The organism is Duganella rhizosphaerae, from assembly GCF_040364205.1.
Taxonomy (GTDB): Bacteria; Pseudomonadota; Gammaproteobacteria; order Burkholderiales; family Burkholderiaceae_D; genus Rugamonas; species Rugamonas rhizosphaerae.
Genome location: NZ_BPWK01000017.1, coordinates 1 through 115343 on the forward strand (window position 1 = coordinate 1; position 115343 = coordinate 115343).

The window sequence follows — 115343 nt, forward strand, 5'->3', positions numbered from 1 at the left end:
TTATGCACAAACTGGCCCACTTAATTTATGGGGTGATACACAATGACAAGCCTTTCGATCCCAATTACCTATCGAAAGGGCTTGTCATTCAAGACGGTATCTGACCCCGGAGTGGCTAACTCAGATCGCTTAAGCGAAGTTCGCGGCTGCGAAGTCCCAGTTGGCCAGCTTGAAGAAGGTCTCTACATACTTAGGACGCGCATTGCGGTAGTCGATGTAGTAGGCGTGCTCCCACAGGTCGCAGGTGATCAGCGCTTTGGCGTCGGTGGTCAGCGGGGTGGCGGCGTTGGAGGTGTTGACGATGTCCAGCGAACCGTCGGCTTTTTTCACCAGCCAGGTCCAGCTCGAACCGAAGTTGCCTACGCACGACTTGGTGAACTCTTCCTTGAACTTGTCGAACGAACCCCACTTGGCGTTGATCGCGTCGGCCAGCGCGCCGTCTGGTGCGCCTTTGCCGTTCGGGGTCAGGCCGTTCCAGTAGAAGGTGTGGTTCCATACCTGGGCGGAGTTGTTGAAGATGCCACCGGACGATTTCTTGATGATCTCTTCCAGGGACAGGTTCTCGAACTCGGTGCCCTTGATCAGGTTGTTCAGGTTGGTCACATACGTTTGATGATGCTTACCGTAGTGGTATTCCAGCGTTTCTTGCGAGATGTGCGGCGCCAGGGCGTCGATTGCATATGGCAGTGGTGGCAGGGTATGTTCCATTGTTCTTCCTTTTGTTGGTTTGACGATGTGAAAAAGATCGAGGGTGATTCTTGCCGAAACGTCCGTCATTGTAAAGCGGATGGACCTTTGGTGCAGAAAAGACCAGTTTTCCGTGTGGCTACTCGGTCAGCGCACGCGCCGCGTGGTTTCGCGCACGATCAGCTCCAGCGGCGGCACTTCGCCCCGTGCTTCCTCGCCGTTGATGATGCGCAGCAGCGCCTGGGTGGCGATGCGGCCGATGTCATACAAGGGCTGGCGTATAGTCGTTAGAGGCGGCGTGGTATATGAGGAACCGGGCAAATCGTCGAAGCCGACCAGCGAGATGTCGTCCGGCACGCGGATGCCCTTGCGGTACAGCGCCAGCCGCGCGCCGTACGCGCTCAGGTCGTTGGCCGCGAACACGGCGGTAAATTGCTGGTGCGTGTCGAACAGGCGGTTCATGGCCAGCATGCCGCTGGACTCGTGGTAGTTGCCCTCGACGATCAGGTTGGCGTCCAGCTCGATGTGCGCCTCGCTCAGCGCGCGGGTGTAGCCGGCCAGGCGCTCGGCGGCGTCGATGTTGTTGGCCGGCCCGGAGATGAAGGCGATCTTGCGGTGGCCCAGCTCGATCAGGTGGTGGACCGCCAGGTAGGCGCCCGATTCGTTGTCCAGCTTGAAGCCCAGGGCGCTGCGGGTTTGCAGCGCGCGGCCGGTGGAGACGATCGGGCGCTGGCTGGAAAAGCCCAGCACGGCCTGGTCCGACATGCGGCCCGACAGCAGGATGATGCCGTCGACCTTGCGCGCCAGCAGCAGGCGCATGCGGTCCGCTTCCTCTTCCGCGTTCCAGTGGCCGCTGACGATCACCGAGGCGTAGCCGGTGCCCTTCAAGCCGTCGTCGACGCCGCGCAGCGTCTCGTCGAAGAAGGGAGAGGAGATATCCTGCACCACGATGCCGATGGTCATCGAGCGGCCTTTTTTCAGGCCCTGCGCCATCTGGTTGGGCGCGAACTTCATCTTGTCGATGGCGGCCAGCACGGCCAGGCGCTTGTCGTCCGACACCTTGGCGGTGCCGTTGAGGATGCGCGACACGGTACTGGGCGATACTCCCGCCTGGCGTGCAACATCCATCAGGGTCGATGGGCCGGAGGAGTGGGGGGTGTCTGCCAAGGCAAGTCCTATGTTTTTTATCTGAAAACCTTTTCGCCGGAAGATTACCATAAATTCTCCGGCTTTCCGCCAAATCCACCGGTGATCGCGCATTGACTTTCATCGGGATACGTTATTTAATGAAAACAGTGCTTGAAAACGTTTTCATAAGCGACGTGACATATAATCAAGCCGCCGGTAATAACAAGGAAGAGACCATGAAACGCGAATCTTTTTCGCACCTCGCACACGGCCCGCGCCTGCTGGCTGACATCGGCGGCACCAGCGCCAGCTTCGGCCTGGAGACTGCCCCCAACCGCATCGAGGCGATCTGGGTGACCGACTGCGCGGCCTATCCGACCCTGGGCGCGGCGCTGGTGGCCTACCTGTCGCAGACGGCCACGGTGGCGGCCGGCGGCTACCAGGCGCGCTTCGCCGGCATCGCCATCGCCAATCCCATCGACGGCGACTGGGTGACGATGACCAATCACCACTGGTCGTTCTCGATCGAGGCGGTGTGTTCGCAATTCAGTCTGAAATCGCTGGTGGTGGTGAACGACTTCACCGCGCTGGCCAGCGCCTTGCCCTACCTGGCGCCGGACCACAAGCGCCAGATCGGCGGCGGCGTAGCGCGCAGCGGCGCCACCATCGGCCTGGTGGGCGCGGATGCGGGACTGGGCGTGTCCGGCCTGGTGCCGGCCGGCGACCGCTGGATCGCCATCGACAGCGAGGGAGGCCACAGCACCTTCGCGCCGATGAACGAGCGCGAGATCGACATCCTGCGCTATGCGCGGCGCTACCACGAGCATGTGTCGAGCGAGCGGCTGGTGTCGGGCATCGGCATCGCGCTGGTGTACCGCGCGCTGGCCGAGCGCGCCCGCGTCGAGCCGCAGGACCTGTCCACCGCGCAGATCATGGAGCGCGGCCTGCACCGTTTGTGCCCCGTGTGCGAGGAGACGCTCGACGCCTTCTGCGACATGCTCGGCACCGTGGCCGGCAACGTCGCGCTGACCCTGGGCGCCAAGGGCGGCATCTACATCGGCGGCCGCATCGTGCCGCAGATGAGCGAGTTCTTCGAGCGCTCCGGCTTCCGCGCGCGCTTCGAGCAGAAGGGCCGCTTCTCGGACTACCTGTCGCACATTCCCACCTTCGTCATCACCGAACAATATCCCACGCTGATCGGCATGTCGGCCATGCTGTCGGCCGGCTGATCACAAATCCATCTGCGGCTCCAGCGGCAGGCATAGCTCGCAATCCTGCGCCTCCACGCAGGCGTCGAGCCGATCCGCTTCGTAGCGTTCGAAGCAGGGGCGGGCCGCGGCCTTGTAGCGGCCGTACAGCACGCCGTCGCGCAGCAGCCGGTGCCAGGCGTCCTTGCTCAGCACGCGCGGACCGATGAAGCGCAGCACCGCATGCGCGCCGCCGGCGATGGTCTTGATCGGCATGCCGGCCGGCGCCACAAAACTATCGGGCAGCTCCACGCAAACGTCGTAGCGGCATTTTTCCGGCGCGGTGATATCGGGATCGTCCAGTCCCATGCCGAAGCGCGGCGACGGCGGCAGCGCATGCTGGCGGCACCAGGTGTCGAGCTGCGACCATTGCGCCGCGCTGTCCTCGTCGTACGGGCCGAAGTGGCGGGTGTAGGCCACGCGCGCTGTCGGCAGGCGGACGATGCGCACCGGCCCGTTCTGGCCGGCCACCGGACCCAGGCCGCTGGCGGCCGCCATGTCGCGACGCTCATCGCGCCAGCGCGATGGCGACAGGCCGAAGTACTGACGGAACGCGCGGGCGAAGCCGTCGGCGGTGTCGAAGCCGCAGTTCTGCGCGACGGCGGCGATCGAATCGGACGAATACAGCAGCTGCGAGGCGCCGGTCTCCAGCCTGCGCCGGCGCACGTAGGCGTGCGGCGCCTCGGCGCTCCATTGCTGGAAGCGGCGCAGGAAATGGTAGCGCGACAAATGGGCCAGCGCGGCCAGACAGTCGAGATTCAGGTTCTGGCCCAGATGCCCATCGATGTAGTCCAGGACCTGGTTCAGCCGGTATTCCAGCGGCCGGGACGTGGGGGAAGGCATGTGCATAAACTTGTTCCATCCTACAGGTTGGTAAAATGTAAAGATGAGTGAAACGTTTCCATCATAGTCATCTCTTTCCTGCAAGACCAGTACCGTTACATGTGTTGTGGTTGAAAAGACACTCTCCACGCTGCGCAACTTTGAACGGGTGGAGGGCTGGCAATCTGACTATGCTTTCTCTGTATGCAATGTTGTTGTTTGGCATTGCAGACAGGAGATCTCTTACAAAAACATGATGGAGACTAAGCAAATGACATTCACCACGAAATCCAGACTGATGCTCGCGGCAGCCGTCACGCTCGCCTACAGCGCACCCGGCATGGCCGCATCGAGCTGCGAGCGTTACGCCTCGTATCCGGTGCTGGGCGAGACCTACACCGTCATCACCAACTACTGGAACGACAAGGCCAGCGGTTCCCAGTGCATCAACGTTAATTCCGACACCGGCGAATGGAGCTTGAGCAGCGCGCCGTTGTCGCCGGACAGCACGCCGGCTTCCTATCCGGCCATCTACAAGGGCTGCCACTGGGGCTCGTGCACCAAGGACAGCGGCCTGCCGCTGCAGGCGAAGGCGCTGACCTATGCGCCGACCCGCTGGCGCATCGCGCCCGGCGCGGCCGGCAACTGGGACGTGGCCTACGACATCTGGTTCTCGTCCGGCCCGACCGCGCCGGCCAGCGGCCAGCCGGACGGCGCCGAGATCATGATCTGGATTAACCACAACGGCCCGGCGCAACCGGCCGGCAGCAAGACCGGCAACGTCAACATCAATGGGATGAACTGGGACGTGTGGATCGACTGGAAAAATCCGGGTGGCTGGCCGGGCTGGAACATCATCTCCTACGTCGCCACCTCGCCGGTGAACGAAGTCAACTTCGACCTGGTGCCGTTCTTCCGCGACTCGGTCGGGCGCAACGTGGTCAACAACAACTGGTACCTGCTGGATGTCGAAGCCGGCACCGAGATCTGGCGCAACGGCGCCGGCTTCACCAGCAGCAATTTCGACGTGCAGTTCCACACCGATCCGGTCAAGGGCATCGACCCGAGCAAGTGGTACAGCGTGGTCAACAAGAACAGCGGCTCCTGCGTCGACGACGCCGAGTTCTCGACCAGCAACGGCGCCGTGGTCCATCAATGGGCTTGCGACAGCCGCGGCGCCGCCAACCAGCAGTGGAAGTTCACGCCCACCGACAGCGGCAACTACCGCGTCAGCAGCCAGCAGGCGCCGGCGCTGGCGTGGGACGTGGCCGGCTGGGGCACGGCCAACGGCTCGCCGGTCCAGCTGTGGACCTACGGCGGCGGCAGCAACCAGCAATGGCAGGCGGTGGACCAGGGCGACGGCTATTACAAATTCGTCGGCCGCTCCAGCGGCAAGTGCCTGGACGTGCCGGCCGCCTCCACCTCCAACGGCGTGCAGCTGCAGATCTGGGACTGCAACGGCACACCGGCCCAGTCGTTCAAGCTGATCGCCCAATAAGGACCCGCAACAAGTTCATCGCTTCGCCCGCCGCGAAGTTGCCGGCCTCGATGCAGGGGCCGGCTTTTTTACACCTATAAAAGCAGGAGACATATTTTGCACGCGATGACCAAGAAGACATTAATGAGCCTGGCAATTGCCAGCGCCTTCAGCCTGACGGCGCAGCACGCCTTTGCCGCAGCGGAGGATGCAGCTGCTGCACCGAAAATCGTCGGTACCGACGTCGACAAGGACGGCATCGCCGAGGTGAAGGTAACCGCCACCCGCTACGCCACCTCGCTGTTGAAAACCCCGCTGGCGGTCACCGCCTTCACCCAGGACAAGCTGACCCGCCAGGGCATCACCACGCTCAAGGGCATCTCCGGCGAACTGCCCAATGTGCAGATGAGTGAAGGTAACGACTCGGCGGTGCAGATCACCATCCGCGGCATCAGCGCCACCAACTTCACCGAGATCGGCGACCCGTCGGCCGGCCTGCACGTGGCGGGGCTGTACTCGCCGCGTCCGCAGGGCGCGCAGGCGCTGATGTTCGACCTGGAGCAGGTGGAAGTGCTGCGCGGCCCACAAGGCACGCTGTTCGGCCGCAACTCCACCGCCGGCAGCATCAACATCATTCCGGCCAAGCCGGAATTCGGCAGCACCTACGGCAGCAGCTCGTACGAGATGGGCAGCCTGCACATGAAGCAGCTCAACATGATCCAGAACATCGCCGTCAACGACTGGCTGGCCTTGCGCGCCACCTTCATGAAAGTGAAAAAGGACAGCCGCCTGAACCAGTTGCAGGACTTTACCGGCTACACCGACAAAGGCTTCGGCGCTGTATTTCCGGCTGGTACGCCGCTGGTGGACCAGCGCTACAACGCCAAGGTCGACGCCGCCCACGCCTACAACAATCAGGACGAATGGGCCGGCCGGCTGGCCGCGCGCATGAAGTTCGGCCGCGATGTCGAATGGCTGCTGACGGCGGAAAAATTCCAGAACAACGGCGCCGGCTACGTCAACGTGCGCGACTGCGACCAGGCCGCCGGCACCCGCTACGCCTGCACTCGCGGCCAGTGGGATGTGCTGATCAACGTGCCGGGCAAGACCGACATGACGATCAACACCGTGCGCTCGCAAGCCACCTGGAACGTCAACGCCAACACCACGCTGGACTACGGCTTCGCCTGGGCCGACCAGCAGCGCAGCCAGGTGCACGACGACGACAACGGCTTCCATCCGCTGCCGTTCCAGGTCGAGGCCAGCCTGCCGCTGCCGTCGGGCGGTAACTGGGGCACCTGGCCGGTCAAGGACAGCGCCACCCGCACCCATGATTCGCGCTACAAGTCCACCGTCAACGAGCTGCAATTGAAGCAGACCTTCGGCGCGCTCAAGTACGTCGCCGGCCTGTTCTGGATGCACGAGAAAAACCAGATCAACTTCTCGCAGGAGACCCTGGTCTACGGCCCGTACGGCGCGCCGATCTCGCAGTACTACGCCCAGCCCGACCGCGAGATCGACGCCAAGGCCGCCTTCGCACAGGCCGACTGGACCTTCGCGCCGACCTGGACCGGCACCGCCGGCGCCCGCTTCAGCCGCGACAGCAAATCCGACCAGGGCGGCCTCAACTACGGCGGCGCCAGCTGGGGCGGCGGCTTCCCGAACGCCTACTACCTTGGCCTGATCAATCCCGGCGTGCCCGGCTCGCCCGGCTGGCGTCCGCACAACGGCTACGACCTGACCACGGCGATGGGCCCGAACAACGGCCCGCAAGCCTTGCTCGGCTTCGGCGATCCGACCCCGAACGACCACGCCGACAGCTGGCGCAAACTCACCTGGCGCCTGGGCCTGAGCAAGCAGATCAACGCGCAGGAGATGGCCTATGGTTCGATCTCGACCGGCTACAAGTCCGGCGGCTTCGGCGACAAGCACGACCTGTGCGGCGGCATGGTGTGCGTGAGCGGGCCGACGCCCAACATCACGTACACGCCGTACGGCCCGGAGACGGTCATCAACTTCGAACTGGGCTACAAGGCCAAGCTGCTGCAGAACCGTTTGGGCCTGTCGGTGGTGGCGTTCTTCCAGCGCTACAAGGATATGCAGATCACCGGCGACAACTTCTTCGCGCAGATCATACCGAAGAGCCCATGCACCTCCGATCCGGCCTGCGACATCCAGCACGGCTGGCAGACCGTCAACGTGGCCAAGGTCAACATCCCCGGCGTGGAAATCGAGTGGGACTACAAGCCGTGGGCCGGCGCCAAGCTGGGCGGCTTCGCCAGCTACATCAAGCCCACCATCCACGACTACGATTCCTACAACGACGGCTACCTGTGCAACGAGCGCATCGAGTTCAATTCGGTCTCGAAATGCCCCGAGATGTACAGCGGACCTGAGGCGCGCCTGCGCGGCCGCCGCGCCCGCAACCTCGAAGGCAACACGCTGCCGAACGCGCCGAAATACACCTTCGGCCTGAACCTGTCGCAGGACTTCAATCTCGACAGCGGCTACAAGCTGGTGGCCTGGGGCGGGATGCGCTACCAGAGCAAGATATACTTTGACCTGCTCAACTTCGACGATCCGCATATCGGCCTGTCGCAGAAGGGTTATGCCAAGGGCGACGTCTCGCTCAAGCTGATCAGCCCGGACGACAAGTGGAACCTGGAAGGCTATGTGCGCAACGTCAGCGATACCTGGGCCAAAACCTGGGGCGGTGCGGCGACCGGCGGCCAGATGCAGGCCGGCTATATCGAACCGCGCACGGTCGGCATGCGGCTCGGCATCAACTACTAAGACGGAACCCCACGGCGTCTGTGGACGCCGTGGTTTGCATCGACCACAAGGAGACATTTTGAAATCTGCTTTGAATCTTCGTTTGCTGGCGCTGGCGCTGGCGATTGCCGGCGCGCTGCCGGCTGCTGCCGCCGACACCACTCCGACCGACCGCCCGTGGCTGGACGCCAAGCTGGGCGCCGACCAGCGCGCGACGCTGGCGCTGCAAGCGATGACGCAGCAGGAAAAACTGGGTTGGGTGATGGGCTGGTTCGGCAACGACTTCGCCGACAAGAAACGCAATCCGGCCGCGCTGCCTTTATCGGCGGGCTATATCGCCGGCGTGCCGCGCCTCGGCCTGCCGGCCCTGTTCGAGACCGACGCCGGCCTGGGCGTCGCCAGCCAGGCCGGCAAGACGCCGCGTGAACGCACCTCGCTGCCGTCCGGCCTGGCCACCGCCGCCACCTGGGACCGCAAGCTGGCCTACAGCGGCGGCGCGATGATAGGTGCCGAGGCGCGCGCCTCCGGTTTCAACGTCATGCTGGCCGGCGGCGTGAACCTGCTGCGCGAGCCGCGCAACGGCCGCAATTTCGAATACGCCGGTGAAGATCCGCTGCTGGCCAGCACCATGGTGGCGCAGCAGATCAAGGGCATCCAATCCAATCACGTGATCGCGACGATGAAGCACTTCGCCGTCAACGACCAGGAGACCGGCCGCTTCATCCTCGACAGCCGTATCGACGATGCCAGCAACCGCATGTCCGACTTGCTGGCATTCCAGCTGGTGCTGGAGCAGGCCGATCCCGGTTCCGTCATGTGCGCCTACAACCGCCTGAACGGCGCCTATGCCTGCGAGAGCGACTACCTGCTCAACCAGGTGCTGAAGAAGGACTGGGGTTTCAAGGGTTACGTCATGTCCGACTGGGGCGCGGTGCACAGCACCGTGGCTGCGGCCAACAACGGTCTCGATCAGCAATCGGCCTGGGAGTTCGACAAGAGCCGGTACTTCGGCAACGCGCTGGAGGAGGCTGTCGCCAACGGCCATGTGCCGCAGGCGCGCCTGGACAATATGGTGTTCCGCATCCTGCGCACCATGTTTGACAAAGGCGTGGTCGATCATCCTGTGGCGGAGGGTGGGGCGATCGACTTCGCGGCGCATGCGCTGGTCAGCCGCAGCGATGCCGAGGACGGCATGGTCCTGCTGAAGAACGCCGGCAGCGTGCTGCCGTTGAAGGCCGGCGCGAAGAAGATCGTCGTCATCGGCGCGCATGCGGATGTGGGCGTATTGGCCGGCGGCGGTTCGTCGCTGGTGTATCCGGTGGGCGGCAGCGCCGTCACCGGCATCGCGCCGACTACCTGGCCCGGTCCGGTGGTCTACCATCCGTCGTCGCCGCTGAAGGCGATCCAGGCGCGCGCGCCAGGCGCCAAGGTGGTCTACCTCGATGGACTGGATGCCGCAGCCGCCGCCCGCGCAGCGGCCGACGCCGACGTGGTGCTGGTGTTCGCGCAGCAGTGGATCGGCGAGGCGCTCGATGCGGTGTCGCTGTCGCTGCCGGATAATCAGGACGCGCTGATCGCCGCCGTCGCCAAGGCCAATCCGAAGACGGTGGTGGTGTTGGAGACTGCCGGTCCGGTGCTGATGCCGTGGCTGGACCAGAGTGCCGCCGTGCTGCAAGCGTGGTATGCCGGCACCAGCGGCGGCGAGGCCATCGCCCGCGTGCTGTTTGGTGAAGTCAATCCGTCGGGCCGCTTACCGGCGACCTATCCGGCGTCGGCGTCCCAGCTGCCACGGCCGGTGCTGGACGGCGATCCGAAGGACGAGAAAACCCGCTTTGCCGTCACCTATCACGAAGGCGCGGCGATTGGCTACAAGTGGTTCGACTTGAAGGGTTTGAAGCCGCTGTTCCCGTTCGGACATGGCTTGTCGTATACGCAGTTCGCGTATTCCGGCCTGGCCGCGAGCCAGAAGGACGGCAAGCTGCAACTGCGCTTCAAGGTGACCAACACCGGCGCGGTCAAAGGCAAGGATGTGCCGCAGCTGTACGTGGCGCCGCAGGGCGCGAAGTGGGAAGCGCCGAAGCGCCTGGCCGGCTGGGACAAGGTCGAACTGGCGCCGGGCGAAAGCAGGGAAGTCAGCGTGACGGTCGATCCGCGCCTGCTGGCGACCTACGACAGCGGCAGTAAGAGCTGGCGCGTGGCCAAGGGCAGCTACAAGGTGCTGCTGGCGCGCAGCGCGGCGGATGCTGGTGCTGCCAGCGTCACTGTCACGCTGGATGCGCGAACGTTCAAGCCGTAAGACGAGTTGTCCGTGCGGATTGATGTGCTCTGTCAGTGCACATCAATCCTCCCCAAAAAGCTGTGCCAGTAAGCGGTTGGATTCGGCCATGCCACGCTCAGTAAGTGCGACAGACTTCGCTTTTCCGACTGGCTCCGAAATTAGCCCTTTCATACCGGTTGACACTTCTTTTCACGAATAGACAATTGTAAGAATTGTGAAAACTAAAACCAGAAGCGCGAACACTGACTGCTGAAAGCGCTTGCCTGCAAGTTCCGGGTTTTCTTTTAGCCAATGCCAGAGAGCTTCGGCCCTTGTGCGCAAAGGATGTTGGACGGGCAGGGCTCGAACAGTACCGAAGATAAGCCCCAAGACCAGCACGAGCACCGCCAGTAGCGCTAGCATCAAGAAGGGGCCAAGATGTGAACTCACGAATTGCATGTTTATCTGCACCTAACCTGGGGCAGGAGCTTGCGCATCTCGCCTTTGATCACATACAAGCCAACAATGTCTACGGCGGCATGTGTGATCATCGCTGCGACCAGTCCGACGTGCATGGCTAACAGGCCAAATCCCATGCTGCCAACGAAAATGGCGCATGCTTGTATCAGCACGCGCTTGTTGAAACCGTCGAAGCGGTAGGCTCGCGTATGAACAATGACAAAAATCGCGGACGCGAGCCAGATGCCTGTCAGCGGCTGGAGCGCGCCGCGAAATAACAGTTCTTCCCCGAAGCCCGCCGCCAGCGAAATCCAGATCGGATTTCTTCCGCTCAGGTCCAGGCGGCTGTAACTCTCGACGGTGCTTTTCGTGGTATTCGACTTGGCTGCAAACCGGTAGCCGATTTGCGTGCTGGCCCAGTACGCGCAGCCTATCCCTAAACCGATGGCGACTTGAAAGTGCAGCGGCAGGCCGGCAAGTAGCGACGCGGCATATGGCGGCTGATGAAAGCAAAAAATGATCAGCGCCGCCACGCCGGACAATAGCGCGCAAGTGGCGAGCTGCCTGCGCAATCCGATTTTGTTGGTGGCCTGGCTCATTCGCGCAGCAACTGGGACAAGGCTTTGTCGATATCGATGGCGTAGAACGCGGTGCGCATTTGATACGGCGTCTGGCAGGGCACTACCAGCTTGCCGCCATCTTTCAAGCCGAACGCCACCTCGTGCCGCGCCAGGCAGGCGTTGGTCATGGCCGGTCCTGTGGCGGCATCGCCGAAGACGGGATGGCCTTCGATGCTGGTCGCGTAGCTGTCCTTGTGGATCGATTTGCAGACCGTCATGCCATCGAGGATGATGCCTTCCGGCGTCTCCGTGGTGCCGCTGCGGCCGGCGCAGTCATCGACCATCAGCTTGACCACGGCGCGTAGTACCATCCGGTCCCGCAAGGCCTGGCTGGGCGGACGCAGCGTCGCCAGCGCGGTCTTGGGCAGCACGTCATTCCACTGTTGTTCCATGGTCGCGGTGGAGGTCAGCAACGCTGGCAGCACCTGCGGCTTGCAGGCCGGTGTGTCGCCGCATTCCAGCGCGTGCGCGAAGTCGGGCACCTGGCCCTGGCGCAGTTGATGGTAGAAGCGGTCGAAGCGCGCCAACGCGGTACCAGGTCCCTGGCGCGCCGCCAGGCTGTAGACGTAGGCCGGCAAGCCGCACAGGTATTCGAGCCGCTGGCTGCCGATCGCGCGCGGCGTCAGTGCTCGCCAGCTTTTGCCTTCGGTGTAGAGGATGCATTCGGCCAGCGCCTTGTCCAGCTGCGCCGCCGCCTCCTGGCGCGTGAGCCAACCTTGCTGCACCGATGTCAGCCAGCGCAGGAACTCGCCGCCGCCTTCGTTGATCAGGCGCGCATCGGGATAGACATCGACCGCGTCGCGTAGCTGGAAGCGGTGGCTGAATTCGTGCGACACCAGCAACGTCAACTTGGACTTTTCGTCCGGTCCCAGTACCTGCGGCCAGTTGAACAAAGTCAGACGCAGGATGTTGCTGGCATCGCCGCCGACATTGGGGCCGCCAGGTTCGCTGGCGGCGATGGCTGCAATCACCGGCCGGGTGAAGCGCGCCAGCGGCAGTTGTTTGCTCAGATAGGAGATCGTGCCATCGGCCACCTCGCGGATTTGCGCAACCGTCGCCGCCGACAGGCGCGGATCGAAATAGTCCAGCGAAGTCGAAGTTTGCGGCGCCAGCATCAGCATGGTGGCGGTGTCGCCGCCGGTGGCGGCGGGGGCGCTTGCCGTGTCGCGGTAGCGCTGGCCGTTCATGACGATATCCGGCGCCAGATAGCGGTAGCGCACCGGCCCGCAGCTGTCGGCCAGCGCGTAGTTGGAGCTGTGGACGTACATGCCGCCAGGCGCCGGGAAGGAACCGGGGTAGCCGCTGATCTTCTGCATCGTCGCCGGCACGCGGAAGCGCGCGGTGCAGGCGCCCGCGCTTTTCAGCAGATTGCCTTCCGGGGTGGCGCAATCGTTTTGCCTTTGCCATGCGGCGCGGATCTCCTGGCCGCCTGGTTCATCCTTGAGGAAGGCGAGGGCGGTGCAATGCTCCGGCAATGCGAAGCTTACTTCCAGGGCGTCGGCGGAGGCTAGTTTGATGTCGACATCGACCGTAGCGGCGTGTGCGGCGAGCGGCAGCAATGTCGCGCCCAACAGATGCAACCAGATATGCGATTTTTTCATGTTGAGAAATGCAAATGGCGGGGCACGAAAGTATCACAAATGCAACATCGAAACAAGCATCCTGCGCTTACAATCCAGTCATGAAGATCTCATCGCCGATGATTTTTGCCGCGCTGTTGTTGGCGGGCTGTGCCGCCGCGCCGCAGCACGGTCCTGCCATCGATGTCGAGATGCGGCGCCTGATGGCGGCTGCCAAAGTGCCTGGCCTGGCGCTGGCTGTCATCGACCACGGGCAGGTGGTCTATCGCCAGGCTTATGGCTACGCCGACGTGGCCGCGTCCCGGCCGCTGCGCACGGACACCATCATGTACGGCGCCTCATTGACCAAGGCGGCCTTTGCCTACATGGTGATGCAGTTGGTGGACGAACAGGTGCTGGCGCTCGATACTCCGTTGCCAGCCTTGCTGAACAAGCCGTTGCCGGACTATCCCGCATTCGCCGACTTGCGCGACGACCCGCGCTGGCGGCTGCTGACCCCACGTATGCTGCTCTCCCATACCAGCGGCTTGCTGAACTGGCGCTTCATCAACCCTGACGGCAAGCTCGATTTCAAGTATCCGCCGGGCAGCCGCTATGTGTACTCGGGGGAGGGTATGCAGATCCTGCAAATCGTGGTCGAGGAACGCACCGGCATGCCGCTGCAAACCTTGATGCGGGAACGGGTGTTCGCGCGTTTCGATATGCGCGATACCAGCATGGTGTGGCGCGAAGATTTCGCCGGCCGCGAGGCCACGCAATACGGCGCCGACGGCTCGGTCATCGCCCACAAGCACCGCAGCCGCGCCCGCGCGGCGGGCTCGATGGACACCACGCTGGACGACTATGCCAGCTTCATGGCCGGTGTGCTGCGGGGGGATGGTTTGTCGGCCAGGGCGCATGCGGAAATGCTATCGCCGCAGTTGGCCATCGTGTCGCTGCGGCAGTTCCCGTCGCATTGGCCGGGCGAGACGGCGGCGTATCGCGATATCGGCTTGTCGATAGGCCTGGGCTGGCCGCTGTACAACTCGCCGCTTGGACCGGCCTTCTTCAAGGAGGGCAATGACGACGGCACCAACAACTTCGCGCTCGGCTTCCTGCGGCCGCAAAGGGGCATCGTCATGTTGAGCAACAGCTCCAACGCCGATAAGATGTTTTTCCCTGCGGTGGAACACGTCTTCGGCAAGACCTGCCTGCCGTGGTTCTGGATGAATTACATTCCTTACGATCGGCAGGTGTCGCGAGAGCAGCCGGTTGTCAGTCCGGGCTGCGGCCAGTCGGCTGCACCGCTTCCACATTGACTTGCGCGCTGCCCTCGGCCAGGCGCAAATTGAGCGTGCTGCGCGCTTTGATTTGCGCCGGCGCGCGCACGATGGCGCCCTGGTCGTCGGTGACGATGGCGTAGCCGCGTTCCAGCGTGCGCTGTGGGTTCAACAGTTCCAGCTGCGAGGACAGGGCCGCCAGCGCGTCGCGGCGCTGCGCCAGCTGCGTGGCGACGCTCATCGTCACGCGGTGCTGGAAGTCCGACAGCTTCGAACGCGCCGCCGTCACATCCGGCTTGCGCGCGCCGAGCCGGCCGCTCAAGCGGTCCAGCTGAAAGCGCGCCTGCGACAGCGGGGCGCGGTTGGCGTGCGTCATCGCGGTCGACAGCGCCAGCAGCTTCAGGCGCTGCTGGCGGATCTGCGCGCCGGGGCTGAGCAGGCGCCGCGTGTAGTTGTCCAGGTTCTGCGACGCTTCGCCGACACTGCGCCGCATCGCGCGCCGCAGGTCGATGACGTCGGCGCGCAATGACGCCATCCAGTCCGCGCGCGGCGTGACGGCCAGTTCGGCGGCGGCGGTGGGTGTGGCCGCGCGCAGGTCGGCGGCGAAATCGCAGATCGTAAAGTCGGTCTCGTGGCCGACGCCGGAGATCACCGGCATGCGGCAGTTGGCGACGGCGTAGGCCACGTCTTCTTCGTTGAAGGACCACAGGTCCTCGATGCTGCCACCGCCACGGCAGACGATCAGCACATCGCAATCGTTGCGCAGCGAGGCGGTATCGATGGCGGCGGCGATCTTGTCGCCGGCGCCCTGGCCCTGCACCGGCGTTGGATACAGCACCACGTTCACGTGCGGGGCGCGCCGCTTCAGCGCGGTCAACACGTCGCGCAGCGCGGCCGCCTGCGGGCTGGTGACGATGCCCACCGTGCGCGGGAACAGTGGCAAGGCGCGCTTGCGCTCCGGGTGGAACAGGCCGGCCGCGTCCAGCTTCTCCTTGAGCCGCTGGAAGGCTTCAAACAGCGAGCCGACGCCGGCGCGGCGTATCGCTTCCACATTGATCTGGTAGTCGCCGCGCGCGCCGTACAGGGTGACCAGCGCCCGCACCTCGACCTTGTCGCCTTCACGCGGAATGAAACCGGCGTATTGGGCGCGGCCGCGGAACATCACCGCGCGCACTTGGGCCGCATCGTCCTTGAGCGTGAAATACCAGTGGCCGGAACTGGCCTTGGTGAAGTTGGACACCTCGCCCGAGATCCACGTCAGCGGGAAGCTGCGTTCCAGCAGCCGCGCGACGGCCTGATTGAGAGCGGTAACGCTGATGACAGGGGCTGCGGCGGGGGCGGTGTCGTTACGGTCGTCGAAGTTCATAAGTGTCAAAAATTGAAACTATCCACACTTTGTTATTTTTGTAACACAGCGGTCATAGAGCATCTAAAGCGGTAAGTATTATAGGTAGGTATATGATTTTAAAGGGTAAACATTTCTGCCGTATTTGCGTGCAACAAGGAAAAACCCTTACGGATCAAGCACTTTGCCGCAGCCACCAGCAGTTACGCACAAAGTTATCCACAAAAGATGTGTGAAACTTTTGTGATCGATAGCTATTTCCTTCTTGTTGATTTTATCATGCTTAAAATTTACGCAGAGAAAGTATATTGTGACAAATCAATGACTTAAGTAGTGATGCAGGGCATTACACACACTTTTATCCACAGAAGATGTGCAAAACTCCCGACTTGCCCCCAAGCGTAGCATGACGCCGAATGACGGCGCTGCCGGCTACCGCGCCGGTCGCCGGCCGGGCTGGGGATAAAAAATCGCTTGCTTCATTTTTGCGCAGGGCAATAAAAACGATATAAATCAACGACTTTGCCTGCACTGTGCAGCCTTGCTAACAATCTTATCCACACAAAATGTGCAGAAGTGTCCGCTTTCTGGCGATAGGCAGGCATTATCGGTAGCGAACGTGATGGGACCGGTGGAAAACTAGCTTTTAGCTATGAAAAGCGGTCAAAAACCGAGGTCTGCACTATTTTTACTCACGGCAAAAAATCCCTTATAAATCAACGCTCTTTAACTATGTGGAAGGCGTTGCTCACAATCTTATCCACATTAAGTGTGCAGAAGTCCACAGCCAAGTCGCCGCCGCTGGCCGGCGTTTTTGACGGTTTTCCTCTGCGCTTTTTTTACGCATGGTAAAAATATCCTTATGAATCAAGGACTTTGTATACAGTCGGGATCCTTGCTAACAATCTTATCCACATTATTTGTGCAGAACTCGGCCAGCTTCAGCCGTTAGCCACTTTTGGTGGCTGAAATTGGTGGAAAGGCAATGCATAGGGTGCGGATATGGCCATATGCCAGATTTTTACGCAAGGGGATAAGTTTGATTGAAATCAATGACTTGGATAGTCATGACGTGCCTTGCTCACAATCTTATCAACAGAATATGGGCATAACTGGGCATAACTTTTGCTGAGCAAAAAGCGGGCCTGAGGCCTTCCGCTGCGCTTTTTTTAAGCTTTGAAATCTTCTTCTTTAAAATCAAAGGCTTGGATGGGGCGGGTGGGTATTGCGCACACAATTGTCCACAGAAAATGTGCAGAACTTTCGAGCTTGTATGATGACTGCTTTGCGGGGGCGGTCCGGAAGTCATCCACCACTTGCCGAGGACGGCCCAACAAGATACATTGCGCCTTCGGGTGTTTATCTAGACAGGAGTTCCTTTTGCTCGCCATATTACAAGCTGCCGGTTGGCCCATCTGGTTGTTGCTGGTCGCATCGATCGTCGCGACAGCGCTGATCATCGAACGCTTGCTCTATCTGCGTCGCAGCAAGATCCTGCCGAAAAAGTTGCTGGATGAAGTGGTGCAGGTCTATCGTGGCGGCAATATCACGCCGGACGTCATCGACAAGCTGGAGAAAAGTTCGCCGCTGGGCGTGGTGCTGTCGGCCGCGCTGCGCAACATCGATGCGCCGCGCGATGTGATGAAGGAGTCCATTGAAGAGGCCGGCAGCGGGGTGGCCCACACGCTGGAACGCTTCCTGACGACGCTGGGCACGATCGCGACGCTGGCGCCGCTGATGGGCCTGTTCGGCACGGTGGTCGGCATGATCGAGATTTTTGGCGCGCAGAATGCGACCGGCTCCAATCCTGCGCAACTGGCGCACGGTATTTCGGTGGCCTTGTATAACACCGGCTTCGGCCTGGCGATCGCGATGCCGACGCTGGTCTTCTACCGTCACTTCCGCGCGCTGGTGGACAGCTTTGTCATCGAGATGGAACAGCTGGCGGTGAAGTTTGTCGATGTCGTGCATAGCAAGCGCAAGTAAGGACGCCGCATGAACTTCCGCAAAGGCCGGCACCGCGAGGACCCCGAGATCAACCTGATCCCCTTCATCGACGTGCTGCTGGTGATCCTGATCTTCCTGATGGTGAGCACCACCTACAGCAAGTTCACCGAACTGCAGATCACGCTGCCCACCGCCGACGCGCAGAAGGCGACCGACAAGCCGTTCGAGCTGAACGTGACGGTGGACGCCAAGGGCAACTACACGATCAACGGTGATCCGGTGTCGTTCCACGATGTGGCCGGCTTCGCGCAGGCCATGAAGAACGCCGCCGACAAGGGCGGGGCGGGCGGCAAGTCGCCGGTGGTGATCGTCAACGCCGACCAGTTCGCGATGCACCAGATGGTGATCAACGTGATGGAAGCGGCGCGCATCGCAGGCTATGAAAAGCTGACTTTTGCCGCGCAGACCAGTGCCGCAAAATAAGTGTCCACATCTTCCCCCTCCAAGTCGTCAGCGCTCGAAACGACGCTGACGCGTAACTGGCTGCGGCGCGGGCCGCTGGCCTGCGCCTTGTGGCCGGTGTCGCTGCTGTTCCGCGCGCTCAGCGGCCTGCGGGCGGCCATGTTCCGCGCCGGCCTGCTGACGTCCGCGCGGCTGCCGGTGCCGGTGGTGGTGGTGGGGAATATCTACATCGGCGGCACCGGCAAGACGCCGCTGACGATCTGGCTGGTGCAGGCGCTGCAGGCGGCCGGCATGACGCCCGGCGTGATCTCGCGCGGCCACGGCAGCGACGGCAGTGACGGCAGCGCCGCGCGCGAGGTGACCCAGGCGTCCACGCCGGCCCAGGTCGGCGACGAGCCGTTGCTGATCAAGCAGCGCACCGGCTGCCCGGTGATGGTCGGCCGCGACCGCGCCGCCACCGGCCGCGCGCTGCTGGCCGCCCATCCCGAGGTGAACATCCTGCTGACCGACGACGGCTTGCAGCATTACGCCCTGCAGCGCGACGTGGAAATCATCCTGTTCGACGGCCGCGGCGCCGGCAACGGCTGGCTGCTGCCGGCCGGTCCGCTGCGGGAGCCGGTCTCGCGCCGGCGTGACTTCACCGTCATCAACACCCCGCAGCTGACGGAGGAGCTGGCACGATCGGTCGGCTGCCAGATTGAGCCGAAAAGCCGCCCCCTAAGGTCGGGGTCGGACCCCGTACGGGGTCTGACCCCTGGCAGCCGCAGTGCGGGTTTGGGCGGGCGCCCGATACAGATGACGCTTGAGGGCCAGTTTGCTGAACAGCTCATCGACCGCTCGCAGCGCCGTTCGCTGTCAACCCTCGCGCAGTCCGACCTGCGGCTGGCCGCCGCCGCCGGCATCGGCAATCCGGCGCGCTTCTTCGGCATGCTGAAGGCCGCCGGCCTGCGCATCACGGAGCTGCCTTTGCCCGACCATCACGACTTCCAGGACCGCCCGTTTGCCGCGCTCGATGCGGACCTGATCTTGATGACCGAGAAGGATGCAGTAAAATGTGCGCAAATTGAAGAACTCAGAGACGACCCGCGACTATGGGTGGTCCCGGTGACGGCGCACCTCGACGGCGCGCTGGCCGAACAAATTGTGGAGAAATGTCGTGGACGCTCGATTGCTTGATATCCTGGTATGCCCGGTCTGCAAAGGCCCCCTGGAGTACGATAAAAAAGCCCAGGAAATGATATGCAAGGGCGACCGCCTGGCCTATCCGATCCGCGACGGCATCCCCATCATGTGGGCCGACGAGGCGCGCACCCTGCAGGACAAGGCGGAATAAGCGGTGTCCTCAGTGTCCCCGTTCATCGTCATCATTCCGGCCCGCCTGGCCTCGACCCGCTTGCCGAACAAGCCGCTGGCCGACCTGGGCGGCAAGCCCATGGTGGTGCGCGTGGCCGAGCGCGCGCAGCAGGCCGGCGCCAGCCGCATCATCGTCGCCACCGACCATGAAGACATCCGCGCCGCCTGCGAACAGCACGGCGTGGAAGTGTGCGTGACCCGCGCCGACCATCCGTCCGGCACCGACCGCATCGCCGAAGTGGCGCGCGCGCTGAACCTGCCGGCCGACGCCGTGGTCGTCAACCTGCAGGGCGACGAGCCGCTGATCGACCCGGCGCTGCTGCAGGCGGCCGCCGCGCGCATCAACGCCGAGGTGCCGATGTCCACCTGCGCCCACCCGCTGCACGACGCCGCCGACGCCTTCAACCCCAACGTGGTCAAGGTGGTGCTGGACAAGACCGGCCGGGCCCTGTATTTCTCGCGCGCGACCATACCCTGGAACCGCGACGCCTTTGCGCAGTCTAAATCAGCGCTGCCGGACGGTTACGTACCGCTCCGTCACATCGGACTGTACGCCTACCGCAACGATTTCCTGCAAGCCTACCCGGCGCTGGAGGTGTCGCCGCTGGAATCGATCGAAGCACTGGAGCAGTTGCGCGTGCTGTGGCACGGCTATTCCATCGCGGTCCATGTGACCGACTCGGCCCCGGCGGCCGGGGTGGACACGCCGGAAGACCTGGTGCGCGTCCGGCAGTTCTATTGATTTGTATCAAACGGCGCGTCAGCCAGTAGTCAGTTACGACTGATATAACGAAGACAACGGTGCGATATTCATACGGAATATCTCTCCGTACCCCGGTTTCGCCTGCTAAGAACGGTCCAAACCGTCACAAATTGGCGTTGAGACGAAGTTTTGTGGTAAGTTTCGTACGATCCGATACCAACTAACCCATCCATATCTGTTTTAGGAATTTTTCATGCGTCTTATTCTTTTAGGAGCACCAGGAGCCGGCAAGGGCACCCAGGCTAATTTCATCAAAGAAAAATATAACATCCCGCAAATCTCCACCGGCGACATGCTGCGCGCCGCGATCAAGGCGGGCACGGAAATGGGCCTGGCAGCCAAGAAGGTGATGGATGCTGGCGGTTTGGTATCGGATGACATCATTATCGGCCTGGTCAAGGACCGTCTGGCCGAGCCGGATTGCGCCAACGGCTACCTGTTCGACGGCTTCCCACGCACCGTGGCGCAAGCCGACGCGATGAAGGACAGCGGCGTGGCGGTGGACTACGTGCTGGAAATCGCCGTGCCGGACGAATCGATCATCGAGCGCATGGACGGCCGCCGTTGCCATCCGGGTTCGGGCCGCGTCTACCACGTCAAGTTCAATCCGCCTAAAGTCGAAGGCAAGGACGACGTCACCGGCGAGCCGCTGGTGCAGCGCGACGACGACAAGGCCGAGACCGTCAAGAAGCGCCTGGACGTCTATCACAACCAGACCGAAGTGCTGCTGAGCTACTACAACAACTGGGCGCAAACCGGTCAACCGGGTGCGCCGAAGTATCGCCGCATCGTCGGCGTCGGTCCGGTAGAGCAAATTCGCGACAGCGCGTTTGCCGCGCTCGCGGAATAAGCGTTAAAGTAGAGCGGACCGAGTGTCCGCTTTTTTTGCGCCCGAAATCGGCTGGATGCCATCCCGTTTTATGAAGTGTTGCAGTTCGCAGGTTTAGTTTGCTGCGCTTGCCTACCCGGCGGGCGTTGGTTTTCTGAAGTGTGGGTTTGTAGGCTCGATCAATAAAAATAAGGGGACACTATGGCAGCTAGTCTTTGGTTTGCAGTTGCGTGCGGCGTTATCGCCGTGATTTACGGTTTATGGTCACGAAGCTGGATTTTGCGCCAGGACGCGGGCAATGCCCGCATGCAGGAAATTGCACTGGCCATCCAGGAGGGCGCCGCCGCCTATCTGGCGCGCCAGTACCGCACCATCGCGATCGTCGGCGTGGTGCTGCTCATCCTCATTGCTGCCTTGCTCGACATGAAGACCGCGATCGGCTTCCTGATCGGCGCGGTGCTGTCCGGCGCCTGCGGCTTCATCGGCATGAACGTCTCGGTGCGCGCCAATGTGCGCACGGCGCAGGCGGCCACCAAGGGCATGAACGAGGCGCTCGACGTCGCCTTCAAGGGCGGCGCCATCACCGGCATGCTGGTGGTCGGCCTGGGCCTGCTGGGCGTGGTGCTGTTCTATATGTTCCTGACGGGGATGGCGCCGGGCGCGCCGAATCCGCCGCTCAATCCGCACGATGTGATCAAGCCGCTGATCGGCCTGGCCTTCGGCGCGTCGCTGATTTCGATCTTCGCCCGGCTGGGCGGCGGCATCTTCACCAAGGGCGCGGACGTTGGCGCGGATTTGGTGGGCAAGGTGGAGGCGGGCATCCCCGAGGATGATCCGCGCAATCCGGCGGTGATCGCCGATAACGTCGGCGACAACGTCGGCGATTGCGCCGGCATGGCGGCCGACCTGTTCGAAACCTATGTGGTGACCCTGATCGCCACCATGCTGCTGGGCGCCTTGCTGATCACCTCGGCGCCGACGTCGGCCATCGTTTATCCGCTGCTGCTGGGCGCGGTGTCCATCATCGCTTCCATCGTCGGCTGCTCGATGGTCAAGGCCAAGCCGGGCAAGAAAATCATGTCGGCGCTGTACACCGGCCTGTGGTGGGCGGCCGGCTTGTCGCTGCTCGGCTTCGCCGTGGTGACCTGGCAGGTCTGGCCGGACGAGGCCATGCGCATGAAGATGATGGGCTGCACCGTGGTCGGCATCGTGCTGACCGGGCTGATGGTCTACATCACCGAGTACTACACCGGCACCGATTTCGCGCCGGTCAAGCATATCGCCGAGGCATCGACCACCGGCCACGGCACCAACATCATCGCCGGCCTGGGCGTGTCGATGAAGTCCACCGCTTATCCGGTGCTGGCGGTGTGCGCGGCGATCCTGGTGTCGTATCAGCTGGGTCAGTTGTACGGCGTGGCGATCGCGGCGACCGCGATGCTGTCGATGGCCGGGATCATCGTGGCGCTGGATGCCTACGGTCCGATCACCGATAACGCCGGCGGCATCGCCGAAATGTCGGGCATGCCGGAATCGGTGCGCGCGATCACCGATCCGCTGGACGCCGTGGGCAACACCACCAAGGCCGTCACCAAGGGCTATGCGATCGGTTCGGCCGGCCTGGCCGCGCTGGTGCTGTTCGCCGACTACACGCACGCATTGGAATCGACCGGCAAGAGCATCACCTTCGACCTGTCGAACCCGATGGTGATCGTCGGCCTGATCATCGGCGGCCTGATCCCTTACCTGTTCGGCGCGATGGCGATGGAGGCCGTGGGCCGCGCCGCCGGCGCCGTGGTGGTGGAAGTGCGCCGCCAGTTCCGCGACATCAAGGGCATCATGGAAGGCACGGCCAAGCCGGAGTACGACAAGGCGGTCGACATGCTGACCGCGTCGGCGATCAAGGAAATGATCATCCCGTCGCTGTTGCCGGTGGTGGTGCCGATCGTGGTCGGCATGCTGCTGGGGGCGGCCGCGCTGGGCGGCATGCTGATGGGGACCATCGTGACCGGCCTGTTCGTGGCGATCTCGATGACCACCGGCGGCGGCGCCTGGGACAACGCCAAGAAATACATCGAAGACGGCCACTTCGGCGGCAAGGGTTCGGACGCGCACAAGGCGGCCGTCACCGGCGACACCGTGGGCGATCCGTACAAGGACACGGCCGGTCCGGCGGTCAACCCGCTGATCAAGATCATCAACATCGTGGCCTTGCTGTTGGTGCCGCTGCTGCCGGCCTCGGGTTGGCTGGCGGTGTCCGTGCCGGCGCCGGTCAGCGCGATCACCGCGCCGGCGCCGACGATGATGGTGGCGCCGGGCGCGGGCATGATGAGGCCGGCCGACGCTCCACCGCCACCACCGGCCGGAGCGCCGATGACCGAAGGCCCGCCACCAGGCCAGGGCGCGCCAGCCGATCAGCCGCCGCCAGCGGCGCCACCGTCCGGCAAGTAAGCGTTACCAATTGTTTCATTCGCTTCCCTCCGGTGCTACACCTGCTAATAATGAAGGTGTAGCACTTCGCGAGGTGATGCCATGAATATGTTGAAACCGGCGCTGACGCTGGCCTTCCTGCTGGGAGTGTTGGTCAGCCCCAACGCCTGGGCGCAGAGAGGCGGCCACGGAGGCGGCGGTCATAGCCATTTCCATGGAGGCGGTGGGCACGGCTATCATCACGGCCACGGCTACGTACGCGGCGGCATCTTTATCGGCGCGCCGCTGTATTGGCCGCGCTACGGCTACTACGGCCCTTACTACGACGGCTACTACTATCCGCCCGGCTACTACGCCGACGCGCCGCTGTACCTGCCGCCGCCTGATGCGGGGAGGTCGTCGCGGCGCTTGTATTACTGCGACAATCCGCGCGGCTACTATCCCAACATCACCTCTTGTCTGCTGCCGTGGCGCCTCATCAGGGCCGTCGTGGCGCCGCCGCCATGACGCCGCATACCGCGTTATGCCTGCTGCTGACACTGCCAGGCGCGCTGGCCGTCGCCCAGACGCCGGCGCCGGGCGCTGCCAAAGTCACAGCCGCCAGCGAGCCGGAATTACGCGAATACGCCAAGCTGCCGGTCTGTACGCTGAGTGCCGACGGTCTGCGGCTGGCCGTCGAGCCCTGCAGGACCGCACCGGCGCGCAAGCCGATGCCGCGCCGTCCGGTCCCGCAGATCATCCAGCACATGCCGGTCGTCAAGCAGGCGCCGCAAGTCGCGATGCCGACTGCACCGCCATCGCCTTCGCTGCAAACCTTGCTCAATCCGCCCAATGCGCCGAAGGCATTGAACAACTGCGGCCCCACCGGCTGCAACGACGCCAGTGGCGCGCGTATCAACAACGCCGGTCCCGGCACGGCAATTTCACCCTCCGGCAAGGTCTGCAATCGCAACGGCGTCTGGCTGCAATGCTAACTGACCGCCATGATGTGAGAATGTGAGTAACTTTTGTACCCTTCGATCAAGTATCCTGCGTGCTTGTCAATGAATACGGGCTTATCGCACATGAAGTTCAACCTCGCCAGCCTTGGCGCACTTGTGGTTTGCACATTGGTCGTTTCCCATGCCGCAGCCTATCGTGACGTAAGCCCTGTCACGGTCGCAGACAAATTCGTGGATGCGCTACAGCACCAGCGCTTCAAGGACGCGGCGGCGATGTTCGCGCCAGAGGCAACGCAAAATACCGGGACGACCGAGCGCGCCTTAAAGCGCGTCGACGATAGTCTGGGCGGTTTTTCGACGATACATCCTGTCGCGACGCTGCCTGATGGGAAAAGCATCAAGCTGGAAGTTCCTGTGCATAAAAACGTCCTGTTCAAAGTCCAGAAGTTTGTCCAAGTCCGCTACGCTTCCACCGCGAGAGATGGGCAGCCGGTGTTTTACGAATTGAACCTTTCCGACGACAACATGTCGGCTAAGGTCCTGTCGTTCAGGCTGCATTTCCCCGCAGCGGATGCTCAATCGACAAAGCGCGCGACTCAACTTGTAACAGTCATCAACCGTTGAAGTCGGCTTAGCCCAAAGGAAGTTTCATGGTCACCTGCTATCTTCGCTACGTCATCGACCCCTATAAAGTCAATGAATTCGAGCGCTACGGAAAGATGTGGATACCGCTGGTTGAAAAATTTGGTGGTCAGCATCATGGATACTTTCTGCCGTCAGAAGGTAGCAATAACGTCGCGCTTGCGATGTTCACGTTTCCATCCCTGGCATCGTACGAAGAGTACCGGACGCTGTCACTTCAAGACCCGGAATGCATGGCAGCATTCAAATACGCGGAGGAAACACGTTGCATCATTAGCTACGAACGTAGTTTTTTCCGTCCGGTCTTTGAATAGAGAGTTTCGGCCAGGAATATAAAATCCGGCTCTACGGCGCTAAGCGCTCGCGATCGCATGACGCGGCAGGACTTTTGACGACACCCAATTTCCGGCGTGGTTGAGGCCAATGGCCACGGCAACGATGACCATGGTCGAGATGAGCAGGTCCAGCAGGGTGTTGTGGATCGGGTGCATAAACAGGTAAGTGTGTATCAAGAAGATTTCCAGGAGATAATCCTCGAGTTTGGCGAGCCGTGAAAGGCCGTGCCAGCGGAAGTTGACGGCGCTTGCCAGCCAAACGCTGCAGGCGATGCTCGTCATGGCGATCAGCGCGGTATTGGCCCCCTTGAACCCGGCGCGGTTAGCCACCAGCAACGCGACGCACCCGAGTCCCGCGACCATGGCCGCCTGCCAGGCGCTCAGTCGCGGTTCGTGCGCGCCATATGCAACCCCGAGCACAAACCCAAGCGCTGTCAGCCAAAGCTCATGGCCGATGCGGGACTGGTCTTCGAGATACACGGCAATGACGGTGGCCCCCAGCGCGACCGCCAAGGCGCTTGGTTTCGACTGGCAGAGCCTGGCAAGCAATGGATAGACCAGGTAAAACATCAGCAACAGCGTGAAGAACCACAGGCCGCCGCCCAGCCCGCTGCGGTTCTGGATGCCCATCCAGTTCAACACCCCCGTCAATCCGAACAGATGCATCAGCGTGTGGCCGTGAAACAGCGTTCGGCCGCGGAGCGTGACCACCACGGCAAGGAAACCCAGGATGATCCAGTAGCGTATGCCCAGCCGTTCCAGCTTCCTTTTCCAAAACCGGCGTATGTCGAGATCCGGTCCGTATATGCGCGCGGTAAAGTATCCGGAGGAGCTGGCGAAGATAAACAGGCCGATCGTGACCGGTATCCACAAGATCGACGGCGAAAACCAGTGGCCGAGGAGAACGGTGAATATCGCGATGACCTTGGCAATGGAAAAGTTGAGGCTGACCCTGGCGTCCAGGGCGGTGCTGGCATTTTTCATATTTCCCCCTCTGCAGATGCCCGCAAACGGTAGCACGCTGGGGAAAGCACGATCTTGCGCTTTTTCCGTATCCATCGATGAAAAATTCGCTACAATTGCGAAGGTGACGTTTACGTAAACGTCAAATAAAAACGAGATAGGGACAGACATGCAAATTCAGAACAATGTATTCATCGTCACCGGCGGCGCGTCGGGTCTGGGCGCCGCTACCGCGCGCATGCTCGCCGAGCAGGGCGGCAAAGTCGTGCTGGCCGACGTGCAGGTGGAACCGGGCGAGGCGCTGGCCGCCGAGCTCAAGGCCGTCTTCGTCAAGTGCGACGTCACCTCCGAAGCCGACGGCAAGGCCGTGGTCGACGCCGCCGTCGCACTGGGCACGCTGCGCGGCCTGATCAACTGCGCCGGCGTGGCGCCCGCCATCAAAACCGTCGGCAAGGACGGCCCGCACCCGCTGGACATCTTCCAGCGCACCGTTAACATCAACCTGGTCGGCACCTTCAATATGGCCCGCCTGGCCGCCGACGCGATGGGCAAGACCGCCGCCACCGACAGCGGCGAACGCGGCGTGATCATCAACACCGCCTCGGTCGCGGCCTTCGACGGCCAGATCGGCCAGGCCGCCTACGCCGCCTCCAAGGCCGCCGTCGCCGGCCTGACCTTGCCGATGGCGCGCGACCTGTCGCGCAGCGCCATCCGCGTGATGACCATCGCCCCCGGCATTTTCGAAACGCCGATGCTGATGGGCATGCCGGAAGAAGTGCGCACCGCACTGGGCAATATGGTGCCGTTCCCGCCGCGCCTGGGCCGTCCGGACGAGTACGCCCACCTGGCCAAGGCCATCATCGAGAACACCATGCTGAACGGCGAAACCATCCGCCTGGACGGCGCCATCCGCATGCAGCCGAAGTAAACGGTTTACTCGATTTCGTGTAGGATGCCAGAGTGATCGGGCGCGCGGCCTTGGCCGCGCGCCTCTTATTTTGGAGAGTCCATGTTCCGCATGTCCCGCATTAAGCCTTTGGCGCTGAGCTTTGCGCTGTCCCTTCCGTTGCTGGCTGCGCTGCACGCACCAGCCTACGCACAACGCACCGGCGCCGAGGTGGCGCCCGAAATCGCCACCGGCTACGCCGAAAAAGCCGGCAAGTCGGCGCAAAAATTCATGGTGGCGGCGGCCAATCCGCTGGCCACCCAGGCCGGCTACCAGATGCTCAAGCAGGGTGGCAGCGCGATCGACGCCGCCATCGCCACCCAATTGGTGCTGACCCTGGTCGAGCCGCAATCGTCCGGCATCGGCGGCGGCTCCTTCCTGCTGTACTCCGACGGCAAGCGCGTGCAATCCTACGACGGCCGCGAAACCGCGCCCGCCTCGGCGGACGAACATCTGTTCCAGGACAAGGACGGCAAGGCCGTCTCGCGCGAAATCGGCGTGATCGGCGGCCGTTCGGTCGGCGCGCCCGGCGTGCTGCGCATGCTGGAGATGGCCCACAAGGAGCACGGCAAGCTGGCGTGGAAAGCGCTGTTCGCCCCGGCCATCAAGCTGGCCGAAGACGGCTTCAATGTCAGCCCGCGCCTGAACGCGCTGCTGTCGTATGACCGCTATCTGGCGCGCGACCCGGTCGCCAAGGCCTACTTCTTCGGCGAAGACGGCAAACCGCGTCCGGTCGGCTACCTGTTGAAGAACCCCGAACTGGCGCGCACGTTGCGCGAGATCGCCGACGGCGGCGCCGACGCCTTCTATCAGGGCCGCATCGCCCGCGACATCGCCGCCAAGGTGGCCGCGCATCCGACCAATCCCGGCAAGCTGACCGCCGCCGACATCGCCGGCTACCAGGCCAGGGAGCGCGCACCGATCTGCAGCGACTACAAGGCGTGGACCGTGTGCGGCGCGCCGCCGCCTTCGTCCGGCGGCATCGCCATCGCGCAGATGCTGGGGATCCTGGAGGTGAAGGACATCAGCCCGTACAAACCCGTCGGCGGCGCGCTGACTGCCGAAGGCATCCACCTGTTCACCGAGGCCGGCCGCCTGGCCTACGCGGACCGCAACCGCTACGTCGCCGACACCGACTTCGTGCCGCTGCCCGGCAAGGGAGTGGCCGCGCTGCTGGACAAGGGCTACCTGAAACAGCGCGCGTCGCTGATCGGCGAGAAGTCCATGGGCCGCGCCAACTACGGCACGCCGGCCACCATGCAGGTCGCGTGGGGCACCGACACCGCCATCGACAAGCCATCCACCTCGCATCTGGTGGCGGTGGACGCCTTTGGCGGCGGCCTGTCGATGACCACCTCGGTGGAAGACGCGTTCGGCGCGCGCCAGATGGTCGACGGCTTCATGCTGAACAACCAGCTGACCGACTTCTCCTTCGATTCGCAGGACGAAAACGGCCCGATCGCCAACCGCGTGCAGGCCGGCAAACGCCCGCGCAGCGCCATGTCGCCGACGCTGGTGTTCGACAAGGGCACCCACCAGCTGGTGCTGGCCACCGGCTCGCCGGGCGGCTCGACCATCATCAACTACGTGGCCAAGGTGCTGGTCGGTACGCTGGACTGGAAGCTCGACGTGCAGCAGGCCATCAGCCTGCCCAACTTCGGTAGCCGCAACGGCCCGACCGAACTGGAAGCGGGGCGGGTCAGCCCGGCGGTGGTCGAGCAGCTCAAGGCGCGCGGCCACCAGGTGCGCGAGTTCGAGCTCAACTCCGGCTTGCAGGGCATCCAGCGCCGCACTGTCAACGGCAAGCCGGAGTGGTTCGGCGGCGCCGATCCCCGCCGCGAAGGTGTCGTATTAGGCGATTAATGGCTCTAAACTAGCCCGCAAACGCTCCCCAAACCCGGCAGACCCTGCTAATCTTGTCGTATGGGAATTCAAAAGAAAACAGGGTTGATCCTGACGGGCGGCGGCGCCCGCGCCGCCTACCAGGTGGGCGTGTTGCAGGCGATCTCGGAGATACTGTGGGAAGCGGGCTGGCCACCCGCGCGCAATCCGTTCGACATCATTTGCGGCACCTCGGCCGGCGCCATCAACGCCACCGCGCTGGCCTGCCGCGCCGACAACTTCGGCGAGGGCGTGCAGAAGCTGCTCGACGTCTGGCAGAACATCGAGGTCGAACAGGTCTACCGCGCCGATTCGCTGGGCGTGATCCGCTCCGGCGCGCGCTGGCTGTCGCTGCTGTCGTTCGGCTGGCTGCTGCGCAAATGGCGCGCCGCGCCGCCCGCCTCGCTGCTCGACAACACCCCGCTGGTCGGCCTGCTGCACCGCATGCTGGACCTGCCGCGCCTGGACGCGGTGCTGTCCGAAGGCCTGCTGCATGCGCTGGCCGTCACCGCCTCGTCCTACACCGCCGGCAACCACCTGACCTTTTACCAGACCGCCGCCGACATCGCGCCGTGGATACGCATGCAGCGCGTGGCTCTGCAGGACCAGATCGGCGTCGAGCACCTGCTGGCGTCGTCGGCGATCCCGTTCATCTTCCCGGCCACGCCGCTGTACATGGGCGGCCACCGCGAGTACTGCGGCGACGGGTCGATGCGCCAGCTGGCGCCGATCTCGCCGGCCATCCACCTGGGCGCCAGCAAGGTGCTGGTGGTCGGCGCCGGACGCCTGACCGAGCCGGCCCGCAGCGCCGCCGAAAAGAGCGCGGCGCGCTATCCCAGCCTGGCGCAGATCGCCGGCCACGCCATGTCGTCGATCTTCCTCGACAGCCTGGCGGTCGACATCGAACGGCTGGAGCGCATCAACAAGACGCTGTCCATGCTGCCGCCGGAGCTGCTGGAGAAGACGCCGCTCAAGCCGGTCCAGCTGCTGGTGATCGCGCCGTCCGAGCGGCTCGACGATATCGCCAGCCGCCACATCGCCAGTTTGCCGGCGCCGATACGCACCATGCTGTCGGGGATAGGCGCCACCGAAACCCGCGGCGCCGCACTCGCGTCGTACCTGTTGTTCGAATCGACATATACTTGCGAGTTGATCCGCCTCGGACAGCGCGACACGCAAGCGCGCAAGGACGATGTGCTGGCCTTTTTCGAGTCCTGAAGCGCAACCCCGAAACGATGGGGTCTGACCCCGCACGGGGTCAGACCCCTGCCTGTGGTGTGCGGGGTACACGATGCCCGCATACTTTTTTAACGAGATTTCCGTGACGTTTTTTTCACGCCTACTTTGCCGTTTGCTGCTGCCCGTCCTGCTGTTGTGGGGCCTGGGTGCGGCCGCTGCATGGGCGGGGGCGCCGCCGCGCACGCTGCGCTTCGAGCAGCTCAGCGTCGAACACGGGCTGGCGCAGGAATCGGTGCTGGCCATCGCCCAGGACAAGCAGGGCTTCATCTGGCTCGGCACCCAGGCCGGGCTGACCCGCTTCGACGGCTACCGCACCGTCACCTACAAGAGCGCCGTCTCCGATCCGCGCAGCCTGGCCGACAACTGGGTGCGCGTGCTGCACCTGGACCGCAGCGGCCAGCTGTGGGTGGGCACCGACGGCGGCCTGGATCGCTACGACGCCGCCACCAAAAGCTTCACCCACTACCTGCCGCACGAATCGCCGCAGCGCGGCAACGGCAACCGCCACGTGCGCGCCATCGCCGACGACGGCCACGGCGGCCTGTGGCTGGCCAGCGCCGACGGCCTGCATCACTTCGACCCGGCCAGCGGCCGCTTCACCAGCTGGCACCACGACCCGGCCGATGCCGGCAGCCTGGCCAACGACCAGGTCAACGCGCTGGCGCGCGACGCCGCCGGCCGCCTGTGGGTGGCCACCGCCACCGGCCTCGATATGCTGGCGCCGGGCGATTCGCGCTTCCAGCACTTCACGATAGACGCCAGCGGCGACAGCAAGTACAACGCGGTGCTGGCGCTGCAAGTGGACAGCGCGCAGACGCTGTGGGTGGGCACCTTGGGCGGCCTGGAACAATGGCGATTGCTGGGCAAGGAGCCGCAGCGCCGCCGCCTCGGCCCGCGCGAAGGCATGAAGCCGGGCATGAGCATCACCACGCTGTACGTCGACGCCGAAACCAACGTCTGGGTCGGCACCCAGGCCGACGGCCTGCTGCGCTGGTTGCCGTCGGAGAACCGGCTGGTGCAGTACATGCACCAGTTCAGCGACAGCCACAGCGTGGCGGACAACCAGATCTCGGCGCTGTTCCGCGACCGCGTCGGCACGTTCTGGGTCGGCACCTGGAACGACGGCGCCAGCCGGGTGGACCTGGGCAGCGGCGGCTTCGCCCGCATCGTGCGCCAGGCCGACATCCCCAACACGCTGTCGGACAACAAGGTGCGCGCCATCGTCGCCGAATCGCGCGGCCTGCTGTGGCTGGGCAGCAGCGGCGGCCTGAATCTGTACGATCCGGTCAGCGGCGAGGGCAAGGTGTGGCGCCACGATCCGCAGCGCGCCAACAGCTTGAGCGACGACCAGGTCACCGCGTTGTGGCGCGAGAAGAACGGCAATATGTGGATCGGCGGCCGCGCCGGCGTCAACCACCTGAACGTGGAGAGCGGCGCGATCAAGGCGCTGTCCTTCGTGCGCGGCGACCCGGCCAGCGACACCATCCGCAACATCGTCGGCGACCGCAGCGGCATCCTGTGGATCGCCTCGCGCGGCGGCCTGCACCGGCTCGATCCGCAGAGCATGGAAGTGCGCACCTTCCGCCACGATCCGTCCGACATCGGCAGCCTGGCCGACAACGTGGTGCGCCCCATCCTGGAAGACCGCAAGGGCCAGCTATGGATCGGCACCTTCAACGGCCTCGATCTGCTGGACCGCAAGACCGGCAAGTTCCGCCACTTCCGGCGCGACCCGGCCGACCCGTTCAGCCTCAGTCACGACGAGGTGCACTACCTGTACGAAGACGGCCGTGGCACCATCTGGGTCGGCACGGCGGCGGGCCTGAACAAGATGGAAGTGGCGGCCGACGGCGCCATCCGCTTCCGCCGCTACCTGCGCAAGGACGGCATCGCCGACGACGCCATCGCCTCCATCCTGCCAGACGACGCGGGCAATCTCTGGCTGAGCACCAACAGCGGCTTGTCGCGCCTGAACACGGCCACGGGGCTGGTGCGCAACTACAGCGGCGCCGACGGCACCATCGAGGGCGCCTACTTCGACGGCGCCGCGCTGCGCACGCCGGACGGCACGCTGTACTTCGGCGGCTTCAACGGCATCACCGCGTTCGCGCCGCCGGAAGTGCGCGAGAACAGCGTGGCGCCGACCGTCGCCATCACCGATTTCCAGATCTTCAACAAGTCGCTCAAGCCGGGGCAGGGCGAACATCCCGACGTGCTGAAGGTGGCGATCGAATACACCAACGCGTTGACGCTGCTCGAGAGCGATTCCGTGTTCTCGCTGGAGTTCGCGGCGCTGCACTACGCGGCGCCGCAGCGCAACCGCTTCGCCTACCAGCTGCAAGGCTTCGACGAGGACTGGGTGGTCACCGACTCCACCAAGCGCTTCGCCACCTACACCAATCTCGATCCGGGCCAGTACACCTTCCGCGTCAAGGCCGCCAACAAGGACGGCATCTGGAACGACAACGCCGCCACGCTGGAGATCACCATCCTGCCGCCGTTCTGGAAAACCTGGTGGTTCCGCGGCGTGATCGGCCTGGCCCTGCTGGGCGCGGCCTACGCCGCCTATGCCGCGCGCGTGCGCAGCCTGCACCACCAGCAGCAGCGGCTGGAGGAGCTGGTCGGCTCGCGCACGGCGGAAGTCGAGCAGAAGAACCTGCTGCTGCAACAGCAGAAGCAGGAACTGGAGCAGCGCCGCCTGGAGGCGGAAGCCCAGCGCGCCGAGGCCGAGCAACGCCGCGTCGACACCGAGCGGCAAAAAGAGGAAGTCGAGCGGCAGAAGGAAAACGTCGAACAGGCGCACCGCAACATCTCGGTGCTGAGCGAGCTTGGACGCGAGATGAGCGCCACGCTGGACATGGAAACCTCGATGCGCACGCTGTACCGCCACGTGCATCACCTGATGGACGCGCAGATCTTCGGCATCGGCTTCGTGCGCGAGGAGCAGGGCGTGATCGACTTCCCGTTCGCCATCGACGCCGGCGTGCGCACCTTGCCCTACCAGCGCCGCCTGGATCAGCCCAACCAGCTGGCCGTGTGGTGCCTGACGCAGCGCAAGCCGGTGTTCATCAACGACTTCCAGGCCGAGTTCCGCAACTACATGGACGAGTCGGGCCTGGACACGCTGGTGCCCTGTCTGCGCGAGGACGGCTTGCCGGCCGCCGTGGCGCAGTCGATGATGTATGCGCCGCTGGTGGCCAACGACAAGGTGGTCGGCCTGCTGTGCGTGCAGAGCGTCGAGAAGCACCGCTACCAGCAGGTGCACATGGACATGCTGCAAACGCTGGCCTCGCACGCCGCCGCCGGCCTGGAAAACGCGCGCGCCTACCAGCAGCTGGAAGAGACCTTGCAAACCCTGCGCCAGACCCAGGCCCAGTTGCTGCAACAGGAGCGCCAGGTGCGGCTGCACACCGAGGAGCTGGCGCTGGCCAACCGCGCCTTGCAGGAGAACGACGAGCGCCTTCGCCTGGCCAAGCAGAAGGCGGAAGACGCCACCCGCCAGAAATCCGAATTCCTGGCCAATATGAGCCACGAGATGCGCACTCCGCTGGCCGGCGTGATCGGCATGCTGGGCTTCGCGTTGCGCGACAGCCGGCTGGCGGTCAGCACGCGCGAGCAGATCCTGCGCGGCCAGGCCAGCGCGCAGTCGCTGCTGTCGATCATCAACGACCTGCTGGATTTCTCGAAGATCGAGGCCGGCAAGCTGACCATCGAGAATATCGACTTCTCGCTGTCGTCGGCGGTGGAGAACGTGGTCAGCCTGTTCGAGGAGCAAGCCGCCGCGCACAGCGTGCAATTTTGCCTGGAATTCGGCGAGGGCCTGCCGCAGTTCGTCGTCGGCGATCCGACCCGGCTGCGCCAGGTGCTGGTCAACCTGGTCGGCAACGCCTTCAAGTTCACCGAGCGCGGATCGGTAACGATGCGCGTCGAACGCGTGCCGCAGGAGGACGACCAGCGCGCCCGCGCCGGCTACAAGGGGGCGCTCAACCGCATCCGCTTCAGCGTCTCCGATACCGGCATCGGCATCGAGGCGGAGGCGATACCGCGCCTGTTTCAGCAGTTCGAGCAGGCCGACGCCTCCACCACGCGCCGCTACGGCGGCACCGGCCTGGGGCTGGCGATCTGCCGCCAGCTGGTCGAGCTGATGGGCGGCGGCATCAACGCCGTCAGCACGCCGGGCGAGGGCAGCACCTTCTCGTTCGAACTGCCGCTGGCCAACGGCGTGCCGCCGCCGATGGTGCCGCACGTGCCGCGCGAGCCGCACAGCCACCAGCTCAAGGTGCTGTGCGCGGAGGACTTCCCGACCAACCAGATCATCATCCGCATGATGCTGGAAGACCTGGGCCACAAGGTCGACATCGCGGCCAACGGCGCGCTGGCCGTCAAGGCCTGCTCGCTGACGCGCTATGACCTGATCCTGATGGACGGACGCATGCCGGAGATGGACGGCGCCAGCGCCACCCGCATGATACGGTCGGGCGGCACCGAGGCGGCGCCGGTGCGCGACCAGGAACTGATGATCATCGCGCTGACCGCCAACGCCAGCGAGGAAGACCGCAGCCGCTACCTGGCCGCCGGCATGGACGATTTCCTGACCAAGCCGATTGACGAGGACAAGCTGCACTTCCAGCTCAGCCGCGCGATCGAACGCCAGCTGCAGCGGGGCTTCCAGCTGCCGCGCATGGAGCCGCGCCACAACCCGGCGCTGGGCACGCCGGAGCTGGACTCGCTGTTCGGCGTGGCGCCGGCCGCCGAGGAACCGGCCCGGCTGGCGCAGCACAGCGGCGGCAGCGATCTGAAACTGCGCCTGCGCAGCGTCTTCCACCAGGATGCGCCGTTGCGGCTGGCGGAGCTGGAACGCGCCGTGGAGCGGAGCGACGCCGAAGTCGCCAGCCGCCTGCTGCACGGCATGAAGGGCAGCGCCGGCTATCTGGAGGAGCAGGAATTGCAGGCGCTGTGTGGGGAACTGGAGCTCGATGCGGACCACGGCAACTGGCCGCGCATCCTCGAAGCCATGCCCCAGCTGCGCGCGTTGCTGCTGCGGGCCGGCGCGGCTAGCACTTTGTAAGCTGAGGCAATTCGTATAAATCCTTATCTGTCCAGGACGTACAAGCCCGGTTTTTCATGTAATATCGTTGGAAAGTGCCGTACTGAGGTCACACTAAAGTAGTTGTCAAGGGCACAGGGAGTCTCATGAAAGTTCTGGTAGTCGACGACGATGTCGTCTCGCGCATGGTGTTGATGCACCTGATCGACAGCTGTGGCAAGTTCGATATCGTCGAAGCGGAAGACGGCGCCGACGCCTGGGAGCAGCTGGAAGCCGGCTTGCGTCCGGCGATCTGCTTCTGCGATCTGCGCATGCCGCGCCTGTCCGGCATGGAGCTGCTCCAGCGCGTGAAGGGGCATGCGGAAATCAACACCATGCCCTTCGTGCTGGTGACGTCGGCCAACGACAAGGATACCGTGCAGGAGGCCACCAATTCCGGCGCGGCCGGCTATATCGTCAAGCCATTCCAGGCCGAGCAGGTGCGCGTGCACCTGGTGGGGTTCCTCGACCAGGCGGCCAGCGGCTACGACCACCACGCCGAAGATCCCGCCACCACCATGCGCCGCCTGGGCATCAACGCCGAGCGGCTGTTGGTCTATCTGAGCGGTTTCCAGAACCAGCTGACCGCCGCCAGCGGCGATCTGGAAGTCTTGCTGGCCAAGGGCCAGCAGCCGGAGGCGCAGGCGCGCATCGACCGCCTGCACGCCGGTTGCGTCACGCTGGGGCTGGACGGCGCGGCCGTCGCGCTGAAGGGTTTCGATCCTGGCGGCCTGACCAACGAGGCCGTGCAAGCGGTGCTGGCCGACGTGGTGCGCGCCGTGATTCATCAATCCGGCTTGGTGCGGCAGGGCGTCTCCGCCTGAGCGATAGCACTTGATGTTGAGATAGTTTAGGTTTAAAGTATCTGCTGGGTGAGCAGCGGATACCGAACGACCTTCAACTTCAGGGCGACCATGACCAGACCGACAGCCAGTTCTGCCAGCGCTTCCGTGACCTACGGCGACAGCGCGCATACCGACCGCTTCGCGCGCGAGCACTTGCCGCCGCCGGAACAGTGGCCCGAGTTGCGCTTCGACCTGCCCGAGCTTCAATACCCGCCGCGCCTCAATTGCGTGGCGGAGCTGTTCGACGGCGCGCTGGCCGGCGGCGCCGCCGACCGCGTCGCGGTGCGCGGCGAGCAGCTCAGCTGGACCTACGCGCAATTGCTGGAACAGATCGACCGCATCGCCCACGTGCTGCGCGGCCCGCTGGGGCTGGAGGCGGGCAACCGCGTGCTGCTGCGCGGCGCCAACAACCCGATGATGGCGGCCTGCGTGCTGGCGGTGTTGAAGGCCGGCTGCATCGCTGTGCCGACCATGCCGCTGCTGCGCGCGCGCGAGCTGGGGACGATCGCCGGCAAGGCCGAGATCAACGCCGTGCTGTGCGCGGACGGCCTGCGCGCGGAAATGGAAGCGGTGGATTTGCCGGCCGCCGTGCGGGCGAAGACGCTGTGGTTCGGCGCCGCCGACGGCACGCTGGAAGCATTGATGGCGCAGCAGCCGGCCAGTTTCGACGCAGTGGACACGGCGGCCGACGATGTGTGCCTGATCAGCTTCACCTCCGGCACCACCGGCATCCCCAAGGGCACGATGCATTTCCATCGCGACGTGATGGCGATCTGCGACTGCTTCCCGCGCTCGGTGCTGGCTTCGCAGCGCAGCGACGTTTTCATCGGCACGCCGCCGCTGGCCTTTACCTTCGGCCTGGGCGGCTTGCTGCTGTTCCCGCTGCGGGTCGGCGCGACCGCCGTGCTGCTGGAGAAACTGACGCCGGAAACCCTGCTCAAGGCGATCGAACAGTACCGGGCCACGGTGTGCTTCACGGCGCCCACCTTCTACCGGCAGATGGCGCCGCTGGCCGACAAGTACGACATCGGCAGCCTGCTCAAGACCGTCTCCGCCGGCGAGGCGCTGCCGCTGGCGACGCGCGAGAGCTGGCGCCAGGCCACCGGGCTGGCGATGATAGACGGCATAGGCGCCACCGAGCTGCTGCACATTTTCATCTCGGCGGCGGGCGACCAGATACGGCCGGGCGCCACCGGCAAGCCGGTGCCGGGCTACCAGGCCTGCATCCTCGACTACGACGGCAATCCGGTGGGGCCGGGCGTGATCGGCCGGCTGGCGGTGAAAGGCCCGACCGGCTGCCGCTACCTGGCGGACGAGCGCCAGCGCGACTACGTGCTCAATGGCTGGAACCTGACCGGCGACGCCTACGAGATGGACGCCGACGGTTATTTCTACTATCGCTCGCGCACCGACGACATGATCATCTCGGCCGGCTACAACATCGCCGGCCCGGAAGTGGAGGACGCGCTGCTGCGCCATCCCGCCGTGGCCGAATGCGGCGTGATCGGCCGGGCGGACGAGGAGCGCGGGCAGATCGTCGAAGCGCACGTGGTGCTCAAGCCGGGCCACGAGGCGTCGCCGGAGTTGACGGCGCAGTTGCAGGAGTTCGTCAAAGGGCAGATCGCGCCGTACAAGTATCCGCGCGCGATCCGCTACCTGACCGCGCTGCCGCGCACCGAAACCGGCAAACTGCAGCGCTTCAAGCTGCGTACCGAATAAAGAGAATCGCATGAATATTGTCTGCATAGGCGGCGGTCCCGCCGGCCTGTATTTCAGCCTGTTGATGAAGAAGCAGGACCCGTCCCACCAGATCACGGTGGTGGAGCGCAACCGTCCCTACGATACCTTCGGCTGGGGCGTGGTGTTCTCCGACCAGACGCTGGGCAACCTGATGAACTCCGACGAGGCTACCGCGCGCGCGATCCTGCAATCGTTCAACCACTGGGACGATGTCGACGTCTTCTTCAAGGGCGAGAAGGTCACGTCCGGCGGCCACGGTTTCTGCGGCATCGGCCGCAAGCGCCTGCTCAACATCCTGCAGCAGCGCTGCGAGGAGCTGGGCGTGTCGCTGGTGTTCGAGACCGAGGTGATGGACGACCAGGAAATCGCCGCCCGCTACAACGCACAGCTGGTGATCGCCTCCGATGGTCTGAACAGCCGCACCCGCACGCGTTACGCCGACAGCTACCAGCCGCAGATCGAAGCGCGCCAGTGCCGCTTCGTGTGGCTGGGCACGCGCAAGAAGTTCGACGCCTTCACTTTCGCCTTCAAACAGACGGAGCACGGCTGGTTCCAGGCCCACATCTACCAATACGACGGCGATACCTCGACCTTCATCGTCGAGACGCCGGAAGCGGTGTGGCGCGCGGCGGGGCTGGAGGACATGAGCGCCGAGCAGTCGATCGCGTATTGCGAGCAGCTGTTCGCGGAGCAGCTGGACGGGCACGGGCTGATGTCCAATTCGGCGCACCTGCGCGGCTCCGGCATGTGGATCAAGTTCCCGCGCATCGTCTGCGGCCAGTGGGTGCATTGGAACGGCGATATTCCGGTGGTGCTGATGGGCGACGCCGCGCATTCGGCGCATTACTCGATCGGGTCCGGCACCAAGCTGGCGCTGGAGGATGCGATCGAACTGGCGCGCTGCTTCGGCCAGCATACGGATGCCAAGGCCGCGCTGGCGGCGTATCAATCGGCACGCGCGGTGGAAGTCATCAAGCTGCAAAGCGCCGCGCGCAATTCGATGGAGTGGTTCGAGAACGTCGACCGCTACACGGCGATGGAGGCGCCGCAGTTCGCCTATTCGATGCTGACCCGCAGCCAGCGCCTGTCGCACGAAAACCTGCGCCTGCGCGATGCGGCCTACGTGGCGGACTACGAGCGCTGGTTCGCCGCCCGCGCCGGCGAACAGGCCGGCCTGGCGCCGGCCAAGGCTGCGCCGCCGATGTTCACGCCCTTCAAGGTGCGCGACGTGGTCCTGAAGAACCGCATCGTCGTCTCGCCGATGGCGCAATACAGCGCGGTGGACGGCGTCGTCGGCGACTATCACCTGGCCCACCTGGGCGCGCGCGCGCTGGGCGGCGCGGCGATGGTGTTCGCCGAAATGACCTGCGTATCGGCCGACGCGCGCATCACGCCGGCCTGTCCCGGCATGTATGCGCCGGAGCACACGCAGGCCTGGAAGCGCATCGTCGATTTCGTCCACCAGCATAGCGACGCGAAGATCGCGCTGCAGCTGGGCCACGCCGGCGCCAAGGGCTCGACCCGCGCCATGTGGGATGGTATCGATCAGCCGCTGCCGAGTAGCCAAGATAACTGGCCGCTGGTCTCCGCCTCGCCGCAGCAGTACCTGGCCGGCGTATCGCAGACCGCGCGCGCCATGACGCTGGCCGACATGGATCGCATCGAGGCCGATTTCGTGCGCGCCACGCAGGCGGCCGACGCGGCGGGCTTCGACTGGCTGGAGCTGCACGGCGCGCACGGCTACCTGCTGTCGTCCTTCATCTCGCCGCTGACCAACGAGCGCGGCGACGAATACGGCGGCAGCCTGGAAAACCGCTGCCGCTACCCGCTGCGCGTGTTCGCCGCGATGCGCGCCGCCTGGCCGCAGCACAAGCCGATGAGCGTGCGCATCTCCGCGCACGACTGGGTCGACGGCGGCATCACGCCGGACGACGCGGTGCATATCGCCCGTCTGTTCAAGGCCGCCGGCGCCGACATGATCGACTGCTCGTCGGGCCAGGTCAGCAAGCTGGAAAAGCCGGTCTACGGCCGCATGTTCCAGACCCCGTTCGCGGACCGTATCCGCAACGAGGCGGGCATAGGCGCGATCGCGGTCGGCTCGATCTTCGAGGCCGACCACGCCAACGGCATCATCGCCGCCGGCCGCGCCGATCTGTGCGCCGTTGGCCGCCCGCACTTGGCCAATCCGGCGTGGACGCTGACGGAAGCGGCGAAGATCGGCTATTCCGCCATCGCCTGGCCCAAGCAGTATCTGCCCGCCAAGCAGCAGCTGGAACGCAATCTCGAACGCGAACGCAAGCTGGCGGCGGCCAATACCGGTCTCACACCGCAGCAGGTCGCGGCCAAGTTGCTGGAAGGGTGAACGTATGAGCGAGATAAACAAGACCGCAGCGCGTGACGCCTATCTGGCGCCGGGTTCCGCCTCGGCCGGCAGCGCCGGCGTGGCCGCGGTCACGGGCGCAGGCGCAGGCGGCCTGCCGTTGTCCGGCAAGCACGCGCTGGTGACGGGCGGCGCGCGCGGCATCGGCGCCGCCTGCGCGCAGGCCTTGCTGCTACGCGGCGCGCGCGTCACGCTGGCGGGCCGCGATGCGCAGGCGTTGCTGGCCGCCGTCGAATCCATGAGCGCCATCGCCCAGCCGCTGGGCGGCGCGGTCGCCATGCAGGCGCTGGACGTGACCGATGAGGAATCGGTGCGCAGCGGTTTTGCCGCCGCCGTCGCATGCTTCGGCCGCATCGACATCCTGGTCAACAACGCCGGCCAGGCCGCGTCCGCGCCGTTTGGCAAGACCGACGCCGCGTTGTGGCAGCGCATGCTGGACGTGAACCTGACCGGCACCTTCCACTGCACCCAGGCCGCGCTGCCCGGCATGCTGGAAGCGAAGTGGGGCCGCATCGTCAACGTCGCCTCGACGGCGGGGCTGGTCGGATATCGCTACGTGTCTGCCTACGTCGCCGCCAAGCACGGCGTGATCGGCCTGACGCGCGCGCTGGCGCTGGAAGTGGCGACCAAGGGCGTGACGGTCAACGCCGTCTGCCCCGGCTACACCGAAACCGATATCGTGCGCGAGGCGGTCGCCAACATCGTCGCCAGGACCGGCCGCAGCGAGGACCAGGCGCGCGCCGAACTGGCCGCCGGCAATCCGCAGAAGCGGCTGGTGCAAAGCGAGGAAGTGGCCAGCGCCGTGGCCTGGCTTTGCCTGCCCGAGGCGGGCGCCATGAATGGACAATCCGTCGCCGTCGCCGGCGGCGAAGTGATGTGAAGTACGAGGAAACTATGCCACCATTTTCAGATAACGAGAACGAGCAAAACCCCATTGAGGACCAGGGCGACGATGCGCCGGTGCTGGACCTGGCCAGCCGCCTGACGCAGGACCATCACCAGTCGCTCAAGCTGTGGCTGCGCATGCTGTCCTGCACCGTCAGGATCGAGAACGAGATCCGCAGCCGGCTGCGCGCCAGCTTCGGCATCACCTTGCCGCGCTTCGACCTGATGGCGCAGCTGGAGCGTTATCCGCAAGGCCTGCGCATGGGCGAACTGTCCAAGCGCATGATGGTCACCGGCGGGAACATCACCGGCATCACCGACCAGCTGGAGCAGGAGAAGCTGGTGGTGCGCGTGCCGGACCCGAAGGACGGCCGCGCCTACAGCGTCAAGCTGACGGCGGCCGGCCGCAAGGCCTTCGCCACCATGGCCGCCGAACACGAAGGCTGGATCGCCGAGCTGTTGCAGGATATCTCCGGCGCCGACAAGAGCCAGCTGATCGACCTGCTGTCGCAGATGAAGCAGCACCTGAACGCCTCGGACGAAAAATAAGGAACCACACCATGCGATATCTTCCCGGCGAAGCCCAGCAACTGCCCGGCAACCGCGCCGCGTTGGCCGATTACCAGGCCAGCCATTTTCTGTTTGAAGTCAGCGGCGGCGTCGCCACGCTGACGCTCAATCGCCCCGAGCGCAAGAATCCGCTGACCTTCGATTCCTACGCCGAGCTGCGCGACCTGTTCCGCGCGCTGGCCTATGCCGACGACGTCAAGGCCGTGGTCATCACCGGCGCCGGCGAAAACTTCTGCTCCGGCGGCGACGTCCACGACATCATCGGCCCGCTGACCAAGCTGGATATGCCCGGCCTGCTGGCCTTCACGCGCATGACGGGCGACCTGGTGAAAGCAATCCGCGCCTGTCCGCAGCCCATCGTGGCGGCGGTCGACGGCATCTGCGCCGGCGCCGGCGCGATCCTGGCGCTGGCCTCGGACATCCGTCTCGGCACGGCGCGCAGCAAGACCGCCTTCCTGTTCACGCGGGTGGGCCTGGCCGGCTGCGACATGGGCGCCTGCGCCTTGCTGCCGCGCGTGATCGGCCAGGGCCGCGCGGCCGAGCTGCTGTACACCGGCCGTTCGATGTCCGGCGCGGAGGCAGAGCGCTGGGGCTTTTTCAACAGCCTGCAGGAACCGGATGCGCTGCTGCCGGCGGCGCGCGCCTTCGCGCAAGGCCTGGCCGACGGCCCGACCTTCGCCCACGGCATGACCAAGAAGATGCTGCAGCAGGAATGGAACATGGGCGTCGACGAAGCCATCGAGGCGGAAGCGCAGGCGCAGGCGATCTGCATGGCGACCAACGATTTTCACCGTGCCTACCATGCCTTCGTGGCCAAGCAAAAACCTGAATTCGAAGGCGACTGATGAGCGATAAAACCTATCTGGAATGGCCGTTCTTCGAGAAGCGCCATGTGGTGCTGGAGCGCGAGCTTGACGCCTGGGCCGCGCAGCACATCGCGCAGCATCACGAGGCCGACGTCGATGGCGCCTGCCGCCGGCTGGTGCGCCAGTTGGGCGACGCCGGCTGGCTCCAGCACGCGATCGCCGGCGCGGCGGGCGAGAGCATCGATACCCGCGCCATCTGCCTGATCCGCGAAACGCTGGCGCGCCACAACGGCCTGGCCGATTTCGCCTTCGCCATGCAGGGGCTGGGCTCGGGCGCCATCAGCCTGCACGGCACGCCGGCGCAGCGCGAGGCCTACCTGCCGCGGGTGGCGCGCGGCGAGGCGATCGCCGCCTTCGCGCTGTCCGAGCCGCAGGCCGGTTCCGACGTCGCCGCCATGCAGTGCGCGGCGGTGCAGGATGGCGACCACTATGTGCTCAACGGTGAGAAGACCTGGATTTCCAACGGCGGCATCGCCGATTTCTACGTGCTGTTCGCCCGCACCGGCGAACAGCCGGGCGCGCGCGGCATCAGCGCCTTCATCGTCGATGCCGGCACGCCGGGCTTCGAGATCGCCGAGCGCATCCAGGTGATCGCCCCGCATCCGCTGGCGCGGCTGGTGTTGCGCGATTGCCGCGTGCCGGCCGCGCAGCGCATCGGCGCGGCGGGGCAGGGCTTCAAGGTGGCGATGTCCACGCTGGACGTGTTCCGCACCTCGGTGGCGGCGGCCGCGCTGGGCTTTGCGCGGCGCGCGCTGGACGAGGCCCTGGCGCACGCCATGCAGCGCAAGATGTTCGGCCAGATGCTGTCGGACTTCCAGATGACGCAGGCCAAGCTGGCGCAGATGGCGACCGGCATCGACGCCGCCGCGCTGCTGACCTACCGCGCCGCCTGGCAGCGCGACCAGGGACGCAATGTCACCAAGGAGGCGGCGATGGCCAAGCTGACCGCCACCGAAACGGCGCAGCAGGTGATCGACGCCGCGCTGCAGATGTTCGGCGGCCTGGGCGTGGTCAGCGAGCAGCCGGTCGAGCGGCTGTACCGCGAGATCCGCGCGCTGCGCATCTACGAGGGCGCCACCGAAGTACAGCAACTGATCATCGCGCGCGAACTGCTGCGCGCGGCCAACACTAAGGAACAATGATGGAATTTCTTCAACCGCCGGGCTGGGTGCGGCCGCGTGGCTATTCGAACGGCGTGGCCGCCAGCGGGCGCACGGTGTGCGTCAGCGGCATGATAGGGTGGGACGGGCAGGGCGTGTTCCACACCGACGACTTCGCCGGCCAGGTGCGCCAGGCGCTGCAGAATGTGGTCGAGGTGCTGGCCGAGGCCGGCGCGCGGCCCGAGCACATCGTGCGCATGACCTGGTATGTGCTCGACAAAAAGGAGTACGTTGGCGCCTACAAGGAGGTCGGCGCCGCCTACCGCGAGATCATCGGCCTGCATTTCCCGGCCATGACGGCGGTGCAGGTGGCCGGGCTGGTCGAGGACCGGGCGCGGGTGGAGATCGAGGTAACGGCCATCGTACCTTGATCAGCCGTGGGACTTCTGGGACCGCCCAGCGTGGTTTCTGCCGACAAGAACACGTGATAGTCGCCATGATGTGGTAAATTGGCAACCATTTTGGTTAGATAAGTTGCGGTCCCCAGGGCTGCTCTTTGATCCTCCTCCTCTTGAGCGGAATATCACGTGTTATTTAATACCTTTCCCTTTTTTCTGGTGTTTTTGCCTTTAGCGTTGACGGGCTATTTTTTTTCGTCACGCTTTTCACTGCGTCTTTCCGTCGTCTTTCTATTTTGCGCCTCGGTAGCGTTTTATAGCTATTGGGATGTCAAATTCCTGCCGGTTTTGGCGGTTTCCATTTTGACGAATTTTATGGCCGGCGGAAAGATATCGGATTGGCGCAGCCGGGGGCAAGCAGGTATTGCCAAGCGCTGGTTGATCGGCGGGCTTATATTTAACTTGTCACTGTTAATTTTCTTTAAATATTCTGATTTTTTATTGATGAATGTCGACTGGTTGCTTGGGCGCTCTCATCAATCATTGGCCTTAGCCTTGCCTATCGGGATATCGTTCTTCACCTTTACGCAAATTGCCTACCTTGTCGACGCTTACAGCGGCAAGGTGGCAGACTATCGGCCAGAAAGTTATGGCCTGTTCGTCACTTACTTCCCGCACTTGATCGCCGGCCCGATCCTGCACCATAAGGAGATGATGCCGCAATTTCAGGACCCCGCTACGCACGTCTACTCGCGTGGGAAAATAGTGCTGGGCATGATGTTTTTCTCGATTGGACTGTTCAAGAAGGTAGTCCTGGCAGACGGTGTTGCACGCTATGTCGGACCGGTATTCGATATTCATTACGCGCATCTGACCATGTTGGAGGCTTGGGCGGGTGCATTGGCGTACACCTTCCAGTTGTATTTCGATTTCTCTGCCTACTGCGACATGGCTTACGGGCTTTCCTACATGTTCGGTATCATATTGCCGATTAACTTTGACTCTCCATATAAGTCAACCTCCATTATTGAGTTCTGGCGCCGCTGGCACATCACACTTTCCACCTTTCTGCGCGACTATTTGTATATCGCATTGGGTGGAAATCGTCACGGCACGGTACGGCGATATCTCAATCTGGTCATCACTATGTTGCTTGGTGGACTCTGGCACGGCGCCAACTGGACCTTTGTGATGTGGGGGCTATTGCATGGCCTGTACTTGGTTTGCAATCACGGACTGCGTAGTCTGCTTGGCGATCGCCAAGGAAGACTGCTTAGCGCGCTTGGCGGAGCGGTAACGTTTTTGGCGGTGGTGGTTGGTTGGGTGCTGTTTCGTGCCAATAGCATGGCGTCAGCGGGCGCCATCCTGTACGCCATGGTGTCGCCGGCTACCGGATGGACCACAGCCGGGACTTTGCTGGGGATGAACCGCATCATGAATGTTGATTCCTGCCTGATTTGGCTGGTTTGCTGTGCCGCCATCGCGTTTCTGCTGCCGAACGCCTACCAGCTGCTGGGGAGGGGATCTCAACTGCAGCGTGAAGCCCGGCTGAGTACGGCCGGCGGCGGGCTGTTATTCGGCGCGCTGCTGATAATGAGCCTGCTTTGTCTGTTGGTAAGCGAGACCCGTGGCGTATCCGAATTTCTCTACTTTAACTTTTAATGGCTGCCATGCGTATTTTTTTTCCCATCATCCTGGGGGGGGTGCTGTCCCTGATCGGATTGGAAGCGATATTTCAATGTTTGCCGGTGGTGTCGGGGCTACGCCTGCAATCGACCACACAGGAGTTGCCTTTCAATCGGTATTTGCCCCGCTTGCCTTATACCTATTCGTATGGTTGGGCATTATCGAATGCGCGCCGTGGAGTGACCAATCAACAAGGCTTCAATAACTCGCCGGATTTCGCTGCCGGCGCGCGCGCCCTGGTGATCGGCGATAGCTTTGTCGAAGCGCTGATGCTGGATTATCCGCAGACGATACAGGGGAACTTGAATCGCCTGTCCGGAGGCGGCGTGTATGCGGGAGCTGCGTCGGGCAACGGATTGGCCGACACGCTGGAAATCGCACGCTTTTATATTCCTTTGATTCAACCGAAAAATCTGGTCATCGTGGTAGAGGAAGGGAATATGCTAAGCCTCGTCGAGCCTCCAGCGCGGGGACATAGCGGAATTCAGGAGCTCAATGGCAAGGTTCAGCTGGTCCATGCGCGCTACGAAGAATCGTCCAACAAGCAGCTGGTGTTGAAATCCGCGTTGGCGCGCTACATTTACTACAATCTGAAGGCGCGTGACTGGCTTTTGACGCCTGAGGCACATGCTGTGGTGCAGTTGCCGACCAAGCAGCAACTGACGCGGCGCGACCGCGCACTTGCCTACTATTTCCAACAGCTGCAACGGATAGCCGGGCAGAATACGCAGGTGATTTTTGTGGTCGATGGCGACAGGAAAGCCATCTATGATCCGCTGCATGCCAAGCAGATTTGGCGAGGGGATGACCGGGCGGCCTTCATCGATCGGGCGCGCAGCGTCGGATATCGCGTGGTCGACTTGCAACCGGTGTTTTCGCAACACTGGAACGTCTTGCACGAGCGCTTGGATTTCTTGCCCATGGATGGGCACTGGAACCAGGTTGCCCACCAGCTGGCTGCCCAACAAGTGTTGCCTTTATTGCAGTAGCAGCCGGAGCGGACCGGTACCTTGAGGATGGCAGGGCGCGGCCCGCCGCATTGTTTTTTTGCGAGCCTTTATGTCAACATGGTATATTTGAAATTACTTATCAATATCATTGAAGAGGTTCAAAATGAAAATGTATACCAATTTCGCGTCTGCCCTGACGGCGGTCGCCATGGTGTTTGGATTGGTGGGCAATGCGTATGCGGATGTGTCCTTGCTTACTCCGGCTGATGAAACGCAATTGGCCAACTGGCTGGGCAAAGCGACGATCAAGCTGACCAATATCTACAGCAAGGCCGCCGGCGATACGGCGGTGGACTTTCATCGGGCGGTCGACGGCAAAGGTGCAACCTTTTCGGTGATGGAAGCCACCAATGCTTCGGGCAGGACTTGGCTGATCGGTGGCTACAATCCTCAGAGCTGGGCGTCTGCGGGCGAGTACAACATGACCTACGACAATGCCCAGCGCACCTCGTTTCTGTTTAACCTCACTTCCTCCGAGATCCACCGTCAAACGCCCAAGGGTTATGTGTACGATTCCGTGGGCGCCTACCAGGCATACAACAACGCCAGCGTCGGCCCAACCTTCGGTCTGGGGCGCGATCTTTATGTGCCGTATAACCTGACGAGCGGCGGCGTGTCGTTGTTGTATTCCTATATCGATCCGGACACCGGTAATTTCTATAAAAGCATACTGGACGGTTCCACCTACTCGCAGCCGGACGTGACCTTCGGTGCGATTCAGGTGTTTCAGATCGGTGCGGTGCCGGAGCCGTCCACCTACCTGATGCTGGCGCTGGGTCTGGGCTTGGTCGCGGGCCTGCGTCTGACGCGGCGCACCCGCGCCTAAGTCAACAGCTTGCTGTAGACCGCCAATTCCTGGTTGATCCAGGCGTCGATGCCATAGGTGGCAACGATGTGTTCACGCGCCCGGGTGGCGACCGCCTGATAGTCGGCATAGCGATCACATACCATCAGCACGCAGCGCACGAAGTCGGCGACATCGTTGGCCTTGAAATAGCTGCCATGCAGCTCGGGCGTGGCGACTTGGCGGTGGCCTTCGATGTCGGACAGCACCACCGGTACCTCGCACGCCATCGCTTCGATCACGGCAGCCGGGCATCCTTCGTTATGGGACGCCTGAACGTAGATGTCGATGTCGGTATTGAGCAGCCCCGGGATGTCGCTGACCGGGCCGGTGAACCGCACATACTCGGCCACGCCCTCGGTCTGCGCCAGGGTCTCCAGCCCGGCGCGCAGCTGGCCGTCCCCCACCAAAATCAACTCGATGTCCCGGCGCTGATGCTCGCGCACCAGCAGGCCCATTCCTCGTATCATCAATTCGATATTCTTGACCGGATTGAAGCGGCCGACAAAGCCTAGTCGCATCCGCGTGCCGGGCGTGGCCGTGCCGATGCGGCGGAAACGGTGGATGTCGGTCGCGTTGGGGATCACGACAATACGCTCGGCGGGCACACCAAACCGCACCAGCATGGCGCCGATATGGGCGCCGACGCAGATCACTTTTTGCATCTGCGAGAGATCGAACACCCACTTGCGCTGCTTGATGCTGTCCAGATAGCGTCGCGTTCCGCGCGGCACCGGCGTGCTGCCGATGGTGCGAATGAATTTCGTCTGTGGGAAGAGCCGGGCGAGCTGGTTCAGCACGCGCGCGCCAGGATCGAAATACAGGTGGACGATGTCAAACCCGCCGTCGGCGATCAGGCGTCTGGCGGCGCGCAGATAGTGCAACAGCGCAAGAGGCCGGCGCAGCCCGAAAGCCGCCGGCAGGTTCAAATGCAGCTTGACATGGGGGGCGTAAGCCTGGGCGGCGGCGGCGGCGGCGGGCGTCTTCACGCCATCGAAGGCGATCTGCACCTCGTGACCGAGTTCGGCCAGACGCGCTGCCTGGGCCAACATCATCTGCTCCAGCGTGCTGAAGTTGTTGATCGGGTAGCCCATGAATCGCAAGATACGCATAGAGATCGAATTTCCATTCGCAAGTAGAGTGATGGCCTTCGGCAGCGATTGCCTTCAGATATGGTCCCCCCGACAAGAATCGAACTTGTATCCCACGCTTAGGAGGCATGTGCACTATCCATTGTGCTACGGGGAGGGCGGCATCGTGCGATGGCGCGTCGCGGACATGGACCGAACTGGCCCCATCGCAAAACGCCAGCAATTATAGCCGAGACTTTTACAACTTATGCGACCAATCGCGCCAGTATCGGTACAATGTTGACTCTATTCATTTTCACGACCGACTTTAGCGTCAATGCTCAGATCGTTCGCACAGCCCCCAAACAATTATGGCAGTTATTTCACTCTCCTCGGCGCAACTGGCGTTCGGCCACGTTGCACTTCTTGATCACGCAGAATTTTCCTTGGAAATAGGGGAGCGGGTCGGTCTGATCGGCCGCAACGGCACCGGCAAGTCCTCCTTGCTGAAGACGATTTCGGGACGCTTCAAGCTCGACGACGGCTTGTTGGTTATGCAACAAAACATCAAGATCGCCTATGTGGAGCAGGAGCCCGTGTTCGAGCCCACCATGCCGGTGTTCGACGCGGTGGCCTCGGGCATGGATCCGTTGCCGGCGCTGTTGAAGGAATATGATGCGCTGACCGGCCAGTTCGGGCTGGGGCGAGACGACGAAGTGATGGAGCGCATGCATGACATTCAGGTCCAGCTCGACGCGGCCGATGCGTGGAGTCTGACCAACAAGGTCGAGACCGTCCTCAACAAGCTGGACCTGCGCGGCGACATGTTGATGAGCACCTTGTCCGGCGGGATGCAAAAGCGGGTGGCGTTAGCCCGTGCGCTGGTTTCGGCGCCCGATGTGTTGCTGCTCGACGAGCCGACCAACCATTTGGACTTTACCTCTATCATGTGGCTGGAAGGGCTGCTGCGCGACTTCAAAGGCAGCGTGTTGTTCATTACACACGATCGCTCCTTCCTCGATAACGTCGCCACGCGCATTGTCGAGCTTGACCGTGGCCGCCTGTTGTCCTTCCCGGGAAATTTCACGGCGTATCAGGTGCGCAAGAGCGAGCAGCTGGAAATCGAGGAAGTGGAAAATGCGAAATTCGATAAATTCCTTGCTCAGGAAGAGGTCTGGATACGCAAGGGGGTCAAGGCGCGGCGGGTGCGCGACGAAGGGCGGGTGCGCCGGCTGGAGGCGCTGCGCCTGACTCGTTTGGCGCGGCGCGAGCAACAGGGCCAGGTCAAGCTGGAGGTGGGGGCTGGAGAGCGTTCGGGCAAGATTGTGGCGGAGCTGGAAAACGTGAGCAAGCGCTACGGCGACAAAGTCATCGTCAGCGACTTTAGCGGTACGATTTTACGCGGCGACAAGGTCGGATTGATCGGCGCCAACGGCGCGGGCAAGACGACGTTGTTGAAAATCATCCTCGGCGAAGAGCAGCCGTCGGGCGGCACCGCGCGCCTGGGGACCAAATTGCAGGTCGCCTATTTCGACCAGATGCGCACCCAGCTCAACGAAGAAGCCAGCCTGATGGATACCATCTCGCCGGGCAGTGACTGGGTCGAAGTCAATGGCCAGCGTCGCCATGTCATGACATACCTGAACGACTTCCTGTTCGCGCCGGAGCGCGCGCGCTCGCCGGTGAAGTCGCTTTCCGGCGGCGAACGCAATCGGCTGTTGCTGGCGCGCCTGTTCGCCAAGCCGGCCAATTGCCTGGTGCTGGATGAGCCCACCAACGACCTCGACATCGACACCCTTGAACTGCTGGAGGAGTTGCTGGAGGATTATCCGGGCACGGTGTTCCTGGTCAGCCACGATCGTACCTTCCTCGACAACGTCGTGACGCAGGTGATAGTGGCCGAGGGCGAAGGGCGCTGGCGCGAGTTTGTCGGCGGCTACAGCGATTGGGAGCGGGTGCGCGCGGTGCCAACGGCGGCGCCGGTGCGCCCGCCAGTGGCGGCGCCGACGCCGGCGCCGGTCGCCGGCGCCGCATCCAAGGGGAAAAAGCTGAGCTTTAAGGCGCAGCGCGAACTGGAGGAGTTGCCCGGACTGATCGCGGCGCTGGAAGACGAACAAGCCGCCCTCACGCTGCAACTGTCCGATCCCGACTTTTACAAGAAGAATGCCGCCGAAGCCAAGCGGGTCAACGCCCGGATTGTCACGATCGAGGCCGAATTGCTGGCGGCGCTGGAACGCTGGGAGGCAATCGAGGCCGGCGCGGGAAGCTGAGTGGCTGGGGGCGTGAATGTTGTTCAGTGTCGCGGCAATTTGTTGTAGTATGTGCACGGTTTCAGCCGGGCGGTGCCGCCGCCGCGCTTTCCCTTCCCCTTGCCGACAGGATGTTCGATGATAGTGCTTGCTTTGCCGCGACGCGCCGGCGTTGTTTCTGCGCCGCGTGGCCGCCATGCTTGACCGTGACGCGCGTGCGCGCGTGTTGCCGTTCATAATCTATATCGGCTTTATCATCGTGGCGGATGTTCTGGAACGCTGCGGGTGGACGGCGACGGAACTGCGTTGGCTGTACGGCGTCAAAATCAGTGCCGTGTTGGCGGCGCTGCTGTGGTACCGCCGCCACTATACGGAGCTCGCGCTGCCATTGCCGCGCGGCGGCGTGCTGGCGCTCTCGGTGCTGTGCGGCATCGCGGTATGGTGGTTGTGGATACGGCTCGATGCCCCGTGGATGGTGCTGGGCAATTCAGCCGGCTTCGATCCGCGCGACCAGCGCCAGATCGACTGGCTGCTGGTGGCGGTACGCCTGGCCGGGGCGGCACTGGTGGTGCCGGTCATGGAAGAGTTGTTCTGGCGCTCGTTTCTGATGCGGTTTCTCGATGCGCAGGCGTTTTTGCAGCACGATCCGGCACGGGTAAAAAACACAACCTTTATTATCACGGTGTTATTATTCGGCTTCGAGCACACGCTGTGGTTCGCCGGTGTCGTGGCGGGCGCGGTATATACGATCCTCTATATGCGCAGCCGTTCCTTGTGGGCTCCGGTCATCGCACACGGTGTCACCAACGGACTGCTGGGCGCATGGATAATTTCCACTGATCACTGGGCATACTGGTAACATAGATAACCAGCCTATTGATCTCTCTCAAAGATGAATGCCAATGTTGAGTTCTCAGCTAAAAAAAGATTCATTCCAGAATTATCGTAAAGTCACGCGCTTCCTGTCTTTGACCCGGCCGCTGGCCGTGCTGTTGGGCACGGCGGTGTGCTTGCCCGCTTCGGCCGCGTTGAGCGACACCGTCCACCCGTTTGCAGTCCTCACCTACAGCTACGAAGACAATTTGTTCCGCCTGCCCGACCAGGCGCCCGGGTTTGTCGGCAGCCGCTCCGACACCTTGTTGCAAACCGCCGTCGGCGCCTCGTTCGAACGGCCGCTGGGCCGCCAGGTGCTGACCGGGCAGGCGAAGATCAGCAATGTCAAGTTTTCCAAGTACGAGCAGTTGGACTATAACGGCAAGGATTTTTTGGCTGCATTGGAGTGGCATTTGGGCAATCATCTGGAGGGGCATGTCGGCGGAAAATATGCGCAGACCCTGACGCCCTTCACCGACTACCACAGCAATGAGCGCAACTTGCGGGTCCAGCGCCGCGAATACGTCGATGGCGCATGGCGTTTCCATCCCAGCTGGCAGTTGCGCGGCGGTTATTCGGAGGAGAAATTTACCTACGACCTGCTGGCGCAGCGCTACAACGATCACACCGAGGACGTGGCCTTCGGTGGCATCGATTTCCTGGCCGCCAGCGGCAGCCGGATCGGCGTGCAGCTGCGCCATCTGAAAGGGGCGTATCCCAATCACCGGCAGATCGGCAGCACGACGGTGGATGATGGCTATAGCCAGGATGAGTTGAAGGCCGACGTTAACTGGGCTTTCAGTGGCACCACGCAGCTGCAGATGCTGGTCGGATGGGCGCGGCGTGAGCATGTGTTTTTCTCCCAGCGTAACTCCAGCGGCGCCAACGGCAAGGGCAATCTCGTCTGGCGTCCGTTGGGCAAGCTGAGCTTTACCTTGTCCGGCTGGCGCGAGTTTTCCGCCGTGGAAAGTACTTTCATCAGCAACAGTTTCAACAAGGGCATGAGCGCGGCGGCAGGCTGGGACATTTCCGCGAAGCTGCGCGCCGATGCGTCGTGGCGCCGTGAGCGCCGCCAGTTCGACACCATCAACGGGGTGGTATTGCCCGGCGCCATAGAGGACTCCACCCGCAGCCTAAACGCCGGGCTGACCTATGCGCCCTTGCAGGCCGTGCAATTGAACGCGGGCGTGTTCCGTGAGTCCCGCACCGGCAGTCCCTTTGTCGGCACCAACAATTACCGCGCGAACGGCGCCTCCTTCAGCGTCAGCGCGCAGTTTTAAGATTTACTATGACGGTCAACGATATCCCTTTAATTTCCTTCTTTCAGCGCGTGGTCGATCCGCTGATTATCATGGGGTCCCTGTACCTGATCTCAGCGCTGCTGGGCGTGCCATTTACCGGCTATTCGCTGGTGTTGATGGTGCTGGCGTTCTTTATCTCGTCCGCAGTGTATCCGCATTTCGATCCCTACCGGACCTGGCGCAGCGGCCGCATGCTGGCGTTTTCCCGCGACATTTTCGTCGGCTGGATCGTCAGCGCCGCCCTGTTGTGGCTGCTCGGCGTAGCCAGCGGCCTGGCTTACCACTATGACGAAACAGTGGTATTGACTTGGTTCGTGCTGACCCCCTTTATCTTGCTTGGCATCCATCTGGCGGCGCGCAAGATGGGGGCGGGATCGCCTGCGGCGACGGAAGTAAGGTCGGTCGCCATCATCGGCGCCAACGATGTGGGCATTAAATTCGCCCGTACGATCGAAGCCAATCCCAATCTGTTCATGAGCGTGCATGGCTTTTTCGACGACCGCACCGAAGATCGTCGGCCGCCGTCGCTGAATCATCCGATGCTGGGCAGGATGGCGGACATTGCCGCCTTCGTCCGCGAGCACCATATCAAGATGATTTTCATTAGCCAGCCTATCTCTGCCCAGCCGCGGATACGCAAGCTGCTCGATGAGCTGCAGGATACGACCGCTTCGGTGTATTTTCTGCCCGATATCTACGTGTTCGACTTGATGCAGGCCCGCTTCGACAACGTCGGCGGCATGCCGGTGATCGCCATTTGCGAGAGTCCGTTTACCGGCCTCAACAGCATGATCAAGCGGATCAGCGACATCGTGCTGGCGCTGATCATCCAGTTGATGTTGCTGCCTGTTATGTTTGTCATCGCGCTGGCGGTGAAGTGCAGTTCATCCGGGCCGGTGATTTTCCGCCAGCGCCGCTATGGCCTGTATGGCGAGGAAATTATCGTCTACAAATTCCGTTCGATGACGGCCGTCGACGATGGCGACCATGTGGTGCAGGCAACCAAGAATGACCAGCGGGTGACGCGGGTGGGCGCCTTCTTGCGGCGCACCTCGCTCGATGAGTTGCCGCAGTTCATCAATGTGCTGCAGGGCAGAATGAGCATCGTCGGCCCACGCCCGCATGCGGTCGCCCATAACGAGCAATATCGAAAATTAATCAAGGGCTACATGCTGCGTCATAAGGTCAAGCCGGGCATCACCGGCTGGGCGCAGGTCAATGGCTTGCGCGGCGAAACGGAAACGCTGGATAAAATGGAAGCGCGTATCCGCTACGACTTGGACTATCTGCGCAGCTGGTCGCTGTGGCTCGATATCTGGATTATTTTACGCACGGTCAAAGTGGTGCTGGCGCGCGAAAACGCGCACTAGACGGGCGACATTAAGCGGGTCTTAATCAACAGTTGTTATAGTTGCATGGATCTGCGCCGGGCGGCAGCGGTGTTGCCGGTTTTTTCATCTCATTGGTATCATTGTCAATTATTAAAAATGACAATGTTTTTCCTCGGGAAGTAAATTTATAATATTGACAATCACCGACGTCCATCGCATACTTTTGACGAAAATCAGTTCAGTCCCTGCTGCGGGTCTTCGTTCCACGGCCGTGGGATGGCGCAGTGATTGCGTCCCGATCAAGGTAATAAATCTTAAAGGAAATATTTTGAAGCATCTTGATACCGCCAGCTCGATTCGCCCCCAATCTTCGCGCGCCTCCGGCCGCCTGCTGCGTGCCGGCGTGATGTTGACGGCGTTGGCCGCTTTGAGCGCATGCGGCGAGAAGGAAAAGAAGCCCGGGCAGGCACTGGCCAGTGTGAACGGCGAAGAAATTACAGTTTTGCAACTGAACGAAGAGTTGCAGCGCTCGGGCGTGCAGGCCGCGCAACAGGAACAAGCTAAACGGCAGCTGGTGGAGTCGCTGATCGACCGGCAGTTGCTGCTGAATGAAGCCGCCAAAGACAAACTCGACCGCGATCCGAAGGTGGTGCAGGCCGTTGAGCGGGCCAAGGCGCTGATCATCGCCCAGACCTACATGCAAAAACGTCTGGGCACGCCGGCCAAGCCGACTGCGGCGGAGGTGTCGGCGTATTTCGAGCAGCATCCGGAATTCTTCTCCCGCCGCAAGCAGCTCGACCTGCGGGAATTGGTGATTGCCACTGCCGACATGAACGACGACCTCAAAGCGGCCATGGACGCGGCCAAGTCGCTGGACGAGGTGGCGGCATGGCTCGATGCCCACAAAGTCAAGTTTAGCCGGACCCAGTTATCCAGGACGACGGCGGAGTTGCCGCCGGAATTGTCGGCGCGCTTGCTGGCGATGCCCAAGGGGCAATTGTTTATTATTAAGGAAGGTCAGCGCTCGTTGCTGATTTCGATTGCGGAGGTCCGTGACGCCGCCGTCACGTTGGAGCAGTCGACGGCGCAGATCGAACAATTCTTGTTCAATAAGAAGAACAAGGACGCTGCGGACGCCGAATTGGCCCGTTTGCGCGCTGCGGCCAAGATTGAATATCTGGACAAGACCTTGACACCGGTGAAGGCGGCGACGCCCGCGACGCCTGCGGCGGCCCCGGCCGCCCCGGCGGCCGCTGACGGCGCCGAGTCAGCCAACGCGCGCGGTGTGGCGGGGCTGAAATAACCCCGTCTGCGGTGCGAGGCGGATCAGGATAATTTTTACTATAAACGGGTAGCGTATGAAACGACTGATAGGTTGGACGATGGGTCTCTTGCTGGCTCTGGGTGTGGTTGGCGGCGCCATGGCTGCGGATATGTTGTTGGGGCCGGGGGATGCGATCAAGGTGTCGGTGTATGGCAGTCCCGACCTTGGGTTGGAAACCCGTGTCAGCGAGAGCGGCGCCATCACCTTCCCGCTGATCGGCGAAGTAGCGCTGGGCGGCCTGTCGGTCTCCAGTGCGGAAAAGAAGATTGCCGGCATGCTGGAAAGTGGCGGCTTCGTCCGCAAAGCCCAGGTCAACCTGGTCGTGACGTCGATCCAGAGCCAGCAAGTGTCGGTGCTGGGGCAGGTATTCCGCCCAGGCCGCTATCCGCTGGAAGGCAAGCGCAGCCTGGTCGATATGCTGGCGGTCGCTGGCGGGGTCAGCGCCGATGGCGGCGATACGCTGACGCTGATCCGCAAGCGCAATGGCAAAATTAGCAAGGATGTGGTCGACCTGGTCGAGATGCTGCGTAGCGGCGACCTGGAGCGGGATGTCGAGATGGCTGCCAATGACATTATTTATGTTGAGCGCGCGCCGCGCTTCTATATTTATGGCGAAGTGCAACGGCCCGGAACCTTCCGTCTGGAGCGGGCGATGACGGTGGTGCAGGCCCTGTCCACCGGGGGCGGATTGACCCCCCGCGGCACGGAACGCGGCATGGTGATTAAGCGCCGCGACGCCCAAGGCGTGGTCCAGGTCATCAATGCCAAACAAGACGATCTGCTCAAGGCCGATGACGTGGTGTATGTCAAAGAGAGCCTGTTTTGATTGCGTGCCAGCGATCCGCAGCAGCGCCACACCAGCCGTTTTAGCTTAGAAAGTGTATATATGAATTTCTCTCAATTTTTGTTGATATTGGGCGCACGCAAGAAGATCATCTTCTTTACGCTGCTGGCCACCGTCCTGGCGGCCTTGACCGTGAGTTTGCTTTTGCCTAAAACGTACAAGGCCACCAGCACCTTGCTCATGAATTACAAGGGCGTGGATCCGCTGACGGGACTGACCATGCCGGGGCAGTTGTTGCCCGGATACATGGCCACGCAAATCGATATTGTTTCCAGCAAAAAGGTCGCGCTGCTGGTTGTTGACCAGCTCAAGTTGGCCGCAAATCCGGCCGTGGTGGCGCAATATAACGACGTCACCGGCGGCGTTGGATCGGTGCGCGATTGGCTGGCCGAGCTGCTGCTGAAAAAGCTGGAAATCGTGCCGTCGCGCGAAAGCAGCGTGGTCGATATCAGTTTCAAGGGCTCCGATCCGCAGTTCGTGGCGGCGGTGGCCAATGCTTTTGCGGAAGAGTATCAGAAGGTCAGCATCCAGCTCAAGGTCGAGCCGATGAAGAAAGCCGCGCTGTACTTTGACGAGCAAACCAAGATGTTGCGCGACAATGTGGAGAAAACCCAGAGCCGGCTGTCCAAATACCAGCAGGAAAACGGCATCGTCAGCGTCGACAACCGTCTGGATGTCGAGTCGAACCGGCTCAACGACCTGTCGGCGCAGCTGGTGGGCGCGCAAGGGCAGCTGATGGAGGCGCTGTCGCGCCAGCGCATGGCCCAGGGCAGCTCGGCGGAATCGCCTGACGTGGCGTCCAATTCGCTGATCCAGAGCCTGAAGCTGGGCCTGGGAAATGCCGAGGCCAAGTTGTCCGAAATCGCCCAGCGCCTGGACCGCAACCATCCGCAATACCAGAGCGCCAAGGCGGAAGTCGATAAGCTGCGCCACGATCTCGACGAGCAGATCCGCATCGCCTCGCGCAGCGTCGGCAACAATGCCCAGATCCTGCAGCAGCGCGAAGCGGCCATCCGCGAAGCGCTGCAGACGCAGAAGAGCAAGGTGCTTGAGCTCAATCGCACCCGCGATGAAATGAACGTGCTGGCCAAGGATGTGGAAAGCGCGCAGCGCGCCTTTGACTCCGCTTCGCAGCGTTTCTCTCAAACCAAAATCGAAGGCCAGTCCGAGCAATCCGACATCGCCGTGCTGAACCCGGCCGTGCCGCCGATCGAGCCGGATGGTCCTAAAGTGGTCCGCAATATGTTGCTGTCGCTGTTCCTGGGCGTCTTCTTCGGCGTCGGCCTGGCGTTGGTGATGGAGCTGCTCAACCGCCGCGTGCGCTCGGACGCCGATTTGCGCGAGGCACTGGACATTCCGGTCTTCGGGGTGGTCGACTGGGCGCCGGCGCGCAGCCGGGGTGCCAAATTGAATTCGATATTGCCGCGCCGTTTGCGCCTTAATTAAGATGGAAGCCACGATCATGCAACCAGTGAACACCTTGGCCGCGCCGCCGCGCTCGGCCGACTCCAGCATCGGCGGTCTGCTGCTCGAGTCCGGAAAAATTACGCCGGAAAACGCTGAACGCGTCTTGCGCATGCAGAAAGAACTGGGCATACGCTTTGGCGAGGCGGCGCAACGGCTGGGATTGATTACCGAAGCCGATATCCAGCAAGTGTTGGCCCGTCAATTCGACTATCCCTACCTGCAACCCGGCGAGGGACGTTTTTCGCCGCTGCTGGTGGCGGCGTATCAACCGTTCAGCCATCAGGTCGAGGCGCTGCGCGCGGTCCGCAGCCAGCTGATGTTGCGCTGGTTCGCCCGCGGCAGGAAATCGCTGGTGGTGCTGGCGGTGGACCAGGGCGACGGCGCCAGTCTGTTTGCCGCCAATCTGGCGGTGGTGTTCTCGCAACTGGGCGAGCATACCCTGCTGGTCGACGCCAACTTGCGCCAGCCCAAACAGATGGAAATCTTCGACCTGCCCGCCAAACAAGGCTTGTCCGATGTGTTGGCCGGGCGCGCCGAACTGGACGCCATCGCCAAGGTGGACGCTTTTGTGGCGCTGTCGGTGCTGGGCGCCGGCACCTTGCCGCCCAATCCGGCCGAACTGCTGAGCCGCACCTCGTTTGCCGGCCTGAACGCGCAGCTCGAGTCGCGCTATGACGCCGTGCTGTACGACGTGCCGGCGTTTGCCGCCGGGTCGGACGCGCTGGCCGTGGCCTCGCGCGCCGGCGGCGTGTTGCTGATCGCGCGCAAGAACCAGACGCGGATGGCGAGCATCAGCAATATGGCCGAGCAGATGCGCCAGAACGGCGTCGAAGTGGTCGGTTCGGTCATGGTTGACTTTTGATGACCAGCCAAAGCCGCTGGGCGCCGCTGATGAGCCGCTTTGGTGACAGGTCGCTTTTGCCGTTGTGGTTGCCAATTGCGCTGGGTTTCCTGGTGCTGGCGGTGCCGACGCTGTACGGTCTGCTGAACGGCGTCTGGTCCACCGAGGAACAGGCCCACGGGCCGATTATTCTGGCGCTGTCGGTCTGGCTGATCTATCGCCAGTGGCCGGCGCTGCTGGCGGGCGGCGCCGGCCGCCCGGGCAGCCCGGTCGGCTGGGTGGTGTTGCTGCCGTCGTTGGCGATGTATGTACTGGGCCGCTCGCAGCAGATCATCTCGATGGAGATCCTGTCGCTGATCGGCGTGAGCGCCGCCATCGTCCTGCTGATGTGGGGCGGCAAGGGCTTGGCCACCGTCTGGTTCCCGTTTTTCTTCATGCTGTTTATGGTGCCGCTGCCGGGGCCGCTGGTCAGCCAGCTGACGATGCCGATGAAAATGGCGGTGTCCTACGCCACCGAGCATATCCTGTTCATGGCCGGCTTCCCGATCGCGCGCAACGGCGTCATCCTGCAGATCGGTCAATACCAGTTGCTGGTGGCCGACGCCTGCGCCGGCCTACAGACCTTGCTGACCCTGGAGGCGCTGGGCCTGTTCTACCTGAACGTGGTGCGCCACACGTCGCCGTTCCGCAACGTCACGCTGGCGCTGTTGATCATTCCGATTTCGTTCTCGGCCAATGTGATCCGGGTGATGGCGCTGACGCTGATTACGTATTTCTTCGGCGATGCGGCGGGGCAGGGCTTCCTGCATGGCTTTGCCGGCATGGTGTTGTTCATGACTGCGCTGATCCTGATCCTGAGCCTGGACACGATGCTGCAATGGATAGTTAAAAAACGCGCGGCAGCCGCCGCGTAACGAGGATTGGCGATGAAAAAAACTTTTACGGTCAGCCTGGTGCTGTGCCTGCTGATGGTCTCGTCGGCGGGCTTGACCCGGATCGTCACGCCGACCCGGAAAATGGCCGACAACCGGGAAAAGCTGCAGCTGGAGGCGATGATACCGCAGCGCTTTGGCGACTGGCAGATCGACACCTCGGTGGTGCCGTTGCAGGTCGATCCCGAGACCCAGGCGCGGCTGGACCGGATTTATAACCAGACCTTGTCGCGCACCTACATCAACCCGAACGGCGAGCGCGTCATGCTGTCGATGGCCTATGGCGGCGATCAGGGCGACAGCATGGGCGTGCACCGGCCGGAAGTGTGCTATGCGTCGCAGGGGTTCGAGATCAAGAAAGACCAGTTCGTCAATCTGGGCACCGACTATGGCGTGCTGCCGGTGAAACAGCTGCTGGCGGTGAGCGGCAACCGCAGCGAACCGATCACGTACTGGATCACGATCGGCGACAAGATGACGCGTCCCGATTTTGAACAACGCCTGCAGCGCCTGCGCTACGGGCTGGAAGGAACGGTGCCCGATGGCATGTTGGTGCGGGTGTCGACCATCGATACCGATCTGCCGCACGCCTACGGCGTGCAGACCCAGTTCGTCAAGGCCCTGCTCGACAGTCTCAACAAGAAAGACCGTGCGCGCCTGATCGGCACGTTCACGGGATAATGGCGCAATCGGCGGCTGCGCCTTGCTGGGAATCTATGGTGTTTGACTCGACTTATATGACGCGGCGCGGCGCCGCCCCGGTGCGGGCGGTTTTTTTTCCGGCGACCGGCGTCCGCTGCAGGCAGTACCGCGCATGAACGCGGGCAATGAACTCAAGCGCAAGAGCGTGGCGGCTGTCAAGTGGGCGGCGCTGGGGACGGTGGCGCGCTTTGCGCTGCAGCTCTGCACGCAGGTGATCCTGGCGCGGATGCTGGGGCCGGAAGTGTACGGCTTGTTCGCCATGGGGCTGGTGGTGATGACTTTCAGCAACTTCCTGGCGGATTTCGGGTTTTCGTGGGGCCTGATCCAGAACCAGGAGATCGACGAGCGCGATATCCGCTTTGCGTTCACGTGGCAGTTGCTGACCGGCGGCCTGGCCAGCGTCTTGCTGTTCGTGCTGGCGCCCACCGTGGCCGCTTATTTCCGCGAGCCGGCGGTGGCGCCCATCGTTCGCTGGCTGAGCCTGACGTGCGTGCTCAACGCCGTCACCGCGCCGGCCAGCAGCCTGTTGCGGCGGCAGATGGACTTTCGGGCGCTCAATATCATCCAGGTGGCCAGTTATATGATCGGCTACCTCGCGGTCGGCATTCCGTGCGCCTATCTGGGCGCCGGCGTGTGGGCGCTGGTGGCGGCCTGGCTGTCGCAGACCCTGGCGGCGCTCTTGCTCAGTCTGGCGCGCCATCCGCACTCGCTGCGTCCGCTGTTCTGGTATGCCGGCGCGCGCGCGTTCACCCAGATCGGCGGGACCGTTTTTGTGACCAATCTGTGCAACTGGTGCCTGAACAATCTGGACCGCATTTTCCTCGGCCGCTATCTGAATCCGCATGCGGTCGGGGTGTACAACGTGGCGTACAATTTGGCGAACACCCCCAATGCCTTGTTCCTCAGTGCGCTGCAACCGGCGTTCCTGGCGACCGGCGCGCGCCTGCAGGACGATATGGCGCGTCTGCGCGACACTTATCTGTCGGTATTGGCCGTGATCTGGATCGTGATCGGGCCGATGTTCGTCGCGCTGGCCCTGCTCGCGCCCGACCTGATCGCCACCGTGTATGGCGGCCGCTGGGCGGCGTCGGGGCCGATATTTGCGATACTGGCCTTGGCCATGCCGGCGTATATTACCTGGGGGCTGTCGACGCCGATCTTGTGGAATTCCGGCGGCAAACATCTGGAGAGCATGCTGCAATTGCCGCTGCTGCTGCTGATGGTGTACGCGTTGATGACGCTGGCGCCGCAGGGGCCGGTCATGGTCGCGACGATCGCGGCCTGCGCCTTGCTGGCACGCGCCGTGCTGATCGGCACGGTGGCCTGCCGCCGCGTCGGGGTCGGCGCGGCGGCGCTGGCGCCGCTGGCGTGGCGCGCCGCGCTGCTGATGGCGACGGCGGCGGTCGCGACCCAGGCCGGCTGTCTGGCCGGGCGCGCGCTGGGGACGGCGCCCGCGCTGGCCTTGCTGTGCGGCGCGTTTAGCGGCGCCGGCGTCACGGCGCTGCTGGCGTTGCGCATGCCGCGGTTGCTGGGCGTGCGCGTGGTGCAGATGCTCGCGCGTTTCAGCCCGCCGCTGCCGCCGCGCTTGATTAATCACATGAATGCGGCTTGCAATAAAGGATAAGAGAACAGAATGGATCTGATAATTTTTGGCGCGGTGGCCCTGCTGGCCGCCTTCGCGCTCATTCTTGGGGCTGCCTTCGTATTGCACCTTGGCCACAAGCACGAACAGGGGCTGTTGCCGTATATCTTCTATCCGGTGTTGCTGTCGATTGGCATCGGCGCTTTGTTGTCTGGACGCAATTTATTCTTTTTCGACGAAATGATGCTCGCGGCGCCGGCCTCCAAGCACGCGGCGGTGGCATGGGCCAGCCGGGTGGCGACGCTGATGCTGCTGCTGGTGCCGTTTGAGCGTATCGGTCATCATTTGCTGGCGGGGCGGCGCCGGCCTGCGGTGCCGATGGCGTTGCTGTTTGGCTTCCTGGCCTTCTTTGTGACCAATATCGTCACCAGCGCCTTCTTGTCCGCTCACCATTCCCTGGTCAAGGATTACTTCATGTTCGCCGGGGCCGGCGTGGCGGCGCTGCTGATGTCGCGCAGCGAGGCCGAGAGCGCGCTGCGTGTCTTCCGCAACGGCGTGCTGGTGTTCATGTTGATCGGCGCCATGGTCGCGCCGGTGCGGCCGGAACTGGTGATGAGCCATAACTATTTCGGCATTTTGCCCGGCGTGCACATTCGCTACGCCGGCCTGAGCTCCCATGCCAACAGTCTGGGGCCGCTGTCGGTGACGTTTCTGCTGTGCTTGTGGCGCAGTCCGTACGCCAACCGTCTGCTGAGCTGGTTTGCCTGGGGGCTCGGCCTGGCGACCCTGCTGCTGACGCAGTCCAAATCCAGCTATATTTCCTTCCTGCTGGGCATGGCCTGCCTGATGTACTTCCAGGGCGAGCAATCGCTGGTGCGGCGCTTGCTGGATCACCGCCGCCCGCATCTGCCGGTGGCCCTGATTCTCGGCGCGCTGGGCGTGCTGGCCGTGGTGTGCCTGGCGTTCATGTTTGGCGGCATGGGCGACCGCATCACCCGCTTCTTCGGCTCCAGCGCCGGCGCAGAGCTGGTCAGCCTGACCGGCCGCGATGAGGTCTGGCGGATCGCGCTGCAGGAGTGGCGCCGCAGCCCCGTGTTCGGCTACGGCTTGACGATTTTTGATGACGCCTACCGCTATCAGATCCGGATTCCCTATGCGTATCACGCGCACAGCCAGTTCTATCAAAGCCTGGCCAGCGCCGGCCTGGTGGGCTTTTTCGGCTTGATCGTTTATCTGGCGACCTTGCTCTGGTTTGCCGTGCGGACCGTGCGCGCTAGCGAGGGCTTGTCGCTGGCGCTGTTCCTGATGCTGCTGTCGCGCTCGGTGAGCGAGGTGCCGATGTCCTTGATCGGCTTTGGTACTGAACAGATGATGCAGCTGCTGTTGCTGATGGTGTTGGCGGGCTATATGCGGCGGCCGGCGGCCGCTGCGGCGGCGGGGACGCCGGCAGTTGTTGTTCCTGCGCAAAACCTGGCCTACGCGCGCGGGGTACGCTGATGTTGTGTTCCGTAATCATGCCTTTGTACAACAAAGCGGCATTTGTCGAGATGGCGATACGCTCGGTGTTGAGTCAGTCCCATGCGCAGCTCGAAGTGATCGTCGTCGACGACGGTTCGCGCGACCATGGCGCCGACGTGGTGGCGGCGATGAACGAGCCGCGCGTACGTCTGCTGCGCGTGGCCAACGGCGGCGTGTCGCTGGCCAGGAACCGCGGCATCGAGATCGCCCGCGGCGAGCTGATTTGTTTCCTCGATGCCGATGATTGGTATCAGCCGGGCTATCTGGCCGCGGTCGTCGCGATGGCCGAACGCCATCCCGAGGGCGCGTTTTATGCGACCGATTACCGCCGCATTCCGGATGGCAGTGCCGAGGCCCAAGTGGGGGCGGAGCAGGTGCCGGCCCCGTTCGAGGTCATCGAAGATGGGTTTTACCGTCTGCGTTTCGGTTCGCTGTTTTGCACCAACTCGGTGGCGGTGCGGCGTCGCGACCTGCTGCCGTTCGCACCGTATTTTCCTGTCGGCGAATCGTTGGGCGAGGATTTGGACCTGTGGTTCCGCTTGATGGAGCGGCTGACGCTGATTTACTGTCCCACGCCGCTGGTCGCTTATCGGGTGGCCGTCAGCGGCAGTCTGGTCGCCAGCAATGCGGTCACCGCGCTGCTGCCGGCGCTGCAGCGACTGGAGCAGCGCGTGCAGGCCGGTAGCGTGCCTGCGGCCATGGGCGAGGCGGCGCTATGGCTGGTCGCCGACGCCCGCATCAGTGTGGCCCGTCACGCCTGCCAGAGCGGCCGTCGGCGCGATGCGCTGCGCCAGCTGTTGGGTATCCGCCACGGTCTGCGCGCCAAGCGCTGGTGGACCACGCTCTTGATGTGCTTACCCGGCGGCCGCAGCCTGGTGCAGGTGGGGAAAAGCTGGCTTTGAGGAAAAAACAGCCGGTTTAGCGCAACAGATGTTGTATAGTGGAAGACAGCCGGATCACGCTGAAAGTATTGTTCTGGCGAAATTTTAATTTCGCAGGGAAATTTATTTGTGGCACAATCCTGTCTGTGCAGCTGATCCGCACAGCCTCGTGCGGGTTGCCATGATCTGCTCTTCTTGTTTTGTTCGCCGTTCTTCTCGACTCTGGAGAGTCCAATGACTTTCACTATCGCGCGCATTGCCCGTTTGGCAGTGCTGATCTCCGCATCCGTTGCCTGGGGCACCTGCCACGCGGACTGGGCCCAATCGACTGACCCGCTGGCGACACGTCCCTTGCCCGCCAACCTGGAAGTGCAGGCGCAAAATCCGCCGGCGTTCTCCTGGTCGCGGCACCCGACCAACCCGGCATCCTATGTGCTCGAAGTGACGGGGCCGACTGCGGCCAACGTCAGCACCTTGACTGTTCCCAAGAACTGGTATCTGCCGTCCAAGGCGATGACGGTGGGCACCTATTCGTGGCGGGTGCGGCCGGCGCTGACACAGGAGTGGTCGACCCCGCGCAGCTTCGTGCTCAATGGTACCTCGACGGTGTTCGAGGTGCCGGACTCGAGCGTGCTGCGCGCGACCATCCTCAGCCGTCCTCGGCCGCGCGCCTTGCCTTCAGGCATCCCCGTGCGCAGCCTCTGGCCGGCCGGCATGGTCACCGAACGGGGCGGCGCGCTGACCCGCCTGATGGCGGACGTGCAGCGCGTGACCCTGTCCGAGCCCCCCGTCAAGGATTCCATGTGGCCGCTGGTCACCACCAAGGTCGTCACCGCCGATGTCAACGCGCAGTGGGCCAGCATCCGCACCCATGTGAACATCGTCCGCCGCCAGGTGGAAGCGGCCTCGCTGGTGTACCGCCTGACCGGCGACCCGGTGTATCTGAAAGAGGCGTTGCTGCGCGGCGATCAACTGGCGGCCTTGAGCCCGTCCGGACCGACCAGCTATGCCCAGTTCGATATCATCACCTTGCCGATTGCCGGCTCGCTGCTCAAGGCGGCCGACTTTCTGGCTGCCGACCTGGACGCCACCCGGCGCGCCGCGTGGATGAAGAGCGTGGCCCAGCGCGGCGCCGACGTGTATGCCGACCTGTCGAGCCGGAATGGTTGGCTGGACCAGACCCCGTTCGATGAGCACGGCGGCTCCAATTTCGGCTATCTGGCGATGGTCGCCACGCTGGCCTTGGGCGATGTGCCGGCGGCGGTCGACTGGTTCGATTTCTCCTTCCGCAACTACGTCAATTATATTTACCATTGGAGCGGCCCGGAGGGCGGCTACGCCAATGGCACCGCATATGGCCAGTATGCGATTGATGCGGCGTTGCAGGTTTGGCAGCCGATGAGCACGGCGTCCGGCCTGAATATCTTCGACAAGCCATGGGCCAAGGGCTTCCTGCAGTTCTTCATGCACTTCACGCCGCCCGGCACGCCGTCCCACACGTTTGGCGATGGCAACGAAGACGTGCCGGACCTGCGCTACATGAAGGCGCTGGCCTCGCGCATGAAATCGCCGCAAGCGGCCTGGTACTACAAAAACATCACCGGCGACGAGGATCCGCTGACGCAACTGCAGCTCGCCTACCCGATGCCGGTGCTGGCGGTGAGTACGGCGACGCCGCCTCCGAACTCGGGGCTGTATCCGAGTATCGGCTGGGCCGCCATCCACAGCGACATTGCGGACCGCGGGCGTACCTCGCTGTACTTCAAGTCCAGCCCCTATGGATCCTTCAACCACAGCCACGGCGATCAAAATGGCTTCACCCTGAACCGGGGCGGGCGCAAGTTGCTCATCGGTACCGGCTGGTATGACTGGTACAACTCGCCGATGTGGACCGACTGGTACCGCGCCACCAAGTCCAAGAATGCCGTGACGTTCGACGGCGGCCAGGGACAGCGGACGGAAGGCTACAGTGACCCCATGGTGCGCAACGGCAAGGTGGTTGGTTTCTCCAGCTCGACGACGATGGATTTCGTCGAGGGCGACGCCACGCCGGCGTTTGCCGGCGCGTTGACCAAGGCACGCCGCCAGATCTGGTATCTGCGTTCGCAAGACGCCTTCGTGGTGTACGACAAGCTGGCCTCGGCGACGGCGCGCACCTTTGAATGGAATCTGCACGCGCCGGTGCCGATGGTGGTCGATGCGGTCACCGGCGAGGCCAAGATCGTCAATGTCGACCAGTCGGTCTGCGTGACGCCGATTCCCAATAGCGCCGACCAGAAGTACAAAGCGATCGTCGGTCCGGCGCCGAAACCGGGAACGACCGAGTACCACGGCGCCTACGTGAAGACCGCAGCGCTCACGTCGGCCGAGTTCATCATGCTATTGGACGTGGGGTGCAAGCATCCTGTGGTATCCTTGACAAGCACTGGTGGAACGCGCGTGCTGAAGGTGGGAGCGCAGTCGATCACGCTTCAGCCATAGCACCGGGGCGGCGCTGCCGCCACCGCATGGCGCGCCGCGCCGCCAGTATCCATCCGGGAAGCGATTTTTATCGCTTCCTTTTTTTCGTCAGAGGCCAGCGTTGAATTCCCCCCCCCAGTTGAGAGTGTTGCAGTTTGTGCCAGAGCCCTTGCCCACCTTCCGGGCCGATGTCGCCGTCCTGTTCGGGCGCTATCTGCCCCGCTCCGGCGTGTCCTGCCATCTGGTCGGCCCGGCCGCCAGCGCGGCTTCCGTGACCGACGATGAGCAGGTGAGCCGGTCGTCCTACCACCGCAGTCGCTTGCGGCGCGAGTGGGCCTATCTATGCCTGTGCTGGCGGCTGTTGCGGCGCGCCCAGCGCGGCCGCTACGACGTGATCCAGGTGCGCGATATGGCGGCCATCGGCTGGCTGGCGTTGCAGGTGGCGCGCTGGAAGGGGATTCCGTTTGTCTACTGGATGTCGTTCATGATGTGCGACGGCCGGATCGGCAACGCGCGCGCCCAGCTCGCCGCCGGTGGCGGCTGGCGCGCGCGCGCGGTGCTGTGGAAGGGGCTGGCGGAGCGCTGGCTGTTGAACCGGGTGGTGCTGCCGGGCGCCAAGCACGTGTTTGTGCAGAGCGAGGCGATGTTGGACGCGGTGGCGGCGCAAGGGCTGGCCCGCGACAAGATGACGGCGGTGCCGATGGGCGTTGACACCGAGGTGCTGCATCCGCGCGGCATCGCCGCGCGCCGGCTGCCCGGATGGGACGGGGTGCCGGTGATTGCGTATTTGGGCACGCTGGACCGTCCGCGCTGCCTGCATGTGGTGGTCGACGCCCTGGCCCATGTGCGCCGCGCGCATCCGCAGGCGCGCCTGCTGTTGATCGGCGATGCCTCCAGCCGGCCCGACCTGGACGCGCTGCTGGCGCACGCGGCCGGCGCTGGGCTGGCGTCGGCCGTGCATGTGACCGGCTGGATGGCCGCCAGCCAGGCATGGCCGCTGCTGGCAGGCGCCGACCTGGCGGTCTCGTATCTGCCACGCGGCCCGTTGCTCGACACCAATTCTCCCACCAAGATCCTGGAATATCTGGCCTTGGGCCTGCCTTGCGTGGGCAATGATAATCCCGATCAGGCGGCGGTACTGGGCGCCAGCCAGGCCGGTTGGCTCAGCGGCAGTACGGCGCAGGAGTTGGCGCAAGGCATGTTGCAGATCCTGGCCGATCCGGGACAGGCGCGGCAGCGCGCGACCCGCGGGCCGGACTATATTGAGCGTCATCGCAGCTACCGCGTGTTGGCCGAAGATGTCGCCGGGCATTACCGCGTGCTGGTCGCGGCGGCGCCGGCCGTTGCCGCGTCGGCGTAGGGGGAGGGTGATGCTCACGCTATTTCGCCTCTCTGCGCTGCTGTACCGGCTGCGGGTGCCGTTGTTGCCGCGTTGCCTGTATCTGCTCAACCGCATCTTGTTTGCCGTGGTGTTGCCGCCGTCGGTTCGGGTCGGCAAAGGCGTCACCTTTGCCTATCAGGGCCTGGGCGTGGTGGTTCACGAGCGCGCCGTGCTGGGCAATAATCTGTATATCGGCGCCCAGGTCGTCATCGGTGGGCGCAGCGGGCAGCACGCCGTGCCGGTGATCCATGACGGCGCCTTCCTCGGCGTCGGCGCGAAAATTCTGGGGCCGGTGGTGATCGGCGCCGGCGCAACGGTGGCCGCCGGCGCCGTGGTGCTGAGCGATGTCGCCCCGGGCGCGCGCGTGGCCGGCGTGCCGGCCAGGCCGATGCGCGACGCTGCCGGCAGCGCGTAACGGCGCGGCCGTCACACGGCAGTCATCTTGTTCCCGAGATAACTTGGTAGAATGGCGGCGCCGTCCGTGCCGAGGCGCCGCAGGACCGTTTGCGCCGCCGCTTTAACTTGCAACGAGGAATTATGAAGAAAATAGTCATGCTGGGGACGCGCTTTGACACGATGGGCGGGATCGCCGCCGTCGTCAATGTGTACCGGGCCGCCGGCCTGTTCCAGCGCTTTCCGATCGTCTACCTGACCACCCATTGCGATGGCGGCGCGGGCGCCAAACTGCGGGTGCTGCTGCGCAGCTGGTGTCAGTTTTGCGGCCTGCTGCTGACCGGGCAAATCGGCTTGCTGCACGTCCACGTGTCGCGGCGTGCCAGTTTCTGGCGCAAGGCGCTGTTCTTTCTGCCGGCCTTCCTGTTCCGGGTGCCGGCGGTGCTGCATCTGCACAGCGGTGCGTTTCACGAGTTTTACGAGCGCGAGTGCGGCAGCGCCGGACGCTGGCTGGTGCGGTTGGTGTTTGACCGCGCAGCGCAGGTGATCGTGCTGTCGCAGACCTGGCGCCAGTGGGCCGCCACCATCACGTCCAACCCCAACGTCCATGCCATCTACAACCCGGTGCTGATGCCGGCCGCGCCGCCCGACTGGGGTAAGCGCATCGCCGGACAGACCTTGTTTTTTGGACGGCTGGGCAAGAACAAGGGCAGCTATGACCTGCTCGAGGCGGCATGTCAGCTCGCGCCGCGCTTCCCGCAACTGCTGCTGCGCATGGGCGGCGACGGCGAGTTGCCGCAGACGGCGGCGCGGGCGGGCGAATTGGGCATTGCCCAGCATGTCCAGCTGCTCGGCTGGGTGCGCGGCGCCGACAAGGAGCGTGCGCTGGCCAGCGCGACGCTGTACGTGCTGCCGTCCTACAGCGAGGGCTTGCCGATGAGCGTGCTGGAGGCGATGGCGGCCGGCTTGCCGGTGCTGACCACGCCGGTGGGTGGGATTCCGGAGGCTGTGGCCGACGGCGTCGAGGGCTTTCTGATCGCCCCGGGCGACGTCGCGGCGCTGGCCCGACGCTGGGAACAACTGTTGAACGATCCCGAACTGGCGCGCCGTATGGGCACGGCGGCGCGGCACAAGATCGCCACCACCTTTTCGGCCGAGGCAGTGCTGCCCAAGGTTGAACAGCTGTATCGCACTATGGGGTATGTACCGGAATGACTACGCTGGCTTGGAAAATAAACCGCCTCAAACTGATGGGCGCGGCGGAGGTCTGCTGGCGCGTCGGCCAGATCGCGCAAAAGAAGGCGGCCCGGCTGGGTCTGGGCTTGCGGCCGCTGCCGCCGCCTCCCGCCGCCGCCGCCGGCCGCTCCTTCCTGGCCGCAGGCGCGGCGCCGGCGGATGCCGCGGCGCTGTGCGCGGCGGCCGACGCCATCCTGGCCGGCCGCTGGAATGTGTTCGCGCTGCGCGGCGTCGCGCTGGGCTTCCCGCCGCAATGGAACCGCGACCCCAAGACCGGCACGGTCGCGCCGATGGGGCTGGGCAAGGCCATCGACTACCGCAGCGAACGGGTGGTGGGCGACATCAAATACCTGTGGGAACCCAGCCGCCACCTGGAACTGGTGACGCTGGCGCAGGCCTGGCGCGTCAGCGGCGAGCCGCGCTACGCCGACGGCGCGCGCGCGCTGCTGCAATCGTGGTTCGACCAGTGCCCCTATCCGCAGGGCGTGCATTGGACCAGTTCGCTTGAACTGGCGGTGCGCCTGCTGAACTGGGCCTTCGCCTGGGAACTGCTGGGCGGCGCCGCCTCGCCGCTGTTCGCCGGCGCCGACGGCCAGCGCTTCCAGCGCCAGTGGCTAGACAGCGTCTACCAGCACTGCCATTTCATCCAGGGCTATTTCTCGCGCCACTCGTCGGCCAACAACCACCTGTTCGGCGAGTACATGGGCCTGTTCGTCGCCAGCCTGGTGTGGCCGTGCTGGCCCGACTGCGCGCGCTGGCTGGCCTTGTCCAAGCGCGGCCTGGAAGTGGAGGCGCTCAAGCAAAACACGGCCGACGGCGTCAACAAGGAACAGGCGGTCTACTACCAGCACGAAGTGATGGACATGATGTTGCTGTGCCACCTGGTCGGGCAGGCGCACGGCGTGGCGTTCGCGCCGGCCTATCTGCAACGGCTGGAAAAGCTGGCCGACTTCCTGGCCGCGCTGCTGGACGCCGGCGGCCACATGCCGATGACCGGCGACGCCGACGACGCCCAGATGGTCAGGCTGGCGCATGAGGCGGACTGGTCGCCGTACCGTTCGCTGCTGGCCAGCTGCGCGTTGCTATTCGGCCGCGCCGACTTCAAGCGCAAGGCCGGCGCGCTGGACGACAAGACCCGCTGGCTGTTCGGCCACGCCGGCCAGCAGCGCTGGGACGGCCTGGCCGTCAGCGGCGCCGAACGGCCGGTGATGGCCTTCCCGCAAGGCGGCTACTACCTGCTGGGCCAGCGCTTCGGCGGCGCCGACGAGGTGCGCCTGGTGGCCGACTGCGCGCCGCTCGGTTATCTGTCGATCGCCGCCCACGGCCACGCCGACGCGCTGGCGTTCACGCTGTCGCTGGGCGGCGAGGAATTCCTGATCGATCCCGGCACCTACGCCTACCACACGCAAAAAGCCTGGCGCGACTATTTCCGCAGCACCGCGGCGCACAACACGGTGTGCGTGGATCACCGGGACCAGTCCGAAATCGGCGGCAACTTCATGTGGCTGCGCAAGGCCAACGCGCGCCTGATCGCGCACCAGCCGGACGGCGCGCTGCAGCGCTTCGAGGGCGAGCACGATGGCTACCAGTGCCTGGCCGATCCGGTCACGCATCGCCGGGTAGTCGAGTTCGATACGAACAGAAATACCCTCGTTGTCAAAGACATATTACAATGTCGGGGTTCGCACCATGTTGCACTGCACTGGCACCTGGCGGAAGGTTGCTGTAGTGAATTAAACGACGGCGTGGTGCGGGTGCTGGGCCGGCGCAGCGAGTTGCAGCTGCGCTGCGGCTTCGGCGCCGGCGCTGAATTGTTGCGTGGCAGCGACACGCCGATCGGCGGCTGGATTTCCCGCCGCTTCGACGAAAAAACCGCCATCGACACGCTAAGATGGCAAGGTACCGTGCACGGTACGACAGAAATAGTAACTGAGCTGCGGCTGCTGGTGAACACCACCGCGGACGCGGCCCAGGCAGGTAATAACGGTGGCATCGACAATTCATTGAGGAGCGTATTTTGAAAATCAGTATCTTTGGCCTGGGTTATGTGGGCGCAGTATCGGCCGGTTGTCTGGCCAGCGACGGCCACGAAGTGATCGGCGTCGATCCCAACCGCACCAAGGTCGACCTGATCAATCAGGGCACCACGCCCATCATTGAAAAAGACATCGGCGAAATGATCGCCGCGACCGTCAAGTCCGGCCACCTGCGCGCCACCGTCGACGTGCGCGACGCCGTCATGGGGTCCGACATGTCGCTGATCTGCGTCGGCACGCCGTCCCAGCTGAACGGCAACCTCGACCTGAGCCACGTGCGCAAGGTGTGCGAGCAGATCGGCGCCGCGATCAAGGAAAAGACCAGCTTCCACGTGGTGGTGGCGCGCAGCACCATGCTGCCGGGCTCGATGAGCAGCGTGGTCATCCCGACCCTGGAGGCGGCGTCCGGCAAGAAGGCCGGCGTTGATTTCGGCGTCTGCAACAACCCCGAATTCCTGCGCGAAGGCACGGCCGTCTATGATTACTACCATCCGCCGAAAACCGTGATCGGCGAGAGCGACGAGAAGGCCGGCGCCATGCTCGTCGAGCTGTACGCCAAGATGGACGCGCCGCTGGTGCGCACCAACGTCGAGACGGCCGAGATGGTCAAGTACACCGACAACACCTGGCACGCCGTCAAGGTGGCGTTCGCCAACGAGATCGGCAACATCTGCAAGGCGGTCGGCATCGACGGCCACAAGGTGATGGAGATCTTCTGCCAGGACACCAAGCTCAACCTGTCGTCCTACTACATGAAGCCCGGCTTCGCCTTCGGCGGCTCCTGCCTGCCGAAGGACGTGCGCGCGCTGACCTACAAGGCGCGCAGCCTGGACCTGGACCTGCCGCTGCTGAACTCGGTGCTGCCGTCGAACCAGAAGCAGGTCGAAAAAGGCTTGAAGATGATCATGGACAAGGGCGCGCGCAAGGTCGGCATCCTCGGCTTCTCGTTCAAGGCCGGCACCGACGACCTGCGCGAATCGCCGCTGGTCGACGTCATCGAGCACCTGCTGGGCAAGGGCTACGAGCTCAAGCTGTACGACAAGAACGTCAACCTGGCCGCGCTGACCGGCGCCAACCAGGACTACATCCTCAACCACATCCCGCACATCTCCAAGCTGATGGTCGAGTCGATGGACGAAGTGCTGGCCTTTGCCGACACCATCGTCATCGGCAACGGCGCGGCCGAATTCAAGACCGTGCCGGGCCTGCTGAAGCCGGGCCAGAACCTGGTCGATCTGGTGCGCATCAGCGCCGAGCAAAGCGGGGGACAGTACGATGGCATCTGCTGGTAAGCGCCGCGTCCTGATCCTGGTCGAGAACCTGCCGTCGCCGTTCGACCGCCGGGTCTGGCAAGAGGCCACCACGCTGCACGCCAACGGCTACCTGGTGTCGATCATCTGCCCGACCGGCAAGGGCTATGAAAGCCGCTACGAGGAAATCGACGGCATCCACATCCACCGCTACAGCCTGCCGCTCGAGGCGGAGGGCGCCAAGGGCTATCTGGTCGAGTATTCGCTGGCGCTGTTCCACACCTTCCGCCTGGCGTGGAAGGTGCATTTCGCGCGCGGCTTCGACGTCATCCACGCCTGCAATCCGCCCGACCTGCTGTTCCTGATCGGCGGCTTCTTCAAGCTGTTGATGGGCAAGAAGTTCCTGTTCGACCACCACGACATCAACCCGGAACTGTACGAGGCCAAGTTCGGCCGCCGCGACTTCTTCTACAAGCTGATGGTGCTGTTCGAGCGCTGGTCGTTCAAGACCGCCGACGTCTCGATCGCCACCAACGAGTCGTACAAGAAGATCGCCATCGAGCGCGGCGGCATGCCGGCCGACAAGTGCTACGTGGTGCGCAGCGGACCCAAGCTGGACCGCCTGCGCGTGTTGCCGCCGGTGCCGGCGCTCAAGCGCGGCCGCCAGTTCCTGGTCGGCTACGTCGGCGTGATGGGCGCGCAGGAAGGCATCGACCTGCTGCTGCAGGCCGCGCAATACCTGATCCAGACGCTGGGCCGCACCGATGTGCAGTTCGGCCTGGTCGGCGGCGGCACTTCGCTCGAGCAGATGAAGCAGATGGCGGCCGACCTGGGCATCGCCGACTACGTCACCTTCACCGGCCGCGTGCCGGACCAGCAACTGCTGGAAATGCTCAACACCGCCGACGTTTGCGTCAACCCCGACGTGGCCAACGACATGAACGACAAGTCGACCATGAACAAGATCATGGAGTACATGGCGCTGGGCAAGCCGATCGTGCAGTTTGACTTGGTCGAAGGCAAGGTGTCGGCGCAGCAAGCCTCGCTGTACGCGCTGAAGAACGACCCGGTCGACATGGCGCGCAAGATCGTCGAACTGCTCGATGATCCGGCCCAGCGCGAACGCATGGGCGCCTACGGCCGCCACCGCGTGGTCAACGAACTGGAATGGGAATACGAGGCGCCGAAACTGCTGGCCGCCTACGAGCGCCTGTACTCGGCCAACGCGCCGCTGCCGGGCGCTGTCTCCACGCTGCGAAAAGAGGGAAAATGAAGATATTAGTGACTGGCGGTATGGGCTACATCGGCTCGCATACCGTGGTGGAATTGCTGGCGGCCGGCCACGAGGTGGTGGCGCTGGACAACCTGTCCAACGCCAAGGCTTCGGTGCAGCAACGGGTCGAGCGCATCGCCGGCAAGAGCTTCACCTTTGTCGACGGCGACGTGCGCGACCGCGCCGCGGTGGAGGCGGTGTTCGCCGCCCACCGCATCGACTCGGTGATCCACTTCGCCGGCCTGAAGGCGGTCGGCGAGTCGGTCGAGCAGCCGCTGCGCTACTACGACAACAACGTCACCGGCAGCCTGGTGCTGTTCGAGTGCATGGACAAGGCTGGCGTCAAGTCGCTGGTGTTCAGTTCCTCGGCCACCGTGTACGGCGACCCGGCCTCGGTGCCCATCCTCGAACACTTCCCGCTGTCGGCGACCAACCCCTACGGTCGCAGCAAGCTGATGATCGAAGAAATGCTGCGCGACCTGCACAAGGCCGATCCGAGCTGGCGCATCGCGCTGCTGCGCTACTTCAACCCGGTGGGCGCCCATGCGAGCGGCCTGATCGGCGAAGAGCCGAACGGCATCCCCAACAACCTGGTGCCTTACATCGCCCAGGTGGCGGACGGCCGCCGCGAACGCCTGTCGGTGTACGGCGGCGATTATCCGACCCCGGACGGCACCGGCCTGCGCGACTACATCCACGTGGTCGACCTGGCGCTGGGCCACCTGGCCACGCTGTCCAAGCTGGCGACCGGTGCCGGCATCTTCACGTACAATCTGGGGACCGGCCGCGGCAACAGCGTGCTGGAGATGGTGCGCGCGTTTGAAGCGGCCAGCGGACGCGCCGTGCCTTACCAGGTGGTGGCGCGCCGCGCCGGCGATATCGCCGCCTGCTACGCCGACGCCAGCCTGGCCGAACGCGAGCTGGGTTGGAAGGCGCAGCGCAACGTCGAACAAATGTGCGCCGACTCCTGGCGCTGGCAGACCACGCCTACTGATTAGGAGTTACGCATGAAAGCAATGATACTTGCGGCAGGCAAGGGCACCCGCGTGCGCCCCTTGACGTACGATTTACCCAAACCCATGATCCCCATCCTGGGCAAACCGGTGATGGCTTATCTGATCGAGCATCTGCACAAGTATGGCGTGACGGAGATCATGGTCAACGTCAGTTATTTGCACGAGAAGATAGAGGAGTACTTCGGCGAAGGCCACCAGTACGACGTGCAGATCGGCTATTCGTTCGAAGGCTACACCACCGACGACGGCGAAGTCGTGCCGCAGCCGCTGGGCTCGGCCGGCGGCATGAAGAAGATCCAGGAGTTCGGCGGCTTCTTCGACGACACCACCATCGTGCTGTGCGGCGACGCGCTGATCGACCTCGACATCAAGTCGGCCCTGTTTGAGCACCGCCGCAAGGGCGCGCTGGCCTCGGTCATCACCAAGGAAGTGCCGTGGGACAAGGTCTCCAACTACGGCGTGGTGGTCACCGACGACAACGGCCGCATCACCGAGTTCCAGGAAAAGCCTAGCCAGCAGGAAGCCAAGTCCAACTTCGTCAGCACCGGCATCTACATCTTCGAGCCGGAGGTGATCGACCTGATCCCGTCGGGCCAGACCTTCGACATCGGCTCCCAGCTGTTTCCGCTGCTGGCCGAGAAGGGCATGCCGTTCTACGCGCAGACCCGCAACTACAACTGGATCGACATCGGCAGCGTCACCGACTACTGGGAAACCTGCCAGAGCGTCTTGATGGGCGAAGTGGCCCACCTGCACATGCCCGGCATCCAGATCAACGACGGCCTGTGGGTCGGCCTGAACACCAGCATCGACTGGGACGGCACCACCATCGAGGGCCCGGTCTACATCGGCTCCGGCACCCGCATCGAGGCCGGCGTGCACATCGTCGGCCCGACCTGGATTGGCCACGGCAGCCACATCTGCGCCGGCGCCAAGGTCGTGCGCAGCGTGCTGTTCGAGTACACACGGGTGTTACCGAATGTTTCATTAAATGAAATGATCGTGTTTAAGGACTATAGTGTCGACCGCGCCGGCGAGATGAAACATGTGTCCGAGACCGATCCCGACTCGTGGGCCAACGCCCGCGACCGCCGCAGCAAGCGCCGGACTGAACACAGCAATGAACTAACAGATAAGAGAATCAGAGCATGAAAATTTACCCAGTGATCCTGTCGGGCGGTTCCGGCACCCGTTTGTGGCCGTTGTCGCGCGCCGTGCTGCCCAAGCAGCTGCTGCCGCTGGTCTCGGACCGCACCATGTTGCAGGACACCGCGCTGCGCCTGCACGGCCGACCGCAGATGATGGCGCCGCTGGTGGTGTGCGGCAATGAGCACCGCTTCCTGGTCGCCGAGCAGATGCGCGAGATCGGCATCGCGCCGCTGGGCATCCTGCTCGAGCCGGTCGGCCGCAACACCGCGCCGGCGGTGGCCGCCGCCGCCCACTACCTGCGCGCCATCGACGCCGACGCCGTCATGCTGGTGCTGCCGGCCGACCACGTGATCGAGAACGTCGACGCCTTCTACGCCGCCATCGAGCACGCCGCCGCCATGGTCGACGGCGGGGCGCTGGCCACCTTCGGCATCGTGCCGACCGCGCCGGAAACCGGCTACGGCTACATCCAGAGCGGCCAGCCGGCCGCCGCCGCGCACTGCTACGGCGTCGACCGCTTTGTCGAGAAGCCGGACCGCGCCACCGCCGAAGGCTTCGTCGCCGCCGGCAATTACTACTGGAACAGCGGCATGTTCCTGTTCCGCGCCGACAGCTACCTGAAGGAATTACAGGAGTTCGCGCCGGCCATCGCCAACGCCACCGAGTCGGCCGTCAACAAGGATTACCGCGACCTCGACTTCTGCCGCCTGGACGAAGCCTCGTTCACCTCCTGCCCGTCCGACTCGATCGACTACGCGGTGATGGAGCACACCCGCCACGCCATCGTGGTGCCGGCCGACATCGGCTGGAGCGACGTCGGCTCGTGGTCGGCGCTGTGGGAAGTGCAGCCGCAGGACGCCCGCGGCAACGCCGTCCGCGGCGACGTCTACCTGGACGACGTCAGCGGTTCGCTGGTGCGCGCCGAGAGCCGCATCGTGGCCGTGGTCGGCGTCCAGGACGTGGTGGTGGTGGAAACCAACGACGCCGTGCTGGTCTGCCACAAGGACCAGGTGCAGCGCGTCAAGAACATCGTCGAGCACCTGAAGACCAAGCAGCGCACCGAGCACCTGCACCACACCAAGGTCTACCGCCCGTGGGGCTGCTACGAAGGCATCGACATCGGCGAGCGCTTCCAGGTCAAGCGCATCACCGTCAATCCGGGCGGCAAGCTGTCGCTGCAGATGCACCATCACCGCGCCGAGCACTGGATCGTGGTCAGCGGCACCGCCCGCGTGACCTGCGGCGACCAGGTGACCCTGCTGACCGAGAACGAATCGACCTACATCCCGATCGGCACCACCCACCGCCTGGAAAATCCGGGCAAGCTGCCGCTGCACCTGATCGAAGTCCAGTCCGGCAGCTACCTGGGCGAGGACGACATCGTGCGCCTGGAAGACGTCTACCAGCGCGCCTGATCCTCAACGGCGGCCACGGCTGACAAAGCGTGACCGCCTTTTTCCCGTCTTGGCGTAGGTGCCTGCCTACGTCGTCCGCAACACCGCCCTCCATCCCCGTTTTTCCCTCTCAGCGCCGGCGCTGGGCAGTTGTGCCCGCTTGGCGGGGCCGGCTGCGCGCGATTGCCGTCGGCCGCTTGCCGCCACCGGCGCCAATGCTAGGATAAATCCGCAGTATTCATTTATCCATCGGCGGCCGCGCGGGCCGCAGCCGCCTTTTTTGAAGGAGGTGATCTATGAAGCGTACACAAACAGTCGTGGCGGCGCTGCTGCTGGCGGCAGCCGCCGGGCTGCCGCTGGCGCGGGCAGCCGATATCAGCCAGGGCGCGCAGACCCTGGACCTGAGCAGCGGGAGCGCGGTGCTCAAGCATGAATTTGGCGCCGGCAACGCCGGCAACACGTTCAGCGACCGCTACAACTTCAGTGCCAGCGGTGGCCAGTTGCTCGGCGCCCTGGTCAGCAGCCTGGACTTGCCGGGCCTGGGCGGCGCCGGCTTCGACAGCTTCAAGCTGTTCAACTCGGCCGGCTTCTCGCTCGACGGCACCCGTCAGTCGGCGCCGGGCGCGGCGGCCGAAGTGTGGACCCTGAACGCCCCCAACCTGGCGGCCGGCAACTACTACCTGCTGGTCAGCGGCACCGTGCGCAACGGCGCTGCGGGCAACTATGTCGGCTCGGTGGCCGTCAGCCCGGTGCCCGAGCCGGCCACCTATGGCATGCTGCTGGGCGGCGCCGGCATCGTCGGCTGGCTGGCACGACGTCGCAAAGCCTGACAATGGCGCTATAATTCCAACGGAAGCCGCCGCTTCCGTTTTTTTTTGCCACCACCCACAGCGATCGACTCACTTGCGACCTCATTTGCGACTTTTTCTATTTATCCTTGCCGCCATGCTGGCGCTGTGCGGCGCAGCCCGCGCGCAAAACGTCCCGCGCATCGGCCTCGGCGCCGCCCAGCTGGCGGTGGTCGTCAACGACGACGAACCCAATAGCGTGGAAATCGGCGAGTACTACCGCAAGGCGCGCGCCATTCCGGCCGCCAACATGGTGCATGTGCGCATCCCGCACCGGCCGCACAAGCTCGACGCCGAGCAGTTCGAGGCGCTGAAGGCGCAGATCGACGCCCAGTTAGGCCCCGACATCCAGGCCGTGCTGATGGTGTGGACCGCGCCCTATGCGGTCGAGTGCAATTCGCTGACGGCGGCCTACACGCTGGGCCTGGATAGCAGCCTGTGCGCCAAGACCTGCGCTCCGAGCAAGCCCAGCGGCTACTACAATTCGCCCTCGGCCAAGCCCTACACCGATCACCAGATGCGCCTGTCCATGTTGTTGCCGATCGAATCGGTGGAGGCGTCGAAGGCGCTGATCGAGCGCGGCGTGCTGGCTGGCTTCGCCATGCCGACCGCCACCGCCTATTTCCTCAACACCAGCGACCTCGCGCGCAGCAGCCGCGCGCGCTTCTTCCCGCGCTCGATGAGCGTGCCGTCGAAGAAGCTGACCATCAAGACCCTGCAGGCCGACAGCATCGAGCAGGTCAGCGACATCATCGTCTACGAGACCGGCCTGGTCCAGGTGCCCAAGCTGAACACGCTGAAGTTCCTGCCGGGCGCGCTGGCCGATCACCTGACCTCGTTCGGCGGCGACTTGCTGGCCGAGGGCGGGCAGATGAGCAGCCTGCGCTGGCTGGACGCGGGCGCCACGGCCAGTTATGGCACGGTCAACGAGCCATGCAACCACTGGCAAAAATTCCCCAACCCGACGGTGCTGTTGTCGCAGTACCTGCGCGGCTACAGCGCGATCGAAGCCTACTGGAAAAGCGTGGCCTGGCCGGCCCAGGGCGTGTTCGTCGGCGAGCCGCTGGCCGCCCCTTACCGCCGTTGAGTCCGGCGGCGGGGGGGGGAGGGCTGGTAGTGAGGAAAGGTTTAGTCCGAACGGACTAAAGGCATGTCATCAAGGCGTCAATCCGGCCGTCTAATATGCAAAATGCAATGTTTGAAATCATTTTGTTAAGACCGCCGCGCCGACCTTTTCTCTTCACCAGGATCCACTCATGAAAAAAACTTCCCACACGCCGAACGCCCAGGCTGCCTCCACGCCGGGCCGGCGCACCATCATCGCCGCAGCCCTGATGGCGGGCTTGTCGGCGTCGGCCCACGCCGATTCGCCGGTCGTGATCAGCCAGGTGTACGGCGGCGGTGGCAACTCCGGCGCCACCATCAAGAACGATTTCATCGAGCTGTTCAACCGCGGCACGCAACCGGTCAACCTGACCGGCTGGAGCGTGCAATACGCCAGCGCCGCCGGCGCCTCGTGGCAGGTGACCAAGATCAGCGGCACGCCGGTGCTGCAACCGGGCCAGTACTACCTGGTGCAGGAGGCGGCCGGCACCGGCGCCGGTTCCCTGCTGACCCCGGACAGCACCGGCACCATCCCGATGAGCGGCACCGCCGGCAAGGTCGCGCTGGTGAACGACAGCAACGCCTTGTCGGGCGCCGCCCCGTCCAGCGCCACCCTGGTGGACCTGCTGGGCTTTAACGCCGGCTTCTTCGAGGGCACCAACGGCCCGGGCCTGAGCAACACCACCGCCGCGCTGCGCGCCAACGGCGGCTGCACCGACACCGACAACAACGGCAGCGACTTCGCCACCGGCGCGCCGACGCCGCGCAACACCGCCAGCCCGCTGCATTCGTGCAGCGCGCCGCCGGCGCCGCCGATCGTCGCCAGCTGCCCGGCCAACCTGGCCATGGCGGTCGGCTACGCCGGCGTGGCCGACCTGAGCGCGACCGATGCCGACGGCGTCGTCAACAACGCCGTCATCACCTCGACCACCGTGCCGGGCATCAGCCTGGTGAACTTCCTGGCCGCCTCGGCCGCCGGCGCCAACGCCACGGTCAGCCTCAACGTGGCGGCCGGCGTGCCGCAGGGCAGCTACCCGGTGGTGGTGCGCTTCGACAACGACCAGGCCCAGCAGACCAGCTGCACCATCAACGTCAGCGTGGCCGTGCCGGCCGCCGTCACCCACAGCATTCCGCAAATCCAGGGCCCGGGCGAGACCAGCCCTTACGCCGGCACCGTGCAGACCACCGAAGGCGTGGTCACGGCCAAGGTCGGCTCGGGCTTCTTCATCCAGGACGCGGCCGGCGACGGCAATCCGCAGACCTCGGACGGCATCTTCGTCTACACCACCGCCGCCAACACCGGCACCGTGCAGGTCGGCGACCAGGTGCGCGTCACCGGCACCGTCAGCGATTACGCGCCGGTGGCCGGCGGCCACGCCTACACCGAGCTGCAAACCATCAGCGCCATCGTCAAGACCGGCAGCGGCATCGCCGTCACCCCGACCAACATCGCGCTGCCATACGCCAACCTGGGCCAGGTCGAAGGCATGCTGGTGCGCTTCACCAACGCGCTGACCGTGTCGCAGCTGGAGTTCCTGGGCGACCGCGGCGAAGTGACGCTGTCGTCCGGCCGCCTGGAAGCGCCGACCAACCACTACCGCGCCGGCTCGGACGAGGCCAAGGCGCTGGCGCTGGCCAACGCCGGCAACCAGATCGTGCTGGACGACGGCATCTTCGTCACCCCGACCACCATCCCTTACCTGGGCGCGGACGGTTCGCTGCGCGCCGGCGACACCGTCTCCGGCCTGACCGGCGTGGTCGACTTCGGCGCCAAGGGCGGTGGCGGCGCCGGCTTCAAGCTGCAGCCGACCGTGGCGCCGGTGTTCTCGCAGGATAATCCGCGCAGCGCGCCGCCAGCCCTGGTGGCCGGCAACATCAAGGTCGCCAGCGCCAACGTGCTGAACTACTTCACCACCTTCACCAACGGCACCGACGTCGAAGGCCGCACCGGCCAGGGTTGCTCGCTGGGCGCCAGCATCAGCAAGTCCAACTGCCGCGGCGCCGACAACCTGAACGAGTTCAACCGCCAGACCGCCAAGATCGTCGGCGAACTGAAGGCCATCGACGCCGACGTCTTCGGCCTGATGGAAATCCAGAACAGCGGCGAATACACGGTCGGCTACCTGGTCAAGGCGCTCAACGAGGCGATCTCGCCGGGCACGGGCTTCCAGACCTACGCGGTGGTGCCGAAACCGGCCGCCACCGGCACCGACGCCATCCGCGTCGCCATGATCTACAAGCCGGCCACGCTGACCATGGTGGGCTCGGCATTGTCCGACGCCGACAGCGTCAACAACCGTCCGCCGATGGCGCAGACCTTCGCCGCCGCCAACGGCGCCAGGTTCTCGCTGATCGTCAACCACCTGAAATCGAAGGGCAGCTGCCCGACCGGTTCCGGCGCCGACGCCGACAGCGGCGACGGCCAGAGCTGCTGGAACGCCACCCGCGTCAACCAGGCCAACCGCCTGGTCAACGTGTTCGCGCCGCAGGTGGCGGCCGCCGCCGGCGACGCCAAGGTGCTGATGATCGGCGACTTCAATTCCTACGGCATGGAAGATCCGATCAAGGCCATCACCGACAAGGGCTACGTCAACCAGTTGGAGCGCTTCGTGCGCGCCGGCGGCGGCATGCCTTACTCCTTCGTCTTCAACGGCGAGGCGGGCTACCTGGACCACGCGCTGACCAACGCCGCGATGAGCGCCTCGGTGGTGGACGCGGCCGAGTGGCATAACAACGCCGACGAGCCGACCGTGGTCGACTACAACACCGACGGCAAGCCGGAAGACAAGTACACCGCCGCACCGTACCGCGCCTCCGACCACGACCCGGTCGTCATCAGCCTGAACCTGGCCGCGCCGTACAGCGACGTCAGCGCCAGCGTCAAGGCCAGCGGCACCGGCCTGGTGTTCAACCGCGCCACCGGCAAGTACAGCTCGACGTACTCGGTCACCAACACCGGCGCCGCCGCGCTGAGCGGCCCGTTCCAGGTCGAGTTCGACGGCCTGCCGGCCGGCATCACGCTGAGCAACGCCAGCGGCAGCCACGCCGGCGCGCCTTACATCACCGTCAACGCCGCCACGCTGGCGCCGGGCGCCACCGTCTCGTTCGCGCTGAGCTTCAGCAAGACCGGCACGGCCAATATCAGCTACACCACCAAAGTCTACAGCGGCACTTTCTAAGGATACGACCATGTTCAAACCTAACTTCTCCCTGACCCTGCGCCATGCCGCGATGGCGCTGGCGCTGAGCGCATGCGCCGGCCTGGCCTCGGCCCAGACCCTGCACGTGGAACTGAACACCGCGTCGCTGGGCGGCAGCGGCTTCCTGGACCTGCAGTTCAATCCGGAACAGGTGCCGGCCAGCTTCGCCAGCGCCACCATCAGCCACCTGTCCGGCTTCGGCGACCTGAGCGGCGTCAGCGTGCTGGGCGACGTCCACGCCAACAGCGGCGGCTTCGTGTTCGGCAACACCACCGACTACAACGACCTGTTCCAGGCCATGTCCTTCGGCGGCAAGGTCAGCTTCGACGTCACCTTCGGCGGCCTGTCCGATCCATCGCCGGTCGCACTCCAGAGCAAGTTCGCCGTGTCGCTGTTCGGCGCCAACGGCACGACCGCGCTGGGCCACTTCAACCCGCAGGACAGCAGCCTGATGTCGATCACCTGGCAGCCGACCGCCGGCGCCGGCGCGCTGTCGTCGGACATCACCGATCACGCGATCGGCAGCATCAGCGCGGTGCCGGAGCCATCGACCTGGGCCATGCTGGGCGCCGGCCTGGCGCTGGTCGGTTTTGCGCGCCGCCGCAAGCTCGCCGCCTAAGCTTCGTTCTTGCAAAAAACGACATGTGCGCTTGCGACGCTCAAGATCGTCGCAATGCCACATGTTGTTTTTTCGTTTAGACGGTACCTTCTAAATGGCAAGTCGTGCAGGCGGGCACTAGATCTCCACTGGATATATATCGCGAAACTCTAAATCCCGGTTGGAAATCATATTAGTAATGCCAGATTGCTTGTTGCATAGTTCTTCCTTTACACGGATTTGCCATGCGACCCGCCCATATCCTTGTCATTGAAAACGAGCCTGCGATCCAGGAACTCATCGCCCTCAACCTGAGCATGGCCGGGCACGAAGTGCGCCGCGCGCGCGACGCCGAAAGCGCGCTGCTGATGCTGGAAGACAGCCTGCCGGCGATGGTCATGCTGGACTGGAACCTGCCCGGCCAGTCCGGCCTGTCGCTGATACGCCGGCTGCGCGCGCAGCCGCGCACGCGCGACCTGCCGATCATCATGGTGACCGCCCGCTGCGGCGAGCCGGACAAGATCATGGCGCTGGAAAGCGGCGCCGACGACTACATGACCAAACCCTTCAGCCCGCGCGAGATGGTGGCGCGCGTGCACGCGCTGCTGCGCCGCCTGCAGCCGCCGGCCCAGCCGCAAGCGGCGGACGCGGTGCAGATGGCCGGCCTGCGGCTCGATCCGCACACGCTGCGGGTGACGGCCGGCGCCCGCGAGCTGGCCATGGGCCGGGTCGAATTCAAGCTGCTGAACTTCCTGATGAACCACCCGGAGCGGGTCCACACCCGCGCCCAGCTGCTCGACCAGGTGTGGGGCAACGCCGTCTACCTCGACGAGCGCACCGTCGACGCCCACGTCGGCCGCCTGCGCAGCGCGCTCCAGCCCAGCGGCCACCAGGAGCACATCGAAACCGTGCGCGGCAGCGGCTACCGCTTCGTCGCCTGGGAGCAGGGCGCCAGGGCGGTGCGCGAGGCCGCCAGAATTTAAAGATGGAACACTGATGATGGAACAACTGGTCATCTTGAGCAAGCTGGAGCAGGAATACCTGCTGCACGCGATCGAAGCGGTGCTGCCGGTGCGGCAGGCGCGCCAGCTGTGCCTGTGGACCCAGGGCCAGTTCCAGGCGCTGCTGCCGCACCGCATCATGGTCTGCCTGCAATTCGGCGCGCAGGACGAGCTGCAGCACGTCGAGTGCATGCACAGCACGGTGCTGGACGCCGGCCTGCTGGCCCGCCTGGGCGACAAGGCCGACGGCCTGGCGCTGCGGCTGGCGCGCCACTGCCGCGACGGCCTGCGGCTGCCGGCCATGCTGGACGCTACCGCCACCGGGTTGGCGGACACGCCGCGCCAGCCGCTGGCGCCGTTCCTGGACGAGCTGCGCGCGCTGGGCCTGGACAACCTGCTGCTGCACGGCACCGAGCGCCTGCCGGGTGGCTCGACCTTCTTCGTGCTGTTCGGCCTGCCGCACCGGCCGCGTCCGCGCCATGCCTACTTCTTCGAACTGCTGCTGCCGCATCTGCACCTGGCGCTGCAGCGGGTCGGCCAGCAGCAGCGCCAGGCGCGCGCCGGCGCGCTGGCGCGGCCGGTCAGCGCGCGCGAGATGGAAATCCTGCACTGGGTGCGCGAGGGCAAAAGCAACGAGGAAATCGGCCTGATCCTCGGCATCAGCGGCCTGACGGTGAAGAACCACCTGCAGCGGACCTACCGCCTGCTGGGCGTGTCCAACCGGGCGCACGCGATCGCGCGCGGCATGGCCTTGCACTTGTTCGAACAGCCGCCGGCGCCGCTGGCGTACGCCGCCTGAGCAAAAAAAAGCGCCGGGCCTCGCGGCCCGGCGCCATTCACCGCATCGACAGCTTACTGGGCGCCGACGCCGCGTGCGATCCGGTCTGGCTGCGCCAATGGCACCGGATTATTGGTTTCCACTTTCAGCACCGTGGTGGCGGCGACGCCACCGTCGAGACCGAGGTACTGGATGCCGCCGTAGTAGCGGGTGCCGGCCGCCAGGCCGGACCAGCTGGCGCTGACCGACGCCGTGCTGGCCGCATACACCTGGCTCGGCACGGCGACACGCAGCGCGCCACCGGTGTCGCCGCGGGTCACCACGGCCGACGACAGCTTGAAGTCGGTCGCGCTGCCGTTGGCGGCGGCGTAGCCGATCACGCACACGCTATAGCTGCCGGCGTCCGGCGAGGTCAGGATCACCGACTCGTTGGCGCCGCCGTGTCCGCTGTAGCCGACGATGTTACCGCCGCTCAGCACCGCGAGGTCGAGATCGTCGCCGCCGTTGCCGGAGCTGGTGTCGGCGTTGAACAGTTCGAACGCCGCCACCACCGTGTTGGCGGCGATGCTGACCGGCACCACGCTGGTGCCGGCGGCGCCGCTGTTGCAGGCGGCCTTCACCTGATCGAGCGTGTCGACCGAACCGGTGGCCGCCTCGGCCACCGTCATGGTGGCGCTCTTGGTGACTGCCTTCATGCCGCCGCTGGCGGCGTTCATGCGGCCCGAGAAGCCGGTGCCGACGGTCAGCGAGGCGTTGCCGGTGACCTTGGTGCTGGCCAGCAGCGCCGGCGCGGTGACCGGCTTGCCGCTGCGGGCCGTGACCGGGATGCGCACGATGTGGCTGCCATCGGTCCAGGTCAGCGAACCGTACTGCCAGACGTTGTCGGCGGCGTTGGTGCGGGTCAGCTTGACGGTGAAGCTGCCGGTCGCGCCCGGCGCCAGGCTCAGCGACGACGGCGTTACCACCGCCGTGTAGCCGCTGATGCTGGTGCTGGCGTTGTAGGTCGCCTGCGCCGTGCCGACGTTGGTGACGTTGCGGCTGACGGTGACGCTGCCCAGCACATTGCCCAGCGTGATCGACGGCAGGTTCAGGTTGTAGCCGGCCAGGGTGCCGCTGCTGCACTGGCTGGTGACGCCGGCGCCGCACAGGTATTTCTTGTAGTCGGTCGCGCCGGCGTCGTACACCAGGCCCGGATCGGTGGCGCCGCTCGGGTTGTAGGACTTGCCGTCGGCCGGACGCAGCATGGTGCCGAACGGATTGATGTGGCCCGCGCCCTGTGCCCATGGCAGGATGCCCTGCTGGGTGCCAGCCAGGCCGTCGCTGAAGGTCGGCGTGGCGGTGGTCATCAGCGCCGACTTGATCGCCGCTGGCGACCAGCCCGGATGCTGCTGGCGCAACAGCGCGGCCACGCCGGCCACGTGCGGCGCGGCCATCGAGGTGCCCTGGTACAGCGCCCAGGCGGCCTGCGGCGGCAGGGTGCCGGTGTTGAGCGAGGCTTGCTGCGCTGGCGTCAGTTCCGGCGTCACGCCGGCCAGGATGTCGACGCCGGGCGCCGCCATGTCAGGCTTGAGCACGTTGCCGTCGCTGAGGTTGGGGCCGCGCGACGAGAAGCTGGCGATCACCGGCGCCGGCGACGAGCCGACCGCGTTGACGAAGTGGGTCAGCGCGGCGGTGCTGTTGGCCAGCTGGGCGTAGGTTTTGACCAGCGCGCCATCGGCGGCCGACAGGTGGACCGTCGGCACCGAGTGCACTTCGGCCACCAGGCCGGCGCCGTTGTCGACCATCACCATGCCGACGCCGCCGGCTTCCTTGACGGCCAGGCTCTTGTCGACGCGGGCGTTGGTGCCGCGCACGCAGGTGACGATCTTGCCGGCCACCTTCGCATGGTCGAGCACGGCCACGCCGCCGTTCGAGCCGGCGCTGTAGCACAGCTTGACGAGGTTGGCGTCGGCGCCGGCCACGGCCGCGTCTTCCGACCGGATGATCGGGGTGCCGGCCGGCAGCGCGTCGATGTTGAGCGAGGCGCCGCTGTAGCTGGCGCCGCTGCCCAGCTTGACGTCGGCTTTGAGGAAGCGGTTGTGGCTGGCGGCGGCGATGGTCGACAGCCACGGTCCGATGTGGTTGACCGTTTGCGCCGGGCCGTCGTTGCCGGCCGAGGCCGAAACGAACACGCCGGCGTTGGTGGCGCGCAGGAAGGCCTGCTCGACCGCGTCGTTCGGCGTGGTGCCGCCGCTGATCGAATAGTTGATGACGTGGACGCCGTCCTGCACGGCGCGGTCGATCGCGGCCACGCTGTCGTCGGTCCAGCAGCTGTTCTTGCCGCCGGTGGCGTCGGTGGCGTCGTTGTAGGTCCAGCACACCTTGTACATGGCGATGCGGGCGCGCGGCGCCATGCCCGACACGGCGCCCATCGGGATGCCGTTCAGGACCGAGGGCACGCCGTTGTTGCCGCCTGCCGTGCTCGACGTGTGGGTGCCGTGGCCGCCATGGCCGACGGTGCCGCCGATCGAGTCGCGCGGCGAGACGAATTCGGTCCAGTGCAGCGATTTGCCGGTGGCGTCGAAGCCGCTCTTGAAGTAGCGCGCGCCGATCAGCTTGTTGTTGCAGGAGGCCACGGTGAAGCCCTCGCCGGTCTGGCAGGTGCCGTTCCAGTTGGCCGGCGCGCTGTAGGCGATGCTGCCGCCCTGGTCGAAGGTCGGCACGCCGTTGCTGTCGACGCGGTCCGCGTAGGAGGGATTTTCCGGCCAGATGCCGCCGTCGACCACGCCGATGACGATGTTCTCGCCCGCGTGCTCCTTGCCGCCCAGCTGCGCCCACAGGCCGTTCGGGCCGTCCAGGCCGAGGAAGGTCGGGGTGTAGTTGGTCAGCAGGTGGTTTTCCGTGTTGGCGGTGATGGTCGACACGGCGCTGTTCGCTTGCAGGGTGCGCACTTCATTGTCGGTCAGCATGGCCGAGAAGCCGTTCAGCACCACCTTGTAGTCGTGGTTGATCGGCGCGTTCGGCACCAGCGCCTTGACGTCGGCCTGCTTCTGGTCCAGGTAGTCCATGTACAGCTGCACCGTTTGCGCGGTCATCTGCAGGCGCGAGCCGGGCGCCGGCTGGGTGGCGGCCAGGCCGGCCACTTCGCCGTTGTAGGCGGCGACCGGCTTGTCGGCCAGTTGCACGATGTAGGAGCGGCGGGTGTCGTCGGCGTGGGCCAGCGACGCGGCGCCGGCCAGCAGCAGCGCGACGGCTGCGGCGACAGGATTGAGTTTCATCATTGTTTTATCCTTGAACGTGAGGGGGCTTCAGACTTTGCGGCGGCGGGCGGCGGCTGCCAGGCCCAGCAGGCCGGCGCCGAGCATCATCCAGCTCGACGGCTCGGGCACGGCGCTCACGGCCGAGGTGACGATGTTGTCGATCGCGAACTGGCCGCGGTCGCTGTTGAACACGGTGCAGGAGCCGCCGGCGTTGCAGGCGTAGCCGTAGACATAGAACTCGGAGAACAGCGTGGTGCTGAAGCTGCCGCTGGTGCTGTAATTGGCGAACTCGAAGCCGTTGGGACCCGGGGCGCCGAGGTTGAAGGTGGCGGTCTGGGAGCCGGACGCGCCGTTGGCCTGAATCTTCAGCAAGCCGGTCACGCTGGGATTGGTCGGGTCGACCGGTCCCAGGAAGGCGGCCTGGAACGACTTGATCATGAAGCTCTGATGGTCCTGATCGCGGGTGGCGTACATCACGCTGTCGTTGACGGCGGCCAGGTAGGGGGTGTTGGTGATCGGGCACTGCAGGCTCAGCGCGCACTGGTTGGCCCCGTCGTCGACGATCATGCCGACGTAGTCGCCGGGCTGGGCAAAGCCGGAGTTGGAGAAGTTTTCAATGTAAAAGCCATTGTTCACGTACGACGTTTCACCGTTGTACATCGCCGCGCCGGTGAGGTTGTTGAAGTCGATGGTGGTGGTGGCATGGGCGGCTGGCAGGATAGCCAGCGCCAGCGAGCCGGCCAGTGCCGCTTTGATATAGCGGGACAGCACGCGGTGCAGCGGTGACTGCACGGCGGTAGAGACGAAATCATCTTGCATGGAAAAACCCCTTTGATGTTTTAATTTATTGACAACACCCACAACCCTGACTGCTCATTGATCAGGTTGCTGTCGAGTATAGGCATAATTACAATTGGAGTAGGCAATTGGTTAACGATTTTTATACTTGTTAAAGGCCGTTTTTCCGCGCTTAGTTTTGTTTTGACAATGACAGTTGGATGACGGGATTCTTATAGTTTTATTTTGGAAACGTGATGAAAGAACCACAAATTGCCAGAAAGGAAAAGATGGAAGACTTGCTATTTTCGTGCCGTCGTGTCGACTTTCAAGAAAAGATTGTCCGGTATGCAAACCGCATGGTAGCCTCTGACTTCGTGCCGGTAGGCGTGGCGAATTAAGGAGTCGTTCGGATGGAAGTTGCAAAGAATCACCGTCAAACCGCAGCCCACAAGGCTGGTGGTTTTACCTTGCTGGAATTGCTGGTCGTCATCGTGATCATCGGTTTGCTGGCGGCCTATGTCGGTCCCAAGTATTTCGCCCAGCTGGGCAAGTCGGAAGTGACCATCGCCAAGGCGCAGATCGAAGCGTTCGAGAAATCGCTCGACACCTACCGCCTCGACGTCGGCCGCTACCCGACCACCGACGAGGGCCTGGCCGCGTTGCTGGTCGCGCCGGCCACGGCGGGCGCCAAGTGGAACGGCCCCTACCTGAAGAAGGGCGTGCCGCCCGATCCGTGGGGCCATCCTTACCAGTACAAGGCGCCGGGCAGCAAGTCCGAGTTTGAAATCACTTCGCTGGGCCGCGACGGTCAGCCCGGCGGTACCGGCGAAGACGCCGACATCACTTCCCAATAAGTCTCGCCGTCACGGAAAGTAGTTTTCGCCATGCAGTTCGATGTCCGCACCTTGTCGGCCGATATGGCCATCTCCCATCTGGTGATCGATGGCCGCGATGAGGCCGACGCGCGCCGTCAGGTGGAGGCGCGCGGCCTGTACGTCAGCGCCATCGCCCCGGCGCGGGGCGGGCTGGGCCTGCGCGGCGGCAAGGCGCGCGGCAAGGGCCTCTCGCTGGTGCTGTTCAGCCAGGAACTGCTGGCGCTGCTGACCGCCGGCCTCGGCATCGTCGAAGGCCTGGAGGCGCTGCTGGAAAAGGAAACCAGCCCCGTCACGCGCAGCGTGCTCGAGCGCCTGCTGGCCGGCCTGCGCGAAGGCCAGCGCTTTTCCGCCGTGCTGGCCGAGCAGCCGGAACTGTTCCCGCCGCTGTACATCGGCATCGTCAAGGCCGCCGAGGGCACCTCGGACCTGCCGCGTTCCCTGTCCCGTTTCATCGACTACCAGCAGCGCATCGACCTGGTGCGCGGCAAGCTGGTGTCGGCCGCGATCTATCCATGCATCCTGCTGCTGGTCGGCGGCGGCGTCAGCCTGTTCCTGATCGGCTACGTCGTGCCGCGCTTTGCCGAGGTCTACCAGGGCGCCGGCCGCAACCTGCCGTGGCTGTCGCAGCAGATGCTGAACTGGGGCCAGTTCGCCGGCGCCCACACCACCTTGCTGCTGGGCGGCATCGCCGCCGTGCTGGGCGCGCTGGTGCTGGGCGCGCGCCAGCTGATGGGCAACGGCGGCTTCGCCCGCCTGATGGGGCGCCTGCCCGGCATCGGCGAGCGGGTGCGCATCTACGAATTGTCGCGGCTGTACCTGACCTTGGGCATGCTCAGCGAAGGCGGCATCACCATCGTGCACGCGATCGAGACCGTGCAGGGCATGGTCTCGGCCGGCATCCGCCAGAACCTGCAGACGGCGCGCGCCGACATCGAATCGGGCCTGCCGCTGTCGACCGCCTTCGAGGCCAGCCATCTGACCACGCCGATCTCGCTGCGCATGCTGCGCGTGGGCGAGCGCACCGGCGACATGGGCCCGATGCTGACCCAATCCGCGGCCTTCTACGACGGCGAAATCAGCCGCTGGATAGAGCGCTTCACCCGCACCTTTGAACCGCTGCTGATGGCCGCGATCGGCCTGGTGGTCGGCGCCATCGTGGTGCTGCTGTATATGCCGATTTTCGATCTGGCCGGAGACATGTCATGACGGCCCAGGCCACCCCGCACCTTGTCGCCGCTACGCCGGCGTTGGACATGGCCCTGGTCGCGCGCGCGCGCCACCTGCGCAAGCAATCGAAGCGCACGCTGGTCGAGGAACTGGTCGCGCTGACCGACATGGAGCCGCGCCTGGTGGTGCAGGCGCTGGCGCAGCCGTTCGGCATGGCGGTGCTGGAGACCATCGACATGCTGGGCTACACGCCGGCCTTCGACCTGCTGCCGCTGTCGCAGGCGTTGGCGCGTCACTGCGTGCTGCTGCGCGCGCACGACGGCACGGTGGTCGGCGTGATCGCCGACCCCTTCGACCTCGATCTGCAAACCTGGCTGGGCACGCAGGCGCGCGCCACGCCGCACGCGCCGCTGCACACCCGTCTTGCGCTGCAGGCCGACATCCAGGCCTACCTGTCGAAGCAAGAGGAATCGGCGCGCGCCACCGACACGCTGCTGCCCGGCGCCAGCGAAGGCCGGCGTGACGGCAAGACCGCCGCCGTGCTGTCGTTCGCCTCGGTGTCGGAAGCGGCCAGTCCCGCCGTCCGCCTGGTCAACTCGACCCTGTACGACGCCTTGAAGGCGGGCGCCTCCGACATCCACCTGGAAAGCACCGCCGGCGGCCTGGCCGTCAAATACCGCGTGGACGGCGTGCTCGATCACGCCACCTCGGTCAACGGCATCGACGTGGCCGAGCAGATCATCTCGCGCCTGAAGGTGCTGGCGGAGCTGGACATCGCCGAACGCCGCGTGCCGCAGGACGGCAGCTTCCGCGTCGAAGCCAATTCGCGCGAGATCGACCTGCGCGTCTCCATCATGCCGAGCATCCACGGCGAGGACGCGGTGATTCGTATTCTCGACAAGCGCGCCATGATCGAGGCCTACGGCTCGCTGACCTTGGAAGCGCTGGGCTTCGACGCGCCGTCGCTGGCCACGTTGCGCGTGCTGGCGCAGGAAGCCTACGGCATGCTGCTGGTGACCGGGCCCACCGGCTCCGGCAAGACCACCACGCTGTACGCGGCGCTGACCGAGATCCACAACGGCCGCGAGAAGATCATCACCATCGAAGACCCGGTCGAGTACCAGCTGCCGGGCATCCTGCAGATCCCGGTCAACGAGAAGAAGGGCCTGACCTTCGCCAAGGGCCTGCGTTCCATCCTGCGGCACGACCCGGACAAGATCATGGTCGGCGAGATCCGCGACCGCGAGACGGCGGAAATCGCCGTGCAGTCCGCGCTGACGGGCCACCTGGTGCTGACCACCGTCCACGCCAACAACGTGTTCGACGTGTTCGGCCGCTTCACCCACATGGGCATCGATCCGTATGCGTTCGTGTCGGCCTTGAACGGCATCTGGGCGCAGCGCCTGGTGCGCATCAACTGCCCGCACTGCGCGGCGCAGTACACGCCGGATGACCACGAGCTGGCCAGCGTGGGCCTGGCGCGCGCCGACGTCTACGACTACCGCTTCATGCAGGGCAAGGGTTGCGGCGACTGCCGCGGCACCGGCTACAAGGGCCGCCGTTCGATCGCCGAGATCCTGACCCTGAACGACGAGATCCGCGAGCTGATCGTCGACAAGCGGCCGATCCGCCAGATCAAGCAGGCGGCCTACGAGAACGGCACGCGCAGCCTGCGCCTGGCGGCGCTGGAACTGGTCAAACGGGGCGGCACCACGCTGTCCGAAATCAAACGAGTAACCTTGCATGCGTAGAGCAATTGGACAATCCCTGCGCATCGGCGTCTCCGGCTTCGCCGTCAGCCTGCTGCGCACCAGCCGCTGGCGCGGCGAACCAGTGACGGTGCTGGCCGAACATGCGTTCGCGCCGTCGGGCGAACATCCGTTCGACGCCATCGCCAACGCCTTGCGCGCGCTGCTGGGCGAGCAAATGGGCGATAAAAGCGTGGCCGGCTGGCCGGTCAGCATCGTGCTGGCCGACGACCTGACGCGCTTGTGGCGCGTCACGCCGCCGCCCGAAGCGGCGCGCCTGGCCGACATCGAAGCGGCGGCGGGCTTCCGCTTCCAGGCACTGTATGGCGAAGCGCCTGCGGCATGGCAGATCTCCGGAGACTGGAACGCCTCGCAGCCGTTCTTCGCCGCCGCCGTGCCGCGCGCCTTGCTGGCCGTGCTGCGGCTGGTGGCGCAGGAATTCAAGCTGCACGTGGTCGGCATCGAACCGCATTTCATCAGCGCCTACAACCGTTGGCGGCGCGGCGTGAAGCCGGGCGCGTGGTTCGGCCTGGTGCACGACAACTTGCTGACCTTGGCCGCCATCGAGGCCGACGGCCAGAGCATCCGCGCCATCCGCGCGCTGCCGATGCCGGCCGGGCAGGGCGCCGATCAATACTGGCTGGGCCAGACGCTGAAGCGCGAAGCGCTGCTGCTGGACATGCCCGAACCGGAACTGCTGCAAGTATGCGGCGCCGCGCCGGCCGTGTGGAGCAAGCCGGTGAGCAATCCCGCGCACATCGCCTGCGCCGTGTTGGACCAGGTGCAGCAGGCGTCCAGCGGCGGCCTGTCGACGATGGCGCTGCTGGCGCGCGGCGGGAGCGTGGCATGAGGGTCACGAACAAGCATATGAATATCGATTTCGCGCCGCGCAGCCTGCGCCGCACCCTGTTCCACACGCATCCGGCGGTGCTGGCGCTGGCCGGCGCCGGTTTGTTGTTGTGCGTGGCCGCTGCGCTGGGCGGCTGGAAGCTGGTGGAGCAGAAGCGCCTGCGCGAGCATGAGCTGCGACACCTGCAGGAACGCGCGGCGGCCATCTCGGCGCGGCCGGTGGAAGTGGCGCAGGTGGCGATACCGGAAGGGCAGGCCGCCTTCGTCAACGGCGCCATCCTGCAACTGAACCTGCCGTGGCGCGAGCTGCAAGACGCCGTGGCCGCAGCCACGCCGCGCAACGTCGCACTGGTGGCGATGGAACCGGACCCGCGCAAGCAGGTGCTGAAGATCACCGCCGAAACCAGGAACAGCGACGACATGGTGGCCTACGTGGCGGAGTTGAAGCAGCAGGAGCTGTTCAGCGGCGTGATGCTGACCCGTCATGAAATCAATGAGCAGGATCCCAACCGGCCCTTGCGCTTCCAGCTGGAGGCGACATGGATAGCCCGATGAAGAAAGTTAATGTGGCCGCCATTGCGTTGCGCGCGCGGCTGGCGTTGACGCGCCTGGGCGCGCCGGCGTGCATCGCCATTGCGCTGTGCGTGGCCGGCGCCGCTGCGTGGGCGTGGCTGCTGCCGCAACGCGCGGCGCAGGCGCAACTGATGGCGCGCCCCTTGCCGACGCCGGCCTCGCTGGTGACCGCTCCGCCGCCGCCGTCGGCCAACCAGAACCTGGCCGGCTTCTACGAAGTGCTGGGCGAGAAGCGCTACGCCGAGCAGCAGGTCAAAGTGCTGTTCGACCTGGCGGCCAAGAACAACCTGTCGCTGAGCCAGGGCGAGTACAAGGCCGGCTACGACAAGGCCAGCCGCGTCAGCACCTATCAGATCCTGTTGCCGGTGAAGGGGCCGTATCAATCGATCTGGCAGTTCGCCATGCAGGGCCTGCGCGACATGCCGTTTGCGTCGCTGGACGAAGTCGGCTTCCGCCGCGAAGCCATCGCCGAACCCACGGTGGAGGCGCGTTTGCGCTTCACCCTGTACCTGAAGGACGGCGAGCCATGAAGCCTTATCAAATCGCGATGGGTCTCGCGCTGGCCGTCGCCGGCGGCCTGGTGCTGTTCGGCGATAACTCGCCGGCGGGCGACATCGCCGAACCGGTGACGCGCAGCCGTTCCGCGGCGTCGACCGCGCCGACCGCCTCGCCGGCCGCCATGGCGGCCGCCCCGGCGCCGCGCGCCGGCAAGGATGCCAAGCCGCAGGCCGAAGTGGCGATCCTGCGCCTGACGCCACGCGCCATGCTGGTCGGCGAATCCGGCGAGGCCACCTTCGCCTCGGGCGAGGGTGTGTTCCAGGGCCAGAACTGGAATCCGCCGCCGCCACCGCCGCCGCCCGCATCGAACGCGCCGCCGCCAGCGCCGGTGGCGCCGCCGATGCCGTTCACCGTGATCGGCAAGGCCGTCGCCGACGGCGCCTGGGAAGTCTACCTGGCGCGCGGCGACAAGACTTACGTGGTTAAAAATCAAACCGTCATCGAAGGCACCTACCGCGTCGACAGGATCGCGCCGCCGCTGATGTCGGTGACTTACCTGCCTTTGAACCAGGTACAACAGATCAATATTGGAGTCCTCGACTGATGGCTAGTCATCTGAAGAATTTGGGCCGCCGCGCCGCGCTGCCTGCCATGCTGGCGATCGCCCTGGGCGGTTGCGCCGGACAAATGGCCTACCGCGATGGCCGCGACCTGATCGCCAAGGACCAGCTGGAAGCGGGCCTGCTCAAGTACCAGGAGGCCGTGAAGGCCGAACCGGGCAACGCCGAATACCGCTCGGCCTATCTGCTGGCGCGCGACCGCGCCACGCTGCGTTTCCTCGACCAGGCCGAGCGACAGCAGTCGGAAGGGCAGCTGGCGCTGGCGGAGCAGGGCTTCCGCCGCGTGCAGGCGCTGGATCCGCTCAACGAGCGCGCCCGCGCCGGCCTGCGCGCGCTGGAGCGCGACGACCGCCAGACCAGGCAGATGGCCGCCGCCGCCGAACATGTGAACAAGGGCGAGTACGAACTGGCCAAACAAAAGCTCAACGCGGTGCTGACGGAGAATCCCGCCAACGAGAAAGCGCGCCTGATGCTGCGCGAGGTCAGCGACAAGATCGCGCCGCCGGTGGCCGAAGCCGGCCTGGCGAAAACCTACAAGCAGCCGATCTCGATCGAGTTCCGCGACGCGCCGCTCAAGCAGGTGTTCGAGGTGATCTCGCGCCGCTCGGGCCTGAACTTCGTGTTCGACAAGGACGTCAAGACCGACCAGCGCACCACCGTGCTGCTGAAGAACAGCACCGTCGAATCGGCGATCTACTTCCTGCTGCTGACCAATCAGCTGGAGCAGCAGGTGATGGACGCCAACACCATCCTGATCTACCCGAACGTGGCGGCCAAGCTGAAGGAATACCAGGAGATGACGGTCAAGACCTTCTTCCTGGCCAACGCCGAAGCCAAGCTGGTGGCCAATACTCTCAAGACCATCCTCAAATCGCGCGACGTGGTGGTCGATGAAAAGCTCAACCTGCTGATCGTGCGCGACAGCCCGGAGGCGATCCGCCTGGCCGAGAAGCTGGTGGCCCTGCAGGACGCGCCGGAAGCGGAGGTGATGCTGGAGGTGGAGATCCTGGAAGTGAAGCGGGGCAGCGTGATGGACCTGGGCGTGGTGTGGCCGACCGGCGTCGGCCTGACGCCGCTGTCGACTTCTGGCGGCACCAGCATCACCATCCGTGATCTGAATAACCTGAACCAGCGCACCATCGGCGTGACCGGCATCGCGCTCGGCGTCAACGCCAACAAGAACGATACCGATTCCAACCTGCTGGCCAATCCGCGCATCCGCGTGCGCAACAAGGAAAAAGCCAAGATCGTCATCGGCGACAAGCTGCCGGTGATCACCACCACCGTGTCATCCGGCGTGGGCGGCTTCGCCAGCGACAACGTGACCTACGTCGATGTCGGCCTGACGCTCAACGTCGAGCCGACGGTCTACCTGAACAACGAGGTGGCGATCCGCGTGCAGCTGGAAGTGAGCAACCTGACCGGCACCATCACCACCAAGAGCGGCGGCACCGCCTACCAGATCGGCACGCGCCAGGCCACCACCATGTTGCAGTTGAAGGATGGCGAGAATCAGGTGCTGGCGGGCCTGATCAACAACGAAGAGCGCGGCACCGCCAACCACGTGCCGGGCGCGGGCGACCTGCCGATCGTCGGCCGCCTGTTCGGCAGCAAGCGTGACGACAGCCAGAAGACCGAGATCGTGCTGTCGATCACGCCGCACCTGATCCGCAACGTGCAGCGGCCGGAAGCCTCCGCGTCGGAATTCTCGGCCGGCACGGAGGCGAGCTTCCGCCGCCGCCCGGACCTGAGCGCGCGCCCCAACGTGGCGATGCCGCCGTCGCCGGGCGCCTTGCCGCCGCCGGCGGGTGCGTTGACCGCGCCGGTGCGTCCGCCGCTGCCGGTCCAGGCCATGCCGATCTCGCAGGGACAGCCGGCGCCGCTGCCGCCTAGCCAGGGACAACAGCCGCAGCCGGTGCTGCCGCCGCCTGAGCCGGAGCCGCAGCAGCAGCAACCGCCGCAGCAACAACCGGTGCAGCAGTAAACAACGCATGATGAAAAGCGCATCATGAAACGCGGCCTCGGGTTCACGCTGATCGAGTTGCTGGTGACGCTGGCCATCCTCGGCCTGCTCAGCGCCCTGGTGGTGCCGACCGCGCAAGTGGTGGTGCAGCGCCGCCAGGAGCAGGAGCTGCGCGAGGCGCTGCACCAGATCCGCGCCGCGCTGGACGCCTACAAGCTGGCCTACGACCAGGGCCGGGTCGCCAAGACGCTGGCCGCGACCGGCTATCCGAAGACGCTGGACCTGCTGGTGGAGGGCGTGCCGGATCTGCAGAACCCCAAGCACATCAAGATGTATTTCCTGCGCCGGGTGCCGCGCGATCCGTTTAACCAGGACGCCACGCTGAGCGAGTCGCAAACCTGGGGCAAGCGCAGCTACGCCAGCGACGCCGACCAGCCGAAGGAGGGCGAGGATGTCTACGACGTCTACAGCTTGAGCGACAAGACCGGCCTGAACGGCGTACCCTATAAAAAATGGTGACCATGAAAACCAAAGGATTCACGCTGATCGAGCTGCTGGTGGTGCTGGGCATCGTGGCGCTGATGCTGACGCTGGCCGTGCCGCGCTACTTCCCCAGCATCGACAAGTCGAAGGAGGTGGTGCTGGCCGATAACCTGCGCAATGTGCGCCAGGTGCTGGACCAATACTACGGCGACACCGGCCGCTATCCCGACTCGCTGGAACAGCTGGTGGAAAAAAAATACCTGCGCGCGATGCCGGTCGATCCGATCACCGACAGCGACACCACGTGGATCGTGGTGCCGCCGGAAGACACCGGCAAGGGCGGCGTCTACAACATCAAGAGCGGCGCCCCCGGCAACGACCGCAGCGGCAAACCCTACTCCGACTGGTGATGGCTGCGCGACGCCGGAGCCGCAGCGGCGGCTTTACCTACCTGAGCCTGATCATCCTGCTGGCGATCATCGGGCTGGTGACGGCGTCGGCGCTGAAGCTGGGCTCGGTGATACAACGCAGCCGGGCGGAGCAGGAATTGCTGGATATCGGCGCCGCCTTCAGCGACGCCCTGAAAAGCTATGCCGACGCCACACCCGCCGGGCAGGCGCCACAGCCGCCTTCGCTGAAGGAATTATTGAAGGACCCGCGCTTTCCCGGCACGCGCCGGCATTTGCGCAAACTGTTCGTCGATCCCATGACGGGCAAGGCGGAGTGGGGCATCGCCTATCTCGGCGACAAGGTCGGCGTGTTGGCGGTGTACAGCCTGTCCTCGGATAAACCGGTGAAAATCGGAAACTTTCCAGCGCGCTATTCCGGATTTGAAAGTAAGAGTCATATTTCCGACTGGAAGTTTGCGATGGCGCAGGCGGGGCCGGAGCCAACCTTGATGACCGGGCCACCGCCGCAAGTCGCCGCCAAGGTGGCCGAACCACCGACGGCCAGCCCGCCGGCGCCGGCTGCGCCTAGCCCTGCCGTGCCGCCACAGCCGCCCGTCGAAATGCCGCCCGCGCCAGTGCCGCCAGAAGAGCCACAACTGCCGAAAGAGCCGGATACGCCCGAGCCGCCTCCGGTACCGCAAGAATAGGGGTTTGCAACTGTGTTAGACAAACAACAAAATATTGTTGCGTTTGCACGCGAATCATTCCGATATGTGCGCCATGAGCAAGAGAAGTGGTGAAAGGTTGCGCAGCTTGCATAAAGCAAGCACAAAACATGTTGCATCACAACATAATTTTTGCACTATGAAATAAGTTGCTCTAAGTAAAACTAAAATGGAAAATTTACAATGATAAACCGTGCTGTTATGCTATTATTTGTCCCGTAGCACTTCTACACTCCTATTAACACTACGGTGGTTGGCGAAAGCGCAGCCACAATTCGTTTGATTAAGGAAAATCACATGAAATTGAAATCTTTCGTTGCTGGCGCGCTGCTGGCCGCCGCTTCGGTTAGCGCATTTGCAGCTGATCAAATCGTCACGCTGGATCTGACTGACGTTGTATCGTTCACCGCAACCTCGCCGATTCTGCAAGGCGGCGACGACGTCATCACTTTTGGCGGCGTAACTGCTGGCCACAAGTATGACATCAGCGTGACCATCAGCTCGCAGAACATCACCTGGAACCAGGCGTTGACCAAGCTGAACGGCGTTACCGGCACCTATTCGGGCGGCAAACTGCAGTTCATCGACGTTGAATACACCGGCTTGGCGCCATTCGCGCTGACCCTGGTCGGCGGCGTAACCAACGCTAGCAAAGCCTATGGTTACTCGGGTGACGTGTCGGTGACGGCCGTACCAGAACCAGAAACCTACGGCATGCTGCTGGGCGGCCTGGCTCTGATGGGTGTTGTTGCTCGTCGCAAAGCAAAAAAAGCAGCTTAAGTTTAGCTGTGACGTAAAAAAACCCGCCTTGGCGGGTTTTTTTACGTCTGGCGCTTCAGTTCATCGGGCGGTGCGCTTGACGTCGCGCAGGCGGAATCCCATGGCAAACAGCGCCGCGAAGTACACCGCGCCGCACAGGCCGATCAACAGCATCAGCGCGCCGATCCGCAGCAGCGTGTGGTGCTGCATGCCCAGCCAGTCCACCTGCTGTCCGCCGAACCACGCGGCCACGCCCATCAGCACGCAGGCCACGGCCAATTTGGCGCAGAACAGCGGCCAGCCCGGCTTGGGTGTGTAAATGCCGCGCTTGCGCAGGCCGGCGTACAGGAAGCTGGCGTTGATGCAGGCGCCCAGGCCGATCGACAGCGCCAGGCCGGACACTTTCAGGTATGGCACGAATATCCAGTTCATCAGCTGCGTCGCGATCAGCACGCCGATGGCGATCCTGACCGGGGTGCGGATGTCCTGGCGCGCGTAAAACGCCGGCGCCAGGGTCTTGACCAGGATGATGCCCAGCAGGCCGGCGCTGTAGGCGATCAGCGGATAGGACGACTGCGTGGCCGCCTCGTCGGTGAATTTACCGTAGTGGAACAGGGTGGCGATCAGCGGCTTGGCCAGCGCCGCCATGCCCACCGCCGCCGGCAGCGCCAGCAGGAAGGTCAGGCGCAGGCCCCAGTCCAGCAGGTCGGAATATTCCTGGCTATCGCCGTCGGCCTTGGCCTTCGACAGGCTGGGCAGCAAAATCGTGCCCAGCGCCACGCCCAGCAGCGCCGTCGGGAATTCCATCAGGCGGTCGGCGTAGGACAGCCAGGAAATGCTGCCCTCGGCCAGGCGCGAGGCGATGCTGGTGTTGATCATCAGGCTGATCTGCGCGGCCGAGACGGCGAACACGGCCGGCCCCATCTTCTTCAGCACGCGGCGCACGCCCGGATCGCCGAGGCCGGCCGCCGGATTCCACGACAGGCGCGGCAGCATGCCGATCTTGACCAGCGCTGGGATCTGTATCGCCACCTGCAAGATGCCGCCGACGAACACGGCGATCGCCATCGCGTAGATCGGCTGCTCCAGGTGCGATTGCAGGAACAGCGAGGCGGCGATGAAGGAGACATTCAGCAGCACCGGCGTGAAGGCCGGGATCTTGAACTCGCGCCAGGTGTTGAGCACGCCGCCGGCCATGGCGACAAAAGCCATGAAGCTAATATAAGGGAACATCAGCCGGGTCATCCAGACGGCGGCGTCGAAGGCGCCCGGTTGCTTGTCCAGGCCGGTGGCGATGAGGTAAACAAACAGCGGCGCGCCTATAATACCGAGCGCGCTGACGAACAAGGTCGACCACACCAGCGTGTTGGCCACATGGTCGGCCAGCGTCTTGCTGGCTTCCTGGCCGTGCTGGTTCTTGTACTCGGAGAGTATCGGCACGAACGCTTGCGAGAAGGCCCCCTCGGCAAACAGGCGGCGCAGCAGGTTGGGAATGCGAAACGCGACGATGAAAGCGTCCGTGTAGGCGCCGGCGCCGAAGGCCCGGGCAAACAAGGTTTCACGCAATAATCCGGTGACGCGGGACAGCATGGTCATGCTGGAGATGGCGGCTAGAGTTTTAAGCAAGTTCATGGGGCATGATTATAGTTGCTCCTGACAGAAAACATCGCTATAATCGCAGGCTGTACAGAATTCTGTTACGCAGACACTAATGTTTGGCAGGCAGTAGTTTGACTCACATGGTTCGGCAGACGCACTGAACGCACCTGTTTGGCAAACAATAATGTTTGCAAACGCACCTTTACCCTGTTTTAGGAAATTCCATGGCAAATACCGCACAAGCGCGCAAGCGCGCTCGTCAAGCAGTCAAGCAAAACGCTCACAACTCGTCCCAGCGTTCGACCCTGCGCACCGCTATCAAAGCAGTACGCAAAGCGATCCAAGGCGGCGACAAAGCTGCTGCGACGGCAATCTTCCAATCGTCCGTGTCGACCATCGACAGCATCGCGGACAAGAAGATCATCCACAAAAACAAGGCAGCTCGTCATAAGAGCCGTCTGGCAGCTGCCCTGAAGGCACTGTCCGCTTAATTCCCCTCGCTGGGATTTAAAGCAAGAACCCGCCTGGCCTCTGGCCAGCGCGGGTTTTTTCGCATGTGCGGACGAAAGAAAGGACGTAAAAAAGCCGGCCCGAGGCCGGCTTGCTGGGATGGCAGCGATTACTTGGCTGGCATCGAGGCCGAGGCCGAAGCTTCAGCCGAGGCGGCTTTCTTGTGTTTGGCTTTCTTGGCTTTCGGTGCCGATGCGGCGGCGGAGGCCGAAGCGGAAGGAGCCGATGCCATCGGGGCCGAAGCGGCGGCCGAAGCGGATGCCGACGCCGATGGGGCGGCAGCGAAAGCGGAAGCGGCAAACAGGGAGGCAACCAGGGCAGCGATGATCTTGGACATGATGAGTTCCTTTGGCAGTTGATTAAACCAGCTGAAAAAAACGAAGATTCATATGAATCTATCTCATTAACGCCGCTCGAAAATTTCCAGTTGACACAAAAAAGCGTAAAAAGCAGAATTTTATTTGCTGCAACGCATCAATCTAGCCGGCCAGGTCCTTGGCCGGCACCTCCATCCATTCGCCCGGCATTAAGGGGTGGGTCGCCAGCGAAATGGCGCCGATGGCGCTGCGCACCAGCCGCAAGGTCGGCAGGCCGACCGCCGCCGTCATGCGCCGCACCTGGCGGTTCTTGCCTTCCTGTAAAGTAATCGCCAGCCAGCTGGTCGGCTGCCCGGCGCGGCTGCGGATGGGCGGATTGCGCGGCCACAGCCACGCCGGCTCGGCGATGTGCACCGCCTTGCACGGTTTGGTGACAAAGTCGCCCAGGTCCAGCGGCGCTTGCAGCCTGGCAAGGCTGGCGGCGTCCGGCACGCCGTCGACCTGCACCAGGTAAATCTTCGCTTCCTTGTGGTCCGGGTGGGCGATGCTGTGTTGCAGCTTGCCGTCGTCGGTCAGCAGCATCAGGCCTTCGCTGTCGGCGTCGAGGCGGCCGGCGGGGTAGATGTTGGGGATCTTCAGGTGGTCGGCCAGGGTGGCGCGGCCGTCTTGCGGCGAGAACTGGCACAGCACCTGGAAAGGTTTATTAAATAGAATGAGGGACATACTTCTCTTAAGATGATTTTGGTGTAGGCTTGACGGCCGGTGGAGGAAAACCGTGGCGCCTACTAAAATACTGGTGCATAATGTGAAACAGTGTCTTATGTCTTATAGAAGACTTGGGATAAGTGTACTAACCGGCAACAAATTCATGCCACTTCGGAGAACACGATGTATCAGCATATCAAAGTACCTGCCGACGGCCAAAAAATCACCGTCAACGCCGATTTTTCCCTGAATGTACCAGATAACCCGATCATTCCCTACATCGAGGGTGACGGCACCGGCGTCGATATCACCCCGGTCATGATCAAGGTGATCGATGCGGCGGTGGCCAAGTCCTACGGTGGCAAGCGCAAGATCAGCTGGATGGAAATCTTCGCCGGCGAGAAATCGACCACCGTGTACGGCCCGGACGTGTGGCTGCCGGAAGAAACCCTGAGCGTGCTGAAGGACTACGTGGTCTCGATCAAGGGACCGCTGACCACGCCGGTCGGCGGCGGCATCCGTTCGCTGAACGTGGCCCTGCGCCAGCAGCTGGACCTGTACGTCTGCCTGCGCCCGGTGCGCTACTTCACCGGCGTGCCTTCGCCGGTCAAAGAGCCGGAGAAGACCAATATGGTCATCTTCCGCGAGAACTCGGAAGACATCTACGCCGGCATCGAATACCAGCAAGGTTCGGAAGGCGCCAAGAAGCTGCTGGACTTCCTGGTCAAGGAAATGGGCGTCACCAAGATCCGCTTCCCGGAAACCTCGGGCCTGGGCATCAAGCCGGTGTCGATCGAAGGCACGCAGCGCCTGGTGCGCAAGGCGATCCAGTACGCCATCGACAACGACAAGCCGTCGGTGACCATCGTCCACAAGGGCAACATCATGAAGTACACCGAAGGTGGCTTCCGTGACTGGGCCTACGAACTGGCGCAAAAAGAATTCGGCGCCGAGCTGATCGACGGCGGCCCATGGTGCAAGTTCAAGAATCCGAAGACCGGCCGCGACATCATCATCAAGGATTCGATCGCCGACGCCTTCCTGCAACAGATCCTGCTGCGTCCTATCGAGTACAGCGTGATCGCCACCCTGAACCTGAACGGCGACTACATTTCCGACGCGCTGGCGGCGCAGGTGGGTGGCATCGGCATCGCGCCGGGCGCCAACCTGTCGGACTCGGTGGCGATGTTCGAAGCCACCCACGGCACCGCGCCTAAGTACGCCGGCAAGGACTATGTGAACCCGGGTTCGCTGATCCTGTCCGCCGAAATGATGCTGCGCCACATGGGCTGGATCGAAGCGGCCGACCTGATCATCAAATCGATGGAGAAGGCGATCGACTCGAAGAAGGTCACCTACGACTTCGCCCGCCTGATGGAGGGCGCGACCCAGGTGTCGTGCTCCGGCTTCGGCGACGTGATGATCGAACAGATGTAATCCAACCACCCGCACCCGTCAGCCCCGCTTCCGCGAAGGAGTGGGGCTTTTTTTTGACAGGAATTACGATGACGCCTTCCGATGCGCCGCCGGCGCCCACCCTCTGGCAAGCCTTCCGCTTCTGGCTCAAGCTGGGCTGCATCAGCTTTGGCGGGCCGGCGGGCCAGATCGCCATCATGCACCAGGAGCTGGTCGAGCGCCGGCGCTGGATTTCCGAGCGCCGCTTCCTGCATGCGCTGAACTACTGCATGCTGCTGCCCGGCCCCGAAGCGCAACAGCTGGCCACCTACATCGGCTGGCTGCTGCATCGCACGCGTGGCGGCATCATCGCCGGCGCCTTGTTCGTGCTGCCGTCGCTGCTGTTGCTGGTGCTGTTGTCGTGGGTGTACATGGCGTTTGGCCAGCAGCCGCTGGTGGCGGGCCTGTTCTACGGCATCAAGCCGGCGGTGACGGCCATCGTGCTGCAGGCCGCGCACCGGATCGGCACGCGCGCCTTGCGCAACGGCTGGCTGTGGGCCATCGCCGGCGCCGCCTTTGTGGCGATCTTCGCTTTGCAGCTGCCGTTCCCGCTGATCGTCGCCGGCGCCGCGCTGGCCGGTTATGCCGGCGGCCGCTTTTTACCGCAGGCCTTCAAGACCGGCGGCGGACATGGCGCTGCCAAGGCCTCGTACGGGGCCGCCGTCATCGACGACGCCACGCCGCCGCCGCCGCACGCCCGCTTCCGCTGGAGCCGGCTGGCGCTGGTGTGCGGCTGCGGCGCGCTGCTGTGGCTGGCGCCGATGGCGCTGCTGGTGCTGACCGCCGGCTGGCACCACACCTACACGCAGATGGCCTGGTTCTTCACCAAGGCCGCCTTGCTGACCTTTGGCGGCGCCTACGCGGTGCTGCCGTATGTGTACCAGGGCGCGGTGGTCAACTTCGGCTGGCTGACCCCGCCGCAAATGATGGACGGCCTGGCGCTGGGCGAAACCACGCCGGGCCCGCTGATCATGGTGGTGGCGTTTGTCGGCTTTGTCGGTGGCTGGGGGCAGGCGCCGTTCGGCGCGGCGCAACTGCCGCTGGCCGGCGCCGTGGCGGCCGTGCTGGTGACCTGGTTCACCTTCCTGCCGTCGTTTGTGTTCATCCTGGCCGGCGGCCCGCTGGTCGAGGCCACGCGCGACGATATCAGCTTCACCGCGCCGCTGACCGGCATCACGGCGGCCGTGGTCGGCGTGATCCTCAACCTGGCGCTGTTCTTTGCGTGGCACGTCATCTGGCCGGCCGGCTTGGCCGGTTCGCCCGACTGGGCGGCGGCGCTGATCGCGGTGGGGGCGGCGGTGGCGCTGCTGCGCTACGGGCAGAAGGTGCCGCGTGTGATCGCGGTCTGCGCCGGGATGGGGCTGCTGCTCAAGCTGCTTGTGCCGGCACTTTGATTGACGGGCAGCGCCGCTGGCGCTGGCCGTCAACGCAGGCCAGGCTTAGCCGCCGCAGGACTCTTCGCAGGCGTCGCGCTCGGCTACGCATTGGTCGACTGGCTCGCCGGCTTTAATGCATGCCTTGTATTCGACGACACAGTAGTAGGTGCAGCTGGCCAGGACAGGCGCCGATGCAGCGCCGATGCCGATTGCAAACAAAAACAGCTTCAGTTTCTTGTTCATATAGATCTTCTCCAAGTGGCTGGACGTGGATGATGCCTGCAACCGTGCCGTCCATGTACACGGCCCCCAATCCGGGTGGCGCTTAGCGGCTGGACGCGGGCTTCAGCTGTTCGAGCGCGGTTTCGATGACGGGCAGCTTGAAGCCGGTGATGCGCCGGTTGCCGATCAGTATCACCGGCACGGTGGTCTCGCCGAAGCTGCGATAGTCCTGCTGGCCTTTGCCGCCTGCGCCGATGTCGACATCGGCAAAGGGGATGTGGTGCGCGCTCAGGTAGGCACGCGTTTGCTGGCAGTAGGGGCAGGTCTTGGTGCCGTACAACACCACCTTGGTGGCGGCGTCGGGATAGTAGGATTGGAAGTTGCCTTCGACGTAGGCCGGCGTCAGCCACTGCGGCACCTTGGATGCCACCCGGCCCACGGCCAGGCCCAGTCCGAGTATCGCCGCATAGATCAGGACGGTTTTGATTTTTTTGATGTGTATGCTATTCATATGGCCCTTGGTAAGAGACGAACGGCGATTCAGGTACGTGCCTGATAGGCACTATTACCTTAACTCAAAAGATTATGCATTTTTCAATTTTGGCAATTCTATTCAATTGTCACGCGCTGGCGTCGTTGTCGGACTTCTGCAACACTTGCCGATGGGGTAGGGACGAAAAAAAACCCCGCGTCGCGAGGTTTTTCACATCTGCTGCTTAAAAAATTAAGCGGATTGGATGTTGGAAGCTTGCTTGCCTTTAGGGCCTTGCGTGACTTCGAATTGAACTTTTTGACCTTCTTTGAGGGTCTTGAAACCGTTCATGTTGATTGCGGAGAAGTGAGCGAACAAATCCTCGCCGCCGTCATCTGGAGTGATGAAGCCAAAACCTTTGGAATCATTGAACCACTTAACTGTACCTGTTGCCATAAAAAGAACTTTCAAAATTAAAACGGATCACACGAGCCATAAAAGCAAGAAGCTTCTTGCCCCCTCCTCACGCCTCACTTCTTATCACCTTGTACATTTCTGCACGCAGCCGATAACGCATTGTTAGCGGACCAAATTCTAAAGTCAAGCAGATTTGTATGCATTTTGCTACTTTTAAGCCAATTGGTGAAAAAGCAACTCTTGATTTTAGCGAATGGGGCGCCATCTGCGTCAAGTTCAGAAAACGCGTAAGATGGAAAACAATTGAATGTGTATAGTGAAATGCACATTGCATCAACCTCGAAAGCATTAGAATATAAGCGTATGGCAACCAAGCATGACACCGAAACCCTCTTGGAGCGGCAAGCGCTGAAACCGCCACCTCTGTACCAGGTGGCGTTGCTCAATGATGACTACACGCCGATGGAGTTTGTGGTCGCCATCATCCAGGAGTATTTCAACAAAGACCGTGAAACGGCCACGCAGATAATGCTCAGTGTTCATCGCTACGGCAAAGGAGTGTGCGGCGTGTTCTCAAAAGATATAGCCTGTACCAAAGTGGAGTTCGTTTTAACGCATGCGCGCAAGGCGGGGCATCCCCTGCAATGCGTGATGGAGGAAGTATGATTGCGCAGGAATTAGAAGTAAGTTTGCACATGGCGTTTGTCGAAGCTCGGCAGGCACGGCACGAATTCATCACGGTGGAGCACTTGCTGCTGGCCTTGCTTGACAATCCTTCGGCTGCCGAAGTGTTGCGTGCTTGCGCCGTCAACATCGAAGACCTGCGTAAAACGCTGACCAACTTCATCGGCGACAACACGCCGACCGTGCCCGGCACGGGCGAAGTCGACACCCAGCCTACGCTTGGCTTCCAGCGCGTGATCCAGCGCGCCATCATGCACGTGCAGTCCGCCTCCAACGGCAAGAAGGAAGTCACCGGCGCCAACGTGCTGGTGGCCATCTTCGGCGAGAAGGACTCGCACGCGGTCTACTACCTGCACCAGCAGGGCGTGACCCGCCTGGACGTGGTCAACTTCATTTCGCACGGCGTGCGCAAGGACCAGCAGACCGATGCCGCCAAGGCTTCGGAAGGCGTGGAGGAGGGCGCACCGGGCGGCGAAGGCCAGACCAAGGAAAGCCCGCTCGACCAGTTCACGCAAAACCTGAACAAGGCCGCCGCCGAAGGCAAGATCGATCCGCTGATCGGCCGCGAGGACGAAGTGGACCGCGTGATCCAGATCCTGTGCCGCCGCCGCAAGAACAACCCGCTGCTGGTGGGCGAAGCCGGCGTGGGCAAGACCGCCATCGCCGAAGGCCTGGCCTACCGCATCACCCAGAACGACGTGCCGGAAATCCTGTCGAATGCCGTCGTGTATTCGCTGGACATGGGCGCGCTGCTGGCCGGCACCAAGTACCGCGGCGATTTCGAGCAGCGCCTGAAGGCCGTCCTCAAGCAACTGAAGGACAATCCGAACGGCATTCTGTTCATCGACGAGATCCACACCATCATCGGCGCCGGTTCGGCCTCGGGCGGCACGCTGGACGCGTCCAACCTGCTCAAGCCAGCGTTGGCCAACGGCCAGCTGAAATGCATCGGTGCGACGACCTACACCGAGTTCCGCGGCGTGTTTGAAAAAGACCACGCGCTGAGCCGCCGCTTCCAGAAAGTGGACGTCAACGAGCCTACCGTCGAGCAGACCGTGCAGATCCTGCGCGGCCTGAAGTCGCGCTTCGAAGAACACCACGGCGTCAAGTACTCGTCGTCGGCGCTGTCGACCGCTGCGGAACTGGCGGCCCGCTTCATCAACGACCGCCACCTGCCCGACAAGGCCATCGACGTCATCGACGAAGCCGGTGCAGCCCAGCGCATCCTGCCGAAATCGAAGCAGAAGAAGACCATCGGCAAGACCGAGATCGAGGACATCATCGCCAAGATCGCGCGCATCCCGCCGCAGACCGTCAACCAGGACGACCGCAGCAAGCTGCAGACCATCGACCGCGACCTGCGCAACGTGGTGTTCGGCCAGGATCCGGCGATCGAAGCGCTGGCGTCGGCGATCAAGATGGCGCGCGCCGGCCTGGGCAAGACCGACAAGCCGATCGGCTCCTTCCTGTTCTCCGGTCCTACCGGCGTCGGCAAGACCGAGGTGGCCAAGCAGTTGGCCTTCATCCTGGGCATCGAGCTGATCCGCTTCGACATGTCCGAGTACATGGAGCGTCACGCCGTGTCGCGCCTGATCGGCGCGCCGCCGGGCTACGTTGGTTTCGACCAGGGCGGCCTGCTGACCGAAGCCATCACCAAGAAACCGCACGCGGTGCTGCTGCTGGACGAGATTGAAAAAGCCCATCCGGACATTTTCAACATCCTGCTGCAGGTGATGGACCACGGCACGCTGACCGACAACAACGGACGCAAGGCCGACTTCCGCAACGTGATCATCATCATGACCACCAATGCGGGCGCCGAGAGCTTGCAGAAGGCCACGATCGGCTTCACCAATTCCAAGCAGGCAGGCGACGAGATGGCCGACATCAAGCGCATGTTCACGCCGGAGTTCCGCAACCGCATCGACGCCACCATCAGCTTCCGCGCGCTGGACGAGGAAATCATCCTGCGCGTGGTCGACAAGTTCCTGATGCAGCTGGAAGAGCAGCTGCACGAGAAGAAAGTCGAATCGATCTTCAGCGAGAAACTGCGCAAGTTCCTGGCGAAGAAAGGTTTCGATCCGCTGATGGGCGCACGTCCGATGGCGCGCCTGATCCAGGACATGATCCGCAAGGCGCTGGCCGACGAGCTGCTGTTCGGCCGCCTGGTCACCGGCGGCCGCGTGACGGTCGACCTGGACGACAAGGACCAGGTCAAGCTGGAGTTCCCGGAACCGCCGGACGCCGCACCGACGACGCCACCGGAAACCGTCGAAGTCGAATAAGTCACTCAGGCTTCATAAAAAAACCGCCCACGCAAGTGGCGCGGTTTTTTTTTACCCCGCAGCGCCAAGCGGGGTCAGACCCCGTACGGGGTCTGACCCCTAAGCCGCGCGGCATGCGTATCACTAAAAGCACGCGGGGTTAGAAGCTTTTTTCTTTTAGACCTAAAGCTGTGCCAGAATTGTCGTTCCATTTGACAAACATTGAAACTGTCCCATGATCCCGACTTCTCTCCGCCTCCGTCCTCTCGCCCTGATGTTCCTGTCCGCCGGCCTGCTGTCCGGCACCGCCTCCGCCGCCAACGCCTACTACCGCTATCCCGCCATCCGTGGCGACTCCGTGGTCTTCACCGCCGAGGGCGACCTGTGGAAGACCGGCGCCCACGGCGGCGCCGCGCAGCGCCTGACCACCCATCCGGCCGCCGAAACCAACGCCGCCATCTCGCACGACGGCAAATGGATCGCCTTCTCGGCCTCCTACGAAGGCGGGCAGGAAGCCTACGTGATGCCGGTGGCAGGCGGCCTGCCCAAGCGCATCACCTTTGAGAACAGCGCAGTGAATGTGCTGGGCTGGACCGCGCAGGGCGAAGTGCTGGTCACCACGCTCGATAGCAAAGGACCGTCGCGCAACAACGTCATCGCGGCGGTCAAGCCGGGCGACCTGCAACGCCGCGTGTTCGCCGTGGCCGACGCCAACGACGCGGTGCTCGACGACGCCGGCAAGACGCTGTACTTCACCCGCAACGGCCTGGCCCTGACCAACGACAACGTCAAGCGCTATCGCGGCGGCGCCCACGCGCAGCTGTGGCGCTACGACCTGACAGGAACCACCGAAGCCGCGCCGCTGCTGGCCTCCGACGCCGGCAACAACAAACGGCCCATGTGGTGGCAGGGCCGCGTCTACTTCATCAGCGACCGTGGCGGCTCCGACAACCTGTGGTCGATGGCGGCCGACGGCGGCGATCCGCGCCAGTTGACCAACCACACCGACTGGGACGTGCGCAACGCCGCGCTGGGCGACGGCCGCATCGTCTACCAGCTGGGCGCCGACCTGCACGTGCTGGACCTGGCTGCGGCCAAGGATGAACAGCTGGCCATTAGCCTCGTCTCCGACTTCGACCAGCAACGCGCCCGCCAGATCCGCTCGCCGCTGGAGAACCTGACCAACGTGCAAATCTCCGGCAAGGACGAACGCCTGGTGCTGACCGCGCGCGGCCGGGTCAGCGTGGCCGGCACCGGTTCGCAGCGCCGCGTGGAGATCGCGGTGCCGGAAGGCGCGCGCGCCCGTGAGGCCGTGTTCAGCCACGACGACAAGTGGGTCTACGCCATCGTCGACAGCACCGGCGAAAACGAAATCTGGAAATTCGCCGCGGACGGTTCCGGCAAGGGCGAACAGCTGACCAAGGATGGCAACAACCACCGCTGGCAGCTGTACCCGTCGCCGGACGGCCGCTGGCTGGCCCACACCGACAAGAAAGGCCGCCTGTGGATGCTGGACCTGGCCACCAAGGCCAACGCCGTCATCGACGACGGCAGCAAGGTCGGCTCGGACCGTCATGATGAAATCCTGTGGTCCGGCGACAGCAAGAACCTGGTGCTGGTGCGCGCCGCCAGCACCGAGCAGCGCAACCAGATCGGCCTGTACAACATCGAATCGAAGCAGCTGGCCTTTGTCACCGGCGACCGTTACAACTCACGCTCGCCGGCGTTCTCGCCGGATGGCAAATGGCTGTACTTCCTCTCGGCCCGCAATTTCCAGCTGGCGAACGGCTCGCCTTGGGGCGACCGCAATATGGGGCCGGTGTTCGACAAGCGCACCGGCGTGTATGCGCTGGCGCTCCAGCCGGGCAACCGCTTCCCGTTCAAGCCTGACGATGAGCTGAACAAACCGGGCGACAAGCCGGCCGAAGGCGCGGCCGAAAAAGCCGTCGAGCAGGCCGCCGAGAAGGCGGTGGAAAAAGCCGTGGCCAAAGCCGTGCCGGAGAAAAAATCCGGCAAGGCGCTGCCGGCCATTGTCTACGCCGGCCTGGCGGAGCGCCTGTTCGAAGTGCCGCTGGCGGCCGGTAATTACCGCAACCTGCAAATCGACGACAAGCGCCTGTACTTCCTCGACGCCGACGGCAGCGACGGCAAGGCCAACCTGAAAACGCTGGCGATCGCCGCCAACAGCCCGCAGCCGGAAGTCTTCGCCAGCGGCGTGCGCGAATACGACCTGGCGTTCGACAAGAAGCACCTGTACTACCGCAGTTTCGCCACCAACGGCGCCGGCGACATGCTGGTGGTGGAGGCGGGCGCCAAGGCGCCGACGGACGTCTCCAAAGCCAAGGTCAAGGTGGACGACTGGACCTTCACCTCCAACCCGCGCCTGGAATGGACGCAAATGTTCAACGACGCCTGGCGCATGCACCGCGACTTCCTGTACGACGCCAAGATGCGCGGTGTGAATTGGACCGGCGTGCGCGCCAAGTACGCGCCGCTGGTCGAGCGAGTGACCGACCGCGCGGAGTTGAACGACGTGCTGGGCATGATGATCAGCGAAGTGGGCGCGCTGCACTCGCAGATCGCGCCGGGCGAGTTGCGTCGGCCGGCGCCGGAAGGTTCGCCGGCTGGCTTGGGCGCGCTGCTCACGCGCGGCGCAGAAGGCTACCGCGTTGACCACATCTACCGCAGCGAACCGGAGCTGCCGTCCGAACGCGGCCCGCTGCTGCAACCGGACGTGGACGTGAAGGAGGGCGACGTCATCACCGCCGTCAACGGCAAGCCGGTGCTGGAAGCGCGCGACATCGCCGACCTGCTGCTGAATCAGGCGGACAAGCAGATGCTGCTGCAAGTGAAGCGTAAAGAGGGCGGCACACGCTCAGTGATCGTCACCCCGGTCAACATGGCGAAGCAGGCCGGCCTGCGCTACAGCGACTGGGAACAGAGCCGCGCGCGCCAGGTGGAGGACGCATCCAAGGGACGTATCGGCTACCTGCACCTGCGCGCCATGGGCCCGCGCGACATCGCCTCGTTCGCGCGCGACTTCTACGCCAACGTCAACCGCGAGGGCCTGATCATCGACGTGCGCCGCAACAACGGCGGCAACATCGACAGCTGGGTGATCGAGAAGCTGCTGCGCAAGGCGTGGGCCTTCTGGTCGTCGCCGGGCGCGCTGCCCGCGCCAAATATGCAGAACACCTTCCGCGGCCACCTGGTGGTGCTGGTGGACGAATACACCTACTCGGACGGCGAGACCTTCGCGGCCGGCATCAAGGCGCTGGGACTGGCGCCGCTGGTCGGCAAGCGCACGGCGGGCGCCGGCGTCTGGCTCAGCGATAACAACCGCCTGAGCGACAACGGCATGGCGCGCGTGGCCGAAAACGGCCAGTTCAACACGGCCGACGGCCAGTGGCTGATCGAAGGCGTGGGCGTATCGCCGGACGTGGAAGTGGACAACCTGCCGCACGCCACGTATCAAGGCCAGGACCGCCAGCTGGAAGTGGCGCTGGACCTGCTGGACAAGAAGCTGAAGGCGCAGCCGATCAAGGCCTATCAGCCGCAAGCCATCCCCGCGCTTAAATAAGGAGACACGATGAAACGTATCCTGTCAACCGCCGTCGCCGCCGCGCTGCTGGCCATGAGCCACGGCGCGCTGGCGCTACCCAGCACCAGCGACACGCGCATGCTGACCGAGCCAGCGTTGTCGGCGCAGCATCTGGCCTTTATCTACGCCGGCGACGTCTGGCTGGCGAACCGCGACGGCTCGTCGCCGCGCCGCCTGACTGCCGATCCTGGCGAGAAATCGAACCCGGTGTTTTCACCGGACGGCAAATCGATCGCCTACAGCGCGCAAGTCGACGGCAATATCGATGTCTACCTGCTGCCGGTTGAAGGCGGCGTGCCGAAGCGGCTGACCTATCATCCCGGCGCGGACGTCGCGCAAGGCTTCACGCCCGACGGCAAGGCCGTGATGTTCACGTCGCCGCGCGCAGCGTTCAACAACCGCTATCGCAAGCTGTTCACGGTGCCGGTAACCGGCGGCGTGGAGACCGAGCTGGAAGTGCCGAACGCCGCGCGCGCGGGCTGGTCGCCGGACGGCAAGCAGATCGCCTACAACCCGTTCTCGCCGGCCTTCATGCAGTGGAAGCACTATCGCGGCGGCACCAACTCCATCCTGTGGCTGTTCAACCGCGCCGATAAATCGGTGCAGCAGATTCCGCAGCCTGCCACGCACTCGAACGATGTCGATCCGGTATGGATAGGCGACACCGTCTACTTCCGCTCCGACCGCGACGGCGAATTCAATCTGTACGCCTACGACGTCAAGACCAAGGCCGTGCGCGCACTGACCCGCCATACAGACTTCCCGGTGCTGAACATCGCGGCCAACGGCGGCGGCATCGTCTACGAGCAGGCCGGCTATCTGCATGCGCTGGACTTGGCCAGCGGGCAGTCGCGCAAGCTGACCATCGGCGTCAACAGCGACCTGGGGGCTTCGCGCCCGCGTTGGGTCAGCGGCGCCAAGTACATCCGCGGTGCTTCCATCTCGCCTTCGGGCGCGCGCGTGGCGTACGAGTTCCGCGGCGAGATCGTCACCATCCCGGCCGACAAGGGCGATGTCCGCAACCTGACGCAAACCCCAGCCGCGCATGAACGCTCGCCGGCCTGGTCGCCGGACGGCCGCTCCGTCGCCTACTTCTCGGACGAATCGGGCGAATACGCGCTGCACATCCGCGCACAGGACGGCAAGGGCGAGCCGCGCAAATTCAAACTCACCGGCGCCGGCTTCTACGACAACGCGGTGTGGTCGCCCGACAGCAAAAAGATCGCT

General features: G+C 64.1%; 98 protein-coding genes and 1 tRNA gene (1 of these 99 running past the window's edge). 80 read left to right on the plus strand and 19 right to left on the minus strand.

What is annotated here, in order from left to right; all coding sequences use genetic code 11:
- Window positions 1–129 precede the first annotated feature (129 nt).
- Both sodB and RUGAMON1_RS27380 read right to left on the minus strand, forming a co-directional pair.
- Entirely contained in the window at window positions 130–708 is a 579-nt protein-coding gene (gene sodB / locus RUGAMON1_RS27375; RefSeq protein ID WP_445233476.1) for a superoxide dismutase [Fe], read from the minus strand.
- 126 nt (window positions 709–834) lie between these two features.
- Window positions 835–1815: a LacI family DNA-binding transcriptional regulator gene (locus tag RUGAMON1_RS27380; RefSeq protein ID WP_332854395.1), complete on the minus strand. Its 981-nt coding sequence runs from the start codon at window positions 1813–1815 to the stop codon at window positions 835–837.
- A gap of 236 nt (window positions 1816–2051) precedes the next feature.
- Here RUGAMON1_RS27380 and RUGAMON1_RS27385 point away from each other — a divergent pair, with 236 nt between their 5' ends.
- A complete protein-coding gene (locus RUGAMON1_RS27385) occupies window positions 2052–3044 on the plus strand; it encodes a glucokinase (protein ID WP_445233477.1) in 993 nt (330 codons plus the stop codon).
- Here RUGAMON1_RS27385 and RUGAMON1_RS27390 read toward each other — a convergent pair whose 3' ends face one another.
- Entirely contained in the window at window positions 3045–3911 is an 867-nt protein-coding gene (locus RUGAMON1_RS27390) for an AraC family transcriptional regulator (RefSeq protein WP_445233478.1), read from the minus strand.
- 244 nt (window positions 3912–4155) lie between these two features.
- On the opposite strand from RUGAMON1_RS27390, the gene RUGAMON1_RS27395 reads away from it, so the two are divergent.
- The 3 genes from RUGAMON1_RS27395 (at window position 4156) to RUGAMON1_RS27405 (ending at window position 10429) form a co-directional block, all read left to right on the plus strand.
- Window positions 4156–5382 carry an RICIN domain-containing protein gene (locus RUGAMON1_RS27395; protein WP_445233479.1) on the plus strand — a complete coding sequence of 409 codons (1227 nt, stop codon included), beginning with the start codon at window positions 4156–4158 and terminating at the stop codon, window positions 5380–5382.
- A 123-nt stretch (window positions 5383–5505) separates the two neighbouring features.
- Entirely contained in the window at window positions 5506–8154 is a 2649-nt protein-coding gene (locus RUGAMON1_RS27400; RefSeq protein ID WP_445233480.1) for a TonB-dependent receptor, read from the plus strand.
- A gap of 58 nt (window positions 8155–8212) precedes the next feature.
- Window positions 8213–10429, plus strand: coding sequence for a glycoside hydrolase family 3 C-terminal domain-containing protein (locus RUGAMON1_RS27405; protein WP_445233481.1), 2217 nt, complete (start codon window positions 8213–8215; stop codon window positions 10427–10429).
- Window positions 10430–10471: 42 nt separating this feature from the next.
- Here RUGAMON1_RS27405 and RUGAMON1_RS27410 read toward each other — a convergent pair whose 3' ends face one another.
- From RUGAMON1_RS27410 to RUGAMON1_RS27425, 4 genes are read right to left on the minus strand one after another with little or no spacing between them, the layout of a single operon-like run.
- Window positions 10472–10582, minus strand: coding sequence for a DUF6429 family protein (locus RUGAMON1_RS27410; protein ID WP_445233482.1), 111 nt, complete (start codon window positions 10580–10582; stop codon window positions 10472–10474).
- An 18-nt stretch (window positions 10583–10600) separates the two neighbouring features.
- A complete protein-coding gene (locus RUGAMON1_RS27415; protein ID WP_445233483.1) occupies window positions 10601–10849 on the minus strand; it encodes a hypothetical protein in 249 nt (82 codons plus the stop codon).
- A 2-nt stretch (window positions 10850–10851) separates the two neighbouring features.
- Complete coding sequence (locus tag RUGAMON1_RS27420; protein ID WP_445233484.1) at window positions 10852–11448, minus strand: CPBP family intramembrane glutamic endopeptidase; 597 nt, start codon at window positions 11446–11448, stop codon at window positions 10852–10854.
- A complete protein-coding gene (locus RUGAMON1_RS27425) occupies window positions 11445–13070 on the minus strand; it encodes a hypothetical protein (RefSeq protein ID WP_445233485.1) in 1626 nt (541 codons plus the stop codon). Before RUGAMON1_RS27425 ends, RUGAMON1_RS27420 begins: the two co-directional genes overlap by 4 nt.
- 80 nt (window positions 13071–13150) lie before the next feature.
- Here RUGAMON1_RS27425 and RUGAMON1_RS27430 point away from each other — a divergent pair, with 80 nt between their 5' ends.
- Entirely contained in the window at window positions 13151–14347 is a 1197-nt protein-coding gene (locus RUGAMON1_RS27430; protein ID WP_445233486.1) for a serine hydrolase domain-containing protein, read from the plus strand.
- Here RUGAMON1_RS27430 and xseA read toward each other — a convergent pair.
- A complete protein-coding gene (xseA, locus tag RUGAMON1_RS27435) occupies window positions 14304–15674 on the minus strand; it encodes an exodeoxyribonuclease VII large subunit (RefSeq protein ID WP_445233487.1) in 1371 nt (456 codons plus the stop codon). The genes RUGAMON1_RS27430 and xseA overlap by 44 nt on opposite strands.
- Before the next feature lie 1359 nt (window positions 15675–17033).
- Between xseA and RUGAMON1_RS27440 the strand changes: the two genes are divergently transcribed.
- From RUGAMON1_RS27440 to RUGAMON1_RS27490, 11 genes are all read left to right on the plus strand, one after another.
- Entirely contained in the window at window positions 17034–17639 is a 606-nt protein-coding gene (locus RUGAMON1_RS27440) for a MotA/TolQ/ExbB proton channel family protein (RefSeq protein WP_445233488.1), read from the plus strand.
- 9 nt (window positions 17640–17648) lie between these two features.
- Window positions 17649–18083: an ExbD/TolR family protein gene (locus RUGAMON1_RS27445; RefSeq protein ID WP_020705552.1), complete on the plus strand. Its 435-nt coding sequence runs from the start codon at window positions 17649–17651 to the stop codon at window positions 18081–18083.
- Complete coding sequence (lpxK, locus tag RUGAMON1_RS27450) at window positions 18084–19238, plus strand: tetraacyldisaccharide 4'-kinase (RefSeq protein WP_445233489.1); 1155 nt, start codon at window positions 18084–18086, stop codon at window positions 19236–19238.
- Window positions 19219–19395, plus strand: a complete 177-nt coding sequence (locus tag RUGAMON1_RS27455) for a Trm112 family protein (RefSeq protein WP_008446346.1) — start codon at window positions 19219–19221, stop codon at window positions 19393–19395. Before lpxK ends, RUGAMON1_RS27455 begins: the two co-directional genes overlap by 20 nt.
- Window positions 19396–19398: 3 nt before the next feature.
- The gene (gene kdsB / locus RUGAMON1_RS27460) at window positions 19399–20157 is read left to right on the plus strand and encodes a 3-deoxy-manno-octulosonate cytidylyltransferase (protein WP_445233490.1); all 759 of its coding nucleotides are present in this window, start codon (window positions 19399–19401) and stop codon (window positions 20155–20157) included.
- Between the two features lie 214 nt (window positions 20158–20371).
- Window positions 20372–21028: an adenylate kinase gene (gene adk / locus RUGAMON1_RS27465; RefSeq protein WP_445233491.1), complete on the plus strand. Its 657-nt coding sequence runs from the start codon at window positions 20372–20374 to the stop codon at window positions 21026–21028.
- Window positions 21029–21208: 180 nt separating this feature from the next.
- Complete coding sequence (locus RUGAMON1_RS27470; RefSeq protein ID WP_445233492.1) at window positions 21209–23458, plus strand: sodium-translocating pyrophosphatase; 2250 nt, start codon at window positions 21209–21211, stop codon at window positions 23456–23458.
- An 81-nt stretch (window positions 23459–23539) separates the two neighbouring features.
- Window positions 23540–23944, plus strand: coding sequence for a hypothetical protein (locus RUGAMON1_RS27475; RefSeq protein WP_445233493.1), 405 nt, complete (start codon window positions 23540–23542; stop codon window positions 23942–23944).
- The gene (locus RUGAMON1_RS27480) at window positions 23941–24411 is read left to right on the plus strand and encodes a hypothetical protein (protein ID WP_445233494.1); all 471 of its coding nucleotides are present in this window, start codon (window positions 23941–23943) and stop codon (window positions 24409–24411) included. Before RUGAMON1_RS27475 ends, RUGAMON1_RS27480 begins: the two co-directional genes overlap by 4 nt.
- A gap of 90 nt (window positions 24412–24501) precedes the next feature.
- A complete protein-coding gene (locus tag RUGAMON1_RS27485) occupies window positions 24502–25002 on the plus strand; it encodes a hypothetical protein (RefSeq protein WP_445233495.1) in 501 nt (166 codons plus the stop codon).
- A 26-nt stretch (window positions 25003–25028) separates the two neighbouring features.
- Window positions 25029–25334 carry an NIPSNAP family protein gene (locus RUGAMON1_RS27490; RefSeq protein ID WP_445233496.1) on the plus strand — a complete coding sequence of 102 codons (306 nt, stop codon included), beginning with the start codon at window positions 25029–25031 and terminating at the stop codon, window positions 25332–25334.
- Window positions 25335–25373: 39 nt separating this feature from the next.
- On the opposite strand, the gene RUGAMON1_RS27495 is transcribed toward RUGAMON1_RS27490, so the two are convergent.
- Window positions 25374–26489, minus strand: coding sequence for an acyltransferase family protein (locus tag RUGAMON1_RS27495; RefSeq protein WP_445233497.1), 1116 nt, complete (start codon window positions 26487–26489; stop codon window positions 25374–25376).
- On the opposite strand from RUGAMON1_RS27495, the gene RUGAMON1_RS27500 reads away from it, so the two are divergent.
- The 15 genes from RUGAMON1_RS27500 to RUGAMON1_RS27570 all read left to right on the plus strand — a co-directional run bounded on the left by RUGAMON1_RS27500 (window position 26488) and on the right by RUGAMON1_RS27570 (window position 47776).
- Window positions 26488–27246 carry a 3-hydroxyacyl-CoA dehydrogenase gene (locus RUGAMON1_RS27500; RefSeq protein WP_445233498.1) on the plus strand — a complete coding sequence of 253 codons (759 nt, stop codon included), beginning with the start codon at window positions 26488–26490 and terminating at the stop codon, window positions 27244–27246. The genes RUGAMON1_RS27495 and RUGAMON1_RS27500 overlap by 2 nt on opposite strands.
- A 90-nt stretch (window positions 27247–27336) precedes the next feature.
- Entirely contained in the window at window positions 27337–29127 is a 1791-nt protein-coding gene (gene ggt, locus RUGAMON1_RS27505) for a gamma-glutamyltransferase (protein WP_445233499.1), read from the plus strand.
- 60 nt (window positions 29128–29187) lie between these two features.
- Complete coding sequence (locus RUGAMON1_RS27510) at window positions 29188–30363, plus strand: patatin-like phospholipase family protein (protein WP_217940660.1); 1176 nt, start codon at window positions 29188–29190, stop codon at window positions 30361–30363.
- A 103-nt stretch (window positions 30364–30466) separates the two neighbouring features.
- Entirely contained in the window at window positions 30467–35452 is a 4986-nt protein-coding gene (locus RUGAMON1_RS27515; protein ID WP_445233500.1) for a two-component regulator propeller domain-containing protein, read from the plus strand.
- A gap of 125 nt (window positions 35453–35577) precedes the next feature.
- A complete protein-coding gene (locus RUGAMON1_RS27520) occupies window positions 35578–36294 on the plus strand; it encodes a response regulator (RefSeq protein WP_445233501.1) in 717 nt (238 codons plus the stop codon).
- A 90-nt stretch (window positions 36295–36384) separates the two neighbouring features.
- Window positions 36385–38034, plus strand: coding sequence for an AMP-binding protein (locus RUGAMON1_RS27525; protein ID WP_445233502.1), 1650 nt, complete (start codon window positions 36385–36387; stop codon window positions 38032–38034).
- A gap of 10 nt (window positions 38035–38044) precedes the next feature.
- Complete coding sequence (locus RUGAMON1_RS27530; RefSeq protein WP_445233503.1) at window positions 38045–40417, plus strand: bifunctional salicylyl-CoA 5-hydroxylase/oxidoreductase; 2373 nt, start codon at window positions 38045–38047, stop codon at window positions 40415–40417.
- A 4-nt stretch (window positions 40418–40421) separates the two neighbouring features.
- Window positions 40422–41315, plus strand: a complete 894-nt coding sequence (locus RUGAMON1_RS27535) for an SDR family NAD(P)-dependent oxidoreductase (protein ID WP_445233504.1) — start codon at window positions 40422–40424, stop codon at window positions 41313–41315.
- Window positions 41316–41329: 14 nt separating this feature from the next.
- Entirely contained in the window at window positions 41330–41869 is a 540-nt protein-coding gene (locus tag RUGAMON1_RS27540) for a MarR family winged helix-turn-helix transcriptional regulator (protein WP_445233505.1), read from the plus strand.
- 11 nt (window positions 41870–41880) lie between these two features.
- Entirely contained in the window at window positions 41881–42735 is an 855-nt protein-coding gene (locus RUGAMON1_RS27545) for an enoyl-CoA hydratase family protein (protein WP_445233506.1), read from the plus strand.
- A complete protein-coding gene (locus RUGAMON1_RS27550; protein ID WP_445233507.1) occupies window positions 42735–43898 on the plus strand; it encodes an acyl-CoA dehydrogenase family protein in 1164 nt (387 codons plus the stop codon). The genes RUGAMON1_RS27545 and RUGAMON1_RS27550 overlap by 1 nt, the downstream gene beginning before the upstream one ends.
- Complete coding sequence (locus RUGAMON1_RS27555; RefSeq protein WP_445233508.1) at window positions 43898–44287, plus strand: RidA family protein; 390 nt, start codon at window positions 43898–43900, stop codon at window positions 44285–44287. The genes RUGAMON1_RS27550 and RUGAMON1_RS27555 overlap by 1 nt, the downstream gene beginning before the upstream one ends.
- Before the next feature lie 156 nt (window positions 44288–44443).
- Window positions 44444–45916 (plus strand): MBOAT family O-acyltransferase, encoded by a 1473-nt coding sequence (locus RUGAMON1_RS27560; RefSeq protein ID WP_445233509.1) that lies wholly within the window; start codon window positions 44444–44446, stop codon window positions 45914–45916.
- The gene (locus RUGAMON1_RS27565) at window positions 45916–46929 is read left to right on the plus strand and encodes an alginate O-acetyltransferase AlgX-related protein (RefSeq protein ID WP_445233510.1); all 1014 of its coding nucleotides are present in this window, start codon (window positions 45916–45918) and stop codon (window positions 46927–46929) included. Before RUGAMON1_RS27560 ends, RUGAMON1_RS27565 begins: the two co-directional genes overlap by 1 nt.
- Window positions 46930–47053: 124 nt before the next feature.
- A complete protein-coding gene (locus tag RUGAMON1_RS27570) occupies window positions 47054–47776 on the plus strand; it encodes a PEP_CTERM-anchored TLD domain-containing protein (RefSeq protein WP_445233511.1) in 723 nt (240 codons plus the stop codon).
- Here RUGAMON1_RS27570 and RUGAMON1_RS27575 read toward each other — a convergent pair.
- Window positions 47773–48888, minus strand: coding sequence for a glycosyltransferase family 4 protein (locus RUGAMON1_RS27575; RefSeq protein WP_445233512.1), 1116 nt, complete (start codon window positions 48886–48888; stop codon window positions 47773–47775). The genes RUGAMON1_RS27570 and RUGAMON1_RS27575 overlap by 4 nt on opposite strands.
- 79 nt (window positions 48889–48967) lie before the next feature.
- Window positions 48968–49042: transfer RNA gene (locus RUGAMON1_RS27580), tRNA-Arg, on the minus strand.
- A 193-nt stretch (window positions 49043–49235) separates the two neighbouring features.
- On the opposite strand from RUGAMON1_RS27580, the gene RUGAMON1_RS27585 reads away from it, so the two are divergent.
- The 29 genes from RUGAMON1_RS27585 to RUGAMON1_RS27725 all read left to right on the plus strand — a co-directional run bounded on the left by RUGAMON1_RS27585 (window position 49236) and on the right by RUGAMON1_RS27725 (window position 85847).
- The gene (locus RUGAMON1_RS27585; protein WP_445233513.1) at window positions 49236–51134 is read left to right on the plus strand and encodes an ATP-binding cassette domain-containing protein; all 1899 of its coding nucleotides are present in this window, start codon (window positions 49236–49238) and stop codon (window positions 51132–51134) included.
- Window positions 51135–51261: 127 nt separating this feature from the next.
- On the plus strand, window positions 51262–51972 hold the full coding sequence (locus RUGAMON1_RS27590) for a CAAX prenyl protease-related protein (protein WP_445233514.1): 711 nt from the start codon (window positions 51262–51264) through the stop codon (window positions 51970–51972).
- A gap of 37 nt (window positions 51973–52009) precedes the next feature.
- The gene (gene epsL, locus RUGAMON1_RS27595; protein WP_445233515.1) at window positions 52010–53266 is read left to right on the plus strand and encodes an XrtB/PEP-CTERM-associated polysaccharide biosynthesis outer membrane protein EpsL; all 1257 of its coding nucleotides are present in this window, start codon (window positions 52010–52012) and stop codon (window positions 53264–53266) included.
- Between the two features lie 8 nt (window positions 53267–53274).
- On the plus strand, window positions 53275–54657 hold the full coding sequence (locus tag RUGAMON1_RS27600; RefSeq protein ID WP_445233516.1) for an undecaprenyl-phosphate glucose phosphotransferase: 1383 nt from the start codon (window positions 53275–53277) through the stop codon (window positions 54655–54657).
- 289 nt (window positions 54658–54946) lie between these two features.
- Complete coding sequence (locus RUGAMON1_RS27605; RefSeq protein ID WP_445233517.1) at window positions 54947–55921, plus strand: EpsD family peptidyl-prolyl cis-trans isomerase; 975 nt, start codon at window positions 54947–54949, stop codon at window positions 55919–55921.
- A gap of 55 nt (window positions 55922–55976) precedes the next feature.
- On the plus strand, window positions 55977–56768 hold the full coding sequence (epsE, locus tag RUGAMON1_RS27610) for a polysaccharide export protein EpsE (RefSeq protein ID WP_445233518.1): 792 nt from the start codon (window positions 55977–55979) through the stop codon (window positions 56766–56768).
- A 60-nt stretch (window positions 56769–56828) separates the two neighbouring features.
- A complete protein-coding gene (epsF, locus tag RUGAMON1_RS27615) occupies window positions 56829–58232 on the plus strand; it encodes a chain length determinant protein EpsF (RefSeq protein WP_445233519.1) in 1404 nt (467 codons plus the stop codon).
- 16 nt (window positions 58233–58248) lie between these two features.
- On the plus strand, window positions 58249–59115 hold the full coding sequence (epsG, locus tag RUGAMON1_RS27620) for a chain length determinant protein tyrosine kinase EpsG (protein ID WP_445233520.1): 867 nt from the start codon (window positions 58249–58251) through the stop codon (window positions 59113–59115).
- Window positions 59115–60008, plus strand: a complete 894-nt coding sequence (xrtB, locus tag RUGAMON1_RS27625; protein ID WP_445233521.1) for an exosortase B — start codon at window positions 59115–59117, stop codon at window positions 60006–60008. Before epsG ends, xrtB begins: the two co-directional genes overlap by 1 nt.
- Window positions 60009–60020: 12 nt before the next feature.
- Window positions 60021–60707, plus strand: coding sequence for an exosortase-associated protein EpsI, B-type (gene epsI / locus RUGAMON1_RS27630; RefSeq protein ID WP_445233522.1), 687 nt, complete (start codon window positions 60021–60023; stop codon window positions 60705–60707).
- Window positions 60708–60840: 133 nt separating this feature from the next.
- Window positions 60841–62352 (plus strand): lipopolysaccharide biosynthesis protein, encoded by a 1512-nt coding sequence (locus RUGAMON1_RS27635; RefSeq protein WP_445233523.1) that lies wholly within the window; start codon window positions 60841–60843, stop codon window positions 62350–62352.
- Between the two features lie 9 nt (window positions 62353–62361).
- Window positions 62362–63807: an O-antigen ligase family protein gene (locus RUGAMON1_RS27640; RefSeq protein WP_445233524.1), complete on the plus strand. Its 1446-nt coding sequence runs from the start codon at window positions 62362–62364 to the stop codon at window positions 63805–63807.
- Window positions 63807–64730, plus strand: a complete 924-nt coding sequence (locus RUGAMON1_RS27645) for a glycosyltransferase family 2 protein (protein WP_445233525.1) — start codon at window positions 63807–63809, stop codon at window positions 64728–64730. The genes RUGAMON1_RS27640 and RUGAMON1_RS27645 overlap by 1 nt, the downstream gene beginning before the upstream one ends.
- Before the next feature lie 213 nt (window positions 64731–64943).
- Window positions 64944–67190 (plus strand): DUF4962 domain-containing protein, encoded by a 2247-nt coding sequence (locus RUGAMON1_RS27650; RefSeq protein WP_445233526.1) that lies wholly within the window; start codon window positions 64944–64946, stop codon window positions 67188–67190.
- Between the two features lie 148 nt (window positions 67191–67338).
- Window positions 67339–68529 (plus strand): glycosyltransferase, encoded by a 1191-nt coding sequence (locus RUGAMON1_RS27655; RefSeq protein WP_445233527.1) that lies wholly within the window; start codon window positions 67339–67341, stop codon window positions 68527–68529.
- Window positions 68530–68539: 10 nt separating this feature from the next.
- Window positions 68540–68965 carry a serine O-acetyltransferase gene (locus RUGAMON1_RS27660; RefSeq protein WP_445233528.1) on the plus strand — a complete coding sequence of 142 codons (426 nt, stop codon included), beginning with the start codon at window positions 68540–68542 and terminating at the stop codon, window positions 68963–68965.
- A 122-nt stretch (window positions 68966–69087) separates the two neighbouring features.
- Window positions 69088–70158 (plus strand): glycosyltransferase family 4 protein, encoded by a 1071-nt coding sequence (locus tag RUGAMON1_RS27665; RefSeq protein WP_445233529.1) that lies wholly within the window; start codon window positions 69088–69090, stop codon window positions 70156–70158.
- Window positions 70155–72200 carry a heparinase II/III family protein gene (locus RUGAMON1_RS27670; RefSeq protein WP_445233530.1) on the plus strand — a complete coding sequence of 682 codons (2046 nt, stop codon included), beginning with the start codon at window positions 70155–70157 and terminating at the stop codon, window positions 72198–72200. Before RUGAMON1_RS27665 ends, RUGAMON1_RS27670 begins: the two co-directional genes overlap by 4 nt.
- Window positions 72197–73507 (plus strand): nucleotide sugar dehydrogenase, encoded by a 1311-nt coding sequence (locus RUGAMON1_RS27675; protein WP_445233531.1) that lies wholly within the window; start codon window positions 72197–72199, stop codon window positions 73505–73507. Before RUGAMON1_RS27670 ends, RUGAMON1_RS27675 begins: the two co-directional genes overlap by 4 nt.
- Window positions 73491–74738: a glycosyltransferase family 4 protein gene (locus tag RUGAMON1_RS27680; RefSeq protein ID WP_445233532.1), complete on the plus strand. Its 1248-nt coding sequence runs from the start codon at window positions 73491–73493 to the stop codon at window positions 74736–74738. Before RUGAMON1_RS27675 ends, RUGAMON1_RS27680 begins: the two co-directional genes overlap by 17 nt.
- Window positions 74735–75736, plus strand: coding sequence for a UDP-glucose 4-epimerase GalE (galE, locus tag RUGAMON1_RS27685; protein ID WP_445233533.1), 1002 nt, complete (start codon window positions 74735–74737; stop codon window positions 75734–75736). Before RUGAMON1_RS27680 ends, galE begins: the two co-directional genes overlap by 4 nt.
- A 9-nt stretch (window positions 75737–75745) precedes the next feature.
- Window positions 75746–76906, plus strand: coding sequence for a nucleotidyltransferase family protein (locus tag RUGAMON1_RS27690; RefSeq protein ID WP_445233534.1), 1161 nt, complete (start codon window positions 75746–75748; stop codon window positions 76904–76906).
- Complete coding sequence (locus tag RUGAMON1_RS27695; RefSeq protein WP_445233535.1) at window positions 76903–78318, plus strand: mannose-1-phosphate guanylyltransferase/mannose-6-phosphate isomerase; 1416 nt, start codon at window positions 76903–76905, stop codon at window positions 78316–78318. Before RUGAMON1_RS27690 ends, RUGAMON1_RS27695 begins: the two co-directional genes overlap by 4 nt.
- A 275-nt stretch (window positions 78319–78593) precedes the next feature.
- A complete protein-coding gene (locus RUGAMON1_RS27700; RefSeq protein WP_445233536.1) occupies window positions 78594–79127 on the plus strand; it encodes an FxDxF family PEP-CTERM protein in 534 nt (177 codons plus the stop codon).
- Between the two features lie 85 nt (window positions 79128–79212).
- Window positions 79213–80232, plus strand: a complete 1020-nt coding sequence (locus tag RUGAMON1_RS27705; RefSeq protein ID WP_445233537.1) for a TIGR03790 family protein — start codon at window positions 79213–79215, stop codon at window positions 80230–80232.
- 169 nt (window positions 80233–80401) lie between these two features.
- Window positions 80402–83428 carry an ExeM/NucH family extracellular endonuclease gene (locus RUGAMON1_RS27710; protein WP_445233538.1) on the plus strand — a complete coding sequence of 1009 codons (3027 nt, stop codon included), beginning with the start codon at window positions 80402–80404 and terminating at the stop codon, window positions 83426–83428.
- Between the two features lie 10 nt (window positions 83429–83438).
- Window positions 83439–84068 (plus strand): NF038129 family PEP-CTERM protein, encoded by a 630-nt coding sequence (locus RUGAMON1_RS27715; protein ID WP_445233539.1) that lies wholly within the window; start codon window positions 83439–83441, stop codon window positions 84066–84068.
- Window positions 84069–84292: 224 nt separating this feature from the next.
- Window positions 84293–85030, plus strand: a complete 738-nt coding sequence (gene phoB, locus RUGAMON1_RS27720) for a phosphate regulon transcriptional regulator PhoB (RefSeq protein WP_445233540.1) — start codon at window positions 84293–84295, stop codon at window positions 85028–85030.
- A gap of 13 nt (window positions 85031–85043) precedes the next feature.
- Entirely contained in the window at window positions 85044–85847 is an 804-nt protein-coding gene (locus RUGAMON1_RS27725; protein ID WP_445233541.1) for a LuxR C-terminal-related transcriptional regulator, read from the plus strand.
- Window positions 85848–85900: 53 nt separating this feature from the next.
- Here the strand turns inward: RUGAMON1_RS27725 and RUGAMON1_RS27730 are convergent, their stop codons facing one another.
- Complete coding sequence (locus RUGAMON1_RS27730; RefSeq protein WP_445233542.1) at window positions 85901–89086, minus strand: S8 family serine peptidase; 3186 nt, start codon at window positions 89084–89086, stop codon at window positions 85901–85903.
- A 27-nt stretch (window positions 89087–89113) separates the two neighbouring features.
- Window positions 89114–89884 (minus strand): NF038120 family PEP-CTERM protein, encoded by a 771-nt coding sequence (locus tag RUGAMON1_RS27735; RefSeq protein ID WP_445233543.1) that lies wholly within the window; start codon window positions 89882–89884, stop codon window positions 89114–89116.
- A gap of 215 nt (window positions 89885–90099) precedes the next feature.
- Here RUGAMON1_RS27735 and RUGAMON1_RS27740 point away from each other — a divergent pair, with 215 nt between their 5' ends.
- The 13 genes from RUGAMON1_RS27740 (at window position 90100) to RUGAMON1_RS27800 (ending at window position 100515) form a co-directional block, all read left to right on the plus strand.
- The gene (locus tag RUGAMON1_RS27740; RefSeq protein WP_445233544.1) at window positions 90100–90243 is read left to right on the plus strand and encodes a hypothetical protein; all 144 of its coding nucleotides are present in this window, start codon (window positions 90100–90102) and stop codon (window positions 90241–90243) included.
- Between the two features lie 12 nt (window positions 90244–90255).
- The gene (gene gspG, locus RUGAMON1_RS27745; protein ID WP_445233545.1) at window positions 90256–90699 is read left to right on the plus strand and encodes a type II secretion system major pseudopilin GspG; all 444 of its coding nucleotides are present in this window, start codon (window positions 90256–90258) and stop codon (window positions 90697–90699) included.
- A 30-nt stretch (window positions 90700–90729) separates the two neighbouring features.
- On the plus strand, window positions 90730–91926 hold the full coding sequence (locus tag RUGAMON1_RS27750) for a type II secretion system F family protein (protein ID WP_445233546.1): 1197 nt from the start codon (window positions 90730–90732) through the stop codon (window positions 91924–91926).
- Window positions 91923–93638, plus strand: a complete 1716-nt coding sequence (locus RUGAMON1_RS27755; protein ID WP_445233547.1) for a GspE/PulE family protein — start codon at window positions 91923–91925, stop codon at window positions 93636–93638. The genes RUGAMON1_RS27750 and RUGAMON1_RS27755 overlap by 4 nt, the downstream gene beginning before the upstream one ends.
- Entirely contained in the window at window positions 93631–94485 is an 855-nt protein-coding gene (locus RUGAMON1_RS27760) for a hypothetical protein (RefSeq protein WP_445233548.1), read from the plus strand. The genes RUGAMON1_RS27755 and RUGAMON1_RS27760 overlap by 8 nt, the downstream gene beginning before the upstream one ends.
- Window positions 94482–95039: a PilN domain-containing protein gene (locus RUGAMON1_RS27765; RefSeq protein WP_445233549.1), complete on the plus strand. Its 558-nt coding sequence runs from the start codon at window positions 94482–94484 to the stop codon at window positions 95037–95039. Before RUGAMON1_RS27760 ends, RUGAMON1_RS27765 begins: the two co-directional genes overlap by 4 nt.
- Window positions 95036–95587, plus strand: coding sequence for a hypothetical protein (locus RUGAMON1_RS27770; RefSeq protein ID WP_445233550.1), 552 nt, complete (start codon window positions 95036–95038; stop codon window positions 95585–95587). The genes RUGAMON1_RS27765 and RUGAMON1_RS27770 overlap by 4 nt, the downstream gene beginning before the upstream one ends.
- Complete coding sequence (locus RUGAMON1_RS27775) at window positions 95584–96159, plus strand: hypothetical protein (RefSeq protein WP_445233551.1); 576 nt, start codon at window positions 95584–95586, stop codon at window positions 96157–96159. The genes RUGAMON1_RS27770 and RUGAMON1_RS27775 overlap by 4 nt, the downstream gene beginning before the upstream one ends.
- Complete coding sequence (locus RUGAMON1_RS27780) at window positions 96159–98159, plus strand: secretin GspD/PilQ domain-containing protein (RefSeq protein ID WP_445233552.1); 2001 nt, start codon at window positions 96159–96161, stop codon at window positions 98157–98159. The genes RUGAMON1_RS27775 and RUGAMON1_RS27780 overlap by 1 nt, the downstream gene beginning before the upstream one ends.
- Before the next feature lie 24 nt (window positions 98160–98183).
- A complete protein-coding gene (locus RUGAMON1_RS27785) occupies window positions 98184–98657 on the plus strand; it encodes a type II secretion system protein (RefSeq protein WP_445233553.1) in 474 nt (157 codons plus the stop codon).
- Window positions 98651–99031 carry a type II secretion system protein gene (locus RUGAMON1_RS27790; RefSeq protein WP_116992982.1) on the plus strand — a complete coding sequence of 127 codons (381 nt, stop codon included), beginning with the start codon at window positions 98651–98653 and terminating at the stop codon, window positions 99029–99031. The genes RUGAMON1_RS27785 and RUGAMON1_RS27790 overlap by 7 nt, the downstream gene beginning before the upstream one ends.
- Complete coding sequence (locus tag RUGAMON1_RS27795; protein WP_445233554.1) at window positions 99031–99717, plus strand: type II secretion system protein; 687 nt, start codon at window positions 99031–99033, stop codon at window positions 99715–99717. The genes RUGAMON1_RS27790 and RUGAMON1_RS27795 overlap by 1 nt, the downstream gene beginning before the upstream one ends.
- A 315-nt stretch (window positions 99718–100032) precedes the next feature.
- Window positions 100033–100515: an FxDxF family PEP-CTERM protein gene (locus RUGAMON1_RS27800; protein WP_445233555.1), complete on the plus strand. Its 483-nt coding sequence runs from the start codon at window positions 100033–100035 to the stop codon at window positions 100513–100515.
- Window positions 100516–100575: 60 nt separating this feature from the next.
- Here the strand turns inward: RUGAMON1_RS27800 and murJ are convergent, their stop codons facing one another.
- Window positions 100576–102126, minus strand: coding sequence for a murein biosynthesis integral membrane protein MurJ (gene murJ / locus RUGAMON1_RS27805; RefSeq protein ID WP_445233556.1), 1551 nt, complete (start codon window positions 102124–102126; stop codon window positions 100576–100578).
- 191 nt (window positions 102127–102317) lie between these two features.
- Between murJ and rpsT the strand changes: the two genes are divergently transcribed.
- Entirely contained in the window at window positions 102318–102584 is a 267-nt protein-coding gene (gene rpsT / locus RUGAMON1_RS27810; RefSeq protein WP_008446456.1) for a 30S ribosomal protein S20, read from the plus strand.
- A gap of 128 nt (window positions 102585–102712) precedes the next feature.
- On the opposite strand, the gene RUGAMON1_RS27815 is transcribed toward rpsT, so the two are convergent.
- Together RUGAMON1_RS27815 and RUGAMON1_RS27820 are read right to left on the minus strand one after the other, a co-directional pair.
- A complete protein-coding gene (locus RUGAMON1_RS27815) occupies window positions 102713–102940 on the minus strand; it encodes a hypothetical protein (RefSeq protein ID WP_116992989.1) in 228 nt (75 codons plus the stop codon).
- A gap of 142 nt (window positions 102941–103082) precedes the next feature.
- Window positions 103083–103643, minus strand: a complete 561-nt coding sequence (locus tag RUGAMON1_RS27820) for a pseudouridine synthase (protein WP_445233557.1) — start codon at window positions 103641–103643, stop codon at window positions 103083–103085.
- Between the two features lie 165 nt (window positions 103644–103808).
- Here RUGAMON1_RS27820 and icd point away from each other — a divergent pair, with 165 nt between their 5' ends.
- Window positions 103809–105062 (plus strand): NADP-dependent isocitrate dehydrogenase, encoded by a 1254-nt coding sequence (icd, locus tag RUGAMON1_RS27825; protein ID WP_445233558.1) that lies wholly within the window; start codon window positions 103809–103811, stop codon window positions 105060–105062.
- A gap of 68 nt (window positions 105063–105130) precedes the next feature.
- A complete protein-coding gene (gene chrA, locus RUGAMON1_RS27830) occupies window positions 105131–106474 on the plus strand; it encodes a chromate efflux transporter (RefSeq protein WP_445233559.1) in 1344 nt (447 codons plus the stop codon).
- A gap of 45 nt (window positions 106475–106519) precedes the next feature.
- On the opposite strand, the gene RUGAMON1_RS27835 is transcribed toward chrA, so the two are convergent.
- The 3 genes from RUGAMON1_RS27835 to cspE form a co-directional block, all read right to left on the minus strand.
- The gene (locus RUGAMON1_RS27835) at window positions 106520–106699 is read right to left on the minus strand and encodes a hypothetical protein (protein ID WP_445233560.1); all 180 of its coding nucleotides are present in this window, start codon (window positions 106697–106699) and stop codon (window positions 106520–106522) included.
- A gap of 82 nt (window positions 106700–106781) precedes the next feature.
- Window positions 106782–107189, minus strand: a complete 408-nt coding sequence (locus RUGAMON1_RS27840; protein WP_445233561.1) for a glutaredoxin family protein — start codon at window positions 107187–107189, stop codon at window positions 106782–106784.
- A 213-nt stretch (window positions 107190–107402) separates the two neighbouring features.
- Window positions 107403–107606 (minus strand): transcription antiterminator/RNA stability regulator CspE, encoded by a 204-nt coding sequence (gene cspE, locus RUGAMON1_RS27845; protein ID WP_008446468.1) that lies wholly within the window; start codon window positions 107604–107606, stop codon window positions 107403–107405.
- A gap of 324 nt (window positions 107607–107930) precedes the next feature.
- On the opposite strand from cspE, the gene clpS reads away from it, so the two are divergent.
- From clpS to RUGAMON1_RS27865, 4 genes are all read left to right on the plus strand, one after another.
- Window positions 107931–108233: an ATP-dependent Clp protease adapter ClpS gene (clpS, locus tag RUGAMON1_RS27850; protein ID WP_090315375.1), complete on the plus strand. Its 303-nt coding sequence runs from the start codon at window positions 107931–107933 to the stop codon at window positions 108231–108233.
- Window positions 108230–110536, plus strand: a complete 2307-nt coding sequence (gene clpA, locus RUGAMON1_RS27855; RefSeq protein WP_445233562.1) for an ATP-dependent Clp protease ATP-binding subunit ClpA — start codon at window positions 108230–108232, stop codon at window positions 110534–110536. Before clpS ends, clpA begins: the two co-directional genes overlap by 4 nt.
- A gap of 214 nt (window positions 110537–110750) precedes the next feature.
- A complete protein-coding gene (locus RUGAMON1_RS27860) occupies window positions 110751–114095 on the plus strand; it encodes a S41 family peptidase (RefSeq protein WP_445233563.1) in 3345 nt (1114 codons plus the stop codon).
- A gap of 9 nt (window positions 114096–114104) precedes the next feature.
- Window positions 114105–115343 carry the 5' portion of a S41 family peptidase gene (locus tag RUGAMON1_RS27865; RefSeq protein WP_445233564.1) on the plus strand. The gene runs 2061 nt beyond the window's last position, so 1239 of the gene's 3300 nt are visible here — the first part of the coding sequence; its start codon is at window positions 114105–114107; its stop codon lies off the right edge, out of view.

Bases quoted from the DNA above. Each gene is read 5' to 3' on its own strand.
- RUGAMON1_RS27430 (WP_445233486.1), top strand. From the start codon at position 13,151: ATGAAGATCTCATCGCCGATGATTTTTGCCGCGCTGTTGTTGGCGGGC.
- galE (WP_445233533.1), top strand. From the start codon at position 74,735: ATGAAGATATTAGTGACTGGCGGTATGGGCTACATCGGCTCGCATACC.
- murJ (WP_445233556.1), bottom strand. From the start codon at position 102,126: ATGAACTTGCTTAAAACTCTAGCCGCCATCTCCAGCATGACCATGCTG.
- RUGAMON1_RS27680 (WP_445233532.1), top strand. From the start codon at position 73,491: ATGGCATCTGCTGGTAAGCGCCGCGTCCTGATCCTGGTCGAGAACCTG.
- RUGAMON1_RS27710 (WP_445233538.1), top strand. From the start codon at position 80,402: ATGAAAAAAACTTCCCACACGCCGAACGCCCAGGCTGCCTCCACGCCG.
- RUGAMON1_RS27510 (WP_217940660.1), top strand. From the start codon at position 29,188: ATGGGAATTCAAAAGAAAACAGGGTTGATCCTGACGGGCGGCGGCGCC.
- chrA (WP_445233559.1), top strand. From the start codon at position 105,131: ATGACGCCTTCCGATGCGCCGCCGGCGCCCACCCTCTGGCAAGCCTTC.
- RUGAMON1_RS27645 (WP_445233525.1), top strand. From the start codon at position 63,807: ATGTTGTGTTCCGTAATCATGCCTTTGTACAACAAAGCGGCATTTGTC.
- RUGAMON1_RS27575 (WP_445233512.1), bottom strand. From the start codon at position 48,888: ATGGGCTACCCGATCAACAACTTCAGCACGCTGGAGCAGATGATGTTG.
- epsG (WP_445233520.1), top strand. From the start codon at position 58,249: ATGCAACCAGTGAACACCTTGGCCGCGCCGCCGCGCTCGGCCGACTCC.
- adk (WP_445233491.1), top strand. From the start codon at position 20,372: ATGCGTCTTATTCTTTTAGGAGCACCAGGAGCCGGCAAGGGCACCCAG.
- RUGAMON1_RS27535 (WP_445233504.1), top strand. From the start codon at position 40,422: ATGAGCGAGATAAACAAGACCGCAGCGCGTGACGCCTATCTGGCGCCG.
- RUGAMON1_RS27400 (WP_445233480.1), top strand. From the start codon at position 5,506: ATGAGCCTGGCAATTGCCAGCGCCTTCAGCCTGACGGCGCAGCACGCC.
- RUGAMON1_RS27690 (WP_445233534.1), top strand. From the start codon at position 75,746: ATGAAAGCAATGATACTTGCGGCAGGCAAGGGCACCCGCGTGCGCCCC.
- RUGAMON1_RS27410 (WP_445233482.1), bottom strand. From the start codon at position 10,582: ATGAAAGGGCTAATTTCGGAGCCAGTCGGAAAAGCGAAGTCTGTCGCA.
- RUGAMON1_RS27530 (WP_445233503.1), top strand. From the start codon at position 38,045: ATGAATATTGTCTGCATAGGCGGCGGTCCCGCCGGCCTGTATTTCAGC.
- RUGAMON1_RS27415 (WP_445233483.1), bottom strand. From the start codon at position 10,849: ATGCAATTCGTGAGTTCACATCTTGGCCCCTTCTTGATGCTAGCGCTA.
- xseA (WP_445233487.1), bottom strand. From the start codon at position 15,674: ATGAACTTCGACGACCGTAACGACACCGCCCCCGCCGCAGCCCCTGTC.
- RUGAMON1_RS27565 (WP_445233510.1), top strand. From the start codon at position 45,916: ATGGCTGCCATGCGTATTTTTTTTCCCATCATCCTGGGGGGGGTGCTG.
- RUGAMON1_RS27500 (WP_445233498.1), top strand. From the start codon at position 26,488: ATGCAAATTCAGAACAATGTATTCATCGTCACCGGCGGCGCGTCGGGT.
- clpS (WP_090315375.1), top strand. From the start codon at position 107,931: ATGGCAACCAAGCATGACACCGAAACCCTCTTGGAGCGGCAAGCGCTG.
- RUGAMON1_RS27390 (WP_445233478.1), bottom strand. From the start codon at position 3,911: ATGCACATGCCTTCCCCCACGTCCCGGCCGCTGGAATACCGGCTGAAC.
- RUGAMON1_RS27660 (WP_445233528.1), top strand. From the start codon at position 68,540: ATGCTCACGCTATTTCGCCTCTCTGCGCTGCTGTACCGGCTGCGGGTG.
- RUGAMON1_RS27740 (WP_445233544.1), top strand. From the start codon at position 90,100: ATGAAAGAACCACAAATTGCCAGAAAGGAAAAGATGGAAGACTTGCTA.
- ggt (WP_445233499.1), top strand. From the start codon at position 27,337: ATGTCCCGCATTAAGCCTTTGGCGCTGAGCTTTGCGCTGTCCCTTCCG.
- RUGAMON1_RS27820 (WP_445233557.1), bottom strand. From the start codon at position 103,643: ATGTCCCTCATTCTATTTAATAAACCTTTCCAGGTGCTGTGCCAGTTC.
- RUGAMON1_RS27445 (WP_020705552.1), top strand. From the start codon at position 17,649: ATGAACTTCCGCAAAGGCCGGCACCGCGAGGACCCCGAGATCAACCTG.
- RUGAMON1_RS27525 (WP_445233502.1), top strand. From the start codon at position 36,385: ATGACCAGACCGACAGCCAGTTCTGCCAGCGCTTCCGTGACCTACGGC.
- RUGAMON1_RS27715 (WP_445233539.1), top strand. From the start codon at position 83,439: ATGTTCAAACCTAACTTCTCCCTGACCCTGCGCCATGCCGCGATGGCG.
- gspG (WP_445233545.1), top strand. From the start codon at position 90,256: ATGGAAGTTGCAAAGAATCACCGTCAAACCGCAGCCCACAAGGCTGGT.
- RUGAMON1_RS27700 (WP_445233536.1), top strand. From the start codon at position 78,594: ATGAAGCGTACACAAACAGTCGTGGCGGCGCTGCTGCTGGCGGCAGCC.
- RUGAMON1_RS27420 (WP_445233484.1), bottom strand. From the start codon at position 11,448: ATGAGCCAGGCCACCAACAAAATCGGATTGCGCAGGCAGCTCGCCACT.
- RUGAMON1_RS27670 (WP_445233530.1), top strand. From the start codon at position 70,155: ATGACTACGCTGGCTTGGAAAATAAACCGCCTCAAACTGATGGGCGCG.
- RUGAMON1_RS27790 (WP_116992982.1), top strand. From the start codon at position 98,651: ATGGTGACCATGAAAACCAAAGGATTCACGCTGATCGAGCTGCTGGTG.
- RUGAMON1_RS27730 (WP_445233542.1), bottom strand. From the start codon at position 89,086: ATGATGAAACTCAATCCTGTCGCCGCAGCCGTCGCGCTGCTGCTGGCC.
- RUGAMON1_RS27555 (WP_445233508.1), top strand. From the start codon at position 43,898: ATGGAATTTCTTCAACCGCCGGGCTGGGTGCGGCCGCGTGGCTATTCG.
- RUGAMON1_RS27585 (WP_445233513.1), top strand. From the start codon at position 49,236: ATGGCAGTTATTTCACTCTCCTCGGCGCAACTGGCGTTCGGCCACGTT.
- RUGAMON1_RS27770 (WP_445233550.1), top strand. From the start codon at position 95,036: ATGAAGAAAGTTAATGTGGCCGCCATTGCGTTGCGCGCGCGGCTGGCG.
- RUGAMON1_RS27650 (WP_445233526.1), top strand. From the start codon at position 64,944: ATGACTTTCACTATCGCGCGCATTGCCCGTTTGGCAGTGCTGATCTCC.
- RUGAMON1_RS27755 (WP_445233547.1), top strand. From the start codon at position 91,923: ATGACGGCCCAGGCCACCCCGCACCTTGTCGCCGCTACGCCGGCGTTG.
- epsF (WP_445233519.1), top strand. From the start codon at position 56,829: ATGAATTTCTCTCAATTTTTGTTGATATTGGGCGCACGCAAGAAGATC.
- RUGAMON1_RS27635 (WP_445233523.1), top strand. From the start codon at position 60,841: ATGAACGCGGGCAATGAACTCAAGCGCAAGAGCGTGGCGGCTGTCAAG.
- RUGAMON1_RS27600 (WP_445233516.1), top strand. From the start codon at position 53,275: ATGACGGTCAACGATATCCCTTTAATTTCCTTCTTTCAGCGCGTGGTC.
- cspE (WP_008446468.1), bottom strand. From the start codon at position 107,606: ATGGCAACAGGTACAGTTAAGTGGTTCAATGATTCCAAAGGTTTTGGC.
- epsL (WP_445233515.1), top strand. From the start codon at position 52,010: ATGCCAATGTTGAGTTCTCAGCTAAAAAAAGATTCATTCCAGAATTAT.
- xrtB (WP_445233521.1), top strand. From the start codon at position 59,115: ATGACCAGCCAAAGCCGCTGGGCGCCGCTGATGAGCCGCTTTGGTGAC.
- RUGAMON1_RS27785 (WP_445233553.1), top strand. From the start codon at position 98,184: ATGAAACGCGGCCTCGGGTTCACGCTGATCGAGTTGCTGGTGACGCTG.
- RUGAMON1_RS27840 (WP_445233561.1), bottom strand. From the start codon at position 107,189: ATGAATAGCATACACATCAAAAAAATCAAAACCGTCCTGATCTATGCG.
- phoB (WP_445233540.1), top strand. From the start codon at position 84,293: ATGCGACCCGCCCATATCCTTGTCATTGAAAACGAGCCTGCGATCCAG.
- RUGAMON1_RS27490 (WP_445233496.1), top strand. From the start codon at position 25,029: ATGGTCACCTGCTATCTTCGCTACGTCATCGACCCCTATAAAGTCAAT.
- RUGAMON1_RS27860 (WP_445233563.1), top strand. From the start codon at position 110,751: ATGATCCCGACTTCTCTCCGCCTCCGTCCTCTCGCCCTGATGTTCCTG.
- RUGAMON1_RS27480 (WP_445233494.1), top strand. From the start codon at position 23,941: ATGACGCCGCATACCGCGTTATGCCTGCTGCTGACACTGCCAGGCGCG.
- RUGAMON1_RS27640 (WP_445233524.1), top strand. From the start codon at position 62,362: ATGGATCTGATAATTTTTGGCGCGGTGGCCCTGCTGGCCGCCTTCGCG.
- rpsT (WP_008446456.1), top strand. From the start codon at position 102,318: ATGGCAAATACCGCACAAGCGCGCAAGCGCGCTCGTCAAGCAGTCAAG.
- RUGAMON1_RS27695 (WP_445233535.1), top strand. From the start codon at position 76,903: ATGAAAATTTACCCAGTGATCCTGTCGGGCGGTTCCGGCACCCGTTTG.
- RUGAMON1_RS27385 (WP_445233477.1), top strand. From the start codon at position 2,052: ATGAAACGCGAATCTTTTTCGCACCTCGCACACGGCCCGCGCCTGCTG.
- RUGAMON1_RS27485 (WP_445233495.1), top strand. From the start codon at position 24,502: ATGAAGTTCAACCTCGCCAGCCTTGGCGCACTTGTGGTTTGCACATTG.
- RUGAMON1_RS27550 (WP_445233507.1), top strand. From the start codon at position 42,735: ATGAGCGATAAAACCTATCTGGAATGGCCGTTCTTCGAGAAGCGCCAT.
- epsE (WP_445233518.1), top strand. From the start codon at position 55,977: ATGAAACGACTGATAGGTTGGACGATGGGTCTCTTGCTGGCTCTGGGT.
- icd (WP_445233558.1), top strand. From the start codon at position 103,809: ATGTATCAGCATATCAAAGTACCTGCCGACGGCCAAAAAATCACCGTC.
- RUGAMON1_RS27775 (WP_445233551.1), top strand. From the start codon at position 95,584: ATGAAGCCTTATCAAATCGCGATGGGTCTCGCGCTGGCCGTCGCCGGC.
- epsI (WP_445233522.1), top strand. From the start codon at position 60,021: ATGAAAAAAACTTTTACGGTCAGCCTGGTGCTGTGCCTGCTGATGGTC.
- RUGAMON1_RS27750 (WP_445233546.1), top strand. From the start codon at position 90,730: ATGCAGTTCGATGTCCGCACCTTGTCGGCCGATATGGCCATCTCCCAT.
- RUGAMON1_RS27475 (WP_445233493.1), top strand. From the start codon at position 23,540: ATGAATATGTTGAAACCGGCGCTGACGCTGGCCTTCCTGCTGGGAGTG.
- RUGAMON1_RS27800 (WP_445233555.1), top strand. From the start codon at position 100,033: ATGAAATTGAAATCTTTCGTTGCTGGCGCGCTGCTGGCCGCCGCTTCG.
- RUGAMON1_RS27520 (WP_445233501.1), top strand. From the start codon at position 35,578: ATGAAAGTTCTGGTAGTCGACGACGATGTCGTCTCGCGCATGGTGTTG.
- RUGAMON1_RS27665 (WP_445233529.1), top strand. From the start codon at position 69,088: ATGAAGAAAATAGTCATGCTGGGGACGCGCTTTGACACGATGGGCGGG.
- RUGAMON1_RS27570 (WP_445233511.1), top strand. From the start codon at position 47,054: ATGAAAATGTATACCAATTTCGCGTCTGCCCTGACGGCGGTCGCCATG.
- RUGAMON1_RS27815 (WP_116992989.1), bottom strand. From the start codon at position 102,940: ATGTCCAAGATCATCGCTGCCCTGGTTGCCTCCCTGTTTGCCGCTTCC.
- RUGAMON1_RS27835 (WP_445233560.1), bottom strand. From the start codon at position 106,699: ATGAACAAGAAACTGAAGCTGTTTTTGTTTGCAATCGGCATCGGCGCT.
- sodB (WP_445233476.1), bottom strand. From the start codon at position 708: ATGGAACATACCCTGCCACCACTGCCATATGCAATCGACGCCCTGGCG.
- RUGAMON1_RS27780 (WP_445233552.1), top strand. From the start codon at position 96,159: ATGGCTAGTCATCTGAAGAATTTGGGCCGCCGCGCCGCGCTGCCTGCC.
- RUGAMON1_RS27760 (WP_445233548.1), top strand. From the start codon at position 93,631: ATGCGTAGAGCAATTGGACAATCCCTGCGCATCGGCGTCTCCGGCTTC.
- RUGAMON1_RS27380 (WP_332854395.1), bottom strand. From the start codon at position 1,815: ATGGATGTTGCACGCCAGGCGGGAGTATCGCCCAGTACCGTGTCGCGC.
- RUGAMON1_RS27495 (WP_445233497.1), bottom strand. From the start codon at position 26,489: ATGTCTGTCCCTATCTCGTTTTTATTTGACGTTTACGTAAACGTCACC.
- RUGAMON1_RS27795 (WP_445233554.1), top strand. From the start codon at position 99,031: ATGGCTGCGCGACGCCGGAGCCGCAGCGGCGGCTTTACCTACCTGAGC.
- RUGAMON1_RS27735 (WP_445233543.1), bottom strand. From the start codon at position 89,884: ATGCAAGATGATTTCGTCTCTACCGCCGTGCAGTCACCGCTGCACCGC.
- clpA (WP_445233562.1), top strand. From the start codon at position 108,230: ATGATTGCGCAGGAATTAGAAGTAAGTTTGCACATGGCGTTTGTCGAA.
- RUGAMON1_RS27765 (WP_445233549.1), top strand. From the start codon at position 94,482: ATGAGGGTCACGAACAAGCATATGAATATCGATTTCGCGCCGCGCAGC.
- RUGAMON1_RS27540 (WP_445233505.1), top strand. From the start codon at position 41,330: ATGCCACCATTTTCAGATAACGAGAACGAGCAAAACCCCATTGAGGAC.
- RUGAMON1_RS27470 (WP_445233492.1), top strand. From the start codon at position 21,209: ATGGCAGCTAGTCTTTGGTTTGCAGTTGCGTGCGGCGTTATCGCCGTG.
- RUGAMON1_RS27425 (WP_445233485.1), bottom strand. From the start codon at position 13,070: ATGAAAAAATCGCATATCTGGTTGCATCTGTTGGGCGCGACATTGCTG.
- RUGAMON1_RS27725 (WP_445233541.1), top strand. From the start codon at position 85,044: ATGATGGAACAACTGGTCATCTTGAGCAAGCTGGAGCAGGAATACCTG.
- RUGAMON1_RS27545 (WP_445233506.1), top strand. From the start codon at position 41,881: ATGCGATATCTTCCCGGCGAAGCCCAGCAACTGCCCGGCAACCGCGCC.
- RUGAMON1_RS27395 (WP_445233479.1), top strand. From the start codon at position 4,156: ATGACATTCACCACGAAATCCAGACTGATGCTCGCGGCAGCCGTCACG.